Below are 95,647 nucleotides of genomic sequence, written 5' to 3'. Positions count from 1 at the left end.
ACTTGTATACAGAACCCAAAACCCGGACTCGGATGACGTTCGGCGGCAATTGAAGGTTGATTGAAAAGTTGTGCAGTAGAAAACAAGTATTTGTATAATGGAAAGGAGCTGCAGGATGAGTTAGGGCAGTATGACTACGGGGCAAGGTTCTATGATCCGGTGATTGGGAGATGGGGAGTTGTAGATCCTGATGCTGAGGATTATGAACGAATGTCACCTTATAATTATGCCTTGAATAATCCGACTAACAATACCGACCCGGATGGGATGAGTGTGCAGGATGGGCCACAGGGATTTTTTAACGACTATAATTTTGGTCCTGACGGAAAACTTGATAATGTAGTTATCAAGCCTGGTCCTGATCACTTTTATCAAACGGATAAAGATGGTAACACAAGTGAGTTAAATGGCAATCAGCTAAGTCCTGGCATGTCAGCGCAATATTTGTATGCCAGCACCTTACTTTCTCAAGATGGGACTGATTTAAATGAAGTTGTTATTAAAGGAAAGAAACATCCTACATCATCTGTAATTGCTCCTTATGTCCCATGGACTGCGTCAATGGGAGAGGCGGGAATAGAAATGAGCTTTCCAATTGAAGGGTTATTTCCGGCTCTGAGAGCTTTTTCAGCTGTATCTTCGATCTTCGATTTAGTTAGTAAGCCTGTGTTAACAAAAAAAAGTGGTAAAGATAAGGCTAATGATATACCTTCCTGGGCTGCTGGGCAAAAGCCTCGACTAGGGGAATCGGGGAAAGATTTTGCTAAAAGATTACTTGATCAACATTATGGAGAGGGAAATTGGAGTAATACAGGTCCTGGTAGTGAATACAATAAACTTAAGAAAAACGGTGATAGAGGGAAATAATCTATTTAATAAATCAATAATATACTATATGAAATTTGTTTATTTACTATGGCATACCCATTCAGATGAGGCTCTTTTGGATGGTGAAGATATTAAACTAATAGGTGTTTATACTTCAAAAGAAAATGCAGAAGAGGCGCAATCTCGCACAGGGCAATTACAAGGCTTTAAAGATCACCTAGAAGGCTTTGAAATTTCTTGTAATGAGCTTGATAAGGATGAATGGACTTCGGGGTTTGCAACTGTTACTTAGAAAACATATAACCCTTAAATAATAAAAGCCCGGTGCTGTAAATGCCCCCAAAAAATTAGAAACTTTATGGGGGCATTTTATAAAAGAAACCCAAGCACTAAATTCGATTACAACATAATAAAATGTTTGTTGGATATTGAAATAGCCTGGAAAAGTGATGCAGTAGGAAATAGGTATTTGTACAATGGAAAGGAAATACAGGATGAATTAGGACAGTATGATTACGGAGCTAGATTCTACGATCCGGTGATTGGGCGTTTCAGTACGATAGATCCACATGCAACAAGTTATTTATCAATCTCACCGTACAGTTACGTCAATAATAATCCAATAACCTCGATTGATCCCGATGGTAGAGATCTTATAGTTCTTAGTGCCCCTGATCATGTTGGGGGATTAGGACATGCTGCAGTTCTAATTGGAAATGAACAGACAGGGTATAGGTATTATTCGAAGAATGGTACAACGGATCACTATCGTGCCTACGGTCGTTCTAATGACAATCCACAAGCCGGTACTAAAATATATGCTTCTTTGAATGAATTTATGGCGAGTAAGGAAAACAAGAAAGAAGGTTCTTATGCAAAAGCATATGATATCAAAACAGATGAAGCAACAGATAAAAAGATGGAAGCAGCAGCGAAGGAATCTGTATTAAGTGACTATAATGTTTTAGAAAAAAGCTGCATAGATGTAGCTTCTGATGCGGCAAGGGCAGGTGGCTTAAACCCAGGTACATCTATATTTTATAGGTCACCAAATCAAGATAGTAGAAATTATTTAACCCCACTTCCTAATCTCAGATTTGATCGTATAATAGAAAATAACCCAGGAGGTGTGTTATTTATTTTTTTACCAGAACCGAATAAAAGAACTGGGACGGTATCGGTTGATCCCAAAGAAGTTACTCATACAACTTTAACTGATAAATAAGCAGAAATGAAATTACAAAAGACAACCCTCATTGGCTTATTAATATTGATATTATTAATAAGCATCATTATAGGTCATTTCTTGCCACCAGCTGGAATCTTGGCTACTCCTGTGGTAATATCGGTAATGACTGGATTAATTGTGTTTACAAATGTTGATTTCAATATTTTTGCAAAACTATTCCTCTCTTATCTTTTTATAGGGCTAAATGATATTGGTACTAAGCTTTATGCAGGAGGCATTCATGATATGGAAGGTATTGGCTGGATACATACGTTACTCTTTATCGGATTAATACCCTGCTTCATTATGATACTTATAGGTGTTTATCAAGATAAAATGTCTGTTGCTTGGGTTAAAATTGTTAGTGTTTTAACGTTTATATTACTAATCTATATACATCTTGAAGTGTTTGAAACATTAGGTGTTCATGTGCTTTAATGTTACTTAGCATACTCTTAATAACCAAGAAAAGCCAGGCATGCCTGGCTTTTCTTGGTTATTAAGAGTATGCTTTACCTGTTTTGGCGTCCCTAATGATGGCGTTGGCCAGAAAATAGAGTTTATCTTTTACTGCGGGTTCGAGTTCTTCGATCTCATGAATGAGCTTTAGGGTCTGCTTGTCAAAGTTTGCCTTATCGCTTCCCCTTGCCAGATAGTCCAGTGTTACGTTCATAGATCCGCGACCAATAATGAGAAAATAAATAAAAAAGGCTCAAGTTTGGTGAAAAAAAACAAAGCCTATATCTTTGAGAAAAGCGTTCTTTATAGCACCTAAAAAGTGCAGTCAGGAAATCTGGCAAACCTTAAAAAAGTTGCATAAGGCAGTATGATTACGGGGCTAGGTTTTATGATCCGGTAATAGCAAGGTGGAATGTGGTGGATCGTTTAGCTGAAAACCATTTTTCAGTCACGCCCTATAATTATGTTTTAAATAATCCAATTAATACGATTGATCCACTTGGATTAGATACCGTGCCTGTTAATAATGTTACTCCTTCAGTTTGGCATAATTTCAATACTTCAGGTGATAATATAGCTTTGAATGGAGTTACAATTACAACTACAAGAGGTTCGTCACAGGCAGAGGCTGCTTATAGTAGTGTTGAAAGTGAGGTTCAGAGTAATTATAGAAATAGGTCAGGTGGATTGTTTATGGGATACCCGAACAGTTTACAGGGAGAGGTAAACTCTGTTTTTCATGAAAGGTATATTGCTCATAATGAAATAAATCCATTCTCTCATAGAGGCAGAGTCGTAGGTTTGCAAGATGCAAATTGGTTGGCCGACATTATGGCGGGTGGAATTATTAGTGTAACAAGGACTGGAATAGCCTTAGCTGCTGAGGGTGGATACACTACAGTTTTTAGAGCTGTATCCCAAGCGGAGCTTGAAGATATAGCACAATTTGGTTTTAGAACACAACCTGGAGGATATGAAACAGGAAAGCTATTTGCTCCAACCATTCAAGAAGCTTCTCAGTTTGGTAGGGCTAACTTTATGTTTGATGGTATTCCAAATACAATAATAAAAGTAAGGGTTCCTAATACCGTAATGGGTGGTGCGTATAGATTTGGGGCGGACGGGATGAATGCTATCTCAATTCCATCTAATCAGTTACAGTTTCTTCAAGGAACACCGCTTAACTTTAGTTCATTATAAAGAAGTATGATTAAGATAAGAGCAAAAATAAAATTATACCACGCAGGACGTAAAACTCCATTTGCGAGTGGTTATAGGCCTATGTTTAATTTTATTCATGAAATGAAAACATCTGGAAAAATACAATTATTAGATAGGGGGAACTTATTCCCAGGAGATGAAGCAGAGGTTGAAATTGTTTTTTTAAATAAACAGTATCTAGGGACTAATTTCAGAAAAGGAACCAAGTTTACATTTGATGAGGGGCATACTCTATTGGGTGAAGGTGAAGTAGTGGAAATATTAGAATAGTTTATAAGAGCTACGGATAATAATAGAAAAGAGGCTGTAATCGTGATACAGCCTCTTTCTTATTTAGGATTATAAGTTTTCTTTGTTTTATAGTCTCGGATGATGAGATCCATATAATGGAAAATGCGCTGCTTCTCATCTTCGGGCAGTGTTTCCAGTTCATCAAGGCGTTGGATCATATCTTTATCATAAGAAGCATTCGGTCCTTCTCCCAGTAAATAATCTACCGAGACCTGAAATGCTTTTGCCAGCTTAACGATCACTTCGATTGAAGGAGAATTGTCTTCCCTTTCATATTTGCCAATCATTACCCTGGATGAACTGATTTCTTTGGCTAGTTCATCCTGAGACCAGTTTTTAGCCTTCCTCAGTTGTGTAATACGTTCTCCAATGTTAACCATATATATCTAAAGTAATATAATCTGGCATTATAGCGACAAAAATAGTTAAACTCATTTGCCAAAAGAAATAGGCATTACTTGTATAAATGAAAAAGGTATGGTACATTTGTTTCACAAGTTTATCAATAATATTTTTTATATGGCTAATAATAAAAACATAAGATCACTTACATTATGCGCGAAGTATAATGGTGAGACACGCGTCCCTACACTCCAGTTATCAGGGCTGTGGTTGGATAAGCTAGGCTTTGATATTGGCAGGACAGTAGAGATCACTCAAAGCAAAGGGAAGCTGATCATTAGAGCAGGAGAAAATAAGTACAAAGTGCTGTACAGTGACCCTTCTGATTGTTAGCTGATCTGGAACGGTTAAAGGTCACGCTGAAGCTTACTCATGGAGGGCAGGCTACAGCGTGACCTTTGCTATTGCATGACCTGCAAGATGATGATCCCCACTGCACAACCTTCAGGGCAGAAAAACCCAGCCAGCCCGAAACGGGCTTCCCTCTGTGTTTTTCTGCCCTTCCCTTTGGCCTTTGCTTCCGGAGAAGAACCGGCCCCATGCTAAATAACATAATACGAATTATCAGCACAGCCGCTCGAAGGCCCCCACGGTACCAAAGCTGGTATGATAATAGTATTATGTTAAATAGCCGCTCGGCTGACCCCGGCCTACGCTCTGCCGTCTCCTTCCAGTCGGTCAGCGGCACAGCCTGCGGCAGCATGGTATTGTTAATTGATGGTGGCAGTGCAAGACTGGTCGGGGAAACTGTGTTCATCCTTTGAAACCGGGGCAGTGCTCCCGCCCAACCTCTCAGGGATAGAAAGAGCCGCTCAATCCTCTCCATTACCAAAGCTCGTTCCATCCCTGGAGGGGGCAATGTGCATTGGCAGCTATAAAAAACTTTATCCTGCGTATGTTCGTCTGGCTTTAAAATCCCTGATCAGTGCATCCAGGACCAAAAGCACCTGCTGCTTTTCCTGTTCCGGAAGCTTTTCCACCTCACGCATGCGGTTCAAAGTGGCGCTGTCCAGTTCCAGGTCCGTCTTGCCGACTAAGAAATCCAGGGATACCTGCAGGGCATCTGCCATTCGGATGACCACTTCAATAGAAGGCTTTACCTCGTCGCGTTCATAACGGCCGATAATATCACCGGATGTTTCCACGAGTTTGCCCATCTCACCCTGAGAAAGCTTCTTTTTCTTGCGTAAAACGGTAATCTGCTGTCCTAAAGTCATACTGAAAAGTAGTTAAACTGCTATGTAATTGTTGGTATGTGCAAAAATAAGTGATATAAATAGCATATCAAAGGATGATAGGTCTTGTAAGTTTATGATATATCTTTTAGATTTGTGACTGATAAGTCATGAAAACTTTTTTACAGTCTATGGAAATCCCTGAAATCAAACAGCAGCTCCCCTTAGCACAGGTACTGGGTTACTACCACCTGAAACCTGACAAAAACCTTCGGCTGCATTGTCCCTTCCATGAAGACAAAACCCCGAGTATGCAGGTGTACTACAAAACGCAGACCTGCTACTGCTTTTCCTCGAACTGTAAAACCCATGGCAAAAGCATGGACGTGGTAGACTTTATGATGCACAAAGAAAACCTGAGTAAACACGAAGCGATCAAGCGGTGTACAGCCCTGATCAGTGGAGAGGGGCAGCCTGCCGGCATGACCAGGGAAGCTTTCCTGCAAAAGATGTTCAGCTACTTTAAGAACGCGGTACACAACTCCAAACCTGCCCAGGAATATATCAGCAGCAGAAAGCTGAACTTTAGTAAACTGGAGATCGGGTATAATGCCGGCCAGTTTCATCACGGTACCCGCAAAGAGGAAACTTTAATTGCACAGTGCCTTCAATGTGGCTTATTGAACGATGAAGGGCTGGTGAGCAAGACCAGGGAAAAAGCCTACCGGGTATTCGGTAAAAGCTGTATGGTGTTTGCGCTGAGAAACAGGGAAAACCAAATCGCGGGGCTGTACTTCCGTTCCATCCTGGATACTGAAAATGCCAAACACTTTTACCTGAAAGAGCGGAGCGGCCTTTATCCTGCTTATCCCCATCCGGCGACTAAAAAGCTGATCCTGACCGAAAGCATTATTGATGCCGCTACGCTTTTACAGCTACCGGACATTACGGGAAATTACACCGTTATTGCCGCTTACGGCACTAACGGGCTCAACCAGGAAATTGTGAACGCGATCAAAGCTTTGTCCGAACTGGAAGAAATCATCTTTGCCTTTGACAATGACCCGGCTGGAAAAGCAGCCCAGGTTAAACACAGCGGGGAACTGCATGTGCTTTTCCCCGGGCTGCTGTTATCGGCTTTGGAACTGCCCTGTAAAGATGTGAATGAAACCGCACAGGGCCACGAAGATGGGATCTTTGTCCGGCTGCTGGAGCAGCGGAAAGGTCTTTTTCTTTCAATTGAAAAAGAGCCTTCAGTTGAAAAAGAAAAACCGGCACCCCAGGGGAAGGTGCAGCTGCTTGCTGCCGGGGATCTCAATACCGATAATCCCCATAAAATCAGTTACCAGACGCCGCTTGCCCTTTACTATATTCCCGGCGGAATCAGCAAACAGGCCGACAGTATGAAAGTAAGCCTGGTGATTGAATGCGGGAGCGGCAAGAGCCGCACCAAACTGGACCTCTACGAAGATAAACAGGTAGAGAAAGTGAGCAAAGAGTCGGCAGAAAAACTGGGGCTAAGAGCGGATCAGCTGGAATCAGACCTCTATAAACTGACTGATCTATTGGAAAAATACCGTGACCATGAACTGTTAAAAATTGAATCGGCCGTGCCCCATGCACTGGCTGTTACCCCTTTAACCCTCACCGAGCGGCAGCAGGCCGAGGCGCTGGCGCAAGACAAAAACCTGATGGCAAGGTTAAGCAAGGCGCTGGGCAAAGCGGGCATTGTAGGGGAAGAAAAGAACCGGCTGTTCCTTTTCCTGATTGCCCTGAGCTATAAAATGCCGGATACCCTTCACGCCCTGATCCAGGGCAGCTCTGGCAGTGGCAAGACGCGCCTGCTGAAACAGATCAGCGACTGCATGCCTGCCGAACAGGTGACCCGGCTGACGCGGATCAGTGATAAAGCGCTGTACAATTACCCGGAGCACTTCTTTGTGAACCGCCTGCTTTGCCTGGAAGATATTGACGGGCTGCCCGAAGAGGCAGGCTTCGCCTTCCGGGAACTGCAAAGTAACGGTGAGCTAACCTCGGCTACCAGCATCAAACTGGATAACGGGCAAATTACCAGCGGGCAGAAAACCGTTAAGGGGCCGATTGCCTCGATGGCCTGCACCACGCGCGGGGAAATCTACGAGGACAATATGGGACGGGTCTTTCTGATCGCTGTAGATGAAAGTGCGGAGCAGACCAAGCGCATTATCCACTACCAGAACGAAAAGGCCGCAGGTGATGTGGACAGCAAAAAAGAGCAGCAGATCAGGGGAAGCCTTCAAAACTTTGTCCGGATCCTGCAACCCTGTGCTGTGTTAAACCCCTTTGCAGGCCATATCCATCTGCCCGAAGAAGCCCACAAGATCAGGCGTTTGAACGACCTGTTCCAAAGCTTTGTGAAAATGGTGACGATCCTGCACCAGTACCAGCGCAAAAAAGATGGCAGGGGCAGGCTGATCACCGAGCTGGCCGATATTGAAATCGCGGTGAATATCCTGTTTGAAAGTATTGTGCTGAAAGTAGATGAGCTGGACGGCTCCTTAAGGCAGTTCTTTGAGCGGCTGAAAGCTTACCTGGAGCAAACGTATAGCCCTTCCCATCATAAGGTAACGTTCACGCTGCTGGAGATCCGCCAGGCGCTGGGGCTGAGCAAGAGCCAGCTGTTCAGGTTTGTGAACGAGCTGACCGCTTTGGAATACCTGCAGCAGTCCGGCGGTTATGCGAACCGTGGCTTTAGCTATAAAATAACGTACTGGGACAACTACCAGGCTATCCGTGAGAAGATCCGTCAGCACCTTGAAAAACAGGTGGAAAGCCTGAAAGATGGAACACCCCGGAACGCCAGTGGAACACCAGGACGACTGGAAAAGAGTATTGATGAAGTGTAAAGGCTGTTTTGTGGTCTGGCGTTCCAAATTCCATGATCGAGTGCAAGCCCCTTTTTTAATCCTAAAATGTATCTGCTATGATGGCTCAACTTCTCAGCGGCTTTGCCGCTTATCTGTTCCAGTCCGGTTACTGCCAGGGCAGCCGCAAGCTGCTTCCGGCAATGGTCAGGGACTATCTGGACTATCACCAGCTGCCGGAAATCCATCAAAGCACACCGTACCATATCGGCTTGTATTACCGTTATCTGCAACAGCGGCCTAACCAGCATCATGCAGGCGGCTTGAGTGAAAGTTATATCCATCATCATGTGTACGCGCTAAAAACATGCTTTAACTGGCTGGAAGAAACCGGCCAGATGGATCATAATCCTATCAGCGCCATGCGGTTCCCTCAGCCGGGAAAAAAGAGCAGGGAGCCACTGAGCCGGGAAGCGGTACAGCAGCTTTTTACTGCGGGCAAAACCTTACAGGAAAGAGCGGTGCTGCACCTGTTTTATAGTTGTGGTTTGAGAAGAAATGAAGCAGAAGCCCTGCATACCAAAGATATCCACTTTAAACAGCGGCTGCTGTATGTCCGTTCAGGCAAAGGTGCTAAACGCCGGACGGTACCCATGCCTGCGCAGGTAGCGGCAGATCTTGAAAAGTATTATCGCAAAGACCGTATGCGTCAGTTGGCCAGGAATGATGAAAGCGCCTTTATCCTGAATAAATCTGGCGGGCGAATGCGTGGAGATAGTTATCTGCGTATGCTGAAAGAAATCCTTAAAAGGGCAGGCTTACAGGAAGATATTACCCTGCATCATTTACGCCATAGCATTGCCACTCATTTACTGGCCAATGGCATCAGTATAGAATTGCTCCGGCAGTTCCTGGGGCATAGTCATCTGGAAACGACGCAGATCTATGCCAAGGTGGGTAAAGAATGTATCCTGGATCTTTAAAACAATGGAAGAACTGAAGGAATACTTACAGAGCCGCTGTGCTCCCGGAACAGTAAAGATCTATCAGCGTGACATAGAAATCTATCAGCATCATTGTCCAAAAGCTGAACAGGCAGGATACCAGGAAGTGCTGGGCTATATCGGGCAGCTTCGCAGCCGTTATAAAAACCCAAAAACTATCCGCAGGATCTTATCTGCTTTAAAAGCTTATTATGATTACCTGAACGTTATTGACCAGCGAAAAGACAATCCAACGGCAGCCATCCGCCTGAGGGACCAGGTGAATAATGATATTCAGCTGCAGGACTTTTTCACGCCTGCAGAGCTGGAACAGTTGCTGGAAAAAGAAGAACGCTACGCCCTTTTATCAGCAAGAAACAGGATATTAATGAGTTTGCTGATCTACCAGGGCTTGCAGCCCAGAGAGGCAGCCGGGCTTAAAATCAGCGACCTCAACCTGATCACAGGAACCGTTTATATCAGGAGCCAGGCCAACACCAATAGCCGTACTTTATCTTTAAAGCCCGGCCAGATCCTGCTTTTCCATGATTATCTGAATGAAACCAGGAAACTACTCTTAAAAGACGCAGGAAGTGATCAGCTGCTGATTGGTCTTCGTGGGGGTGCCTGGTTAAATATAGACATCATTGAATATGTCATCCGCCAGTATAAAGGGCTTTTTCACCCCAGGAAAGTGAACTGTAAAAGCATCCGTGGCAGTGTGATTACCAACCTGCTGAAAGCAGGAAATGAGTTACGGGCAGTTCAGGTGTTTGCCGGCCACAAAAAGATCAGCAGTACTGAAAAATATCAGCAGAGCCAGGTTGAAATCCTGCACAACATGATCCAGTCGCAGCATCCCATGAAATAACTTAACCCTTATAGCTTGTCCGCCAGGCATGATCTGCTTCTGAATCTGAAAAGTTGAAGGCTCTTTCTTCTTTTTTCAACTGAAAATAAATAACTTGACCGCAGAAAATGGGTTGCCTGAAACTTGTATACAGAACCCAAAACCCGGACTCGGATGACGTTCGGCGGCAATTGAAGGTTGATTGAAAAGTTGTGCAGTAGAAAACAAATACTTGTACAACGGAAAGGAGTTGCAGGATGAGTTAGGGCAGTATGATTACGGGGCCAGGTTCTATGATCCGGTGATAGGGCGTTTTAATACGTTAGATCCTCTTTCTGAGAAAAGTAGACGTTTCAGTCCGTATGTTTATGGGAACAACAATCCGATCAGATTTATTGATCCTGATGGAATGGAGACAAGTACAATTTATAAAAATAGTCTTGGTGCGGTAATAGCAAATACAAATGATGGGATAGACAGAACTGTTACTGTTCAAGATAATCAAAGAGCTGCTTTTGATCAATCAATGGTTACGGCGAGTGTAGATGGTACTACCGATGATGTAGCAATGAATACTGATTTGAGTAATAACATTGATAGTGAAAATTATGCTGCAGTTGGTAGTTCTAATCAAGGTTCTTCAGAATCTGATATGCTAGCCATGTCAAGTACATTAGGCTCACAATCAACATTAATAGATAGACTTGGTGCAGGGTTTTCGATGCAAGCTAAAAATATTTCGAATGTATCAGAATTAAGTGATCTTACAAAAATGTCTTCTATTGCTAAAAATACAGGTAGGGTATTAGGTGTTGCTGGAGCTATTTTTACAGGTATTGAAAGCTATCAAAATCATAATAACCATCTAACAAGTGGAGACTATGCCAAAATTGGAATACAGTTAGCTGTAGCATTTACGCCATATGGATGGGCTTATGGTATAGCAGATGTAGGATGGGGTTTAGCTACCGGAGAAACTATAACAGATAATATAGGTGACATCATTGATAAATAATTAAATAAATGAAAAATTGGTTTGGATATATTTATTACAGAGTAACGAAAGCATATTTAAAATGGGATGGGACTAATGGAATAGTTGGTATTCTATCAATTTCTATGATTGAAGCGCTTTTAATTGCAGATTTTATTCTTTTTGGGCTTTCTTTTTTTTATCGAAGAAGTGAATTAAAATCAATTCCTGTTAATTTAGGTTTTGTCTCACTTGGGATATTAGCATTTTTTATTATAGTTAATTATATAAAATATTCGGGAAAATATGAAATCTATAAAGCTTTGTGGATGGATGAAGAAATCGCTGATCGAAGAGTACGGGGATTCCTTATAATTGGAAACTTAATTCTGCCTTGGTTCTTGTTTTTTCTATTGGATAGACTGACATAATCCAATATAAAATGTGATTGCGGAATTGTTTCTAGTTCAATATTTGATCCGTAATTAGTACAATCACATTAATAAGAAAAGCCACACGTCTGGCTTTTCTTATTAATGTGATATGTTTTCTTTGTTTTATAGTCCCGAATGATCAGATCCATATAATGGAAAATGAGCTGCTTATCATCTTTAGGCAGCGTTTCAAGCCCATTCAATCGTTGGATTATATCTTTATCATAAGAAGCATTTGATAATTTAGCGAGACCTCAATGGTTTTTGCCAGCTTAACAATTACTTCGATTGAAGGGGGAATCGACTTCCTTTCATATTTGTCAATCATTACTCTTGACGAACTGATTTCTTTGGCCAATTCATCGTGAGATCAGTTTTTGGCCTTTCTCAGTTGTGTGATACGAATACCGGCAGCACTTGATATTAAACATAATGGCTTAAATTTTAGAACTGCAACAGTTGGAGTTGGTATAAGTTTAACTTATGGCGTGTATGATGCATTAAGTAATAATAAAAAATAAATTTGGTTACCTTAAAGTTATTTAATAATTAAAAATGATTAATAATAAAATTTCGTATGGTTGCCAAACTTATGACCCTAAGAAAGGATTCATTTATGTATTTCCATGCTTTATATTGCTTGCGGAATTCGTGATTGTTTTGGGGAAATATTTTGAAAGTGATACTTTTGTAGTAGGAGGTTGGATTTTTGTATGTGCTGTGCCATTCTTATTTCAGAAAAAATTTAAAAGCATATTCACCCGAAGAGTTGAATTAGAATTTAATAATCAGTCCTTTTTAATTGAGGAGTACAAACTTAAAGATGATGTTTTAGTAAAGGAATTAAACATATCCTGGTCGGATATTAAATTTTACAAATGTTCTTTTTCAACATCTAAGATAACCTATCTAGTTGTTTTTTTTAAGGATGGTTCGAGTAAGAGTTTTTCATTTATAGACGAGAAAAACCAAGATCAGGCAATAAATGAGAAGAGTGGGTTTAGTCTGTTTTTTTATTTTGTTAATCAATATAATTTAGATCATCAATCTGAAGAAGGAATTTCTCTTAAACCAATTTTTTTACAACGAAGTCAGGCAGGGTTCTTTTAATTGGATTTATCATTCTTGCAATTCTTGCTATTATTCTTCATATTTTATTGCATTCCAAAACCTCTATGTTTTCCTTTGTGAGTCTTTTCATAATTTTTGGATTAGCAATCAAAAGGAAAAATGATAAATCTTTTTATAATGAAATTAATCAAATGTATGCTCGTGCTCCTATAGGTTAAACAGCACTATTACTTTATTAATAAGCTGATTTCCAAAATAAAGGCTCTTGGTTTTCTTCGCACTAACGGGAATATCAGGAGCTTTATTTTCTTCTTAAATTGTTACTTATTGTCCAAGTATGCTAGTGGTAATCTAGATGAAGACAACACTATGTAAATAAAAGGGCTAGATTCATAGAGTTGATAGTCTTATCCGGGAGATCTGCGGACAATCTATTAAAGGTATGTGAGAGCACTAGAGAGGAAACAGGGCATCAGAGTTGAAGAACAATGATTGTTTGGTTCTTACAGAATTCAGCGGAGGTCTTAGTAATGTTTTTTTATAGATAGGAAGGACTAAATGTTAGGATGGCAAAGGAAACAGGAAGTTTATGGTGAGACGATTACAACAGAAACCTCTAAGAGGACTATCTTTGAGAGGATAGTGGAGTTGTGATGTTGGTACAATGTTTCTTACGGGTACAACAATAAGCGGCTTCGGAAAAACGCCGATTGCAGCAACTGTTGGCGCAGGTTCTGATACCTATACTATTATATCTTACTATCTTAAAAGTATTAAATCAAATTCTGAAAATAAAAAATAAAATGAAAAACGAAGTACATGCAGATTTAGGTCAGATAATTCTTAGATTAAGAAAAAGATTGACCAGTAATGTTTTTTTTGGAATTTTGATGTTTTTATTGGGGTCAATTTTAGTTTTCGTTGTCCAGGCAAAAAGTTTAAACTTCATATATATACTTTGTGATTCTATTTTTCTTATAACTATTGGCTATATTCAATACTATCAAATTGTTCCAGTCGGATTAACTATAAATGATACAGCTATAGAAGTAGAAATACTTGAAGAATATATAATCGTTAAGACTTCACCATTCAAAGTATTTTTATGGATTGATAAAGCTTCTAAAGAATTGAGATTCAAAAAAGATGAATTAAAAATCAGAAAAATTCCTTACCCTAATAAATCAATTCTCGATTTAGATATGGTGATTAAGTTAACCGATGAAGAAAATACAGCTTATGTTCCTTTCTATTTTTTTGATAAAGAACTCGAAGAAAAGCTAACGCCAATAAAAGTCTCAATATAATTTAATCTCATTCCAGTAACGTGAAACTACTAGCTATACTATTTTATCTGTTTTTACTTCCATTTATAGATGGCACTCATACTGAAAAATCAAATGCACAAAGTCTTTTAGATGGAAAAATGAGATTAATATTGCCGGCTAATTTAAAGCGATTAAGTGAGGCTGAAATAATTTCAGAGTCACCAAGGGTTAGTCAGCGACCTACCTATGTATTCAAAGACAAGATAAAAAATATTAAATTTGCAATAAATTATGGTGCAAGTAAAGCGGAGGATAAAGATTTGCCAAGCGTTAAGGCTTTCTTTGAAAAACGCAATAATCGTCCTTTCAGTAATATTATCAGCAGCGATTTAATTATTGTTAATCATAAACAGTATATCATCATGAAATTTGAACTGTCAGAGAGGCTTAGCCTTCATAAGGTTTTTAATATTTGGTTTATCACTACTGTTGCTAATAAATTGTTTTTAGCAGATTATTCATTTCCAACTGAACAACGATCTATAGAAGAAAAGCGCGCAGAAGATATTCTAAATTCTATTGAAATAAAGAAATAAGAATAACTACTATTAAAGTAAATCCGCGTAAAAGGAAGCAGGCCATTTCCCAATGTTGGAAAATGGCCTGCTTCCTTTTACTATAGCAATATCGGTTTACATCAAATCAAACCCAATATCTTCCCTGAAATATTTGCCGTCAAAATAAATCCTGGCTGCATCAGCTGTTGCTGATTGTAAGGCTTCAAATTGTGTGTCCTGCAAGCTGGTAACTGCCAGTACACGGCCGCCATTACTTTTCACTACGCCATTCTCCAAACTGGTACCAGCATGGAAAGCGATAGATTTACGGATATTATCAATTCCTGCTATGGCTTTTCCTTTTTCATAATCACCCGGATAACCACCAGCTACGATCATTACCGTAGCGGCATTTTTGGGGCTAATCTTTAGCGTAACCTCATTCAGGCGTTTCTGAGCGGTAGCCATAAACAATTCTATCAGGTCATTTTCAATCCTTGGCAAAACGCTTTCTGTTTCAGGATCGCCCATCCTGCAATTATATTCAATGATCATTGGTTTGTCGCCTACTTTGAATAAACCAAAGAAGATAAAACCAGTATAATCGATATTGTCTTTTTTCAATCCGTTAATGGTAGGGATGATGATACTTTCCTCTACGTCTTTCAGGAATTTTTCATCGGCAAAAGGAACAGGGGAAACAGAACCCATACCCCCTGTATTTAATCCTGTATCTGCCTGGCCAATCTTTTTGTAGTCTTTCGCCTCTGGCAGGATCACATAATTATCACCATCAGTTAATACAAATACAGATAATTCAATTCCGGTAAGGAATTCTTCGATGACCACGATAGATCCTGCGTTGCCAAACTTTCCACCCAGCATTAGTTGCAGTTCTTCCTGTGCATCTGCAGTGGTTTCGCAGATCACTACACCTTTACCTGCGGCCAATCCATCAGCTTTTAATACGACGGGCAGGCTATGGTGTTTCAGGTAAGTTAAACCCTGCGCCAGCGTCTCATTGGTAAAAGACTGGGATGCTGGTGTAGGAATATCATGGCGTGCCATAAATTCTTTGGAAAAATCTTTACTGCCTTCCAGGATAGCGCCTTCTTTTTTAGGACCGATCACCGGGATTGCTGCAAGCTGTGCATCTGCAAGAAAAAAATCATGAATACCATTTACCAGAGGTTCTTCGGGGCCAACTACCACCAGGTTAATGTTTTCTGCCAGTACCAATGTTTTGACGGCTTCAAAATCATTCGGGTTGATATTGATATTGGTGCCGTATGCGCCTGTGCCGCCGTTACCTGGTGCAATAAATAGTTTGGAACACTGTTCAGACTGACTCATTTTCCATGCGAAAGCGCTTTCTCTTCCGCCAGAACCTAATAATAAGATATTCATATCCGGCAAAGATAAACGCTTTGGCTAAATTATATAGCGCTATTTTATTTAATTCCTTACGCGGGAATGACAAATTGTACAGCTATTCCCAAATAAAGCGTTACTCTTAGAGCAATATACAAGATATTTTGTATTTTTATCCCCCAACAACTGCCAAAGTGACTGAGCAGTTAATATGGCTTGGTTGTTGTAAAATGATGATTTTTAATAAATAAACACACGATATAAACATGTTAGGATTTTTAACCAAAGTTTTTGGAAGCAAATCGGAAAGAGATATTAAGGTTATCCAACCTCTTGTCATCAAGATAAACGAAGAATACGCTAAACTTTCGGCTTTAAGCAATGATGAATTGCGTAACAAAACCGTTTATTTTAAAGACGTTATCGCCAAGTCTTTAACAGAAATCGATAATAAGATCAGTGGGCTGAAATCAACTGCTGAAGGTCAGGGTCTTTCTTTGCCTGAGAAAACTGCTATTTATGAGCAGATCGATGCATTGACTAAAGACCGCGATAAAGAATTGGAAGCTGTATTGTTAGAACTCCTTCCTGCTGCTTTTGCAGTAGTGAAAGAAACTTCACGCCGCTTCGCGGAAAACGAAAAAATTGAAGTAACAGCTTCGGCGTACGACAGAGATTATGCTGCGCGCAGGAAGAATGTAAAGATAGAAGGTGATAAAGCATACTGGGCCAATTCATGGGATGCTGCCGGAACTACGGTAGTGTGGAACATGGTTCATTATGATGTTCAGCTGATCGGTGGTATCGTGCTGCATAATGGTAAGATCGCCGAGATGGCAACGGGTGAGGGTAAAACACTGGTAAGTACATTACCAGCTTACCTGAATGCTTTGGCTGGTCAGGGTGTGCATATCGTTACCGTGAATGATTACCTGGCACGACGTGACTCGGAGTGGAATGGTCCTTTATTTGAATTCCATGGCTTAAGGGTTGATTGTATCGATAAACATGAGCCTAACTCTCAGGAACGCAGAAATGCTTACCTGGCAGATATCACTTATGGAACGAATAATGAATTTGGTTTTGATTACCTGCGTGACAACATGGCGCAGGAGCCTGGACAACTGGTACAGCGTAAGCTGCACTTCGCGATGGTGGATGAGGTCGATTCGGTACTGATTGATGATGCACGTACCCCATTGATTATTTCAGGTCCGGTTCCTTTTGGAGATCAGCATGAGTTCCATGAACTGAAACCGAGGATCGAACGTCTGGTAAATGCGCAGAAAGAATATGTAACCAGGGCAATCAATGAAGCTAAAAAATTAATTGCAGATGGTAAAACCGGAACCGAAGAAGGTGAAGGTGGTTTGGCTTTGTTAAGGGCACACCGTGGTTTACCAAAAAATAAAGCACTGATCAAGTTTTTAAGTGAAGGTAGCCACAAACAAGTTCTCCTTAAAACTGAGAACAGTTATATGGCTGATCAGTCTAAGAATATGCCGAAGGTAGATTCTGAACTGTATTTCTATATTGATGAAAAAAACAATCAGGTAGAGCTGACTGAAAAAGGTATCGAGCTGATTACTAAATCTGGTGAAGATGAGAACTTCTTTGTTTTACCTGATGTAGGTACGGAGATCGCTGAAATTGAGAAATCAACTCTGGCAAGTGAAGAAAAAATTGCGAAGAAAGATGAACTGATGCGCGATTATTCGATCAAAGCTGAACGTGTACACTCGGTTAACCAGTTGCTGAAAGCTTATACTTTATTTGAAATCGATGTAGAATATATCATTGATGAAGGTAAGATCAAAATTGTAGATGAGCAGACAGGCCGTATCATGGATGGACGTCGTTATTCTGACGGTTTGCACCAGGCGATTGAAGCAAAAGAAAATGTGAAAGTAGAAGATGCTTCACAAACCTATGCTACAGTTACTTTGCAGAATTTCTTCCGTATGTACCACAAGTTATGTGGTATGACAGGTACAGCGACCACTGAATCTGGTGAGTTCTGGTCTATTTATAAACTGGATGTGGTAGAAATACCTACTAACAGGGTAATGTCAAGGAAAGATGAACAGGATTACGTTTACCGTACTGTTCGTGAAAAATATAATGCACTGGCAGAAGAGATCGTAAAACTAACGCAGGCCGGTCGCCCGGTATTGGTAGGTACTACCTCGGTAGAGATCTCAGAGCTGTTAAGCCGCATGCTGAAATTAAGAGGCATTAAACATAACGTACTGAATGCTAAAATGCACCAGAAAGAAGCTGATATCGTAGCTGAAGCTGGTCAGGCAGGAACAGTGACTATAGCTACCAACATGGCTGGTCGTGGTACGGATATTAAATTAGGTGCAGGTGTAAAAGAAGCCGGAGGTTTAGCGATCGTTGGTACAGAGCGTCATGAGTCCCGTCGTGTTGACAGACAGTTACGTGGTCGTGCCGGTCGTCAGGGAGATCCGGGTTCATCTCAGTTCTTCGTTTCACTGGAAGATAACTTAATGCGTTTATTCGGTTCTGAGCGTATCTCCAGCATCATGGTAAAAATGGGTATCGAAGATGGTGAAGTGATTCAGCATTCAATGATCACCAAATCTATTGAGCGTGCACAGAAGAAAGTTGAAGAGAATAACTTTGGTATACGTAAACGTTTACTGGAATATGATGATGTAATGAACTCACAGCGTTCTGTGATCTATGCAAAACGTAAAAATGCATTGTTTGGAGAACGTCTGGATGTAGACATGAACAACATGGTATTCGACGTAGCTGAAGATATCGTTACAGAATATAAGGAAGAAGGTAATTACGAAGGTTTCAAACTGGAAGTAATTAAAAACTTCTCCCTGGATACAGAGATCACCGAAGCTGAATTCAGCAGCAGAAGCATCCATATCTTAACAGATAAGTTGTTTGAAGAGGCCACTGTATTTTATGCAAGGAAATCTGACGCGATCATCGCACAGGCGATGCCAGTGTTAACACAGGTGTTTGAAGAACGTGGCGACCATATCGAACAGATCGTTGTTCCTTTCACTGATGGAATCAGAAGTGTTCAGGTTCCGGTAGATCTAAAGAAAGCCATGCTGAACTATGGCAGGGAAGTCACTAAATCTTTCGAAAAAACAATCGTTCTTGCTTTAATTGACGAATCGTGGAAAGAGCATTTACGCGAAATGGACGAGCTGAAACAGTCGGTACAAAATGCAGTTTACGAGCAGAAAGATCCGCTGATCGTTTATAAAATGGAAGCATTTAACCTGTTTAAAAACATGCTGAATGCGGTTAACAAAGAAGTAGTGAGTTTCTTATATAAAGGTGGCATTCCTGTACAACAGGAAGCTGATGATTTACAGGAAGCAAAGGCACCTAAACCTGCCAGCAAACTGAAGTTATCTAAGCCTGAATTTGCTTCGGCCAGCAGTACTGGTGAGGTTCAATTTGATGATACCCGTGAGCAGGCTCCGCAACAGCCGGTACGTAAGGAAGTAACGATCGGAAGAAACGATCCTTGCCCTTGTGGAAGCGGTAAGAAATACAAAAACTGCCATGGTGCAGGAATGTAATTTGTAATACACATAAAGAATGCCGATTTTTGTAAAAAGAAATCGGCATTCTTTTTTTAAGGCCTACCCATGAAATTACTGTTTACGTTTATTATTTGTAGCTTTTCAATTGCGTCATTTGCCCAGAAAAGGGGCCAGGTTATAGTGATTAAAGACCCGCAGATCGATAGCCTGATCCAAAGAAGGATACTGCTAAACAAAGCAGCGGCTCCTGCGGCTATTCATAAAGACGGGCCGGCTTTTTCATCTACAGGTTACCGCGTGCAAATATTTTATGGGTCTGACAGGAGGGAAGTTTTTAATGAACAGTCCCGCTTTAAAAGTGCTTATCCAAAGATTAATACTTACATTACTTATAAAGAACCGAATTATTACTTACATGTGGGTGATTTCAGGACACGCCTGGAAGCACAGCGTTTGATGAATGAGCTGCGGCCCTTATTCGCCACCTTGTTTATCTTTAAAGAAAAAATTAACGCACCCAATCTAGAGCCAGTAAAATGATAACTAAAGAGCAGATTCAATATTTAGCAGGTACCATTTTTGAAGAGATTGTTGGCTTTCGCCGTCACCTTCATATGAACCCGGAACTTTCTTTTAAAGAGTTTCAAACTTCAGCTTTTATAAAAGATAAATTGACGCAATGGGGAATTCCTTTTGAATCTATGGCGAATACTGGTGTAGTGGGGCTGATCAAAGGAGATCTGCCTTCAGACCAGGTAATTGCCCTGCGTGGAGATATAGATGCTTTACCTATCCTGGAAGCAAATGACCAGCCTTATGCTTCGCAGAACCCGGGTGTAATGCATGCCTGCGGACATGATGTACATACTTCTTCCTTATTGGGAGCTGCTTATATTTTAAATCAGCTGAAAGCTGAATATGGAGGAACGATCAAATTGATCTTTCAGCCGGGCGAGGAAGTATTGCCAGGCGGAGCAAGTATTATGATTACTGAAGGCGTATTGGAAAATCCAAAACCACAGTTTATCATTGGACAACACGTAATGCCGCTGATCGATGCCGGTAAGGTAGGTTTCCGTTCAGGCATTTATATGGCTTCAACAGACGAGCTGTATGTGACGGTAAAGGGAAAAGGCGGACACGGTGCCCAGCCTCAGCAAAATATTGACCCGGTGCTGATTACCGCGCATATTATCGTAGCCTTGCAGCAGATCGTTAGCCGTAATGCTGACCCGCGTTTACCTTCTGTACTTTCTTTTGGTAAAGTGATTGCCAATGGTGCAACGAACATCATCCCCAACGAGGTGAAAATGGAGGGTACTTTCAGAACACTGAATGAGGAATGGCGTGCTGAAGCTAAACGTTTAATGAAAAAAATGGCTGAAGGCATTGCCGAAAGTATGGGTGGAAGCTGTGTGTTTGATATTCACCATGGTTACCCCTTCCTGATCAACGAAGAAAAACTAACAGCCAGCACCAGGGCTTATGCAGAAGATTATCTGGGCGTAGAAAACGTCCTGGACCTGGATATCTGGATGGCAGCAGAGGATTTTGCCTATTATTCTCAGGTAACTGATGCTTGTTTCTATCGTTTGGGGACAGGTAATGCCGCAAAAGGGACTACCTATTCTGTACACCATCCCAATTTTGATGTGGATGAGGATGCCTTAAAAATATCGACAGGTTTAATGGCTTATATCGCGTTAAAGCAGCTGGGAAACTAACATAACGAATGAAACAGCTATTTGTAACTATCACTTTGGTAGTTGTAGGTTTTGGGGCTTTTGCACAGCAAATTGCCCGCTTTAACCCGGATACCGTTAAAACGATCGCATTGGATTCTACAGTGAATATCGTTGCGCAAAAACTAAGCGTAGAAACCTTTATCCGGGCTGTGACTACGGATACAACTTTTTATGCGGCTTTCAGAAAGATGAAGAATTTCAATTTCATCGCTGAAAACAAGATCTACACTTACGATAAAAAAAATAAGGTGAACGGCCGGATCTACCGGAAGATCAAGCACAATGCTAAAGGGCCTAACCGGATGGAGTTTCTGGTGAAACAGGATACCGGACAGGTATTCAGGAAGAATGGTAAATACCAGTTGTACACGTTAGAAATGTTTGATTACATTTTTATGAATGCTTACAAAACAGATGCTGGTTTGAGTATGCCTTCGGCTCAAAAGGGAGATAAAAATGAAAGTTATAAGGATAAACTCAAAACACTGATTTTTAACCCGGGAAGACCAGTAAAAGGCATTCCTTTCATAGGCGGAAAGACAGAGATCTTTACGGCGAATATGCGCCAGTATTACGATTATAGTTTCCAAAGCGGAACTTACCTGGATTCTATCCCTGTATATCGTTTCAGGGTAAAAGTAAAGGACGACCTCAGCAGCTGGACTAAGGATGGCTTAATGATCAAAGAGCTGGTCACCATTTTTGACAAGCGGAATTTCGCTATTCTGGGACGTTATGTAGATATGAAATACAGCAATCTGCTGTTTGATTTTGATGTACAGATGAATATCGAAATGAGTTACTTCGGAGAGGAAAAACTGCCTGCAAAGATCACTTATCAGGGAAACTGGAATATTCCGTTTAAGAAAGAAGAACGGGCAAGTTTCCTGATTTTACATAAGGATTATCACTAATTTTGTATAATTGTCGCGCTGAGAATGACGATTTTTAAATCTAATATTGTAACTCGTTGTTCACATTGGCTATTTTATAACCAATTTTAATAAAAATACATTATATGCTGACTATCAGTATTTAATGTATTTTTATTAAAATTCTATCCTTGCAAATCGAATATTTAATGTTATAATTGCAAGGATGATTGTTAGAAAAGTAAAGATTGATATTCTTGAATTACTGGAAGAATTTCCGGCGGTGGCAGTTTTGGGGCCAAGACAGGTTGGTAAAACCACTTTGGCCCAAGAAGTTGCTGCATCAATGGATACTGAATCAATTTATTTGGATTTAGAGAGCCCTGCGGATCAGGCGAAACTGAAGGAACCGGAAGCGTATTTTGAGTTGCATAAGGGAAAGCTGATTATACTTGATGAAATTCAGCGTATACCAGAGATTTTTGCTGTTTTAAGAGGTGTAATTGATCGCAGGCGTAGGGAAGGTTTTAAAACTGGTCAGTTTCTTATTCTGGGATCTGCTTCTTTAGATTTACTCAAACAGTCATCTGAAACACTGGCAGGCAGGATTGCTTATAAAGATTTGTCTGGCTTCACCGCTGCTGAAATTAACCATGGCAATTTAAACGAGCAGGACAAATTGTGGCTTAGAGGTGGTTTTCCGGATAGTTTTTTAGCAAAAAGTGATGAATCAAGCTTAAGATGGCGAATGAATTTTATCACTACTTATCTGGAAAGAGATGTTCCTCAGTTAGGTCCCCGTATTCCGGCGACTACTTTGCGTCGCTTATGGACTATGCTGGCTCATCAGCAGGGAAGACAAGTTAACATTGCTCAACTCGGTGCAAATCTTGATGTGACTGTAACTACAGCAAAACGATATTTAGAATTGCTGGAAGATCTTTTGCTGATCCGTACCTTAAGGCCATGGTCGGGCAATATTGGGAAGAGATTAGTTAAATCACCAAAAATTTATGTTCGTGATAGTGGAATTGTACATGCTTTGCTTAATCTCAAAACGCAGGATGATATTCTTGCGCATCCAATTGTAGGGGCTAGCTGGGAAGGGTTTGCGATAGAGAATTTATTATCTTGTTTACCAATGGGCGTTACGCCATGGTTTTATCGTACTTCGGCGGGTGCGGAAATTGATTTGGTACTTGAGTTTAGCCCTAAGCATGTATACGCTATTGAAATAAAGCGTTCGATGGTTCCTGTAGTTTCTAAAGGGTTTTATTTAGGCAGTGAAGACATTAAGGCTGAAAAGCGTTTTATTGTCTATCCGGGAAAAGAAAGCTACCCCGCATCTAATGGAGTTACAGTTTTATCATTGACTGACATGATGAAACTTATTACAGAGATGAGCTAAATGTAAGGGCTAAGATGATGTGATCTTTAGCTAAATAAATACGCCTTCCTTTATTAAGCTGGTGCTTAGACTGGCCATTTAAATAATGTTTAAGTTCTATTAAAACGTGCATAGATTCGAAAAATTCAGTTGTAATAAAATTTCAAAGAAATAAGGCTTTTCGTCTGTTAATATCCATGAAACCTGAAGAATCTTACAGCTCTCCCATAGAAATGATCAGCCCGGACAATTTCATCACCTATAAATAGCAAATATATTCAAAGGAAATTCTATTCAAAGAAAAGCTAAATATAGTACCTTTGACGTGTTAGTTATAAGAATGAAAAACTTTAAACTATTAAATAGTTACCATGAAAAAAATAATTAAATCTATTGCATACCTGATGGCTTGTTGTTTGGTTGTTTCTGTACTGGCTATGAAAGTAAAACCTAAAAAAGTAATATTCTTTGGTGATTCCATTACGCAACAGGGCGTTCAGCCGGGCGGATATGTTGACCTGATCAAAAAGTCTTTAAATTCTTCTTCTTATGAAATCATTGGTGCCGGTGTTGGCGGCAATAAGATTTATGATCTGTACCTGCGCCTGGAAGATGATGTGTTGAATAAAAAACCCGACCTAGTGGTGATCTATGTGGGCGTAAATGATGTCTGGCATAAAGAAACTTCACATACCGGAACAGATCAGGATAAGTTTGTAAAATTCTATCAGGCGCTGATCAATAAAATCGTGACTAGCGGATCTAAAGTTGTACTTGTTACACCAGCGGTGATCGGAGAGAAAAAATCTGGAACTAATACAAATGATGCTGAACTGGATAAGTTCTGTAGTGAGATCCGTCAGCTGGCAGTTAAAAATAAACTGCCATTGGTTGATCTGAGGAAGCTATTTACCACTTACGACCTGGCCAATAATCCCCAGGACCTGGAAAAAGGCATTTTAACTGTTGATGGCGTGCACTTGAATGCCCAGGGTAACAAAACCCTGGCCGATGCGTTATTACCCCTTGTTCAGTAATATTTTTTAATGATCTATCAGGATACCATTAACAAAATCATGGACACCGCCCGTATTGAGGAGGTTGTTGGTGATTTTGTGTCTTTAAAAAAGCGCGGTACCAGTTTAATTGGTAACTGCCCTTTCCATAATGAGAAAACGCCTTCCTTTAACGTTTCTGTCACCAAGGGCATTTACAAATGTTTTGGCTGCGGAAAGGGTGGGGATTCGGTGCGTTTTATCATGGAGCATGAGAAGTACTCTTATCCTGAAGCGCTGAAGTACCTGGCCCAGAAATATAATATTGAGGTAGAAGAGAAAGAAGAAAGTCCGCAGGATACCGAGGCCAATAATGCCCGCGAAAGTTTGTATGTGGTTTCCCTGTATGCCGCCAATTATTTCTCCAATGAACTATGGACAGGTGAGCAGGGACGTGCAATAGGATTAAGCTATTTTAAGGAAAGAGGGTTCAGGGAAGATATCATTAAGAAATTTGAACTGGGTTATTCCCCCGACCAGTGGGATGCACTGTTTTTAAGTGCAAAAGCTGCCGGACATAAAGAAGAATACCTGGAACGTACAGGCTTGTCGATCCGCAACGACAAGGGAAAGGTGTACGACCGTTTCCGCGGTCGGGTGATGTTCCCTATCCATAACTTTACCGGACGTGTTATCGGCTTTGGCGGAAGGACACTGAAAACGGATAAGAACGTTCCGAAATATGTAAACTCCCCTGAAAGTGATATCTATCATAAGTCCAATGTGCTTTATGGACTTTTCCAGGCTAAGAAAGCTATTCGTGAAGTAGATAACTGTTACCTGGTAGAAGGATATGCCGATGTACTTTCTGTACATCAGGCAGGTGTGGAAAATGTGGTAGCCTCTTCGGGTACCTCGCTTACTGTAGAGCAGATCCGTATGATTGGACGTTTTACCCAAAACGTGACCATTTTATATGATGGTGATGCGGCAGGGATTAAAGCTTCGTTACGCGGGCTGGATATGATCCTGGAAGAAGGACTGAATGTGAAGGTCGTTAACTTTCCTGATGGCCATGATCCGGATTCGTATATGCATAAGGTGGGTGCCGGTGCATTCAAGATCTATATAGAGAACAACCGTAAAGATTTTATCCTGTATAAGGCAGATATCCTGCTGAAAGAAGCAGGGACTGATCCGATCAAAAGGGCAGGTATCATCAGGGATATTGTAGAAAGTATTGCCAAGATTCCTGATGACATTAAGGCTTCGGTTTTTATCAGGGAATGCAGCAGAATACTGGAAGTAGAAGAACGGATGCTGCTGACAGAGCTGAATAAGATGAAGTCGGCCAAGTACAAAAAAGCTGGTTCTGCTCCTTCTCCTCAGCGGCAATCTTTCTCACCGGGTTTTCCCGGAGCTCCGGATGGCCCGCCGGATAACCTGTTTGATGACAATCCACAGCCTGATTTTCCGGATGAAGAAACCAGGGCTGATAACGACCAGCTGCAGGAGCATGAAATTGTACGCTTATTACTGGCCTTTGGCCATGAACTGGTAAGCTGGGACAATATCGATAATATGTATATCGGTTCTTTCATCATGCAGAATTTGTCTGATGTTACTTTTGAGGATGAGACCTGTAAGCTGATTATCCAGAATTATAAAGATGAAATTGAAAATGGCCATCTGCCAATAGCCAATCAGTTTATCAAGAGTGAAAACCGAACCATTGCAGATCTGGCTATTACATTGTCAACTTCTCCCTATTCACTGAGTGAAAACTGGTATAACAAACACCAGATCTATGTGAGGGACGAAACCGTGAATTTAAAAGCAACTATTCTGGGCGGATTGTTTCACCTGAAAAAAAGAAAGGTAGACCGTATCCTGCTTGGATTACTGCAAGAGATCAAAACAGAGGCAGATCCTGCAAATCAGGATATCCTGATGCACCGTTATGCGCATATCAAAAACGTAGAACGGGAGATCTCCAGATTTTTAGGTTCTGTAGTGCTTAAATAATGGCGGCACACAATGAACTGGGTAAATACGGAGAGCTGCTGGCCAAGCGTTACCTGGAAGAACACGGTTATCTTATCATGGAAATGAACTGGGTATATGGAAGGGCTGAAATAGACCTGATCGCTTTGTTTGAAGGCAAGCTAATTTTTATAGAAGTAAAAACCAGGCGGTCTGTTGAACATGGGGAACCGGAAGATTTTGTGAACTGGAAAAAGGAAAAACAGATGGAATTTGCTTCTTCTGTTTATATTGAAAAAAAGAAACATCTGGGCGAGATTCGCTTTGATATTGTTGCAATTGTTTTTGAAAATAAGGAATTTTATAAAATTAATCATATTGAAGATGCATTCTGGCCAAGCTAATACACCGGTTAAATTATCTAAAGCTATTGTTCTGATCGGCCTGCTTTTTAGCACGTCAGTTGTCCTGTCCTGTAAGGATCAGCATACGAAGGCTGATATCATTGGTTTTAAACTTCCTGAACAGGGACAAACCTACGGACTGGGTGACGAAGTTAAGGTGCAGCTGGACCTGCCGGCAAATGCGAAGGTGAGTTCTGTAAGTTATCTGCTGGATGGAAAAATAGTCGGATCAAAAAATAATAACGATGTATTTCCTATTAAAACAGCTGGCCTGCCGCTGGGTTATAAACTGATCATGGCTATTGTAGATAACGGGACAAAGAAAGATACAGTGACTACCAATATTGTTCTGAAATCTGCTGTTAAGCCCGCTGAGTTTAGCTACAAGGTGATTAAAGTGTTTCCTCATGATACGAGTTCCTATACACAAGGACTGGAATTTCATAATGGTAAATTTCTGGAAAGTACAGGTGAATATGGTACTTCTACCTTACGATGGGTGGCACTGGAATCTGGTAAGGCATTACAGCGGATCGATATTGATAAAAAATATTTTGCAGAAGGTTCATCACTGGTTGGTGATAAGATTATGATGTTAACCTGGAAAGAGGATCTTGGTTTTATTTACGATGCGAAAACATTAAAACAGCTGGGTACTTTTCCTTATCAGGGCAGCAGGGAAGGATGGGGACTTACTCATGACGGACAGCTCTTGTATAAGTCGGACGGTACTAACCGAATCTGGTTTTTAAACGCGTCTACAGGTAAAGAAGAGGGTTCTGTTGATGTTTATGATAACAATGGACAAGTAGATCAGTTGAATGAACTGGAATACATAGACGGTAAAATCTTTGCCAATATCTATCAGACGGATAAGATTGCCGTAATTGACCCTAAAACAGGCGGTGTAGAACGCTATCTTAACTTTGCAGGCATTCTGCCGGCAAAAGATAAATTTGACAATACAGACGTGCTGAACGGTATTGCCTGGGATGCGGCAGGTAAGCGCCTTTTTATTACCGGAAAAAAATGGGATAAACTGTTTCAGGTTGATTTAGTACCAGTTCCAGCTGTGACCAAGTAATTATTTCTTCGGCTTGACGGGTTCCGAAAGGTATCCGTCGAAACTGATAGACTGCTGGTTATTGCTGTTTACCGTAAGCGTGGCATAACCGGTGTCTGTAATCAAAAGGTTCATGCTGTAACTATCTTTTGTATCTTTTGGGATCATGCTGATATTCCAGCCGCCTTTTTTACGGGGCACACTTTTGTAGACGAATTTTTTCGATTTGAATTTTATACCTGTATCATCAGGCAGCCCTCCTATCCGTGGCGCGTAAGACCTGCCATAATAAGGAAGGTAGGAGACCAGGCTATCAGGAGTAACGGTAAGATCGTAATTTAAGTTATTCAGGTTAATATTCCCACCTCCGGTATAACCAGGCATCCTGCTCATAATCTTATTGATATCTGACGCATTTAGAGGATTAGCTGTGGTAGCTATAAAAACATAATGTTGTGCAGCAACAATTCTGGCCGTAGTAGCTTTGTCTGTTTGTGCGTTTACACTCACCGCAGAAAATAGCAGGGCAAGCCATAAACAATTTTTAAGCGTTTTCATTTGTGTGTTATTTATATGTGTGTTTGACTTAGGTAAGTTTAAGGTACAATAGTTTAATCACAAAAGAGCCATCATAAGCTTACCGTTTGCAAATAGCAAGCTTATGATGGCTTCATCATCAATAAAATAGAATATTTATTGATGTAAACGCTGGTCTGGAGATCTTATCTCCAGTCTTTGTACTGATTGATCAATCCATTGGTAGATGAATCATGAGAAGAAACCTGCTCATCACCCTTTAATTCAGGTAAGATACTTTTTGCCAGTTGTTTCCCTAATTCTACTCCCCATTGGTCAAAGCTAAAGATGTTCCAGATAATGCCTTGTACAAATATTTTGTGCTCGTAGATGGCGATTAAACTTCCCAGGCTACGTGGTGTTACTTTTTTCAATAAAATAGAGTTGGTTGGCCTATTACCTTCAAACACTTTAAAAGGTGCAAGGATAGCAATCTCTTCATCTGTTTTGCCGTCTTTTTTCAGCTCTGCGGTTACCTGCTCGTCAGTCTTACCGTTCATCAGCGCTTCAGTTTGTGCAAAGAAGTTAGACAATAAGATAGGATGGTGCTCACCGATTGGGTTAAGGCTTTGTGCCGGAGCGATGAAATCACATGGAATTAAACGTGTTCCCTGGTGGATCAGCTGATAAAAAGCATGCTGACCGTTGGTACCTGGCTCTCCCCAGATGATTGGTCCTGTTTCGTAAGTTACTTCTTTTCCGTTACGGTCTACATGTTTACCATTGCTTTCCATATCTCCCTGTTGGAAATAAGCAGCAAAACGATGCATGTATTGGTCATAAGGAAGGATCGCTTGAGTTTCAGCATCAAAGAAATTAATGTACCATACACCCAGTAAACCAAGGATCACGGGGATATTACTTTCAAAAGGTGTAGTTTCAAAATGCTGATCTGTAGCATGTGCACCTTCCAGTAATTCTTTAAAGTTATCAAAACCGATACTCAACGAGATGGATAAACCGATAGCACTCCATAAAGAGTATCTTCCGCCAACCCAGTCCCAGAAACCAAACATGTTTTCTGTATCAATACCGAAAGCAGATACGTCTTTTGCATTGGTAGATAAAGCTGCAAAGTGTTTCGCTACATCTTCCTGTTTTGCACCTTTACTCAGGAACCAGTCTTTTGCTGTATTGGCATTGGTTAGGGTTTCCTGTGTGGTGAAAGTTTTAGAAGCGATAATGAACAATGTAGTTTCCGCATCAACTGTTTTTAGGGTTTCTGCCATGTGCGTACCATCAATATTGGATACAAAATGCATGGTCAGGTGATTTTTATAAGCTTTTAAAGCTTCAGTAACCATTACGGGACCAAGATCAGAACCACCAATACCAATGTTTACTACATCAGTGATTGCTTTTCCGGTATATCCTTTCCATGAACCTGAGATGATCTGCTCGCTGAATTTCTCCATTTTAGCCAATACCGCATTCACTTCATCCATTACATTGACACCATCCGCATAAATTGGGGTATTGCTCTGGTTACGCAGTGCTACGTGTAAAACTGCCCTGTCTTCTGTCTGGTTGATTTTCTCTCCGCTGAACATCGCTTTGATCGCTTCATCCAGTTTACACTCCCTGGCCAATTGGATCAGTAAGGCAATGGTTTCATCGTTGATCCTGTTTTTAGAATAATCCAGCAGGATGTCTTCAAAAATCAGTGAGAATTTCTCAAAACGTTTTTCATCTTCAGTAAACAGTTGTTTTAGGTTTTTCTCATTGATAGCAATGAAGTGATCAGCCAGGTATTTATAGGCTTCGGTTTCTGTAAAATTTACGGTTGGTAGCATAGTGTGGTATTTTTTTTAAATGTACTGGGTTTATTTCTTTTAGTGACGTTTCTAACAATATTTCTGCCGACAATTAAATGTCGGCAGATTCGCTTATATTTAAGTATTAAATTGACGCTCATATGAAAAGATTTTACTTTATCCTGTTGATACTGGGTGGTTCCAGTGCATTTGCCCAGAAAAATGAACTAAGAACCGAGGTTTCTAAGAAAGCTGCTGCTATAGAACAGCAGGTAATTGCCTGGCGACGCGATTTTCATGAACACCCGGAACTGGGAAATAATGAGGTCCGAACGGCCGGTATCATTGCCAAACATTTGGAATCCCTGGGTATAAAAGTGACTACAGGTGTAGCCAAAACAGGTGTTGTTGGTATTTTAGTTGGCGGTAAACCGGGGCCCGTAGTCGCACTGAGAGCAGATATGGATGCGCTGCCTGTAACAGAGCGGATAGACCTTCCTTTTGCTTCCAAGGTAAAAACGATATATAATGGTCAGGAAGTGGGCGTAATGCATGCCTGCGGACATGATTCTCATGTAGCTATGCTGATGGGCGTGGCGGAAGTGCTGGCCTCCATGAAAAAGGATATCCCAGGAACTGTTAAATTTATTTTTCAGCCTGCAGAAGAAGGTGTGCCTGCGGGTGAGCAGGGTGGTGCAGAGCAGATGGTGAAGGAGGGCGTAATGGAAAACCCTAAAGTAGAGGTGATTTTTGGATTGCATATCAATTCGCAGACACCCGTAGGCGATATTACCTATCGCCCGGGAGGAACGATGGCAGCGGTAAATGATTTTAAGATCACCGTGAAAGGACGGTCTGCACATGGGGCTTATCCCTGGAGCAGCATAGATCCTGTAGTGATTTCTGCACAAATTGTAAATAACCTGCAGACTATTGTGAGCAGAAATCTAAACGTAACAGAAAATCCAGGCGTGGTAACTGTGGGTTCTATCAATGGCGGGGTAAGATCAAATATCATCCCGGAGAAAGTAGAGCTGACGGGTACGATCCGTAATTTCAGCAAAGAAGATGAGGCGATGTTTAAGGAAAGATTAACGACTATTGCCACTAAAATTGCCGAGGCAGGAGGGGGAACTGCGGAAGTAAAGATCCCTTACAGTACACATTACCCGGTAACATATAACGATCCTGCTTTAATGGAAAAGATGCTGCCAAGTTTGAAGGCTACCGCAGGCGCTGATCATGTGAGGTTGAAACCTCCCGTTACCGGTGCAGAGGATTTTTCTTTTTATCAGGAAAAGGTTTCCGGCTTATTCGTTTTTCTTGGCGGAATGCCAAAAGGCCAGGATCCGCTAAAGGCCCCTTCTCATCATACCCCTGATTTTTATATCGATGAAAACAGCTTTGTTCTGGGAGTTAAGACGTTGGCTAATCTTACCCTTGATTACATGGGGATGAAGAAATAATTTGTTTTATATTATATATTTGCGGGTATGACAAAAGAACAAATTCAGGATTTAAGGGACAGAGTAGCGTCGCTGAGGAGGCATCTTTGACGTCGAAACCCGACTCGAAGCTATTTATATAGAACAGGAGCTTACCTTACAACCGGATTTTTGGGATGATCCCAAAAAGGCCGAAAAGCATTTAGCAGAAATGAATTCTAAAAAGGTATGGACAGATGCCTGGCAGAAAGTAAACGCTGAATTTGAAGATACACAGGTTTTATTTGACTTCCTCCAATCTGGTGATGCCACCAAGGAAGAAATGGAGGAGCAGTATGAAAAATGCCTGCAACTGGTGGAAGACCTGGAACTGAAGAACATGCTGAGCAGCAAGGAAGATCAGCTGGCTGCGGTGATGCAAATCACTGCCGGAGCTGGTGGAACGGAAAGCTGTGACTGGGCAGCTATGCTGATGCGCATGTATATCATGTGGGGAGAAAAGAATGGTTATAAGGTTACAGAGCAGGATTTTCAATCAGGTGAGGTAACGGGAGTAAAATCCGTAACCCTGCAGTTTGCCGGTGAGTTTTCTTATGGTTACCTGAAAGGCGAAAATGGTGTACACCGTTTAGTCCGTATTTCTCCGTTTGATTCTGCTGCACGCAGACACACTTCATTTGCTTCGGTCTATGTTTATCCACTGGTGGATGATACAATAGAAATTGAAGTAAAAGATGCGGATATAGAATTTGAAACTTTCCGTTCTGGTGGTGCCGGCGGACAAAATGTGAATAAAGTGGAAACTGCGGTGAGGTTATACCACAAACCTTCGGGTATTGTGATTAAAAACCAGGAATCCAGGTCTCAGCTGCAAAACAAAGAGAATGCGATACGGTTATTGAAGTCGCAGTTATATGAAGCTGAAATGCGCAAAAGGATGGAAGCCTCTGCTGCAGTTGAAGGTTCAAAAATGAAAATAGAATGGGGTTCCCAGATCAGGAATTACGTTTTACATCCTTATAAGCTGGTGAAGGATTTGAGGACGAATTACGAAACTTCAAATGCACAGGCTGTGCTGGATGGTGAACTGAATGACTTTTTAAAAGCATATTTAATGGAATTCTAAAATGAGGAAGATCTTAAGTTTAAGTTTAGGAATGCTTATGGCAATACATACATTGAAGGCCCAGCAGGTGATGGAACTTTATCCTAAGAAAATTCCAGGTGCTAAAGCCACGCCTGCTACCTATAAGGAATTGGCGAATGTAAACAAGGATGGTAAAGTTACCGGCTTATCTAAAGTTTCTAAACCTACGCTAAGTATTTACAAAGCCGATCCTGCTAAAGCAAATGGTACTGCGGTGATCATTTGTCCGGGTGGTGGTTATGTGCATCTGGCAGTAGACCATGAAGGTGATGAGGTGGCCAGGAAGTTTGCTGAAATGGGAGTGACTGCTTTTGTCTTAAAATACCGTTTACCACAAGATTCCATTATGGTTGATAAATCTTTCGGCCCTTTGATGGATGCTGAGCAGGCGATCTATCTGGTAAGAAAGAATGCTGTGGAGTGGAAAGTTGATCCTGCTAAAGTTGGCATTATGGGTTTTTCTGCTGGCGGTCATTTAGCTTCTTCCCTGGCGGTACATTATGGAGATGTTAAGATTGAAAATAAGGAACAGCTCAGTTTAAGACCCGATTTTGCAATTCTGCTCTATCCGGTGATTAGTTTTCTGGATTCCCCGCATATGGGGTCGGCGATTAGTCTGATTGGTGTTAACGGAACCCAGGAACAGAAAGAGTATTTTTCCAATGACAGGCATGTCAATGCGCAGACGCCGATTACGTTTATTGTTCAGGCGAATGACGATAATGTTGTCCCTGTAAAAAACAGTCTGCTGTTTGAAGAAGCGTTGGTACAAAATAAAGTACCTGTGGAAATGCATTTATACCAGGCCGGAGGCCATGGTTTTGGTTTACACAATAAAACCACTGCCGATGACTGGTTTGAAAGGTTGAAGAACTGGATGAAAGAAAATAGCCTGATCACAAACAGCGGGAATTAGATCTCGCTGTTCGTCAGGATTTCCTGTAATTCCTTTAACTCTTCCACTTTCTCGGCTGAGCCCAGATTTTCATAAGCAGAGATCAGGTTTCTGATAATCCTGCGGATGATCTCTACATTGCTGCAGGGGGCGTAAAAACCTGGCAGGGGCTGCAGGTTAAGCTGGCGTAAGAACTGATCTACATCATACTTGCCGAAGATGGCGCCTTTATTAAAGGCATTGATATAGAACAGTACGCCAAATTCGTGTTCATCCCTTTTACTTTCGTCAATATAACCCAGGATGAAATGCTGTGGCAGGTTTACACCATAAACAGGAATATCCAGTTTTTGAGCAATGGTCAAATAAATAATGGCCAGTGAGATCTGGTTACCTTTTTTAGTTTCCAGCACCTGGTTGATAAAGGAATTTTGCGGATCATGGTGGTTTTTAATATTTCCGCTAAAGCCATGTACCGTATAAAAGATATGATTGATCAGTTTTATCTTTTCTACAGAACTCATTTCATATTGCAGGCTCACCCAGACTTCCCTCTTGATCTCTTCGATCTGATTGATCAGTTTTTGCTCATCCAGATCGGGGTACTGATAACGATTAAGGACCAATGCGCCCTGCAGCAGATCAAATGCGCCGCTTTGATACCAGAGATTAAGATCTTCTTTTACGGTATTGAACTGGATCTGGTGAACGATGTTTTCAATTCTTTCCTGTAATAGCGTATCCAGTGATTTTTCCCATTCCGTTTCCAGGAAATGGATCACAGAACTGCCATGTTCGAACAAACGTTTTTCTACGTGCCGAAAAACTTCCGGATCGGGATCATCCAGTAATTTTACTAATGCGCTTATTTCTGTACTATTTTCCATTAAAAATGCGAATTACAATCTTGTGTTTGCCTATTTTTGCCCTATGGTATTAAAATTTATCAGTGACTATCTGAAGCATCGGCTAACGGCTAAAAGCAGGCATGGTACCCATTCGCCTTTTATTTATAAGCTGGTGGATGAGGTAATTTACGATTTTAACCCTAAATCGGAATACATTGCGGTAGAGGACCAAAGAAAAAAACTTTTAAATGACGATACTGTCATTACAGTTACTGACTTGGGTGCGGGTTCACACCTCAATAAAAACCGGACAAAAAAGATCAGTGAGATTGCTAAAAATGCTTTGAAAAGCCCGCGGTTAGCTCAGCTGATCTACAGGCTTGCTAAAGATAGCCAGCCGGCCAATCTACTGGAATTGGGTACTTGTTTGGGGATTACTACAGCCTATCTGTCTAAGGCCTGTCCCGAAGCAGATATCATTACCATTGAAGGGTGTCCGGAAACAGCTAAAAAGGCATACCATAATTTCCAGGACCTGGAGCTGGAAAATATAGAATTACAGGTTGGTAATTTTGATGAACTGCTGCCGAGGGTAATTGAAGAATTACCTCAATTGGATTTTGTTTATATCGATGGCAATCACCGTAAGGATGCCACATTGAATTATTTCAAATGGTGTTTGCCAAAAGTGCATGAAAATTCGCTGCTGATCTTTGATGATATCTATTGGAGCGAGGGAATGAAAGAAGCCTGGGAAGAAATCAAAAATCATCCTGATGTAACTGTTACAGTAGATCTCTTTTGGATAGGGTTGGTTTATTTCAAAAAGGGACAGGCCAGGGAACATTTTAAAATTAAGTTCTAGAAGGCTTCTGCAAGACTTAAATAAAATCCTGTTTGTCGTGCCTCACCAGGTTGTTTTTCGCCAATACCATAATCCGCCCGTACACTTAATCCTTTAGCAGGATCATAGAAATAGCGTAGTCCGCCGCCAACAGAAGGTTTTAGCTGGCTAAACGAAAAGTCGCCATTGGCAAATACACGTCCTCCTCCTGCAAAAGCCACCAGTCCGAAGCGGTTACTTAGCCGGTAGCGCAATTCTGTTTGTGCAGCCATCAGGTTTTGGTCCCGGTAACGACCGGTATAATAACCTCTCATGATCTCATCGTTACCTAGCTGAGGCAACAAATAAAAAGGGGTGTCTTTACTTTGCACACTATAAAAAATTCCATTTACCCCAAGGACCAGTTTTTTAGCCAGCGGCCAGAAATTACGGATCACTACCCTGAACTGGCTTCCTGTAAAATTATTTCCGCCAAAAAAATCAGGGGCATACTGATAAGTTGCACGTCCGTAGAATCCTTTGGTTGGATAGTTATTTGAATTTCGGTTATCAAAGGTTTGTGATACACCTATATATACTGCAGAGCCTCCGGGTTTACCCAAGATGGCGGGATCTGTATCATAAATCCCACCGGGTTCCTTATCGATAAAGCTGTAGTGTTCATAACCCAGAGACAGGCCGGTATAGGTAAAAGGGAGAATGTTTTTTTCTGCTTCAAAACTTGCCTTTATCTGATGCTGAACCAATTTATCATCATCTTTTTCCTGGGTTTGGTTTCCAATTCCATAGAAATCAAATGGCGTGCTGCGGAAACGAAGTTCGCTGATTAGGTGATAGTCATTGTGCGCTGTCCAGATATCGCCTTTGGCCCCTACATTATAGGCGTTCTTTGTAGAAGCTGTTAGTGTGGTAGAAAAATTAGAACTTCTGTTTAAAGGATCATTTTTATCCAGATAGGTTGAATATAATGCACCTACCCCAAATTCAAGTCCTACCTCCTGCGAGTACCTTAATGCCGGCAGTACCATAAAACTTGCCTTGCGGGTGGTATCTAAATCTGCTGCAAGCATACGCTTAATAAATTTTATCTGTCCGGATCCATGAATGGCAGAAAGAAGTAAGAGCGTGCAGAATAAAATTTTTTTCATTATTAGTCTTTGTGACCAGCAGCGTAAGTAAAATTTGAAGGGGCGAAATTAAACAAATTCTGTGTTATTCCAATTCGCCCATCAGATTACCATCCTATAAGAGAAGGAGATGTTTTAATATAATTTGCTAATTTTGCGCCATCAAAACGAGATTTCAAAAAATTTAATCAATAAAGATGAGCGTAACAAGAGGACCAATATCTAAATTCATGGAAGGGCATTACCTCCATTTCAATGCGGCGGCCATGATGGATGCGGCTAAAGGCTATGAAACACATTTGGATGAAGGCGGTAAAATGATGATCACCCTGGCAGGTGCCATGAGTACTGCTGAACTGGGAATTTCACTGGCGGAAATGATCCGTCAGGATAAAGTGGCTATAATTTCCTGTACAGGTGCCAATCTGGAAGAGGATATTATGAACCTTGTTGCCCATTCGCATTATAAACGTGTACCAAACTACCGCGACCTGAGTCCGCAGGATGAATGGGATCTACTGGAAAACCATTACAACCGTGTTACGGATACTTGTATTCCTGAAGAAGAAGCATTCAGACGTTTGCAAAAACATATCCATAAAATATGGAAAGATGCAGAAGATGCGGGTGAACGTTACTTCCCACATGAATATATGTATAAGATGTTACTGAGTGGAGATCTGGAACAGTATTATGAAATTGATCCTAAAAATTCGTGGATGCTGGCAGCGGCTGAAAAGAACCTGCCTATTGTTGTTCCGGGATGGGAAGATTCTACGATGGGAAATATTTTCGCTTCTTATGTGATGAAAGCTGAACTGAAGGCTACCACAATGAAAAGCGGTATTGAGTATATGGGTTATCTGGCCGACTGGTACATTAAGAACAGCGGTGGCAAGGGAGTAGGTTTTTTCCAGATTGGAGGCGGTATAGCGGGCGATTTCCCGATATGTGTTGTTCCAATGCTGTATCAGGATATGGAAATGGAGAACATTCCATTCTGGAGTTATTTCTGCCAGATCTCTGATTCTACCACTTCATACGGTTCATATTCAGGCGCAGTTCCAAATGAAAAAATTACCTGGGGTAAACTGGATATCAATACACCTAAATTTATTGTAGAGTCTGACGCCACTATAGTGGCCCCTCTGATTTTTGCATGGATATTAAAAATGTAAACTAAACTTCCAAATTTTATTGGAAAAAATAGTCAAGAAGAAAATCAGCAAAAATTGAAAAATTGCTGATTTTCTTCGTTTAAAGCCCAAAAAACGCAAAGTTTAGAATGATTATAAATTGTATTTACTGTCATTTCTTTGTCACTCGTAAACTAATAAATTTTACTTTTGTGGACGCTTTGGTAGAGAACATAAGTTCAAACATCCATTGAGTTCAGTACAGTTATTTAAAATAAAGCATAAAATACTCATTATGAGGAATATCTCATTGATCATTAGAAGAGTTTGGAAGTCGGCATTCATGTTTACGGCTTTATCTGTTTTAATCGTTTCTGGTACGAAAGCACAAGATGCAGCAGCGGGAAGAGCAATCTTCAAAGACAAGTGTACTTCATGTCACGCACTAGACCGTAATTTAATCGGTCCGGCTTTGCAAACAGTGGTTCCAACCAAGAGCGAAGCGTTTTTATTAAAGTGGATCAACAATGCTCCTGCATTTATTGCATCTGGTGACAAAGAAGCTGTAGAGGCTTCGAAGATCAATCCAAATGCAGACATGCCGGCATTTAGTTCGCTAACGCCAGAACAGATTAAAGGAATACTAGCTTACGTTAAAGTTGGTGAACCAAAAAAAGCAGCTGACGCTGGTGGCGCCGGAGCCGGTGCTTCTGATGAAGTTTCCAGTTTCTCCATTGCCGGGGTTATTGCAGTTATCCTGATCTCTATTGCTGTATTAGTAATATTAGGCCGGGCAATCAAAATGCTAGAACGTTTGATCCTTCAAAAACAAGGTGTAGAGATTATTGAAGAAGAGAATGGTTCTATGCTTGCAGGAATCAATCAGTTATTCAAAAACAAGAAATTCGTTTTCTTCTTTGTGCTTTGCTTAGCAACCGCACTGGGATCATGGGGATGGATGGGCATGTGGAACACAGGTGTTCACACAGGCTATCAGCCAACTCAGCCGATCAAATTCTCACATGAGCTTCATGCCGGAACAAACCAGATCGATTGTCAGTATTGTCACGCAGGTGCGTTCGAATCAAAAAATGCAACCATACCTTCGCTTAACGTTTGTATGAACTGTCACAAAATGGTTCAGGCAAGAGATAGCCATGATGGAAACATTTCTCCTGAGATCCAGAAGATCTACAATGCACTGGGTTATGATGCAGACAAAATGACTTATGACAAGTCTAAAGAAAAACCAGTTGAATGGGTACGTGTTCACAACCTTCCAGATTTCGCTTACTTCAATCACTCACAACACGTTGTTGTAGCTGAGAAAGCTATCCGTAAAGAAAAAGGATTAAAACCAAACGAACCAGTATGTTTCGCTTGTCACGGACCGGTTAATACCATGGCAGAGATCTATCAGTATTCTCCGCTGACCATGAAATGGTGTATCAACTGTCATAAAGACACCAAACTGGAAGTGAAAGACAATGCATTCTATACTAAAATCATTGCTGCGCATGAGAAAATCAAAAGAGGTGAGAAATTGACCCCTGCAGCATTAGGTGGAATTGAATGCGGTAAATGTCACTATTAATAGAGTTTAATAAAAAGAACGTTCGATAAACAGTAATATAGCTTAAATGGAAAGCAATAAAAAATACTGGAAAGGCTTAGAGGAATTTAACAAGACTTCTGATTTCGTTGAGAGTAATAAACACGAATTCGCTGAGCCGCTTCCAATAGAAGATGTTTTAAATGAAGCAGGATTAAGTACGGTAACTCCCCGCCGTGACTTTTTAAAGGCCCTGGGCTTTGGTCTTGGTGCGGTTACATTAGCGGCTTGTCAGCCGACTCCTGTAGTCAAATCAATCCCTTACCTGATTAAGCCGGAAGAAGTTATCCCGGGTATTCCTAACTACTATGTTTCAAGTTTTAATGGTCAGGGTGTTTTGGTGAAAACCAGAGAAGGCCGTCCTATTAAAATTGAACCTAATCCGCACGGAGGAATCTTCAATCAGGGTACAGACGCACAGACACAGGCTTCAGTGCTTGACCTGTATGATGTATCTAAACTTAAAGCTCCGGTTTTAAAGAATGATGAAACTACCTGGGCTAAAGTTGATGCTTATGTAACTGCAGAGTTGGCAAAAGCAAAAGCTTCCGGTAAGAAGATCCGTATTGTTACTTCATCTGTAAACAGCCCTTCTACTAAAGCTGTTATTGCAGACTTTACTGTTGCTTATCCTACTACTAAACATATCCAGTATGATGCTGTATCTTATACAGGTATCATTAAGGCAAATGAAAATAGTTTCGGTAAGGCAGTGTTACCTAAGTATAACTTTGACAAGGCCGACCTGATTGTTAGTTTTGCTGCAGATTTCCTAGGAACATGGATCAGTGGTGAAGAGTTTACTGCACAGTTTGTTTCCAACAGAAACAATGCTTCCCTGAAAAAAGGAAAGATGTCACGTCACTTCCAGTTTGAAACAGGAATGAGCATGACAGGTGCCAATTCAGATACACGTATTCCTATTAAGTTATCAGAACAGGGACCTGCGCTGATCACTTTATATAATGCAATCACTGGCGCTAACCTTGCAGGCGGCGGACTACCTAATAATGTTACTGCTGATAAAGCACTGAAGCTAATGGCTAAAGAGTTGTTACAGCAAAAAGGTAAAGGTTTAGTGGTTTGCGGCTCTAATGATGTTTCTACTCAGATCTTAGTGAATGCAATTAACTCCGCTATCGGAAGTTATGGCACTACAATCGATTTAGATAATCCTTCAAAACGTTATTCAGGTAATGATGCTGAATTTGCAGAATTTTTAAATGAGATGAACAGGGGCGAAGTTGCTGCTGTATTCTTCTTAGGTAATAATCCTGGTTATGACGTAGTCAACACGAAAGCGTTTACAGAGGCACTGGCAAAAGTTCCGTTTAAAGTTTCTTTCTCAGACCGCAGGGACGAGACTGCAACTTTATGTGATGTAATTGCTACCAATCAGAATTACCTGGAATCATGGGGTGACGCTAACATCTACGAAGGAATTTATTCCGTTGTACAGCCTACCATTAACCCGGTATTCAATTCCCGTCAGGCAGAGCAGAGTTTACTGATCTGGTCTAACGCACCCGTTAAAGATTACTACCAGTATGTACGTAACAACTGGGAGAAAAATATATTACCAACTGTAGGTAACAAAACCTGGAACGAGTTGTTGCAGACTGGTATCCTTACAGGAACACCTAAAACAGCCGGTACTTATACCTTCAGCCTTTCTTTAGCTTCAGTTGCTCCTTCGGTAGTTAACAGCAGCAAAGCACTGGCTAAAGATATTGAGCTTCAGGTTTACGAAAGTGTAGGTATGCGTGATGGTAGATATGCTAATAATGCTTATTTACAAGAATTACCTGATCCGGTTTCTAAAGTTACCTGGGACAATTATATTGCTATTGCGCCTAAGTATGCTGAGAAATTAGGATTAAAAGAATTTGATGTTGTTGATGTAAAAGGCAGCAACGGTTACAGCATTACTTTACCGGTACTGATCCAGCCAGGACAGGCTCAGGGTACAGCTTCCATCGCTTTAGGTTATGGACGTGCTAAATCAGGTAAAGTTGGAGACAGCGTTGGTAAAAATGCTTATCCTTTTGTAAGTTTCAGCAATGGTACTTTACAATATGCTACTTCGGTAACCATTACCAAAACCGGTGATACGTATGAGCTTGCTCAAACACAAACCCACCATTCATTTGAAGGAAGAAATATTATCCGCGAAGCTACCTTCAAGGAATATATGAAAAACCCGGGTGCTGGTACTGGTAAAGAAGAAGAAGGTAAAAAATCCTACGATATGTGGGATAAATACGAAAAACCAGGTAACAACTGGGTTATGGCAATCGATCTGAATGCCTGTACAGGTTGTGGTTCTTGTGTGGTTGCCTGTAACGTCGAGAATAACATTCCGGTTGTAGGCCGTGATGAGGTTCGCAGACGCAGAGAGATGCACTGGATTCGTATCGATCGTTACTATAGCTTTGAAGATGGCGATAAGAGCGTTTCTAAAGAGAAGGAAATTAACAAACTGGAAGATCTTGACCATGTAACGGTTGTTTATCAGCCAATGTTATGTCAGCATTGTGATCACGCTCCTTGTGAAACAGTTTGTCCGGTACTGGCAACAGTCCACTCTTCAGACGGTCTGAACATGATGGCTTATAACCGTTGCGTAGGTACCCGTTACTGTGCAAATAACTGCCCGTACAAAGTTCGTCGTTTCAACTGGTTCAATTACTGGAATGATTCACGCTTTGACAACTACCTGAACAATGAATTTACTCAGCTGGTACTTAACCCTGATGTAACTACACGTTCAAGAGGGGTAATGGAGAAATGCTCAATGTGTATCCAACGTATACAAGCTGGTAAGTTAACCGCTAAAATGGAGAAACGTCCATTGAAAGACGGAGATATCAAAATGGCATGTCAGCAAGTTTGTTCAGCCAATGCCATTGTATTTGGAGATAGCAATGATCCTGACTCGGAAGTATCTAAAGCATTACGTAGTGAACGCGTTTACTATGTTCTGGAAGAGATCAATACACAACCTGGTATAGGTTATATGACTAAAATTAGAAACACAGAAGCGTAAGCTGATATTAAATAAAGTACATTATGTCAGGACATAACGAATCAATATTAAGAGAACCACTAATCACCGGCGATAATATCACGTATGCAAAAATTACGAATGATATTTTAATGCCAGTTGAGAACAAGCCTAACAAGGCGTGGTGGATAGGTTTTATATTCTCCGTATGCGGAGCAACTTTATGGCTGGTAGCTGTGAGTTATACTTTCTGGAACGGTATCGGATCATGGGGTTTAAATAAAACTGTAGGATGGGCCTGGGACATTACCGGATTCGTTTGGTGGGTAGGTATTGGTCACGCCGGAACACTGATCTCTGCAGTATTACTGCTCTTCCGTCAAAACTGGCGGAATTCAATTAACAGATCTGCGGAGGCGATGACAATTTTCGCCGTTATCTGCGCCGCAACGTATATCATTGCCCACATGGGAAGGCCATGGTTAGCTTATTGGGTATTTCCTTTACCAAATCAGTTCGGATCATTATGGGTTAACTTTAACTCACCACTGGTTTGGGATACATTTGCGATCTCTACGTATTTCTCTGTATCCTTATTATTCTGGTATACAGGTTTATTACCAGATATTGCTACTATCCGTGACCGTGCTACAGGTATGCGCCGCAAAATTTATTCTATCTTCTCTTTCGGATGGAGCGGTAACGTAAAAACCTGGCAGCGTTTTGAAACAGTATCACTGATCCTTGCAGGTATATCTACCCCACTGGTACTTTCGGTACACACGATTGTATCTATGGACTTTGCAACATCTGTAATACCAGGATGGCATACAACGATCTTCCCTCCATACTTTGTGGCTGGTGCGATCTTCTCTGGTTTTGCGATGGTATTAACACTATTACTTGTTGCCCGTAAAGTATTGGGATTAGAGAATTACATCACCATGTTCCACATTGAATCGATGAATAAGATCATCATTTTGACAGGATCTATTGTAGGTGTTGCTTATATCACTGAGTTCTTTATCGCCTGGTATTCTGGTTCTGAATATGAAGCTTATGCATTCGTTAACCGTGCTACCGGACCTTACTGGTGGGCATACTGGATGATGATGACCTGTAACGTATTAACACCTCAGTTACTTTGGTTTAAGAGAATTCGTCTGAGTATCCCTGCAACATGGGTATTATCTATCGTTATTAACGTAGGTATGTGGTTTGAACGTTTCGTAATTATCGTGACTTCACTTCACCGTGATTACCTTCCATCAAGCTGGGCAATGTTCTATCCAACATGGGTAGACGTGAGTGTGTTTGTAGGATCGATCGGTGTATTCTTCACTTTGTTCCTGTTGTTTTTAAGGGTACTGCCTTCTATTGCAATCGCAGAGGTGAAATTACTCCTTAAAACATCAAGTGAGCAGGCTAAGATGAAACAAATTAAAGGTGGCCATCTCGACAAAGTTCACGTTAAGGAATATGTTGAGTCTTTAGAGAAGTTTGACAGTGTTAAATTAGAAGAATACGAAAAAATATAACAATGAGTAATATCAAATATATTTTAGGAAGCTTCGGCGATCCTGACGAGATGATGCACGGCATCGACAAGTTACAGGAAAACAACATTAAGATCCATGATGTTTATACGCCTATGCCTATCCACGGCATCGAAGCTAAATTAGGGGTTAAAAGATCAAGACTGGATATCCTTGCATTTTTCTGCGGGATAACTGGTACTACATCTGCATTCGCGCTGATCTATTTGACCTCGGTTGTAGATTGGAGAATGAATATAGGTGGTAAGCCTTCATTTGCATTACCGGATTTTATTCCGATTATGTTTGAGCTTACTATTTTGTTCACTGCGTTTGGTTTAGTATTGTCTTATTATGCATCAACCCACCTTTTTCCTGGAAGAGCACCAAGGGTAATGGACCTGAGAGCTACTGATGATAGATTTATTATCGCTGTTGATGCAAAATTACATGCAGAGCATATTAAAATTGATGGATTATTAAAAGAAGCCGGTGCTATAGAAGTTAAGCACAATGAAAGGAAGTATATTAGCTATGAATAAGAATAAAATAGTTGCGGCCTCATTTGTTGTTCTTGCCATTGCAGCAACGCTATCTGCCTGTAATGATAATAAGAGCACAGGATTAGAGTACGCAAGGAACATGTATGATCCTATTGCTTATAATCCGGATCAGCCCAATAAGAATTTTGCCAACGGTCAAACTGCACAAACTCCTCCTCCCAATACAGATCCAATAGGATTTGTGAAGTATGAGTATGCAAATAATAAGGAAGGTTATGAAGCTGCAGGTAAAAACCTGAAGAACCCACTGCCAAAGACTCCTCAGAATTTATTGTCTGGTAAACATTACTTTACTGTATTCTGCAGCCCTTGTCATGGGGAAAATGGAGATGGTAAAGGTCACCTGGTTCAAATTGAGAAATTCTCAGGTGTTCCTGCTTATCATGGTGATCAGGCATCTTCACGTGGTGGCTTGATGAAAGATCTTACAGAAGGTAAAATTTACCATACCATCATGTACGGTTTAAATAACATGGGTTCACATGCTTCTCAGCTTACTCCAGATCAACGCTGGAAAGTAGTGATGTATGTTCAACAATTACAACAATTAAAATAGAAAAGCAGATATAAATGGAAACTCACAATTATAATTTAACTGAGCAGTTTGAGTTTACAGGTAAAGCTAAAACTTTAAGCATAGTGGGTATCGTAGTCGGTATCGCAGCTATAGCTTTTGGTTTCGCTTCAGGGTTGCATGAACGCACCTTTGCCAACCTGTTACTCATGGCCTATTACTTTGCTTGCGTTTGTATGTCGGGCACATTCTTTTTGGCTGTTCAATTTGTTGCACAGGCTGGTTGGTCTGCAGCGATATTACGTGTACCGCAGGCTATGGCAAAAACATTGCCGATAGCGGTTGTCATATTGATCGTTGTCATCGCTTCAGGCTTAGCCACACATAATTTGTATCACCACTGGCACGCCGATGGGATTACAGATCCAAACAGTCCTAATTATGATAAACTGATAGATGGCAAGTCTGCTTTCTTAAATGTTCCTTTCTTTATGGGACGTCAGGTTGTCTTCTTAGGTGTTTACTGTATCTTCTCGTTGTTACTTTCAAAGTTATCTAACAATGAAGATTTAGAAGGCGGCTTAAATTCTTATAACAAGAGTTTTAAATTCTCTTGTATATTTTTAGTGATCTACGGATTTACTACACCAATCTTTGCTTTTGATACCATCATGTCATTAGAGGCACACTGGTTCTCTACGATGTTTGGCTGGTACAATTTCGCAGCAATGTGGGTAAGTAGTTTAGCTACTATGGCAGTAATCATCATTCTTTTAAGAAAAGCTGGTTATATGCAATGGGTTAACAATAGCCACTTACACAATTTAGGTCAGTTTATCTTCGGATTCTCAATTTTCTGGACTTATGTATGGTTTGCTCAATTTATGTTGATCTATTATGCAAACATGCCGGAAGAAACTGTGTATTTTTACAGAAGATTTGAATTCTACAAGTTATGGTTCTTCCTGAACCTGTTGATGAACTTCTTATCGCCTGTTCTTTTACTGATGGACCGTGATAATAAGAGACAAGAAAATATCCTGCTGGGTGTATCTTTAATCGTTCTTTGTGGTCACTGGGTAGATTACTACCAGATGATTATGCCAGGAACTGTAAAAGACGGATCAAATGGATTTGGAATAATTGAAATAGGAACAGCTATTGGTTTTGTAGGCTTGTTTACCTTTACAGTTTTGACTGCATTAAGTAAGAAACCATTAATTGCAAAGAATCACCCTCTTTTACAAGAGAGTTTGAATCACCACTTGTAGTTTTTGGGGTTAGAGAGTATATAAATTAATAGGATAGTAGAGGTACATCGTACTACTTTTAAGAAAATGAGTTTAAGAAAATTTATAAGCAATAAGACAATAGCGGCCCTGGCAGTAATTGTTACCGTGTTTGCAAATACCAGCGCATTTGCACAAGAAGCTGCCGCCGGTGCTGCCGCTTCGGCCGTCGCGAAACCGATCGATATGGTTCCAATTTATAAATCGGTAGCATTCTATGCCATGCTATTTTTACTGGCTTGCTTGTTTATAGCAATTTTAGGTAAAGCATTACGGGTATATGAATTGACGCGTGAGGCTCAGGATAAACCAGCTGGCATCAACTGGAACACAGTTAATGGTGTCATCTTTGTACTTTTCTTACTTGTAGGGCTGTACGGTGTTTATTTTGAATATACGGTTCATGGAAATATGATCCTTCCGGATGCGGCATCCGAGCATGGAAAGAAGATCGACCAGATGTTTAACATTACACTGATCCTGACTACCATTGTATTTATAGGAACACACATTACTTTATTCCTTTTCTCTTATTTCTACAAAAACACAGGTAAAAGAAAAGCATACTATTACCCACATAATAATGCATTAGAGCGTATCTGGACAATTGTTCCTGCTTTAGTCCTTACTGTACTGGTATTAATGGGCTTCTTAACCTGGAGATCTATATTTTTCAAAATTGAAGATCCTAATCACAAACCTTTAAGTATAGAAATTACATCACAGCAGTTCTTATGGACAATCCGTTATCCGGGAGCTGATGGGGTTGTAGGATTAAAAAACTATAAATTGATTACCGGAACAAATGCTCTGGGAATGGATTTCAAAGACAAAAATAACCTGGATGATGAACTTGCTGATGAATTGGTTATCCCTGTTAATAAACCAGTACGGTTAATCTTAACCAGTAAAGATGTTGTACATAGTTTCTATATGCCTCACTTTAGGGTTCAGTTAAACTGTGTTCCTGGTATGACTTCTTACTTTGAATTTACGCCAACCATTACTACAGCTGATATGCAGACTAAAGTTAATGATCCGGGTTTTAAATTCCTTTTTTATTGCTCAAAAATTTGTGGATCTGGTCACTATAACATGCAAAAAGTGGTTAGAGTTGTTTCTCAGGCTGAATATGATGCCTGGGTTGCTAAACTTCCTAAGATCGTGAACAATGATTTGAGGAAACAATTTAACTTACCTTTAGTAGCAGAACCAGCAGCAGCACCTGCGGCAGGAGCACCAGCTGATAGTACAGCAAAAGCTCCTAAAAAAGATTCTTCTGCTGTAGCAATGAACAAACCGGCTTTAAAAAAATAATTATACTGGAATAGCGCATTATGTCAACTATAACATTAAACGATACACATCACAACGATCACCATGACGATCACGCTCATGGGCATCACGAACAATCTTTCATAACTAAATACATATTTAGCCAGGATCACAAAATGATCGCTAAACAGTTTTTAATAACTGGTATTATTATGGCGGTTATTGCAATGGGATTGTCTATTCTATTCCGTATCCAACTGGCCTGGCCAGATAAGAGTTTTCCTATTTTGGAAACCTTTTTAGGAAAATGGGCTGAAGGTGGAAGGATCAAACCGGAGTTTTACCTTGCACTGGTTACCATACATGGTACCATCATGGTATTCTTTGTACTGACAGCAGGATTAAGCGGTACTTTTAGTAATTTACTGATCCCGCTTCAACTTGGGGTACGGGATATGGCCTCGCCATTCATGAACATGTTATCATACTGGTTCTTCTTTATTGCCTGTATCATCATGATGAGTTCATTCTTTATCGAAACAGGTCCTGCAAGTGCTGGTTGGACAATCTACCCTCCGCTATCTGCTTTACCAAAAGCTATACCGGGATCAGGATTAGGAATGACCTTATGGCTGGTGAGTATGGTCATGTTTGTTGCTTCCCAATTAATGGGTGGTATCAACTATGTAAGTACTGTATTAAACATGCGTACTAAAGGTATGGACCTTTGGAAAATGCCTTTGACTATCTGGGCTTTCTTCCTTACAGCTGTTCTGGGAGTTTTATCTTTCCCTGTGTTGGTTGCCGGTGTAGTATTAATGATCTTTGACCGTAGTTTTGGTACAAGTTTCTATTTATCTGATATCGTAATGGGCAGCCAGGTATTACCTAATGAAGGTGGTTCCCCAATTTTATGGGAGCATTTGTTCTGGTTCCTGGGTCACCCTGAGGTGTATATCGTAATCATGCCTGCATTGGGTATTTCATCAGAGGTTATCTCTGTAAACTCAAGAAAACCGATTTTTGGTTACCATGCAATGGTTTATTCACTGATTGGTATTACTGTTCTGTCCTTCATCGTATGGGGTCACCATATGTTTGTAACGGGGATGAACCCATTATTGGGTGGTGTATTTATGATCACGACGCTGATCATTGCTGTACCATCTGCCGTTAAAACTTTTAACTATCTGGCTACACTGTGGCGCGGTAATATCAGGTTTACTCCTGCGATGCTGTTTGCTATTGGTATGGTTTCTTTCTTTATCTCTGGTGGTTTAACCGGTATTTTCTTAGGAAATGCCTCACTGGATATCAACTTACATGATACCTACTTCGTTGTTGCCCACTTCCACCTGGTAATGGGATCAGCAGCTATATTTGGTATGCTTGCCGGTGTATATCACTGGTTCCCTAAAATGTTCGGCAGAATGATGGATGCTAAACTAGGATACCTGCACTTCTGGGTAACCTTTATATGTGCTTACCTGGTGTTCTTCCCGCTTCACTTCTTAGGTTTGGATGGTGTACCACGTCGTTATTATGCTTTTACTGAATTTGAATTCATGCAAAAATGGGTAACGGTAAACATTTTTGTTACCTGGTCTGCAATTGTTGCAGCCTTAGTTCAGGTGGCGTTTCTGTTTAACTTCTTCTACTCTATATTTAAAGGTAAAGTAGCTACACAAAACCCTTGGCAAGCCAATACATTAGAATGGACTACACCTGTTGAGCATATCCATGGTAACTGGCCGGGAGAAATTCCAACAGTACACCGCTGGCCATATGATTACAGTAAGCCTGGTGCTGAAGAAGATTTTATTCCTCAGACTGTTCCTTATTCTGAAACAATGATGTCTAATATGCCGCACGACTTTGAAGGTAATGCTGAATCTGAGCGTATACAAAGAGAGTGGGATGCAAAAAATAATCCTACCAAAGTTAACGCGGAGTTTCACTAACATCGTTCTTTAAAATATACAATGAGGTTATCTGCTTGAGTATATACTTAAATCGATAACCTCATTTTTTTTAATCAAAAACCCACAATGGTTCCTAAATCTGAAATTAGATTTATCCGGCTTAACCTGATCACTATAGTTGTAACGCTGGTACTTATCCTTGCGGGTGGAGTAGTGCGGAGCACTGGTTCTGGTATGGGCTGTCCGGATTGGCCAAAGTGTTTTGATCAATATGTTCCTCCTACATCTGTAGATCAGCTGCCGAAGGATTATAAAGAGAAGTACGTTGCCTCCAGGGTGGCAAAGAATGAGCGGTTTGCGAAGTTGCTGGATAAAATGGGCAAGACCGACGTGGCAGATAGTATCCGTCACGATCTGTCGATCACCGTACCAGAATCTTTTAATGCTGCTAAAACCTGGACAGAGTATGTTAACCGTTTAACCGGTGCGATTACAGGATTTTTATTGCTGGGATTGACGGTAATGTCTTTTATGTATAAAGGCAAAGCCAAAAGGATCATCGTTTTGAGCCTTGTTAATTTAATTGTAGTAGGTTTTCAGGCCTGGCTGGGTTCGATAGTTGTTTCTACTAACCTTTTAGCCTGGGTGGTTACACTGCATACGCTTTTAGCTTTAGTGATACTGGCTATCCTGGTTTATACGTACTATTATGCCAGCAGATTGTATAAGCAGGATATGGTGATCATATCAAAGGTAATCTGGTTAAAGGTACTGGTTCTTCTGGCTATTATTTTAAGTGTGATGCAGATTACGCTGGGTACAGAAGTTAGGGAAGCGATAGATGCTTTATCCAAGCATTTGTTATATCAGCACAGGGATAGCTGGGTAGGACAAATCGGCAACGTTTTTTCTTATCACCGTGATCTGGCTGTATTGGTAGTGGTGATCAATGTGTTTGTTTACCAGTTTGTGATGGACAAGTTCGGAGGTAAGGCAACTGAGTTAAGATTGGGCAATTCAATCGTGCTGGTTTTAGTAATTCAGATTGCAAGTGGGCTATTATTGTCTAACTTTGCCCTGCCTCCTTTTGCTCAGGTTATACATTTAGTGTTCTCAACAGTACTGTTTACCCTTCAGTTTTATCTTTACCTGCTGGTCAACAGAACTAACACCTATCGTCAATAATATTAAACAAATAAAAATTGAAGTTATTTTTTTCAGATCTATCTAAACTCATCAAATTCAGGCTTACTTTCCTGGTTGTTTTCTCTGCGTCAATTACTTTTTTAATTGGTTCAAGGATGCAGGTGGCAAGAGGTGAAGTACCTTCTATAGACTGGGGTAACTGGGGTATTCTGGTAGCTGGTGGTTTTCTGGTCACGGCTGCTGCCAATTGCTTTAATGAGATCATTGAGGTCGACCTGGATAAGTTGATGACACGGACCAAAGACCGTCCTATGCCTGCTGGCAGAATGACTACAGGACAAGGTTTGGTATTGGGCTTGATCATGGGCATGCTAGGTACATGGCTTTTGGGTAAGCTGAACCTGGAAACAGGGTTGTTATCTGTGTTTTCTATTTTGTTATATGCTTTTGTGTATACGCCGTTAAAGCGCAAGACGCCAATTGCAGTTTTTGTTGGTGCCATACCTGGTGCTTTGCCACCGCTGATTGGTTATCTGGCCGCATTAGGCCATATTCGTCATTTCCTTCCGGTGGATTATGAAATTGCAGGTATACTCTTTTTAGTGCAGTTTGTATGGCAGTTTCCTCATTTCTGGGCCATTGCCTGGGTGTTGGATGAAGATTATGCCAAGGCTGGTTTCAGGTTGTTACCAAGTAAAAAAAGGGATAAGGTGAGTGCCTGGTTTGTTTTCTTAAGCACACTGGTACTAATTCCTGTTAGTTTCCTCCCTACGTTATACCATTTCGGCGGATATTATATTGCCGGTTTTTCCTTAATTGCGGGATTGATATTTGCCTGGCTGGCATTAAAACTATTGGTGAAATTAGATATAGACAGCGCACGGAAGGTGATGTTCTGTTCTTTCTTTTATATACCGATGGTGCAATTGATTTTATTATTTGATTTTATAGGTAAATAGTGATTATGGTACATACATTGAAGCAGGAAGAGATGAGCCCTGAAATTTCATCTTCTTTCAAAGCTAAAAAGTTTATTCTCTGGCTCTTTGTGGTCTCTTCAACAATCATGTTTGGAGGGTTCACCAGTTATTACATTGTGTTTGCGGCATCCAAGGGTAAAGGACACGGTTTAGTGCTTCCTGAGGTATTTATGTACAGTACAGCGGTGCTGATATTGAGCAGCATTTGTCTGTTCTTCGCAGCTAAAGCGGTACGTAACCATAATATCCAGACACAGAAAATATTTTTATGGGTAACCCTGGCTTTAGGCCTGGTTTTTGGTTATTTGCAGGTAGATGCATGGTCGGCTTTATACCGTAGCGGCGCTACGCTGGTGAATAATAATGCGGCAATTTCTGTTATTTATATTGTTTCCGGAATGCACTTACTCCATATTTTTGCCGGCCTCTGTTTTATCGCCAGCAGCCTTTTGGGGGCATATCGTAAGGTTTCTTCAGAAAATGCAGTTTTTCGCATAGAAATCGCCTCTATATTTTGGCATTTTATAGATATATTATGGATATATCTTTATGTTTTTTTACTTTTGAACAGTTAGACTCTTTAACATACTATTACAATTATTAAAATGGATTCATTATCACAATTAGATCAGGTAAAGACTACTCCATGGAGTGGCGGCCGTTCACCATGGTCGATAGAATATGGAAAACTAATGATGTGGTTTTTCTTACTATCTGATGCGTTTACTTTCTCTTCCTTATTAGTTTATTACGGAGCGCAGCGTTTTTCAAAATTTACCTGGCCAAATCCGGACAAGGTTTTCCAGTCTATTCCTGGTATTAAGGAATCAGGAGCACCACTTGTATTTGTAGGTATTATGACCTTTATCCTGATCATGAGTTCGGTGACTATGGTATTGGCTGTTGAAGCTGGTCACAGAAAGGCTAAAAGTCAAGTTGTAGGCTGGATGATCGCTACTATTATTGGTGGATTTATGTTCCTTGGCTGTCAGGCTTTAGAATGGAACCATTTACACAGTGAAGGATTTTGGTGGGGACATATTCCTACCCCTGAGAAGTTGAAAGAGTTTTTTACCGGACCGGTATCTGATGTATCTGCACAGCAATTTGCAAACTTATTCTTTACGATTACAGGTTTCCACGGATTTCACGTATTTAGTGGGGTAATCATCAATATTATTATTTTATGTATGACTATAAACGGAGTTTTTGAAAGACGTGGTCATTATTTAATGGTAGAAAAAGTTGGTTTATACTGGCACTTTGTTGATTTGGTTTGGGTATTCGTATTTACCTTCTTCTATTTAGTTTAATTCTTTAAAAAATATTATTATGTCTGAACATCACGTACAAAATACAGAAGAGCATGAGCATGAAGAGCATGCTGGCCTGAGCAAATCTAAAATATGGACAGTATTCTTTATTCTTTTAGGAATTACTGTTGTTGAGTTTATCCTTGCACTGGTAATTTTACCACAAGGTATTGTTCCGCGTATGGCTGGAAACGTTGCTTATATCATGCTTACTTTATTAAAAGCATATTATATCGTAGCTTTCTTTATGCACATGAAGTTTGAGAAAACTGGATTACAATTGTCATTAGGACTCGCATTTATATTTATCTTTTACTTCATCGTTCTGATGTTAACTGAAGGTGGTTATTTACATACCCATATGACTTTTAATTCATGAAGCTTGCTTCAATAAAAAAAGTATTAATCCTGGTAGCCATTTTAGCGGTACCGGGATTTTTATATTATGAACTTGTTCATCAGGGTAAAAATAGGTATAAAAAGCTACCTTTTTTTGGTCCTAAACAAGTTGCTGCAACGTTTCATACTTTTCATGGTAAACATATTCCTGATACGATTTACCATCAGCTGCCGGACTTTAAGTTTATTAACCAGCTTGCTGATACGGTAAGCTGGAAGAGCTTCAGGGGAAGGATCATCGTCATGAATTTGTTTTATACCAAAGGGAATAACTTTGCTGTAGAGAATGCAAATAAAGCCATGCGTTCTTATGTAGATACTTATAGTAGAAATGTGATGATCCGTTTTGTTGGATTAAGCATTGATCCTGTAACAGATCACCCTGCTGTATTGAAACCTTATGCGGAAAAGTTAAACGCAAAAGCGGGCAAATGGGATTTGCTGACCGGTGATAGCATAGCTGTTTATAACTGGGTGAATAAAGGCCTGTTTATAGATCTGCACCAGGATACTGAACATGGTGAGAAGAAATTCATTTACAGTAATCTATTTGTGCTCCTTGATCAGCAGCACCGTATCAGAGGTTATTACGATGCGACTAACCAGGAAGCCCTTGCTAAACTGGAAGATGAGGTTAAGGTATTGGTAGCTGAAGAGCTCAGGGCAAGGACAGCCAAGGATGGCGATATATAGGCTTTTTTACAGATGAGTTTTCATCTAAATGATAAATTAAAAATGAATATAAACGATAAACTATTTTTACGCCTGATCTGGATTGTGACGGCGGTAGTGCTGATTGTAGTAACTGTATTGAAGTTAATTCCTGCTCCTGCTACGATCCCTTCATTTGTTTACCTGCTTCCCCATATTATTGGAGGAATCAATGCTGTTTGTTCTGTATTACTTATTATCTCACTGATCTTCATCAAAAGAGGAAATATACAAGCCCATAAGATTACCAATGTGATCACTTTTGTGCTTTCGTCATTGTTTCTTGTTTTCTATATTCTTTTCCATTTATATGAGAAGGATACAAGGTATGGCGATATCGATCACAACGGCATTCTTTCAGCAGCTGAACTGGCATCCGTAGGGTCAACAAGGATGATCTATTTTATTATTTTGATTACACATATTATGCTGGCGGTGATTGTGCTTCCATTAGTACTGATCAGCTTTCTGAGAGGGTTTAACATGCAGATTGAACGTCACCGCAAGATTGTGAGATGGTCGTACCCTATCTGGCTGTATGTTTGCGTTACAGGGGTTATTGTTTACCTGATGATCGTACCTTATTATAATTTTTAACGTTATAGGTTATTATCCTTTTTACTTTATACTGAAGTAAATACAGGTTTGTTTATTTGTTAATTCGGTATATTTGAACCAATCGTCAGCAGCTTATCTGAGCACTGATTATAATGAAAAGTTTTATGAAAAAGATAGTCCTCATTTTTATTCTTTTTGTCGCTGTATTTGCGGGTACAGGAATCACCACGGCTTCTGCACAATGTGCTATGTGTACGATCAATGCCGAGCAGGGCGTAAAGAATGGTAACACGCAGGCTAAAGGGATAAATTCGGGTGTAATGTACCTGATGGCTATTCCTTATCTGATGTTTGCCGGCCTGGGTATTTTGTGGTATAAAAAATACCGTGTAGCACATACTTCAAAAGCTTCATAGAATTGGACCTCATAGAGAAAACGTCAAAGTTATATGCCATTGTAAACGGGAAGTGTCCGCACTGCCGCAGAGGGGATATATTTACCGGCAGTCTTTATGGATTTAATTTTCAACGTACTAATGAAATATGCAGTCATTGCGGACAGCGATTTGAAATTGAGCCTGGCTATTTTTATGCATCCATGTATGTAAGTTATGCCATGAATGTTATTGAAATGCTCACCGTTGGTATTTTAACTTACATCTTTTCTGGTGGTAATCTGGAGTTTGATTCTTTATGGTTATACATCACCTGTATTTTTGGTGGCTGTTTTTTACTTGCCCCATTCAATTATCGCTATTCACGAGTGATTTTATTACACTGGCTCTCACCAAAAATTAGTTATAACGCTTATTACGATAAACCATGATAAAGCCGGAATCTCTAGCTTTTTTAACAGAATTAGCAGCAAATAACGATCGTGTATGGTTTGCTGAAAACAGAGAACGATATGAAACAGCCAAGGCTGATGTCCTTACTTTTGTGGAAGAACTGATTCCCCTGGTCGCAGCGGCAGATCCAGAATTCCCTTTAGGCGGTGATCCTAAAAAATCCTTGCTAAGAATATACAGGGATGTGAGGTTCAGTAAAAATAAGGATCCTTATAAAAGTAATTATGGGATTGCATTTGCCACAAAGGGTTACCATGGTGCTGAATATTATTTGCAGTTACAGCCTGGTAAGTCCTATTTTGCCGCCGGATACTGGCAGCCTGAGTCTGCGGATCTCAAAAGTATAAGGGAAGAGGTTGATTATAACACGGATGAATTTCTGGAGATCATTCATGCAAAGAGTTTTACCGATCTATTTACTATAAGCAGAGAAGATACTTTGAAGAATGCTCCTAAAGGTTATGATCCTGAACATCCTCAGATCGATCTGCTCAAATTAAAGAGTTTTGTTGCTATCTTTCCTATCGCTGACGAAGAGTTGTTTAAACCCACTATAGTTAACCATTTAAAAAAGGTTTTTAAAGGAGCTAGTCCTTTTGTCCAGTTTCTGAGAAAAGCCGTAGTACAATAATATGAAAAGAATTATTTTGTTTGGAGCTGTTGTTTTGCTGGCCAGTGCATTCAGCTCTTGTGTAGTTTTATCCCCTAAAAAATACAAAGCCCTTTTGGCAAAGCAGGATTCTTTGGGTACAGGCTGGAATGAATCTCAGCAATCCAATGAAAACCTGGGAAAAAGGATATTGAAATTAAAGCAGGATACGGCTGACCTGAATGGCAGATTAAACGAACTTCAGGGTAAATATGCTACTGTGGATAACAATTATTCAAAGCTAAAGAGCAATAGTTCATCTGAGATCAGTAAGCTTTCAGGGGACCTTAAAAAACGTGAGGAGCGATTAAAAGAGGTAGAGGATATACTGCGTAAACGGGATGAAGCATCTAATCAGTTAAAGGAGAAATTACAACAGGCTTTATTAGGCTTCTCTAAAAACGGATTAACTGTAGAGATGAAAAATGGCAAAGTATACGTGTCTCTAACGGATAAATTGTTATTCCCTTCAGGAAGTATCATTATTGACGATAAAGGTAAACAGGCGCTTTCCCAGCTGGCAAAAGTACTGAAAGAACAGCCGGAGATCATTATAGCTGTGGAAGGACATACAGACTCACAGAAAATTGTTAACCTGGGGCAGATTAAAGATAACTGGGATTTAAGCGTACTGCGCTCAACTTCTGTAGTAAGGTTCCTGACGGAATCTGAAAAAGTACCTGGTATCAGACTGACAGCAACAGGAAAAGGAGAGTTTCAGCCTTTGGATAGTAATACTACTCCTGAAGGCCGCAGCAGGAACCGCAGAATTGAAATCGTGCTGTCTCCTAAACTGGATGAGTTGTATAATTTGATTAAACAATAATTCAAAGCTGGGCTATCCAGGCTTCGCTGAAAAAAGGAACACCCTATATTCCTGCTGAAACCTTTGCGGCGCTATGCTTGCAAAATTTCGAGGCAGGAATATAGGGTGTTCCTTTTTTATAGGATTATCTATAGCGTGATGCTTATAGTATAGTTCTCAGAATGATAGATACAGGACTATCCTTTGTGCAATGCTTGTGTGCTGGTTGTCAGTATGATATATATAAGACTATCCTTTGCAGGATACTTATAGAATGGTCTTCAACCGGATAGTTATAGGACTGTTCTTTGTAGTATGCCTATAGAAAATTTCCTTGATATGCTGAATAAATAAGCCTAAAAAAAATGGTCTGTTAAGTCCTTCATCATTGCGTTTCAGCATTTGATGATAAACTTAACAAACCATTTTTATTGATATCCCGTATGATTAAAAAGGGCTTACAAAATCCTTAAACGAAGGTAAGATAAGGTCTTTGTCAGAAAGTAAAAGATCTTCTTTAGTCAGGTCTCCGTTCCAGTCAATATTTAAATCAGCGTCATTCCAGATTACGCCCACTTCAGAGTCTTTATCATAATAGTTGGTCACTTTGTAAGTGAAAATAGTATCATCTTCCAGCGTTAAAAAGCCATGCAGAAACCCTGGCGGAACCCAAAGCTGTTTGTGATTGTCGCCGCTAAGCTCAACGCTGAAGTGCTGGCCATAGGTAGGAGAATCTTTTCTTGCATCAACAGCTATATCCAATACCTTTCCCTGGATTACACGTACCAGTTTGCCCTGTGCAAAAGGGGCTTTTTGAGCATGTAAACCGCGAAGTGTACCTTTTTGAGAGAATGATTGGTTATCCTGTACAAAATTTGCACTGATGCCGGCCTCGGTAAATACACGGGCACTAAAGCTTTCATAAAAATAGCCTCTGTTATCTTTCCAGACTTTTGGTTCAATCACGAAAAGATCGGCTATTGGTGTTTCTTTTAAATTCATATGTTTAGGCTATATATTCCATTAGGGTTCTGAACGCAACAAATCTGTCTTTAAACCTGGTGTTTAAATTTTCCTGTATGGCAGGTGCATATACCTGCTGATAAGTTTCATATTCGTCTATAGATTGTGCAACATATTGTGAACAATAAGTTACGCCTTCATTGGGTGAGTCAATTACTTTCAATAACCTGTTGGACAGGAACTGGCCGGTAGCCATCACCTCAGGAATATGCTTTTCCTGCATCCACTGCAGCCATTCTTCGGCGGCGCTATCTTCAATAATCAGGGTTACATTGTATAATAACATAAAACAAAGATAGGACTATGATTCAATATTGTCCCCACGAAGTTTCCGGAAATGTTTACGTGCTTCTGCTGTGAACATACTTCCTGGGAAATCAGTAATTAACCTTTGGTAAAGTACTTTAGCCTCTTCAGGTTGATTTAGCTTTTCCTCGTAAAGCCCGGCAAGAATGAAAAGCGCATCATCCGTCCAGTTGTTTTTTTGGGGGTGGGCAATCAATTCTTTGAGTAATGACGCTGCTTTTTCAAAATCTTTGGTTTGAATATATATACGTGATTTTGACATCAGGATATCATCAGCCAGACCGTTTTGTGGGTAGCGTACGGATATACTATCCAGCTTACTGATCGCTGCTGAGGAAAGGTTTCTAAACTGAAGCAGTTCTGCTGATGCGTATAATTTAAGAGCAAGCGTGTCTGTAGCTGTTTCCAGGTGATCGGATAACAGTAAGCTCAAATTCAGGGCATCATTTGCAATTAACTGGGAGGTGGAGGCTTTTAATACATCTGCCTGTGACTTGGCATAGGTAAAATTTCCCTGGAAAAAGGAAAGCCTGGCTAAACGATATTTGGCATCATTTCCGGTGTTTTGGTTTTCAAGTGATTTGGCAACTTGCCCATATAATAAAACGGCTTCCCAGGGTTCGTTATTAAATACATAGATATCTGCCAGCTCCAGTTTGATGTCTCCGGTTTCTGCATCAGAAACACCAGGAATCTTTAAAGCTGTTTCCAGGGCAACTTCTGCTTTTTCCAGATGATGCAAATAATAAGCCTGAATATTGGCCCATTTTCTCAGTGCAAATAAGGTTCCTGTATTTTTACCGTACTCATTGAGGATTGCGTCATATTGACCGGCAATAGCCATAATTTCTTTTTCTTCTGCTTTGCCCTGGAGCATTTCCTGATAGCTTGCATCAACCAGGGCTAACCTGGACGGCAGGTAATAAGGGTTGTCTTTTCCTTTTGACAGCAGGTAATCGTATGCTTTAATGGCCGTGGCATAAGCCTTGTTCGTGGAAAATATCCGGGCATAATCAAAGAGGATAGTTCCATCATCCTTAATCCTTTTGTCCTGCGCAATTAATTGTACCAATACCATGTCATATTGCTGCTGCTGCAGGTATTGCCAGATCAGCAATTTAGCATAAGTTTCATTTTGCGGTTCTTTCTGTATCCGTTTCAATAAAGCATTTTGCAGGATAAGGTAGTCTGCATTTCCCTCAAATAACGAAGAAAATGTTGTTTCTGCCCGTAGTAATATCAAGGGGTTAACAGAAAGTGCATTTAGATATTCCTGGACCAGCATATCCTTATCTTTTTTATACCGGTAGATACTTACCAGTTCATAAGTGAAAAGCTGATTATTGCCGAGTAATTTTCTGCCCTGCAAAAAAACTTTAACCGCAAGATCATATTCTTCGATCTGATAGAGGTCGTTTGCCAGCTCCCTGATCACGGTTTCATCTTTAGGAAGATTGTCAATTACATGATTAAACGTTTTCGCTGCGTTTTCCTGCTGCCCCTCTTCTTTATAAGTTTTGGCCAGTGCGATTTCGTATTGATAAGCTCCGGGATTTTGCCTGATCAGCTTTTTGGCTACTTTTTCCGCAGTTTCATATTGTTTAGATTTAAGCAGGGCATCGAAATACAGACTGAAATACGTGTCGTTTTTTGTTTTGGTAAAGAGGGTTTCCAATAAAACCGAAGCTTTCTGATAGTCTCCGCTTTGATAGGATTGTATAGCCGCTTCATCTTCATTGATGCTCTGGGCCAGCAATAAAATTGGCAATGAAAATAAAAATATAATTAAAAATATTTTCTTCATAACATAGATTGGGCGGGTTTACTAAATTAGCAAAGTTATGGGATTATGCAGTATTTATGAAAATGAGATCATTTATGGTGAATATTAAGGTAACAATGTTAGTGTATAGTTCTCTTGGACAAAGGACGTTGTGTATTTTTGTAAGCTATTAACTGGTATGACCGTAAAGAAAAGATATCTTCTCCTTGTTCTGATTGTGCTTTTTTCTGCTTGTCTGCAAAAAAAAGGACCGAGGATAATCCCTGTTGCTGATTTTTTTAAATCACCGAGCCAGAGTTTTTATGCGCTTTCGCCAAATGGAAAAACGCTTTCATACTTAAAACAGCAGGGGGAAAAGCAAAATTTGTTTATTGAGGACCTGGTTACAGGAAAGTCCTCCCAACTCACTAAGCTAAATGCCAAAAATATCAACTATTATTTTTGGGTAAGCAATGATGAACTGATCTATTTTAAAGAAAAGGCAGGTGCAGAGCGTTTATCAGACATTTTTATCATCAATAAAAATGGCGGAAATGAGCAAAGGTTAAGTGACAACGGTAAAAGCAGGATGCGCGTACTGAAAGACCAGCTGATTGATGATAAATTTTTGCTGGTATCTTCTAATAAAAGAGATTCTACTGTTTTTGACGTTTACCGCCTGAATGTGAGAAATGGACATATGGATATGGCGGCCAGAAATCCAGGAAATATTACCGACTGGGTTACCGATTCAAAAGGCAAACTCCGTCTGGCTACTTCCAGTGACGGGGTAAATGAGACGCTATTATACAGGGATACTGAGGATCAAACTTTCAGGCCTTTAGTGACCAATAATTTTAAAACTACCTGCAAGCCTATTGCCATTTCAGATGGCCAGCCAAATATTATTTATGCAATATCCAATATGAACAGGGATAAAAATGCGTTGGTTGAATTGGATTGTAAGTCGGGCAAAGAAAGTAAAGTCCTGTTTAGTAATGACACGCTGAATGTAGTAGACGCACAATATTCAGAAACAAAAAAGACAGTAACTTTTGTGGTTTGCGAAACCTGGAAAAAAGAAAAATTCTTCCTGGATAGTTCCATAAAACAATTGTACAAAAACCTGGATAAACTGCTTCCTGGTACCGTATCGAAGATTATTAACCGGGACAAGGCAGAAAAGATATTTGTTGTGAGAACTTTTACAGATAGAAATCCAGGCTCCTACTACTTATATTTTTCTGATAACAATACCATCAGGAAACTGAGTGATTTTAATCCTTCGGTAAAAGAATCTGACCTTACAGAGATGAAGCCCATTGCCTATACGGCAAGGGATGGTTTAAAGATGCAGGGATACCTCACATTACCTCTGGATAAATTACCACAAAATCTGCCGGTAGTGGTTTTGCCTCATACCGGACCTGATGCAAGAAACTCCTGGGGTTACAATGCTGAAGTACAATTCCTGGCCAACAGGGGGTATGCCGTGCTTCAGATCAATTACCGGGGTTCATCAGGGTATGGCAAATCTTTTACTGCTGCCGGATTTGGACAGTGGGGAGGAAAGATCAGGGATGATATTAGTGATGGTGTAAAATGGCTGATTGACAAGAAGATAGCCAATCCAAAAAAGATAGCTATTTATGGTACAGGATTTGGAGGATATATTGCATTGAATAGCTTATATTCGAGTCCCGGAATGTTTGCCTGTGGCGGATCTAATTCTGGTGTAATTAATCTATTCAGTTATTTTAAGTCAATACCACCATTTTTGAAAACCGATTTGCAGATGTATTATGAGATTATAGGTAATCCGGTTACGGAAGTGGACTATATGCGTCAGGCATCTCCGGTGTTTCATGCAGATAAAATAGGTGTTCCTGTATTTATTGCACAAAGTCCTAAAGACCCCACCAGTAATTCGGCTGAGGCCATTCAGTTTGTAAAAGAACTTCAGAAAAGAAATGTCGCTGTAACTTACCTGGAAAAGGAGTACAGTGAATTTTCTCCGCAGGGCGAGAAGTCGCGTCAGCAGCTATATGCTTCGCTGGAGCAATTTCTATCGACTAATTTGTCTAAGAACAGGTAAAAATATATGGTTTCCGAAAGAGATAGTGGCTATCGCAAGAACTTTTCACTGATCCTGACTTTTATTGTTTTGATCTCTGCACTGTTTATATTGTCCCTTTTTCTGGCCTATAACTTTAGTAAAAAGTTCATTGAGAATCAATTTGTATCTGAAAAGGTGAAAGTACTGGAAGGAAGTATTAAACCTTATAATGAATTCTTTCAGAATAAGGTACCCGAAATTTCTTATTATAATGGTTACCTGGATTCTGCTACCACCTCAAAATTTGTAGATACTATTCTCAATGATTATCCCTTTGTTTCAAAGGTTGTTTTTTATGATTCGGAGATTAGCAATACCCCTGTAAAGGATGGCTTAAATACTTCCCATTTTTCTTTTGGCCCTAAATATATCTATCAGTTTGGAGATCTGGTGCCATTGGATTCTGTAAAGCTTTTCTCCAGAGAAGACACGAAGAAGTTTAGCCTGGGGGATGATTTTAATACTTTAGGGATCAAAATGATCTCTTATATAGAGAGCCTGGACACAACAAAGGTACCGGGGCAGGATGAGCTGTTTACCCATTTCAGCAATATCAGGACAAACAAGATTACCTATGTTAATATTCCAAGGCTTGCCGATTTGAAAGTATACAAGCAGATGCTTCGCAGTAAACTGGACCCCTCTCCGGTATATCAGCAGGATATGCTGTCTTTTTACCTGGATCCATATAAGATCAAGATCATTAATTCACGCCCTTTGTTATACCAGAATATCAGGATAGAACCGCTAACCTATGATCCGCTGAATACTTCTGAGGATTATATGGCTACTGAAATTACTTTGCCGGGCCCTTTTTCTGATTATAAACTTTATTTTATTTCCGCAAAATCTTTTGTGGATAAAGAAATTCTAAGTTATTTTCTTCCTATTGCGGCAGTGATGTTATTGTTTTATGGTATTTTAGTACTGGTAGCTTTCCTGATTTACAGGAACCTGAACATTAACCATAAGATGTTTAAATTGCAGTATGATTTTGTAAATAACCTGACCCATGAGTTTAAAACACCTGTGAGTGTGATAAAAATTGCAGGGAATAATATTAAAAGCGCCAGCATCCTAAGTGAGCGGGAGCTTAAATTGTATGGTAAAATTCTGGATGAGGAAGCTGATAAGTTAAATGGTCTGATGAATAAACTGCTGGCGTTTACCCAGATTGAAAACCAGGCCATACAGCTAAATGAAGATCCAATCAATATTGAAGATTTTATAGAAAGTACAGTAGAATCACATCAGTTAAAACATCCCGATTTTATTGTTACTTATGAAACGATAGGGCTTACCACCTTTATTACTGATCCGGTATTACTGGGGAGTCTCTTTGATAATTTGGCAGAAAATGCATACAAATATTCGCCGCCGGAACATAAACGGCTGCATATTCGCGCAAGCCTTATAAAAAACAAGGTGGTAATTACATTTACGGATCAGGGAATTGGTATTCCTGCGCCGGAAATTAATAATATATTTAAGAAGTTTTACCGCATACAAAATCAGTATAATCAGAATGGGAGTGTAGGCTTAGGTTTAGCATTCTGTAAAGAAGTGGTGAACTTTATGAAGGGTGAAATTACAGTAAAGAGTAAAGTAAATAAAGGAACAGAGTTTAAAATAGTACTGCCTTATAATAACTAAATATATGTCTAAAGGAATCAAAATACTAATAGTTGAGGACGATGAAAATTTAAGGTTTTTAGTGGTGCACCGTTTAAAGTCGGAAGGCTACGAGATTCTCGAAACTGGCGACGGTGAGCTTGCAGTGAAAACAATATTGGAAGAAAAACCTGATATCGTATTGCTCGATTGGATGCTGCCGGGTAAACAGGGCTCAGAAGTTTGTGAGGAAGTCCGCTTACAGGGTTTCGAAAACCTTATTATTATGATGACTGCGAAGTCTCAGGATGTAGATAAAATTGATGCTTACAATTTTGGGGTTTCAGATTATGTGAATAAGCCATTTAATATGGATGTGCTGGTAGCTATGCTGGAAAGCAAGGTGAAGTTTTTGTTGAATAACGACCGGTCTGAGATCCATCGCTTTGGTGATATGGAGCACCATCCAAACATTCATACCCTATACAGGAACGGCAGAAAAATTGAGCTGACCATACTGGAAAATAGAATATTGCTGTATTTCCTGAGAAACCCCAATAAAGTGATTAACCGGGATGAGCTGATGCTGGTTGTATGGGGCTATAATTCAGATGTGAACACACGTACCCTGGATATGCACATTGTTCGTTTAAGAAAGAAAATTGAACTGAATCCTGATAACCCTCAGTTGCTTCAAACTGTTAGAGGAATAGGTTATCGTTTTAACGCGGGATAAGCGGATATAACGCCCGTTTGATGCGGGCGTTATACATTTACTTGTTATGCTCTTTTCAGCGTGAATATGGTGATTTCAGGAAGAATTCCTACTCTGCCAGGATAACCTAGGAACCCGTAACCCACGTTTACGTAAAGCTGTTGGTTCTGCTCCTGATAAAGGCCTGCCCATTCTTTATAAATATATTCTATAGGGCTCCACTGATATTTTTCTGTACGAACGCCAAACTGCATACCGTGGGTATGTCCGCTAAACATGGCGTCAATCTGCGGGTACTTTGGTAATACTTCCGCACGCCAGTGAGAAGGATCGTGTGAGAGTAATAGTTTTACCGGAAGATCGTCTGTGTTTTTAGTCGCCAGGTCCATGCGTCCGTATTTTGGAAAGCGCCCCATCCCCCAGTTCTCAATTCCCAGGATGCCTATTTCTTCACCATCAACCTTTAACCTTCTATGCTCATTCAGCAGCAGGTCCCAGCCCATTAGTTGATGCGTTTTTTTTACGTCATTCAGGTTCCTCACCTTAGCCGGGGAAGATTCTTTTCCAAAATGATAGTCACCATAATCATGATTTCCCAGCGAAGAAAAGACACCCAATGGCGCTTTTACCTTACTGAAAATATCCTGGTAGTCCCGCATTTCGGTAGCCATATCATTAACAATATCCCCTGTAAAAAAAATAAAGTCGGTTTTCTCTTTCAGGAGCATCTCTACGCCCCCTTTAACGGCTCTTGGATTATAAAAACTGCCGGAGTGGATATCTGAGATCTGGCCCATTCTGATGCCGTCAAACTTAGCTGGTAAATTGGGAAGTATTAAGGTTTTTCTTCTCACCTGATAATCATAGGCGCCAGAAGTGATGCCCCAGGTGAGAGAAGTCAATGGTACTGCAGCAGCAACAAGCCCGGCTTTCAGAATAAAAGAAGAGCGGCTGATTGGCTCAGCAGCCGGTACTAGGCTGGTATTCTCCGGTTCTTTTTTTATTTTACGGAAGGTAGCAATAAACAGGCGTCGCAGGTCATCGAGCAGCAGAAAAGGCAACATCACGATCTTGCAGGCGGTGATCAGGAAGAAAGCAACCAGGATGACCGCACGCAAGGAAAGGAAAATATTAAAAAAGATGCCTACAAAAACACCAACAATCAGCACAAGGCTGATTGTCCAATAGGTTACTTCAACCCTCTTTTTTGTTTTTTCGCTCCAGGTTTTAAATACAGCTAAAATAGCCTTTATGCAATAATAGTCGAATGCAATAATTAAAAGACATCCAGCAATAAGAAATGGTGCTCTACCCATCTGTCAGTTTAAATGTAGGTGGTTAATTATCTGAAATCAGTATCTTCATCTTCTTCTTCCCCCAGTTCTGTATTAAACAGGCTGTCGAACATATCAGAAAAACCAAAACCTCCGTCCAGATATTTTTTGCTCAACTGAGAATATTCCGCTAAACCATGCAGTACAAATTCCATTAACAGCAGTGTTTGATTGGCACTCAGTTTAGGGTGGAACTTTTTCACCAGGTCGTTAAGGCCTGTTACCTGCATCAGTTCTTTTTTATACTCTGCCTGGGTCAGGTTGTCTGCGATATCCATAGTATTTCCATCAGTGAACCAATCGGTAATCAGCTGATAAGGATTTGCAGCTTTACTTTTCTTTGCTTTTTCAGGATCTGGAAAATAGCGGCTGAACAGGCTTTTGATCGCTTTGCCGATCAATGTGTTCGCTACCTTAGCCGGGCCTTCCAGCTCACCTTCATAAACCAGTTCAATTTTTCCTGTTACAGCAGGGATGATTCCCGTCAGATCTGATAACCTCACCGAAGTGGTTTCTTCCCTGTTGATTAGCATCCTGCGCTCAGCAGTACTGATCAGGTTTTCATACGCTGATATGGTCAAACGTGCCGAAACACCTGATTTCTGATCAATAAATTCACTTTTACGGGCCTCAAACGCAACCTGCTCTACCAGGTCTTTCACTAAACCATCAGCTTCAATCAGTTTTTGTGATTCAGTAAGCTTAGCCTCCTGAAAGGTGATCTTCCTGGAGATGGCAATGGTTTTTGGATAATGCGTCAGGATCTGGCTTTCTATCCTGTCTTTTAGAGGTGTTACAATAGAACCCCTGTTGGTATAATCTTCAGGATTGGCTGTAAATACAAACTGAACATCTAATGGAAGACGTAATTTAAAACCCCTGATCTGGATATCTTTTTCCTGCAGCATGTTAAATAATGCTACCTGGATACGTGCCTGTAAATCGGGTAATTCGTTAATCACGAAGATACTTCGGTGCGCTCTTGGGATTAATCCAAAGTGGATCACACGTTCATCATTATAAGTTAATTTTAGCGTAGCAGCTTTTATCGGATCTACGTCACCTATTAAATCTGCCACGGTTACATCCGGCGTAGCCAGTTTTTCTGTATAACGGTCTGAGCGGTGCTGCCAGCTGATTAAGGTATCATCACCATAAAGTGCTATTTCCTGCTGTGCATACCACGAAATAGGGTTCAGGGGATCATCAAATATTTCACTTCCGGTTACATAAGGGATATATTCATCCAGCAAATTAACCATCAAACGTGCAATACGTGTTTTGGCCTGGCCTCTTAAGCCGAGTAATAAGATATTATGTCTGGAAAGAATAGCTGTTTGCAGTTCCGGAATAACAGTTTCATCATAACCTAAAATGCCTTCAAAACCAGCATCTTTATTTTGAAGCTGTTGAATCAGGTTCTTACGTAACTCATCTTTTACTGTTAATGAAATGTAATTTGAGGCTTTTAATTCGCCAATTGTTTTGATTAAAGTATGGTCCATAGGTTATATGCCCGAATTATCGAACTGTTTTTCTTCTGTTTTTAATGTAATCTTCAAATATGTATTCACCTAAACCGGTAAGAGAGCTATAGAAAGCCCTTCCTCCGTTGATCTGGGTAAATTCTCTTACAAACTGCTGCAGGTAAGGGTCCTGTGCAATCATAAAAGTTGTAATGGGGATATTGAGGCGTTTGCATTGAGCCGCCATGTTCAGCGTTTTATTGATCACTTTTCTGTCGAGGCCCATACTGTTCTTGTAATAACGGCCATTTTCTTTCAGACAGGTGGGTTTACCATCTGTGATCATAAAAATCTGTTTATTGTGCGTTTTACGTCGGCGCAGCAGATCTGCTGCCAGTTCCAGTCCCGCAAACGTGTTGGTATGGTAGGGGCCCACTTGCAGATAAGGCAGGTCTTTCACGGTAATTGGCCATGCATCGTTACCAAAAACAACAATATCAAGGGTATCTTTCGGATATCTTGTTTTGATCAGTTCGGCAAGGGCCATGGCAACTTTTTTGGCTGGAGTGATCCTGTCCTCTCCATATAAGATCATGGAGTGGGAGATGTCGATCATCAATACGGTAGAAGTAAGGGTTTTGAAATCCTTTTCCTCAACTTCGAGGTCGCGTTCTGTTAAGGTGAAATTACCGATTCCGTGATTGATCTGTGCATTTTGTATTGATGCGGTCATATCGATCTGATCCAGGCTATCCCCGAAAGAATATTCCCTGCGGTCGGCATTTTTTTCTTCTCCGATCCCGGAGATATTGCTGTTGTGGTTTCCTTTGCCGGCTTTTTTCAATTTACCAAAGATCTCTTCCAAAGCAGATTTACGAATGGTCTGCTCCGTTTTAGAAGTGATCTCCATATCCCCATCTTTAGAATTTTCTTTAATATATCCCTTGTCCTTAAGCTCATCGATAAAATCGCCCATACCATAGTCACCGTTGGTAAACTTATACTGTTTATCCAATTCATTCATCCAGGCGAGAGTTTCGCCTGCGTCACCTGCTGTATAATTCAATAATTGCGTGAATAACTTCAGCAGTTCATCAAATCCGCCTTTGGGCAGATCATCAGGTTGAAAATCAGAAAAATGGAAGCCTCTCATATGCTATATATTAACGGATTACCGAAGGTAAAAGTTTGCCCGCTCAATTATGTTGCCGGCTTGTAAAAATACCAGGGTAAAAATAAATGAAATAAACCGCTTGTGTCTTTAATGAATAATTAAGACAATCAGTTTAACGAAAAGTTTAAAAACCGGCTAAGAAATATTACTTTCTTGGCGATCCTTTTGCCAGGGCTTTTTCTGCTCTTTTGATAGCTAATTTTTCTCTGAATTCAGCATAAGGTGCTTTAAACGCCATTTTCAGTAAGCTATCCAAACCGCCTTTGATAGCCAGGTTGAAGATACTCTGAACCTTTCTCACTGGTGATGCATCCCATGCCCTTAAGCTCAGTGAAAAAGAACCGTCCAGATACTTCATCCAGTGCCACATTCCTGTTGGCATAAAGAGCGTATCGCCATGTTCAAGAAAAACTTCATATCCTTCTACTCCTTTTAAGGCAGGGAATTTCTCGAAATCGGGATTGGCCACATCATAATCTTCCAGGGCATAAGTTGCGTTCGGAATACAATATAAACGCTCTTTCCATTTGTTATCAAATAGAATGATGTGTTTTCTACCTCCAAAATGGGTATGGAAAAGATGCGGGAGGTCTATATCATAATGCAGGAAAGTAACAGAATTTGAACCGCCAAAAAACATAGCAGGCATGCTTTCTATAAAACCGCCCATCAAATCTTTTGGAAGAACGACGTCATTGATCAGGCTGGGAACGTGCTTAAACAGGTTAAAGAAAAATATGCGGAGTTCAGTAGGCTCTCTTTTGATCAGGTCAAGATAATCACCAAATTTCATGTGTGCAGCAGCAGAGTTAATCGGTTTAGAGGGATCTGCCTTGGCGTTATCATACAAAGGAACTTCGAGTTCACCGGCTATTTCCTTAAGATATGCTGTTGTCCACTTCTCCCTTGCAGGCCAGCTTTTTGTTAGGCCTTTAATAATCAGAGGTTTTCTGGGGATGAGGTAGTTTTTTTTAAAATCTTCAGGGCTAATACTCTCTACGGTATCTACTGACTTTAGTATGAAGCTCATAATAAGAATGAATCTTGTTAGAGAGCAAATGTGTAAATTAAATTTTATTTATTTACATAAAAAGCCAGCGATGGCCACAATTATTCAGGAAGATGACGCAGCATTGCTTTGTTTGCCCGTTTTTCGGCAAGGCGTTCTTTCCATGCCATATATTTCTCCCTGAAATTTGCCTTCATAAAATCATCAAATTTACGCTGAATAGTTAGGTTATATAAACTTTTTGCTTTTACCGCCCAGGATTTGTCCCATGCTCTGAGGCTGATGGAAAAAGAGCCGTCAAGATATTTCATCCAGTGCCAGTAACCTGTAGGCATAAATAAAGTATCTCCATGTTCCAGGAAGGCTTCTACACCTTTTACCCCTTTAAGTGCCGGGAATTTTTCGAAATCAGGATTTTCCACGTCGTAATCTTCCAGTGCATAAGTAGCATATGGAATTTGATAGAGACGATCCTTCCATTTGTTTTCAAACAGGATCACGTGCTTTCTGCCATTAAAATGTGTATGGAAAATATGCGCCATATCTATATCATAATGTAAAAAGGTAACAGAACCTTTTCCGCCAAAGAACATATTGGGATAGCTATCCAAAAATCCTCCCATCAGGTTTTTTGGTGCGATATAATCCTTTAATAATTTAGGGGCATATTTGATAGGGTCGAACAGGAAAATGCGAAGATCGGTAGGTTTAGTCCTGATCAGGTCTATATAATCCCCGAATTTCATCTCTGCGGCCGATGCATTAATTGGTTTGGATGGATCTGCTTTTGAACTATCATAGAGCGGAACAGTTTTATCGCCCACTACGTCCTTCATATAATCCATTGACCATTTTTCATAAGCTGGCCATGTCTTAGCCATATTCCTGATTACCAATGGTCTGCGCTTATTCAGATAATTTTTTTCAAAATCTTCTTTAGAAATATTATCAACGCAATCAATCTGAGAGAGATCAAACTTCATGTTAAAATAATGTTAATAGTGTAAAATTATATAAAATGGATAATTTACGTTCGGCCAGCGGGGAAAATAAAAAATTCTGACAATAAAAAAACACAGCTATTACAGCTGTGTTTCCAATTAGTTTTAAAAAAAGATATTATTTAGTTTGGCATTAACACGGTATCAATAACATGAATCACGCCATTGCTTTGCATTACATTCGCAATGGTTACCGTAGCCATTCCGCCTTTTTCATCAGTCAGTATTAATTTACCGTCTTTCATAGAAGCCCATAATTTACCACCGGCAACTGTTGTTAATTCAGCTTTACCATTTCCTGCTTTGATTGCTTTAGCGATCATTTTTGAGTCCATCTTGCCAGCAACAACATGATAAGTCAGGATTTTAACCAGCATATCTTTGTTTTCTGGTTTTAAAATTGTTTCTACAGTTCCGGCAGGTAATTTATCGAATGCTTCATTGGTTGGTGCGAATACAGTAAATGGTCCTGCACTTTTTAATGTTTCTACCAGTCCGGCAGCTTTAACAGCAGCAACTAGTGTAGTATGGTCTTTTGAGTTTACTGCATTGTCAACGATGTCTTTGTTGGAATACATTTCAGCACCGCCCACCATCGGGTTTTTTTGCGCGTAAACGTGTGTTGAAAATGCCATAGCTACTATGACAAATGCAGGTAAAAATAATCTTTTCATATGGTTTTTGTTAGTATACGAGAAGATACGTAGATTGATTAGGCTTTGGTTTTGTAATCTGCTAATAGAGCTTTTTGATGTAATTTGAGAATCTTTTTGGGAAAAACCTTCTGAATAAGACCCCTTTTATTTCTTTACCTCCGATAAATACTTCTTCTTTATTTTCCTGAACAGCTTTGAGTATTTCTTTGGCGCAATCTTCGGCTGAAAGACCGTTTTCCTGGGCTGTGTCCATTTTATCATATAATGCGCCGTCAGCTGTCAGGGCATGCAGGGAATGGTTTGTTTTGATAAAACCAGGGCATATAATCGTAATATCAATGTTTTTATCGGCTACTTCAGCACGCAATGAATCAAAATATCCATGTATGGCATGTTTTGATGCCGCATACGCTGCCCGGTATGGTCTGCCGAATTTACCAGTCACACTGCTGATACAAACGATTTTTCCGCCGCCATTGGCGATCATGTTTGGCAACACTGCTTTACTGAGCGCAACCGTCCCCCAGAAGTTGATGTTCATGATCTTTTGTTCAATGGCAATGGCTGTCTCTAATACCAATGACCGCTGACTTAAACCGCCGCTATTGATGAGCATGTCTATTTGTCCATAAATCTTTTGTGCATCTTTTGCTTTATGATCCAGATTTGCTGTATCTTCCAAATCGAGGGAAAGAACATGTACATTGATCTGATTTTTGCAATTGGCTTTAACCCGGAACAGTTCATCCCGGTTACGGGAAGAAATAATCAACTTTGCACCTATATTATTGTAAGCATATACAAGGGCTTCTCCAATACCTGAAGAAGCTCCTGTAATCCATATTACTTTATTTTTCATTGGAATGTATTTCTTTTTATCGGTTATGAAGCTTGCATGAGCCAATTTTCACTAGTTCTTATTGATTTTATTTGTGTTAAAGAACTCGCAAGCTTGGTTCGTTTCTTTTTGGTAGCTGTAAACTCATGCAGGTTTCATCTTATCTATTTGTTTTATGAGTCCTGGTCTTCGTTCAATAGAAATAACTCTGATGCTATGTAATCTGCAAACAGCTTTCCATCCATCGTAAGGATCAAATTGTCATTTTCATTTTTCAGCCAGTCCCTCTGAATAAAAGGTTTTATGTTTTTCAGGGTTTCCTCCAGAAATGGTTTTCCAAAATCATTCTTTATCTTGTTCAGGTCTGTTCCCCACATGGTTCGCAGCGAAGTCATGATATATTCATTAAACCGATCATAAATATCTAATTCTTCGATGGTTTCAGCTAAATGGTCTGAGGCCAGTTGTGTCATATATTTATGGTTACTGGCTATGTTCAGATATCTTACATTTCCATTAAAGCCATGCGCCGAAGGGCCAATGCCAAGGTACGGAATGCCTCTCCAATAGTTTGTGTTATGGACCGCATGTTTTCCGGGTAAACTAAAATTGGAAATTTCATATTGGTCGAAACCTGCAGCACCCAGTTTTTCAATCAGGAAAATAAATTGTGCCGCACTCTGTTCATCATTAACCGGAATTTGCTTACCTTTTTTTATCGCTGCAGCCAGGGCTGTACGTGGCTCTACGGTTAAAGAATAGGCGGAGATATGTGGAATCTGCAGATTGATAGTTTTGTTAATATTGCCCAGCCATTTTTCATCTGTTAATAAAGGATAACCATAGATCAGGTCAATGCTCAGGTTTTCAAATCCGGCATCCTGACTGCGTTTGATACAGCTCTCTGCCTCAACAGCATTGTGGGCCCTGTTCATCCAGACCAGATCTTCATTAAAAAAAGATTGTACCCCGATGCTGAAGCGGTTTACAGGCAGTTGTCTTAATTCTGCTATTTTTCGGGCGTCCAGATCATCCGGATTAGTTTCAATAGTGATTTCAGCATCTGCTGAAATAGAAAAATGAGTAGTTAGGGTATTGAATATTTTTTGAAGTGATTTTTCCGGTAAAAGCGAAGGTGTTCCGCCACCCAGATAAATGCTGCCTATCTGTTCGGTAATCCTGTCTTTTTTGAGAATAATTTCTTTACAGATGGCATTGGTCATCTCATCTACATCATTTAATGAAGTACTGAAGTGAAAGTCGCAGTAATTGCATGCTTGTTTGCAGAAGGGGATGTGTATATAAATACCGGCCATGTTTTTAGGAGTGTATAATCCCTGAGAGAATAAGAAAGATCAACTTAACTTTAAGTGTTTAAATTAATTTTACCTTATTCCATTTTTGTTACTCAGGTGTTAAGTTCAATTTTGTCGAGTGGCAAAAGTAACAAAAGTATGGCGATTAAAAACTATGGTATTCGTTAGCTATAAAAAACGCCGCCTGCACAGGCGGCGCTCAAACTAAACTAACTATTAACCATTAACTGACCCTATAAAGAACGATAGTGCGAAGGATCAAATATTATCCAGCGGATTGTCAAGACTGCTGTTTTATCTTAATTATTTGGCTGTTTCAACCCCTCTGGCATAAGGATCAATTTGATATAATTCTCTCCGCTCAGGTATTTACCTGCCATGCTTTTGACGTCGTCCGGTTTTACAGTATTTAATAAATCATTGTAATGATCTATCTGGTCCAGATCCTGGTCATTCTGTAACTGCCCATTCAGGTAGCCCAGCCAGAAGTCGTTGGTTTTTAGCTGCGGTTCAAAGCTCGTTTTATCTTCTGCACGCCATTTGTCTAAATTAGCTTGTGGAGGACCCTCGGTTTTGAGTTTATTAATTTCATCCAATGCAGAGGCAATTAGTTGGTCAACATTTTGTGGTGCGCAGCTAAAATACACCACAAAGTTATACCGCTGTTGCGGCAGTTTGGTCTTGCTCACCTCAACACCAGGACTATACACACCGCTTTCATCTTCGCGTAACCGCTCTAAAAGGCGGATCTCCAGGGTTTCTTTTAAAGCATTCATCTTCACATTATTCCCGGGACTGTAATCATACTTGCCGTTGAATATCAGATAAACAGTAGCTTTAGGCTCGCTGCCTTTGTAAACCGTTTTCTCCATCCTGCCGAGCGGAGGCTGAATGTTCAAATCTTTTGCCTGTTCATGCTGATTTACTGATGGTAATGAACCAAGGTATTTTTCCAGCAATGGTTTAATGATATTCAAATCAATATTACCAACAAAAGTAAAGGTGAAATTACCCGCATCTGCAAAGCGTTCCTTATAGATCCGATAGGCTTTGTCAGGGTTAATTTGCGCTAATTTTTGAAGGGTAGGCGCGGTTCGTCTGCTGTTATAACCTCCCATAACAGCGCTTACTGTATCGCTGAACACAGTGCCGGGATCGTTGGCCCTGTTTGCCAGACTAGCTTTGGAACGTGTGATGATTCCCTTAAAAATGGCGGTGTCTATTCTTGGTTCGGTAAAGTAAGCATATACCAATTGCATGGCCGTTTCCAGGGCTTTTGGCGTTGAACCACCACTTATGCCCTGGAACCTTTCAGTAATATAAGGTTTTACACCGGTTTGTTTACCTTCCAGGTATTTACTCAATTCGCCCGTATTATAATTTCCTACGCCGCTTGATGCAATAATTGCGGATGCACTGGCTGCCGATTGATAATCTGCATCACTGTACAAAGAAGTGCCTCCGGATGCAAAAGCGCTAAAGATGATCTGGTCGTTTTTAAAATCTGTAGGTTTCAATAGTACTTTTAAGCCATTGCTCAATGTAATCGTAGTAATGTTTAATTTCTTATTTAGGACTTCGTTTTTAATTTTACCAGGAATGGGTATGTTACTTAACAAAGGCTTAGAACTTACATCGTCTTTATAAGGAGTAAGTATTTCCGCTGCTACGGCTTTAAGCCAGCTATTTATTACGGATTCATCAGGCAGACTGCTTTTTTCCTTTTCAGGTGCCAGGATCAGTATATCACGATTGGTATTAGTGATATAGGTTGATGCAAGGCTATTTACATCTGTTAGTGAAATGCCAGGCAAATGGTCTTTAGTTAATTGATATTCCTTTTCAATTCCGGGCGCAGCTTCATCGGTTAAGAAATAAGCCTGGTATTCCTTAATATAACTGGCTGAATTGGTTTTGCTTTTCTCCTTAAGGGTGCTTTCTATATTGTTGAGGTAGGCTGTTTTAGCCCTTTCCAATTCTGTTATTGTAAATCCGAAACGTTTCAGCCTTTCCGTTTCCCTCCATGCTGCTTTAAAACCTCTTTCTAATTCGCCGGGTTTGGCCTGCATAGTAACATCGTAAGCGTCAAGCCCGCCCATGAAACCAGAGATGCCAGCACTGCCACTAATAAACGGCGGATCGGCTTTTCTTAGTAAGTCTGCATAACGCGCACTTAGCATCTGGTCAAACAGGCCTTTAATTAATGCGGTGCGGTAATCTGCCACTGTTTTTAATGCGGGAGCCTTATGTTTGATCATAATTTCTACTTCGGTGGCAGCCATCTCTTTATCAGTTACCGAAATAAACTGGTTTTTACCGCTCAGCGGCACGGTATATTTGTTACGCACCCTTTCGTGTACAGGATTTTTTAAGCTGGCAAACTGTTGTTTCACCTGAGCTTCGATCTGATTTACATCAATATCGCCTACTATGATTAATGCTTGAAGATCAGGTCTATACCAGTCGTTGTAAAAACTTGCAATAGCCGGCCTTTTAAAATTATTCAATACAGTATCCAGACCAATGGGGATACGTTCTGCGTAACGGGAATTGTTCAGGATAACAGGAAAGTATTCACGTCTCATCCTTTCAGAAGCGCCCTTACCCAAACGCTTCTCTTCCAATACCACGCCACGTTCCTTATTAATTTCACCCGTGTCAAGCAGTGCTTCATGTGCCCAGTCGCGCATGATCTGCAAGCCACCTTTTAACAATTCTGGTTTGTTGGAGGGGAGAGGTAGCTCATACACCGTTTCATCGAAGCTGGTATAAGCATTAATATCGGCACCAAAGCGCACACCTGCCTTCTGCAGGTAATCGACCAGCTCGTTATGCGGGAAATGTTTGGTGCCGTTAAAACTCATATGTTCCATAAAATGCGCCAGTCCCCGCTGGTTATCATCTTCTAAAATTGAGCCTGCTTTATTAACAAGGTATAACATCACCCTATCTTTAGGCTCTTCATTATGACGGATATAATAGGTAAAACCGTTTGCCAGCTTCCCAGTGCGAACAGCAGGATCAAGCGGCAAAACCGATTGCTGCTGTTTTTGAGCCCGTGATCCCTGCGCAAAGGTTTTATACGATAGGAGGGAAATAGTGAGGAAAGCCAGTACCAGGCGATCACAATTTAATCTTAGCGGCATAATTTATTGATTTTGTAATAGGTTATTTATAAGTTCATACTTGTCCCAGTAGTTCCAGTATACCTTCATTTTCAATGATCATCATACCATGGCGGTCGCTGGAAATGCCAGGCTGCAGCTGATAAGTGTAGGTAGGAATAGAACCATTCATAATGGTGGGCAGGTATAATAATTTAATGTTCTCCTGCGTCTGCTGCAAAGCTTCTCCTGCTTCAATAATATGTGTGGAAATGATAAACAGGCAATTCCTGTGTTCGCTAAAGGATGCTGTTACCGCCAGTGTAGCATCATAGGCGTCTTTTACATTGGTACCTTTAAACAGTTCATCAAAAATGATCACCAGATCTTTGCCACTGCTTACTTCTTCCGCCACCTTTTTGACCCTCAATACTTCAGCGTAAAAATGACTATAGCCCATATTCAGATTATCCGGCACATTGATGGAAGAATAGATGCCATCTTTTACTGAAAATACCATTTCTCTTGCCGCCACAGGGAAACCCATATGGGCCAGGTAAAAATTGATACCAAATGACTTCATGAATGTAGACTTACCAGCCATATTAGCCCCTGTTAAAAAAATCATATTGCTATTTTGGCTGAAGGAAACCGGATTAGCCACAGCTTTTTCTATTCCCGGATGGCGTAATGCCACTGCAGTTAAAATATTACTTTCTTTCGGCAGGGCTTTCGCATAGCTAAAACCTTTGGTTTGCGCCAGGCCGGCAATAGAAATATAAACATCCAGCTGGTAAAAGATTTCCAGCACTGTTGTTAGGGCTGACTTCATTACAGTTCTTAACAAGTGGTCAACTTTGATAACTTTCAGCAGGGGCCATCTGGTATTTTCAGATTCCTGTGATAACTGTTCCAGTTTAAGTTCAACCAAAATATTCTTTACATAAAGTAAGTCGTCATACATAGGGCTATCTGAATCCTCCAGCAAATCAATAAAAGTTTTGCAATTGTTTAACGCAGATATAGTATGTTGTAAACCCTTTTTTATTTCCTGATATTCTTCATCCTTTATCAGGACGTCCAGGAATTTTTTCTTTAACGTACTGATGAGGACCGCCGGGTAATTGTTGCCACTTACACCGTTAAGATAATGCTCCATTGTGCTGAACTGCTCATTGCTGAACGGGAAAGACAACTTTTTAGCCTGAAAATAGTTAAAAATGGCACTACGCCCATCAATGGCCTCGTGGTCATTCAGCGGATTTTGAAACATTTCGCCAAGCAATTTTTCACCACCTGCCGTCTTAACGGCATTAAACAGGTTAAAAATGGATTGCTGTTTATATTTGCCCAACAGGTTCAGATCTTCCAGGGTTTGTTTATCGGCTATAAAACTCATTTGATTATTTCCTTTCCTTTCTTTAAAAGTTCCAGGATGCCTTCATTATTAATGATGATCATCCCATGGCGGTCATCGGTAATACCCGTCTCCAATGTATAAGTATATTCAGGGATAGTGCCCTTCATCCTGGTTGGCAGGTATTGGAAGCTGATATTCGCACAGCGTTCTTTCAGGATTTCTCCGGCTTCTATAATATGGGTAGAGATCACGAATACGCTGCCGAGCTTTCTGGCAAAGGCCGTTGTGACGGCTATTGTAGCTTCATAAGCATCCTTTACATTGGTTCCCCTGAACAGCTCGTCAAAAATCACGAAGATTTTTTTTCCTGTACTCAGTTCTTTAGCTATCTTTTTTAACCGTAGTACTTCCGCATAAAAATGACTGGCGCCGATACCGAGGTTATCCGGGAGATTGATGGTGGTGAAAATGCCATCCAGTACGGAAAACTCCATTTGTTTTGCCGCTACCGGAAAACCCATGTGTGCCAGGTACATCGCAATTCCAAACGATTTCATAAATGTCGATTTACCCGCCATATTGGCACCGGTTAAAAAAATAACGTTGCTATCAGCACCTGTGGTTAAAGTATTAGCCACCGCATTCTTTAATTGGGGATGATAAAAACCTTCTATACGGATACTATTTTCTTCTTTTGCCAGTGCCTTAGGAAATATGAAACCCCGCTCTGCGGCTACCCTGGCAATTGTGATATATACATCCATGTGGTAGATGTATCGGAGTATCTGCCAGATCGTTTCCCGATAACTAAACCTTAACATTACATCATACGCTGACAGAATTTCCTTTGAACGTTTGTTTTTCGGTTTTTCCTGCAGGAGCAGGCTAATCGGTTCTGTGATTAACAGCTTGCCTATGTTTATCGTTTCGGGATCATTATTTAAGGGGCTGCCCGTTAAAAGCAGGATGTTTTTCAATAAACCACTCAACTCATGGATAATTTCTATTATTGCATTTATCCCGTTAACGATTTGCTTTTGGTCTGCGCTTGCTGCTACCAAATTGCTCAATTTTTTCTCCAGTGTGGGTTTTTCTGCCGATAGTTTCGTTCTTTCGTCAGTATTTGATAAGTACTGCTCTGCCTGGTCGAACATTTCAGCACTGAACGGAAATACCGCTTTTACAGTGCTTAAATAGCTGATCACCCCGATGCGCTTATTAATAGCTTCCGCATTGGAAAGTGGGTTTTGGAACATTTCTTCCAAAATCTTTGCTCCATTATTCGTTGCCGTCCTGTTAAACAGGGAAAGGACGGAGTCCATTCCCTGTTTCCCGAAAATATTCAGGTTTTCCTGTGTTTGTTTGTCTGTTGTAAATAACATACTATTTTCTTCTGCGGCGTATAAGGAAAATGGTGGCGAAAATTAAGATCAGGCAGGGTAAGATCCATACATATAAAATCGATAAAAAGGCCACATGGTCGGTGCTTACCGTCACCCTATTGTCTTTAGCATCCGGACGGGAGGTGTCTACCGGATACTGACCATAATCCAGCCAACTGAATAAAGCCGTGCTGAAACTAAAGTTAACTGCACTCGGGGTCCTTCTTATTAATTCTGAGTTACTTATAAAGTCGGCATCACTACTTACAATTATGCGTTGTTGTTTACCATTTATTTGCCGGGTTAAGGCTAATACAGTGGCATAGATCTCATTTGAATTGCGCCTGCTCTTAGGAATTAAAGCAGACTGGTTTCCAGTACCCATATTTGACAGGTGAATAACCTGGGTTGGTTCCGTATGTGCTGCTTCATTATTATTAACCATATCGAGATCAGGATTACGCCTCATAGTAATACGGGCAGTGCCACCTTTAGTCATAAGTAAGGGTTTTATCACAAATCCACTGGTGTCGTGATAAGATAAGCCAGCTACGCCATTCATCGATACCGGTAAAGTATCTATCGAAGGCTTATCCAGTAATTTCGAAAAACTGATGGCAGTTTTGGTTAAAAAGGGCAACACTAGTGTAGGCGAGTGATCTCCGGTTTCCTGTTCCAGCATACCATTCATTAACTGGACACCTAAGGTTTTAAGCAGTGGATTAAGTATTTGCTGCCTGCCTGGTTCACCTGCAATTAATAAATTCCCTCCTTTAGCGATATAGGCCTTTAGCTTTTGCATTGCTATTGCACTCAAGTCAATTTGCGGATCTGCAAGTACCAGCGCCGTAATATTATCCGGGATGTTTTGTGTGTTTAAAGAGAGCGTATCAACATCAAAACCCTGGTTGATGAGCGCGTACCGGAATGTTTTTTCGCTTGTTACTGTTCTATACTCCCTGTCGCTTTTCTTACTTGTTTTTCGTTCCCCATCGCCGGTCAGGAAAGTGATTTTAGGAATTTTGGCTTGCATCAGCCTTTTAAAAGCTGCTGATACTTCAGCTTCCATTGGCCATTCGGTCTGATCATTGAAAACCCGCAGGAACGTTGACCTTCCTTTGTAGGTAAGTTTCATTACAAACCTGTTCAACTCCGGCTTAAGGTTAATTTCTTTTTGGATCTGCTCCGGTGTTTTTAACATAGCCATTTTCAAACCGCTGCCTTTAGCCCTTTGTTCTGCAATCTGTTTAATTGTTTTACCCTTATAACTTTCAAACAGGTTGTAATCTAAGGCTAGCGGCATGTCATAATAACTCACATAATGGAAATCAATATCCGGCTTAAACCTTAAATAGGGGTCCCATCTACTCAAATAATTATTGCGTTCTTCAGGCAGTCCAAAAGTATAAAAGTTATCTAAAAAGTTACTGTACTCGGTAATTTCCAGTTTACTATCGCCTAATTCCTTAACAATTTTTTGTGCATTAGGGGTAAGCGTATTGTCTTGATTAACCGTAGTATCCAGGTAAGCAATAAGGTTTGGGCGGGAACTTGCATAACCGATAATCAGTGCAGAAACGAGAATGCTACAGTACCGGCCGGCCATGATATACCATGCTTTTGTTTCCCTGCCAGCCTGGAGTTTAAGGATACTTAAGCCCAGAAAGATGTACACAATAACGATGAAATAGATAACATCTTTGGAAGCAATCAGCCCGTTAAGCATGTGGAAGGTACGACCTGAAAGGGATAAGAAATAGGTTAAGTCGCGCACAAAATTTATATCCTGCCACAAAGTGCCTATATAGCTGAGCGCTCCTATCATGACAAAAGTGCTAACTGCCGCAACGATCTGGTAGCTGGTTAAACTTGACATAAAAAGTCCTATAGCCGAATATGCACATAACAGCAAATAAAAACCAAGGGCGCCCGATAAAAGCATGCCATAATCTGCCGATTTGACGTCGAAGACACCTGCAACCATAAAAATACCGACTACCAACAACAGTACTAGACTATATACCATCATAGCCAGGTATTTACCAAACACAATTTCCCTGATTTTTACAGGGGAAGAATAAAGCAGACTGATGGTGCCTCCATTCACTTCCCGACTAATGAGCCCCATGGTTAACAGAGGAATATATAAATACAGGTTCCTCATAACTTCGTTAAAAAGTCCATACTGACCAGTAAAAGTCTTGATTGTTAAATGGCTCAAGTAAGCCAATCCCATGCCGCCCATTTCCTGTGTAGTAGCATAATTGTTTAATATATGGGTATAGGTAATGCCACATTGAACCATAAAAGCGATGGTTAAAAACCAGGCTATTGGCGAGTAAAATAGATTGCGCAGTTCTGCCTTGGCTATTTTAAAAATTAATTTCATTATTTGGATAAATTAGGATTGCTTTGATTTAGTAGACAATTGCTTAAAGATTTCATCAAGGGCTGTTTTATCAAGAATAATCTCCCGTAAGCGCCAGTCGTTATGTACGCTTGTCTCGATCAGCCGTTCTGTAATATCCCGCTCACCGGTAAAATAAACGCGGGCCTGCCTCTCTGCAATGAATTCGACATTCTTCACGCCACTTATCTTCAATATTTCATCTGCTAATGGCGGGTTTTCCATGTACATGACCACACTGTGTGGTTCCACGTAGTTGTTAAAGGCATCCATTGTATCAGAAAAAACAATGCGGCCATCGGCTATCATTTTAATCTCTTTGCATAACAACTGTACCTCTGATAAAACGTGGGATGAAAAAATAACCGCATGTTCTACAGCTATTTCTTTGATCAGCATTCGCACCTCTGTAATTTGGTTTGGATCCAGGCCATTGGTCGGCTCATCCATCACTACCAGTTTAGGCTTATGGATAATCGCTTGCGCAATTCCTACCCGCTGCCGGTAACCTCCTGATAGGTTTTTGAGCAGGCGGTTGCTGAAGTGAGAAATGCCGCAACGTTCTTTGGCTTCTTCCAGTGCAGATTTAATCATCCTGTTATCCATTTTCCGTAGTTCAGCGGTATAAATAAGATATTCATCCACCGTAAGGTCTAAATACAAGGGGGGATTTTGGGGAAGGAAACCTATTTGTCTTTTAGCTTCTTCCGGTTTTTTACGCAAGTCAACACCATTGATATAAACGTCTCCTTCCGTCTGGTTCAATACGCCGCACATGATATTCATCGTAGTTGATTTACCGGCACCGTTTGAACCAAGTAAGCCTAAAATTCCGGTTTTACTAATTTCCAGGTTGATGTCGCGTATTGCCCAATTGCTATTATAGCGGTGCGACAGGTTTTTTATACTTAATATTGAATTTTCCATATTTATTTTTTTGAAACAAAAGCCCGCTAACCAGGTATAAATTATACCTGGTTAGACTTGAATATATTGCAAGCAGAAATGTATTAATTAGTTATAACCTGGATTTTGTGTAAGCAGGTTATTTGATTGTATTTGCGATTGTGGTAGTGGGTACAAGCCAGCATTATTCTTCCAGCCGGTTTTTTCGGCACTAAGTACAGTCCCTGCTGTGCCAGTCCGTTTTAAGTCAAACCATCGGCTTCCCCACTCGAAACACATTTCTGTTTGCCTTTCGTGCATAACCGCATTCAGCACAGCATCCTGCGATGCATTAGCAGTGCTGGCCGCTAAGCCTGCCCTGGCACGTATAACATTAACATCCGCGAGCGCTGCGGTAAGATTGTTAAGATGCGCGGCAGCTTCTGCACGGATCAGGTATAATTCACCTAATCTGAAGATCATATAGTCTTCCACAGGAGTATTGGATGGCTTTTTATTCTTGTATTTAAAAGGGTAATAAAGGTTCTGATTATTGCTAACAGATACGCCAACCCAGGCCTGAAGACGCTGATCCCCTGTTTCAAAAGCATTTAGCAAAAAGGGGGTTACTAAAAAATTAGGTGTTGATCCACTAAAAGGTACAAAATTCCCCGCATCTGCTGTTGTCTGATAGGTTTGTACCGCCGGGAGCTGCCATATAGCTTCTGTACTGCCATCCAGAAATACGTTCTTAGGGCTGGGGGTTAAAGTATAGATACCCGATTTTATAACCGAATCAGCTTCATTGTAGGCGGCTTGCCATTGACCCTGATATAAATGAACTTTTGCAAACAATGCTAAGGCCGTATAAAGGTTAGGCCGTGCTTTTCCTGCCGACGGATAGCTTGCCGGTAATTTTTTAACAGCATCTGTGAGATCCGCTATAACCTGGGTGTAAACCGCAGCAACAGTAGCCCTGGGCAGATGAGCCGTAGTATTATAATCAATTGAAGTAACCAGCGGCACACCACCAAAAATATTCAACATATTAAAATAATATAATGCCCTAACCACCTTCATCTCTCCTGTAATTTGTTTTACGAATGAGGCCGAAAATTTATTGTTGTTTGTTATACCATCCAGGACATCATTTATCTGGTATAGGCTTTTGTAAGGCTTAATCCATAGCGAAGATACCTCACCGTTTAACGAGGTTAAGTTATAACTGTAAAATTGCTGCTGATCCGAATTAATCGTAGTGGATAATTCGTCAGAGGAGAGCCCTGTAGTAATGGTGAGGTTGGCATCGCTGTATGCAAAACCAGACCCTCCACCATAATTATAAACCCCGGCAATAGCAGACATTGCGGATGTACTATCTGCAAATTGCTCGTTCTTGGTAATTGACGTTGGCGGATTGGCAGGTATTTCAACTAATTTTTTGCAGGAAACAAGCGTACATATAGCCATTAACAACAAGCCCGCGAATATTTTATTATGGATAGAATATAGATTTCTCATGATAATAATCGTTTAAAATTTGACGTTTAAACCAAGTGCGATAATACGCTGTAAAGGAAAAGAACTATAAGAGCCAGGTTGTTCCGGGTCGCCAAACTTGTAGTTTGTGAAAGTCAGCAAGTTTTGTGCATTCACATAAACATTGGCCCCCTGAACATGAACTTTTTTGAGAAAAACATCCGGCAGTGCGTAAGATAAGGATACAGTTTTCAACCGCAGGTACCTGTCATTGCTATAAACTGCGTTTGATTGTGCAAAATCCTGGGCAGAAGTAAGTGCACTTGAATTGAAACTAGACGTTAATCGCTGAAGTGTGGCATTATCGCCCGGGTTTTTCCAATAATTATTAAATATTGGTAGTGGCTCGTTACCAATCAAGCCTGGAGAATTGACACTATATGCTTCATATAGATAATTCGGGGCATTCTGGCTGGAAAACTGACAGAAAACATACAGGCTGAACTGTTTATAGGTGAAATTATTGCCAATTCCGCCCATATAATTAACCTCCCTGTTTGCAATTGGAACCTGATCGCCGCCATTTGCTGCCGATCCATAAGTAGGATTAGAAGTGACATTTCCGTTTTTGTCATAAAACTCAAATAGCCCGGTTGCAGGGTTTACATCCTTGTACCTAAAACCGTATAGGACAGAAGTAGGCTGACCGAGTATATATTCATCGCTGTAGGCAGACGTTGCCAGATCAGGGAAAGAAAGCAGTTTGTTGCGGTTAAAGGATAGGTTAAATCTGGTAGTCCAGGAGAAATCCCTGGTTTTTATGTTAGTTGAAGTAGCTGAAAATTCATACCCTTTGTTTTGGATATTTGCGTTTAAATTTCCCAATACACTCGAAAACCCAGTTTGATAAGGTAATTGATAGCCTACTAACTGACTGCCTTCCCGATCTCTGTAATAAGTTGCATTTAGCAGGAGTCGGTTAGTGAAGAGGCCGAAATCTAACGAGACGTTCAGCGATTTTTTTAATGCCCAGCTATAATCAGGATTATAAAGGTTAGCCGGGGCACTTGGTTTAGTACCCTGGAAAGCAGGTACATTGTTAATTGGATTGTATAATGACTGATACTGATAAGCCTGTATACCGTCAGATCCTGAGGTTCCATAACTTCCGGACAGTTTACCATAACTGAAAAATGGCAGCGCATTTTTAAATGCTTTTTCTTCAGAAAATATCCAGCCTGCTCCTGCAGATCCAAAATTACCAAATTGGTGTGTCGGGCCAAAATTACTCGAACCATCTCTTCTGCCTGTTAAGCTAATAATATATTTCTGATCATAAATATAATTAAGACGTGCAAAGGCGGCACTGTATCTGTAGATGCTTGAATTGTCAGAAGCATAATTCGTTGCAGCTCCATTAATTGATCCCAGGAAATTATCATTTGAATACCCATATCCTGCTGTCAATGTAGAAGTGCTGGTATTCTTTTTATATGTTGACCCTAATAATGCGCTAAAAACACCTTTACCAATGGTTTTGGTGTAATTTATCTGCGGTTCGATATTAATAGTTTGAGCGGCAGTATTTCCAAACGCTGCATTGGGATTAACTGCATACATCGGGTCTTGTGCGGTTGAAGGGTCTTCCGAATGTTCGGCTGTGGTATTACGGCTATACCCCAGATTAGCAGAAACTGTTAAGCCTTTCAATAAATTATAGGAAAGATGCAAAGAGCTATTGTAGTTATAGTTCTGCAGATTGGCGGGCTGTATCAGCGTACTATAAAATTGATATGAGCCTAAATCTGCACCCTTATAGTTCCAAATTAAATTCCCGGCCGGATCTCTTAAATCGGGTAAATTGGGTGCCAGCAGGATATCCTGACTGCCGCCAAAAGTAGGGGAATTATTTTGATCATATCCGAAATCATTAACCAGATCGATGTTAAAACGCTTATCCCTGGAGTTACTATGTAAAGCACTGTGCAGCGTAAATCTTTTATCGGAAAAATCGCCAGGGAAATTATAATCTGACCTGGAATAACCAGCAGATATAAGGAAAGTTTGATCAGTTGTTCCGCCAGATACACTGGCATGTACATCTGTATTACTGGAGGTTTTTCCTGTTATAACTTTCTGCCAGTCTGTGTACTTATTTTGATCAAAGATCTTTAAGTCAGGCGCATAGCCCAAATAGTCATTGGGATCGTTTGTAGGCGTAACACCGTCTGCGGCATAAGCATCTTTTCTCAATTGAAGATATTGCTGCGTGTTCAAAAAGGTTAGGGGTTGAGCATTCGAATTAAAACCTGTATTAACGTTAAAGTCAAGCGTTGTTTTACCGGCTTTCCCTCTTTTGGTAGTGATCAGGATGACCCCATTGGAACCTTGCGTGCCATAAATAGAAGTTGCATCTGCGTCCTTAAGGATGCTGATACTTTCTATGTCGTTGGGATTGATATTGTTAAAAGGGCTTATTCCCCCTCCCTGACTAATACCGCCGGTAGAGGATTGTGCATCGGCAAGATTTCCCAACTGACTAATATTACTGTTTTGCGGGGCAAAGGGTACGCCATCGATAATAAATAGAGGCTGATCGTAAGGCTTAAAGTTATTTATGTTGGAAGACAACGTGTTTTGTCCACGTACCTGGACCAAAACCTGTGATCCCGGTACACCACTGGAGGAATTTATCGCCAGCCCTGCAACTTGCCCTTGCAACGCCTGTAAAACATTGGTCACTGGTTGTTTTTCGATCTCTTCTGCGGTAACAGTAGCTACAGAACCAACACTGAAACGCTTGGATTGCGTTCCGTAAGCGATAACCTGTACCTGGTCAAGAGAAGATGTAGATCCGTGTACCACCAATCCTAAAGTTATTTTTTCTCCTTTTGCTTCTATGTCTTTTTCAATTTTGTCGAAACCTATAAAAGTAACCACCAGCGTATATTTACCCTGCGGTACTGATGAAAAGTTGAAATTTCCTTTATTATCAGTTAGGGTATAATATTTTGTGTTTTTTAAGCTTACAGATGCGCCTATCAGGGGCTGGCCCAAGCTATCTAATATCCTGCCATTAATGTCTGCCGAAAGGTTAAGGAGTTTCACCGCCTTGTTTTTAAGATCGTACAGCAAGGAAGGTTCTTTCTTTGAAACCACTACCGATTTGCTTTCAATGGAATAGTCCAAAGGCTGCCCGTCAAAAACCTTTTTTAACACTTCGCTCAATTCGACGTTCTTTACGTCAATATTTACCGGTTTTGCATCTTTTAGCGTGCTAACAGTAAATGCGAAATCATATCCTGTTTGTTTTTGGATTTGATTAAAAACGTCAACCAAAGGAGCATTCCTTTCTGAAAGCGTGACTTTTTGGGCTAAAGTCTTAGCGCTTACCTGCAAGATAACCGTGATCAACAGAAGAGTAGTCAACTTCATAATCAACAGGATTTTTTTTACTGTATAGCCTGGCGGCTGCACAATATTTTTTGAGTAAAATTTGTACATTTGTTTAAGTAGGGTTAATGCGCAGCGCCTTTTCATTTGTCAAGATGCGGCAGGCACTTCGCGGTTCATTAATAGTTTAGGCTTAAATTATTTTGGTAATCCAACTTTAGCCATCCCGACTCCAATCAGGATGGCTTACTTATTGATTACCCTCTGCGTATATATTATTGCATAACGGTTACCCTCCTTCCTTCAATTTTAAAGTGAACACCTTTTGTTTTTTCCAGCATTTTCAGCACTTCACTGATGCTTTTATACCTGGAACTTGTTGCATAATACTTTTCATCTGAAATTGTTCCTGTATATTGTACATCTATATCATACCATCGGGAAAGCTTTCGCATGATACTTTGTATGTTTTCATTGTTAAACCGGAAATATCCCTTTTTCCAGGCCATGGTTTCCTCCACATCGGCATTAGCCACATTGAACTCATCGTGATTAAGAATTGCCTGCTCACCTGGTTTTAGCAGTACCTGATCTTTCCTGGCTGAGGTAGAAGCGGTTGGAACAAATACTTTTACAGCTCCTTCAAGCAACGTTGTCTTAATGACGTTTTCATCGTCATAGGCATTGATGTTAAATTGTGTGCCTATGTCTTCAACTGTCTGGTTTTTAACGATTACCCTAAACGGATGGGCGCTATTATGGGCAACTTCAAAATAGGCTTCACCCGTAATTTTTACCATTCTCTCCTTGCCTGTAAAGGCTACAGGAAAAGTAATAGAAGACTTTGCGTTTAGCCATACTTTGGTTCCATCTGCTAAGATTAGCGGATATGGTGATTGTTCGCCTACAACGGTCGAAAGAGTATTGTAGGAAATAGCAACATTCGCTTTCTTATCCATTGCATTGTAGCTGATTGTGTTTTTCCCATTTATCACGATCAATGTATTGCCCTGCTGTGCCAGTGTGCCGGATAATCCTTTGCCCAGAATTATTTTCTGTCCATTAGCTAAGGTCAATGTAGCCTGGTTATGACCAGGCAGAATGTCATTTTTATAATGTGCAATTTGCAGTTGCTCTTTTTTGTTTACTAAGAAATAGGCACCAAATGAAAGAAAAAACAGGATTGAAGCCGCAATAGCAGTCCAGCGTAGCAGAACATGTTTTTTATTGCCCAACTCTTTTGTTTCCTGAATACGATCATATAAAACAGCGTATATTTTATCACCCAACTGTTTCGCAGACTGTGATTTTCCGTACTGAAAATTTGTTTCGGAATCATCGAATGCCCCATACCATTTTTCGTAATAGGCTTTTTCTTCGGGTGTAATAGTCCCTTTCAGCCATTTATTGGCTAATTCAGTGATTTCGTATTTGGGTCCTTCGCTTTCCACTTACATGTATTTACCTATATAGTCAGGCAAGTATGTGTTAACCCTATATTAAAATAAAATTATTTTTTTAACAGATGCAGCAATAGTGGCGTAGACACATGTAACAAGCTTTTCAGTATGTTTAAGGCCCTGGTGATATGGGCTTCTACTGTTTTTTCCGAAATATTCAGATCATTTGCAATCTGGGCATTGGTTTGCCCGTCTTCGCGGCTTCTAAGAAAAACAATCCGGCATTTTTCCGGTAACTTATTAATGGCTAATGTGAGTTGTTCTTTAAGTTCTCTTTCTGCAAACCATAAATGGGTAGCATCCGCAGTTCCTTCATCTTCTTCAGATAACTCTTTATGGATGGATTTTTTGTATAAACTGGATTGACGATTGATCACCTGATACTTAACGGCTACAGATAGGTATGTATTTAAAGTGTACTGTAATTCTAATGTTTTTCGACGCTTCCAAATGCTGAAAAATACATCCTGCACTACTTCTTCTGCATCGTTTTCATCATTCAGACGATTATTAGCAACTACAAAAAGTTTCTCCCAGTAACGTTTATAAATCTCCGTAAACGCAGCATGATCTTCTTCCTTTAACAGAGTAGTAAGTGCGTCATCAGTTAGTTCATTATAAGGAGTCATAGCAAATTCTGATAACGAATATAACGATAATTATATGAATATGATATTAATCTATTTTAACACCTCAAACCGTATCTTAGAAGCAACTGGCAGCACCTTTGAAACCCGATATTAAAAATTGAGTTTTGTTATTTCTTTCCCATTCGTGTAAGTAGTTTGCCGCTATCATGCTTTATTGTATTTTCGTATTATGAAGAAAAGCATCTTAACCTGTTTATGTGTACTCATCTGTTTAACTTTATGCTTATCAGCAAAGTCACAGGGAAAACTAAAAATTATTATTATCAGGCATGCTGAGAAGCAGGAGCAGAATGAAAGCCTGAATTGTATGGGACTTAACCGCTCTTTAAAGCTGATCAGCGTGCTGAATAAAAAGGTAGGTATTCCGGACTATATCTATATCCCTTCTATTGGCAACGGAAAAAAAACAATGCGATCAAGGATGTTTCAAACAATCTCGCCTTTTGCAATAAAATATAACCTCAGCATCAACAGTGAATTTGGCGGAACAGATTATGAAAGTATCAGAGAAGACCTGAAAGGCAAAAAGGGAGTTGTTTTATTTGTGTGGGACCATGCAAATATTGTTGAACTGGCAAAAGCGCTGGGCATTAAGACTAAAAAATTGAACTGGAGCGGTACTGATTTCGATTCTATATGGATCATCACCGGTAAGGGCAAAAGCAGGGTACTCACTACTGATAAGGAAGGGATCGTGCCAGCTGCAAACTGCCCTGTTTTTTAAATTTTATATTCTTTCCATTAGTGACCAGGCGATGATTACTTTTGTAGCTGCATGTATAAATATTTTTTGATCACTGTTTTCCTGCTGTGCGGATTAGGCCGTGGAAAAGCAAATGCCCAGGCTTTTGCTTCACCAGGCGATTCTACAGTAAAATACAAGTTTTACAAACCACGTATATTCAGGGATTCTGCATTTTTGGTCAGACAAAAACAGGTGACAGATTCTATCATGACACATACCTGGATACTGCCTGATTCTTTGATTAACCGTCATATATTAATTGATAGTATTATAAAGGCCAATGTTTTTGAAAACCTGGACTTTGATGCCTGGTTCAAAAAATACGGTAAATTTAAAAAGGCGAATCGTCTCCGGATGGGAAACCCCTTACCAAAAGGCAATACCTGGGTGCTGGGTTTTATCGTGCTGCTACTGGTTGCTTTTGCTGTACTGAGGATCTCTTTTGCCAAGCAAATGCAGGGCATTATCCAGTCATTTTACAGCAATAGAGGATTAAATAACCTTAATAAAGAAGATAACCTGTTCAGTTCCTGGCCTTTTTTATTCCTTTTTATACAATTCGGGTTCACCATAGGAATGTTTTTTTACCTGGTGGCGCAGTATTATCAGATCACTTATGTCCACGAAGGTTTTCGTTTTTTTGTAAGTATATCCGTTCTCATTATTGTATTGTATACCCTTAAGATTTTGTTGCTGCGTTTGCTCGGACACCTCTTTAACGTCCAGAAACCGGTGCATGAGTACGTTTCCATATTATATTTAAGTTATTTTAACATCTCCCTAATTTTCATTCCCTTAGTCGTGGCCTTTGCCCTGTCTCCACTCAAATATGGGATCTATTATATAGTAATCTCATTCATTTTATTAGCTGTAATTTTCACATTTCAATTCATAAGAGCAGGAATAAATATTTTATCTCATTATCGGTTTCCAAAATTCTATTTATTTATGTACTTTTGTGCCCTCGAAATATGTCCTATTTTGATATTAATCAAGGTAATAGGGCTACAGCTGTAACTAGGTAAAATGCAAGAAAAGACAGAAGATAGGTTGCGTAAAGTAAAAAGTATACTGATAACTTTGCCAAAACCCGAAACAGAGAAATCCCCTTATTTTGATTTGGCGAAGAAATACAATGTTAAAGTTGATTTCAGGTCCTTTATTCATGTGGAAGGTGTTCCCGCCAGAGATTTCAGAAAAGATAAAATTACCCTTGGTGATTTTACTGCTGTGGTCTTTACGAGCAGGAACGCGGTGGATCACTTTTATAGAATTTGTGAGGAGATGCGGTATGAAGTACCGGCAGACCTGAAGTATTTTTGTATTTCAGAATCAACCGCACTGTACCTGCAAAAGTACATCCAGTACCGTAAACGTAAAATATTTTTCGGAAAGCAGACAGCAGCGGATTTAGCGGAGGTGCTGAAGAAACATTCAGGAGAGAAATTCCTTTATCCATGCTCTGACGTGGCTACGGAAGATACTATGAATTTTCTGCTGAAGAACGGTTATAACCTCACCCCGGCTGTACTATTTAAGACTGTAGTAAGTGATCTTTCGGATCTTGCTGATGTATTTTACGACATCATTGCATTTTTCAGTCCTTCCAGCATTCAGTCGCTGTATACCAACTTTCCAGGTTTTCAGCAGAACAATACCCGTATTGCCGCTTTTGGTGTAAATACACATAAAGCAGTAAAAGACAAAGACCTGATTGTAGATATTCAGGCACCTTCTCCCGAATCTCCGTCCATGATCATGGCTATCGAAAATTACATTAAAAAATCAAACAAATAATAGAATACGTTGATTGATTTCCCCATTGTGTGGAAGGTGTAATATCTAAATAATTTGTCTAAATCGTATGAGCAAGATGTTAACAATAGTGTAACATCTTGCTTATTTTGTATTTAAGACATAATTTTATCTGAGAATAATTGTTAATATCAATCATAATTGATAAAATTGTTGTAAAATTGCTCTACGGGCTTATGAGGAAAATTTACACGTTAGTTTTTATTTTGGTTACCATATTGTTTTCGAGCTGCGGAAAAGGTGGGGAAGGAGAGCTGGTAGGCGTATATAACAGAAAGTTTAATAATAAGAGAATACCTCGGGGAATGGTCTATATTCCTCAGGGTAAAACACTTATAGGGATGTCTGACGAAGACATTGACAATTCTCAAAGTGCGCCAAGCCGGATGACTTCATTCAGCGCATTTTATATGGATGAAACCGAGATCACAAATGCAGAGTACAGGCAATTTGTGAACTGGGTAAGAGACTCCGTAGCTTTAACATCTTTAGGCCCCAGTGGGGCACCAGCTTATTTTATCAATGCTAAAACTACCCCGGGAGGAGCAAGTCTCTCGTCTCAGAAAAATATTAACTGGAAAAAAGTAGGTAACGGTACGGCGCTATGGAGCGGTAAAACCGGTGGATTGAGCGCTAAGCTAAAAGATATGTACTACAGTGGTGATGATGCGTTACCAGGACGTAATGAATTAGACATCAGAAAGTTCAGGTACTCATATAGTATCGTTAACCTTGATCTTGCTGCGGCAGGAAGAAAAGACCCAACCAAGAAACGTAAAGATTTTATAGAGAGTTATGTAGACTCACCTGATGCTAACAATCCTAATCAGTATCCTTCGGTAAGTGTATACCCGGATACCATGGTCTGGAAGATGGATTATTCTTATTCTCAGAACGATCCGATGGTAAAATCATATTTTAATCACCCTTCTTACGATAACTATCCTGTAGTTGGGGTAACCTGGGAACAGGCTACCGCATTTTGTGTATGGCGTACGCGTTTGTATGAGCCGGTTGCCATTGCAAGAAAACTTCCTTTAAGCTCACGTCCCGAATACAGATTGCCAACAGAGGCAGAATTTGAGTATGCTGCAAGAGGTGGTCAGGTGAAAACCAAATACCCATGGGGTGGCCCTTATATTAGAAATACTAAAGGATGTATGCAGGCAAACTTTAAAGTAGGGCGTGGTAATTATGCTGATGATGGTGGTTTATACACTGTTAATGTAAAATCTTATTTCCCTAATGACTACGGATTGTACAATATGGCAGGTAATGTTGCCGAGTGGACCGTAACCGCCTATAATAATTCCGCTGCACCGCTATTGCTTGATTTTAATCCTAACTTCACTTATGTGGCTAAAGGTTCTGATAGTAAATACCTTAAACGTAAGGTAGTTAGAGGTGGTTCATGGAAAGACATAGGTTTCTTCCTTCAAAACTCAGTTGGTACTTACGAGTACCAGGATCAGGCCAGATCATATATCGGATTCAGATGTGTATCATCATTTGCAGGAACAGATATCAACTTCAAAAACTAATCAGTTAAAAAAAATCGTAAACAGAAAAATTTACATCTATATCTACATTTATCTAATTTAAAACATGGCAGCAAAAAAGAAATTTGATGTGTTACACGTAGCAATATCATGGGGAGCAAGTATCGTAATTATCGGAGCATTATTTAAAATCCTTCACCTGGGTGGAGTATGGGGAAATTATATGATCGGACTAGGCTTAGGCGTTGAGGCCTTTTTGTTCTTTCTAACAGGATTTTTCCCGCCAGCACCAGAACCAGCCTGGGATAGGGTTTATCCTGAATTAAGTGATGATTTTAGTGGTGAATTGCCAAAAGTATCTGCAAGACCGGCACCAGTTGCTGCAGCAGGTTTTTCTTCTACAGCTGCATTGGATAAAATGTTGGGTGATGCTAAAATCGGTCCTGAATTAATTGAAAGTCTGGGTAATGGCCTTCGTACTTTTGGTGAAAAAGTAGCTACGATATCAACTATTGCAGATGCAACTACGGCTACTAACGAATTTACAGGTAAAATAAAATCGGCTTCTTCAAGTTTTGATCAGCTGAACGGAGCTTTTGGTAAAGCAACTGCTCAACTGGCAGAAATGGGTGCAAGCGGTGGTGATGCAAAAGCTTACCATGAGCAGGTAACAGGTCTGGCAAAAAATCTTTCTGCCCTAAATGCAGTCTATGAGCTGGAATTGCAGGATTCAAGCGTGCATTTGAAGTCGATGAACAAATTTTATCAGAACTTATCTTTAACCATGAACAATTTTAATGACTCTATGGAAGATTCAAAACAGTTCAAGGATGAAGTGGGCAAACTGGCAAAAAATCTCTCTTCGCTAAATGCGATATATGGCAACATGCTAACTGCAATGAACCAGCCACGCGTTTAACTCAGCTAAATAATTATTTTACTTAACCAGAGAGACCTATAAATAATGGCAGGAGGAAAAGAAACAACGAGGCAGAAGATGATCAATATCATGTATTTGGTATTGTTAGCTATGCTTGCGTTAAACGTATCTGATACAATTCTTAATGCGTTCAAGAATATCAATGATAGTCTTGAATCATCTAGAACTAACGTGAATACCAGTATTGATCAGCTCTTTACTGGTTTTCAAAATACAAAACTTAAAGAGGAACCTGCAAGGGCGCAGCCGATCTGGGAAAAAGCCAATGAGGCAAAAAAATACAGTGATGATCTGAATACCTATGTACTACAGCTGAAGCAGGAATTTAATACTGCTGGCGGTGGATTAAGTGCTGAAACGGGTGATTTGGTAGAAAGAGGTAACCTGGATATTGCACAGGGAATCATGATCAACCAGAAAAAGGGAGAAGTGCTCAAAGCAAAGATCAATGATACACGCGAAAAACTAATTGCTTTATTGAGTCCTGAAGACCGCAAAAATGTTTCATTCTTACTGGAAGCGAAAGATTCGGAAAAAAGTATTAGCGGTAAAAAATTATGGGAAGATATCAACTTTGGTGAGGGTACGCCTTTAACAGCCGCCAATACGGTTTTAACCAAAATCCAGGCAGATACTAAAAATGCTGAAGCTGAAGTTGTTAAAAAGTTGTTCGGGAATATGGATAAATCATTGGTTAACCTGGATCACTTTGATGCTGTTGCAGTAGCACCAACTTCTTATGTAATACAAGGGCAGCCTTATACTGCGGAGGTATTCTTAACTGCCAGTGATACTAAAGCAAGTCCGGAAATTACTGTAAACGGTAATAAATTAGCAACTAAAGATGGTAAAGGAACTTACACAGGTAGTACAGGTTCAGTAGGTGTTTTCAAATGGTCTGGAGTAGTTCGTGTAAAAAAGACAGACGGGACGTTTCAAAATTATACAACTCCAGTGCAATCTTACCAGGTGGCTAAACCATCTGCTACGGTTTCACCGGATAAAATGAATGTAATCTACGCTGGAATCCCGAATCCTTTTTCAGTTTCTGCAGCAGGTTTTCCATTGGAAAGCGTAAAAGCAAGTATCTCCGGAGGATCAATTTCAGGTTCAAACGGCAAGTTCATGGTTAATGTTGGTGCCGACCAGATTGGTAAAACAGTGAATGTAACTGTTTCTGCTAATAATGCAGGTAAAACGGTTAACATGGGTTCGCAGCAGTTCAGGGTAAAAGGTTTACCTACGCCTAAAGCTTCTATTAAAGGAAAATCTGGGGGTAATGTTGATCTGGAATGGTTAGCAAGGGCCAATACCATCGATACACAACTGGATGATTTTGTATTCGATATTAAATACAAAGTGAT

General features: G+C 40.2%; 85 protein-coding genes and 2 pseudogenes (1 of these 87 cut by a window edge). 58 read left to right on the top strand and 29 right to left on the bottom strand.

Translation table 11 applies throughout. The features are described from left to right. Positions 1-81: 81 nt before the first annotated feature. The 4 genes and pseudogenes from GSQ84_RS28040 to GSQ84_RS11425 form a co-directional block, all read left to right on the top strand. Positions 82-282 (top strand): annotated as a pseudogene (locus tag GSQ84_RS28040) (RHS repeat-associated core domain-containing protein); the annotation flags it as partial. A gap of 613 nt (positions 283-895) precedes the next feature. After that, positions 896-1,120 carry a hypothetical protein gene (locus tag GSQ84_RS11435; RefSeq protein WP_158797337.1) on the top strand — a complete coding sequence of 75 codons (225 nt, stop codon included), beginning with the start codon at positions 896-898 and terminating at the stop codon, positions 1,118-1,120. A 66-nt stretch (positions 1,121-1,186) separates the two neighbouring features. Beyond that, positions 1,187-2,053, top strand: a complete 867-nt coding sequence (locus tag GSQ84_RS28365; RefSeq protein ID WP_158797336.1) for an RHS repeat-associated core domain-containing protein — start codon at positions 1,187-1,189, stop codon at positions 2,051-2,053. Between the two features lie 6 nt (positions 2,054-2,059). Beyond that, a complete protein-coding gene (locus GSQ84_RS11425) occupies positions 2,060-2,494 on the top strand; it encodes a hypothetical protein (protein WP_158797335.1) in 435 nt (144 codons plus the stop codon). Between the two features lie 61 nt (positions 2,495-2,555). Here GSQ84_RS11425 and GSQ84_RS11420 read toward each other — a convergent pair whose 3' ends face one another. Then, positions 2,556-2,729 carry a hypothetical protein gene (locus GSQ84_RS11420; protein WP_158797334.1) on the bottom strand — a complete coding sequence of 58 codons (174 nt, stop codon included), beginning with the start codon at positions 2,727-2,729 and terminating at the stop codon, positions 2,556-2,558. 143 nt (positions 2,730-2,872) lie between these two features. On the opposite strand from GSQ84_RS11420, the gene GSQ84_RS11415 reads away from it, so the two are divergent. Continuing rightward, positions 2,873-3,715, top strand: a complete 843-nt coding sequence (locus GSQ84_RS11415; protein WP_158797404.1) for an RHS repeat-associated core domain-containing protein — start codon at positions 2,873-2,875, stop codon at positions 3,713-3,715. A 6-nt stretch (positions 3,716-3,721) separates the two neighbouring features. Beyond that, complete coding sequence (locus GSQ84_RS11410; RefSeq protein ID WP_158797333.1) at positions 3,722-4,006, top strand: hypothetical protein; 285 nt, start codon at positions 3,722-3,724, stop codon at positions 4,004-4,006. Between the two features lie 59 nt (positions 4,007-4,065). Here GSQ84_RS11410 and GSQ84_RS11405 read toward each other — a convergent pair whose 3' ends face one another. Next, positions 4,066-4,407 carry a helix-turn-helix domain-containing protein gene (locus tag GSQ84_RS11405; RefSeq protein WP_158797332.1) on the bottom strand — a complete coding sequence of 114 codons (342 nt, stop codon included), beginning with the start codon at positions 4,405-4,407 and terminating at the stop codon, positions 4,066-4,068. Positions 4,408-4,504: 97 nt separating this feature from the next. On the opposite strand from GSQ84_RS11405, the gene GSQ84_RS28360 reads away from it, so the two are divergent. Then, a complete protein-coding gene (locus tag GSQ84_RS28360) occupies positions 4,505-4,762 on the top strand; it encodes a SymE family type I addiction module toxin (protein WP_158797331.1) in 258 nt (85 codons plus the stop codon). A gap of 551 nt (positions 4,763-5,313) precedes the next feature. Here GSQ84_RS28360 and GSQ84_RS11395 read toward each other — a convergent pair. Then, entirely contained in the window at positions 5,314-5,646 is a 333-nt protein-coding gene (locus GSQ84_RS11395) for a helix-turn-helix domain-containing protein (RefSeq protein ID WP_158797330.1), read from the bottom strand. A 128-nt stretch (positions 5,647-5,774) separates the two neighbouring features. Here GSQ84_RS11395 and GSQ84_RS11390 point away from each other — a divergent pair, with 128 nt between their 5' ends. The 6 genes and pseudogenes from GSQ84_RS11390 (at position 5,775) to GSQ84_RS11370 (ending at position 11,684) form a co-directional block, all read left to right on the top strand. Further along, positions 5,775-8,489, top strand: coding sequence for a CHC2 zinc finger domain-containing protein (locus GSQ84_RS11390; RefSeq protein ID WP_158797329.1), 2,715 nt, complete (start codon positions 5,775-5,777; stop codon positions 8,487-8,489). A 77-nt stretch (positions 8,490-8,566) separates the two neighbouring features. Next, positions 8,567-9,430, top strand: a complete 864-nt coding sequence (locus GSQ84_RS11385; protein ID WP_158797328.1) for a tyrosine-type recombinase/integrase — start codon at positions 8,567-8,569, stop codon at positions 9,428-9,430. Positions 9,431-9,434: 4 nt separating this feature from the next. Continuing rightward, the gene (locus GSQ84_RS11380) at positions 9,435-10,301 is read left to right on the top strand and encodes a tyrosine-type recombinase/integrase (protein WP_158797327.1); all 867 of its coding nucleotides are present in this window, start codon (positions 9,435-9,437) and stop codon (positions 10,299-10,301) included. 202 nt (positions 10,302-10,503) lie between these two features. Further along, positions 10,504-10,696 (top strand): annotated as a pseudogene (locus GSQ84_RS28030) (RHS repeat-associated core domain-containing protein); the annotation flags it as partial. Then, positions 10,690-11,295 carry a hypothetical protein gene (locus GSQ84_RS11375; RefSeq protein WP_254070838.1) on the top strand — a complete coding sequence of 202 codons (606 nt, stop codon included), beginning with the start codon at positions 10,690-10,692 and terminating at the stop codon, positions 11,293-11,295. The pseudogene GSQ84_RS28030 and the gene GSQ84_RS11375, both read left to right, overlap by 7 nt. 8 nt (positions 11,296-11,303) lie before the next feature. Then, entirely contained in the window at positions 11,304-11,684 is a 381-nt protein-coding gene (locus GSQ84_RS11370; RefSeq protein WP_158797325.1) for a hypothetical protein, read from the top strand. Between the two features lie 214 nt (positions 11,685-11,898). Here GSQ84_RS11370 and GSQ84_RS28355 read toward each other — a convergent pair whose 3' ends face one another. Next, a complete protein-coding gene (locus tag GSQ84_RS28355) occupies positions 11,899-12,045 on the bottom strand; it encodes a helix-turn-helix transcriptional regulator (protein ID WP_158797324.1) in 147 nt (48 codons plus the stop codon). Between the two features lie 197 nt (positions 12,046-12,242). Between GSQ84_RS28355 and GSQ84_RS11360 the strand changes: the two genes are divergently transcribed. The 3 genes from GSQ84_RS11360 (at position 12,243) to GSQ84_RS11350 (ending at position 14,622) form a co-directional block, all read left to right on the top strand. Then, entirely contained in the window at positions 12,243-12,797 is a 555-nt protein-coding gene (locus GSQ84_RS11360) for a hypothetical protein (RefSeq protein ID WP_158797323.1), read from the top strand. A 764-nt stretch (positions 12,798-13,561) separates the two neighbouring features. Next, positions 13,562-14,065 carry a hypothetical protein gene (locus tag GSQ84_RS11355; RefSeq protein WP_158797322.1) on the top strand — a complete coding sequence of 168 codons (504 nt, stop codon included), beginning with the start codon at positions 13,562-13,564 and terminating at the stop codon, positions 14,063-14,065. A gap of 20 nt (positions 14,066-14,085) precedes the next feature. Then, positions 14,086-14,622 carry a hypothetical protein gene (locus GSQ84_RS11350; RefSeq protein ID WP_158797321.1) on the top strand — a complete coding sequence of 179 codons (537 nt, stop codon included), beginning with the start codon at positions 14,086-14,088 and terminating at the stop codon, positions 14,620-14,622. A 96-nt stretch (positions 14,623-14,718) separates the two neighbouring features. Here GSQ84_RS11350 and purD read toward each other — a convergent pair whose 3' ends face one another. Next, positions 14,719-15,990, bottom strand: coding sequence for a phosphoribosylamine--glycine ligase (purD, locus tag GSQ84_RS11345; RefSeq protein ID WP_158797320.1), 1,272 nt, complete (start codon positions 15,988-15,990; stop codon positions 14,719-14,721). Between the two features lie 230 nt (positions 15,991-16,220). On the opposite strand from purD, the gene secA reads away from it, so the two are divergent. From secA to GSQ84_RS11300, 9 genes are all read left to right on the top strand, one after another. After that, a complete protein-coding gene (gene secA, locus GSQ84_RS11340) occupies positions 16,221-19,529 on the top strand; it encodes a preprotein translocase subunit SecA (protein WP_158797319.1) in 3,309 nt (1,102 codons plus the stop codon). Positions 19,530-19,598: 69 nt separating this feature from the next. Continuing rightward, positions 19,599-20,033: an SPOR domain-containing protein gene (locus GSQ84_RS11335; RefSeq protein ID WP_254070833.1), complete on the top strand. Its 435-nt coding sequence runs from the start codon at positions 19,599-19,601 to the stop codon at positions 20,031-20,033. Next, positions 20,030-21,217: a M20 family metallopeptidase gene (locus GSQ84_RS11330; protein ID WP_158797318.1), complete on the top strand. Its 1,188-nt coding sequence runs from the start codon at positions 20,030-20,032 to the stop codon at positions 21,215-21,217. Before GSQ84_RS11335 ends, GSQ84_RS11330 begins: the two co-directional genes overlap by 4 nt. Positions 21,218-21,225: 8 nt before the next feature. Further along, positions 21,226-22,152 carry a hypothetical protein gene (locus tag GSQ84_RS11325; RefSeq protein WP_158797317.1) on the top strand — a complete coding sequence of 309 codons (927 nt, stop codon included), beginning with the start codon at positions 21,226-21,228 and terminating at the stop codon, positions 22,150-22,152. Between the two features lie 184 nt (positions 22,153-22,336). Further along, positions 22,337-23,518: an ATP-binding protein gene (locus tag GSQ84_RS11320; RefSeq protein WP_158797316.1), complete on the top strand. Its 1,182-nt coding sequence runs from the start codon at positions 22,337-22,339 to the stop codon at positions 23,516-23,518. Between the two features lie 350 nt (positions 23,519-23,868). After that, entirely contained in the window at positions 23,869-24,534 is a 666-nt protein-coding gene (locus tag GSQ84_RS11315; protein ID WP_158797315.1) for a GDSL-type esterase/lipase family protein, read from the top strand. A 9-nt stretch (positions 24,535-24,543) separates the two neighbouring features. Next, entirely contained in the window at positions 24,544-26,517 is a 1,974-nt protein-coding gene (dnaG, locus tag GSQ84_RS11310) for a DNA primase (protein ID WP_158797314.1), read from the top strand. Next, positions 26,517-26,879, top strand: coding sequence for a YraN family protein (locus GSQ84_RS11305; RefSeq protein WP_158797313.1), 363 nt, complete (start codon positions 26,517-26,519; stop codon positions 26,877-26,879). The genes dnaG and GSQ84_RS11305 overlap by 1 nt, the downstream gene beginning before the upstream one ends. Then, positions 26,860-27,963: a glutaminyl-peptide cyclotransferase gene (locus GSQ84_RS11300; protein WP_158797312.1), complete on the top strand. Its 1,104-nt coding sequence runs from the start codon at positions 26,860-26,862 to the stop codon at positions 27,961-27,963. Before GSQ84_RS11305 ends, GSQ84_RS11300 begins: the two co-directional genes overlap by 20 nt. Here the strand turns inward: GSQ84_RS11300 and GSQ84_RS11295 are convergent, their stop codons facing one another. Next, the gene (locus tag GSQ84_RS11295; RefSeq protein WP_158797311.1) at positions 27,964-28,500 is read right to left on the bottom strand and encodes a DUF4251 domain-containing protein; all 537 of its coding nucleotides are present in this window, start codon (positions 28,498-28,500) and stop codon (positions 27,964-27,966) included. A gap of 164 nt (positions 28,501-28,664) precedes the next feature. Next, entirely contained in the window at positions 28,665-30,311 is a 1,647-nt protein-coding gene (pgi, locus tag GSQ84_RS11290; RefSeq protein WP_158797310.1) for a glucose-6-phosphate isomerase, read from the bottom strand. Positions 30,312-30,433: 122 nt separating this feature from the next. On the opposite strand from pgi, the gene GSQ84_RS11285 reads away from it, so the two are divergent. The 3 genes from GSQ84_RS11285 to GSQ84_RS11275 all read left to right on the top strand — a co-directional run bounded on the left by GSQ84_RS11285 (position 30,434) and on the right by GSQ84_RS11275 (position 33,780). Beyond that, positions 30,434-31,738 carry an amidohydrolase gene (locus GSQ84_RS11285; protein WP_158797309.1) on the top strand — a complete coding sequence of 435 codons (1,305 nt, stop codon included), beginning with the start codon at positions 30,434-30,436 and terminating at the stop codon, positions 31,736-31,738. Positions 31,739-31,765: 27 nt separating this feature from the next. After that, positions 31,766-32,843 (top strand): peptide chain release factor 2 gene (gene prfB, locus GSQ84_RS11280; protein ID WP_158797308.1). Its coding sequence is split into 2 segments (ribosomal slippage): positions 31,766-31,825 and positions 31,827-32,843, totalling 1,077 coding nucleotides; the frame shifts between segments, so codons are not numbered across the junction. A gap of 37 nt (positions 32,844-32,880) precedes the next feature. Next, positions 32,881-33,780, top strand: a complete 900-nt coding sequence (locus GSQ84_RS11275; protein ID WP_254070832.1) for an alpha/beta hydrolase — start codon at positions 32,881-32,883, stop codon at positions 33,778-33,780. Here the strand turns inward: GSQ84_RS11275 and GSQ84_RS11270 are convergent. Continuing rightward, complete coding sequence (locus GSQ84_RS11270; RefSeq protein ID WP_158797306.1) at positions 33,777-34,646, bottom strand: transglutaminase-like domain-containing protein; 870 nt, start codon at positions 34,644-34,646, stop codon at positions 33,777-33,779. The genes GSQ84_RS11275 and GSQ84_RS11270 overlap by 4 nt on opposite strands. Before the next feature lie 43 nt (positions 34,647-34,689). Between GSQ84_RS11270 and GSQ84_RS11265 the strand changes: the two genes are divergently transcribed. Beyond that, complete coding sequence (locus tag GSQ84_RS11265; protein WP_158797305.1) at positions 34,690-35,472, top strand: O-methyltransferase; 783 nt, start codon at positions 34,690-34,692, stop codon at positions 35,470-35,472. Here GSQ84_RS11265 and GSQ84_RS11260 read toward each other — a convergent pair. After that, the gene (locus GSQ84_RS11260) at positions 35,469-36,599 is read right to left on the bottom strand and encodes a BamA/TamA family outer membrane protein (RefSeq protein ID WP_158797304.1); all 1,131 of its coding nucleotides are present in this window, start codon (positions 36,597-36,599) and stop codon (positions 35,469-35,471) included. The genes GSQ84_RS11265 and GSQ84_RS11260 overlap by 4 nt on opposite strands. 176 nt (positions 36,600-36,775) lie before the next feature. Between GSQ84_RS11260 and GSQ84_RS11255 the strand changes: the two genes are divergently transcribed. The 20 genes from GSQ84_RS11255 (at position 36,776) to GSQ84_RS11160 (ending at position 56,858) form a co-directional block, all read left to right on the top strand. Next, on the top strand, positions 36,776-37,756 hold the full coding sequence (locus GSQ84_RS11255; protein WP_158797303.1) for a deoxyhypusine synthase family protein: 981 nt from the start codon (positions 36,776-36,778) through the stop codon (positions 37,754-37,756). 253 nt (positions 37,757-38,009) lie between these two features. Continuing rightward, positions 38,010-39,308, top strand: a complete 1,299-nt coding sequence (locus tag GSQ84_RS11250) for a c-type cytochrome (protein WP_158797302.1) — start codon at positions 38,010-38,012, stop codon at positions 39,306-39,308. 46 nt (positions 39,309-39,354) lie between these two features. After that, positions 39,355-42,372, top strand: a complete 3,018-nt coding sequence (locus GSQ84_RS11245; RefSeq protein ID WP_158797301.1) for a TAT-variant-translocated molybdopterin oxidoreductase — start codon at positions 39,355-39,357, stop codon at positions 42,370-42,372. Between the two features lie 23 nt (positions 42,373-42,395). Then, positions 42,396-43,868, top strand: a complete 1,473-nt coding sequence (gene nrfD / locus GSQ84_RS11240; protein WP_158797300.1) for an NrfD/PsrC family molybdoenzyme membrane anchor subunit — start codon at positions 42,396-42,398, stop codon at positions 43,866-43,868. A gap of 2 nt (positions 43,869-43,870) precedes the next feature. After that, positions 43,871-44,407 carry a DUF3341 domain-containing protein gene (locus GSQ84_RS11235; protein WP_158797299.1) on the top strand — a complete coding sequence of 179 codons (537 nt, stop codon included), beginning with the start codon at positions 43,871-43,873 and terminating at the stop codon, positions 44,405-44,407. Continuing rightward, entirely contained in the window at positions 44,400-44,984 is a 585-nt protein-coding gene (locus tag GSQ84_RS11230) for a cytochrome c (RefSeq protein WP_254070831.1), read from the top strand. Before GSQ84_RS11235 ends, GSQ84_RS11230 begins: the two co-directional genes overlap by 8 nt. A 14-nt stretch (positions 44,985-44,998) precedes the next feature. Next, entirely contained in the window at positions 44,999-46,213 is a 1,215-nt protein-coding gene (locus GSQ84_RS11225) for a quinol:cytochrome C oxidoreductase (protein WP_158797297.1), read from the top strand. A 66-nt stretch (positions 46,214-46,279) separates the two neighbouring features. Continuing rightward, a complete protein-coding gene (locus tag GSQ84_RS11220; RefSeq protein ID WP_158797296.1) occupies positions 46,280-47,548 on the top strand; it encodes a cytochrome c oxidase subunit II in 1,269 nt (422 codons plus the stop codon). A 20-nt stretch (positions 47,549-47,568) separates the two neighbouring features. After that, a complete protein-coding gene (locus GSQ84_RS11215; protein WP_174238645.1) occupies positions 47,569-49,467 on the top strand; it encodes a cbb3-type cytochrome c oxidase subunit I in 1,899 nt (632 codons plus the stop codon). Positions 49,468-49,554: 87 nt separating this feature from the next. Then, positions 49,555-50,613, top strand: coding sequence for a heme A synthase (locus GSQ84_RS11210; protein ID WP_158797295.1), 1,059 nt, complete (start codon positions 49,555-49,557; stop codon positions 50,611-50,613). A 17-nt stretch (positions 50,614-50,630) separates the two neighbouring features. Beyond that, positions 50,631-51,533 carry a heme o synthase gene (gene cyoE, locus GSQ84_RS11205; protein WP_158797294.1) on the top strand — a complete coding sequence of 301 codons (903 nt, stop codon included), beginning with the start codon at positions 50,631-50,633 and terminating at the stop codon, positions 51,531-51,533. Positions 51,534-51,538: 5 nt separating this feature from the next. Next, entirely contained in the window at positions 51,539-52,129 is a 591-nt protein-coding gene (locus GSQ84_RS11200; RefSeq protein ID WP_158797293.1) for a cytochrome c oxidase subunit 3, read from the top strand. 30 nt (positions 52,130-52,159) lie between these two features. After that, the gene (locus tag GSQ84_RS11195) at positions 52,160-52,867 is read left to right on the top strand and encodes a cytochrome c oxidase subunit 3 (protein WP_158797292.1); all 708 of its coding nucleotides are present in this window, start codon (positions 52,160-52,162) and stop codon (positions 52,865-52,867) included. A gap of 19 nt (positions 52,868-52,886) precedes the next feature. Continuing rightward, entirely contained in the window at positions 52,887-53,246 is a 360-nt protein-coding gene (locus GSQ84_RS11190) for a cytochrome C oxidase subunit IV family protein (protein WP_158797291.1), read from the top strand. Continuing rightward, positions 53,243-53,959 carry an SCO family protein gene (locus GSQ84_RS11185; RefSeq protein WP_158797290.1) on the top strand — a complete coding sequence of 239 codons (717 nt, stop codon included), beginning with the start codon at positions 53,243-53,245 and terminating at the stop codon, positions 53,957-53,959. The genes GSQ84_RS11190 and GSQ84_RS11185 overlap by 4 nt, the downstream gene beginning before the upstream one ends. Before the next feature lie 42 nt (positions 53,960-54,001). After that, complete coding sequence (locus GSQ84_RS11180) at positions 54,002-54,574, top strand: DUF420 domain-containing protein (RefSeq protein ID WP_371416357.1); 573 nt, start codon at positions 54,002-54,004, stop codon at positions 54,572-54,574. A gap of 125 nt (positions 54,575-54,699) precedes the next feature. Beyond that, a complete protein-coding gene (locus GSQ84_RS11175; RefSeq protein ID WP_158797289.1) occupies positions 54,700-54,951 on the top strand; it encodes a hypothetical protein in 252 nt (83 codons plus the stop codon). Between the two features lie 11 nt (positions 54,952-54,962). After that, the gene (locus GSQ84_RS11170; RefSeq protein WP_158797401.1) at positions 54,963-55,361 is read left to right on the top strand and encodes a DUF983 domain-containing protein; all 399 of its coding nucleotides are present in this window, start codon (positions 54,963-54,965) and stop codon (positions 55,359-55,361) included. Further along, positions 55,358-56,014 (top strand): DUF2461 domain-containing protein, encoded by a 657-nt coding sequence (locus GSQ84_RS11165; protein WP_158797288.1) that lies wholly within the window; start codon positions 55,358-55,360, stop codon positions 56,012-56,014. The genes GSQ84_RS11170 and GSQ84_RS11165 overlap by 4 nt, the downstream gene beginning before the upstream one ends. A 1-nt stretch (position 56,015) precedes the next feature. Then, positions 56,016-56,858, top strand: coding sequence for a flagellar motor protein MotB (locus GSQ84_RS11160; RefSeq protein WP_158797287.1), 843 nt, complete (start codon positions 56,016-56,018; stop codon positions 56,856-56,858). Between the two features lie 426 nt (positions 56,859-57,284). Here GSQ84_RS11160 and rfbC read toward each other — a convergent pair whose 3' ends face one another. Genes rfbC through GSQ84_RS11145 form a run of 3 tightly spaced genes read right to left on the bottom strand, consistent with a single transcriptional unit; the run spans position 57,285 to position 59,970 of the window. Continuing rightward, positions 57,285-57,839, bottom strand: coding sequence for a dTDP-4-dehydrorhamnose 3,5-epimerase (gene rfbC, locus GSQ84_RS11155; protein ID WP_158797286.1), 555 nt, complete (start codon positions 57,837-57,839; stop codon positions 57,285-57,287). Positions 57,840-57,843: 4 nt separating this feature from the next. After that, positions 57,844-58,146, bottom strand: a complete 303-nt coding sequence (locus tag GSQ84_RS11150; RefSeq protein WP_158797285.1) for a DUF4286 family protein — start codon at positions 58,144-58,146, stop codon at positions 57,844-57,846. Between the two features lie 15 nt (positions 58,147-58,161). Further along, a complete protein-coding gene (locus GSQ84_RS11145) occupies positions 58,162-59,970 on the bottom strand; it encodes a tetratricopeptide repeat protein (RefSeq protein ID WP_158797284.1) in 1,809 nt (602 codons plus the stop codon). Positions 59,971-60,127: 157 nt separating this feature from the next. Here GSQ84_RS11145 and GSQ84_RS11140 point away from each other — a divergent pair, with 157 nt between their 5' ends. The 3 genes from GSQ84_RS11140 to GSQ84_RS11130 are packed head-to-tail and all read left to right on the top strand — an operon-like array spanning position 60,128 to position 64,391. After that, complete coding sequence (locus GSQ84_RS11140; protein WP_158797283.1) at positions 60,128-62,023, top strand: prolyl oligopeptidase family serine peptidase; 1,896 nt, start codon at positions 60,128-60,130, stop codon at positions 62,021-62,023. A 6-nt stretch (positions 62,024-62,029) separates the two neighbouring features. After that, the gene (locus GSQ84_RS11135) at positions 62,030-63,697 is read left to right on the top strand and encodes a sensor histidine kinase KdpD (protein ID WP_158797282.1); all 1,668 of its coding nucleotides are present in this window, start codon (positions 62,030-62,032) and stop codon (positions 63,695-63,697) included. Between the two features lie 4 nt (positions 63,698-63,701). Next, positions 63,702-64,391, top strand: coding sequence for a response regulator transcription factor (locus GSQ84_RS11130; protein WP_158797281.1), 690 nt, complete (start codon positions 63,702-63,704; stop codon positions 64,389-64,391). Positions 64,392-64,435: 44 nt separating this feature from the next. Here the strand turns inward: GSQ84_RS11130 and GSQ84_RS11125 are convergent, their stop codons facing one another. From GSQ84_RS11125 to GSQ84_RS11045, 17 genes are all read right to left on the bottom strand, one after another. Continuing rightward, positions 64,436-65,686 carry a metallophosphoesterase gene (locus GSQ84_RS11125; RefSeq protein ID WP_158797280.1) on the bottom strand — a complete coding sequence of 417 codons (1,251 nt, stop codon included), beginning with the start codon at positions 65,684-65,686 and terminating at the stop codon, positions 64,436-64,438. Between the two features lie 26 nt (positions 65,687-65,712). Next, the gene (locus GSQ84_RS11120; protein ID WP_158797279.1) at positions 65,713-67,209 is read right to left on the bottom strand and encodes a sigma 54-interacting transcriptional regulator; all 1,497 of its coding nucleotides are present in this window, start codon (positions 67,207-67,209) and stop codon (positions 65,713-65,715) included. 16 nt (positions 67,210-67,225) lie between these two features. Next, complete coding sequence (locus GSQ84_RS11115; RefSeq protein ID WP_158797278.1) at positions 67,226-68,323, bottom strand: VWA domain-containing protein; 1,098 nt, start codon at positions 68,321-68,323, stop codon at positions 67,226-67,228. A gap of 166 nt (positions 68,324-68,489) precedes the next feature. Next, positions 68,490-69,374, bottom strand: coding sequence for a cupin-like domain-containing protein (locus GSQ84_RS11110; RefSeq protein ID WP_158797277.1), 885 nt, complete (start codon positions 69,372-69,374; stop codon positions 68,490-68,492). A gap of 80 nt (positions 69,375-69,454) precedes the next feature. Beyond that, entirely contained in the window at positions 69,455-70,336 is an 882-nt protein-coding gene (locus GSQ84_RS11105; protein ID WP_158797276.1) for a cupin-like domain-containing protein, read from the bottom strand. A gap of 140 nt (positions 70,337-70,476) precedes the next feature. Beyond that, positions 70,477-71,028, bottom strand: a complete 552-nt coding sequence (locus GSQ84_RS11100; RefSeq protein WP_158797275.1) for a fasciclin domain-containing protein — start codon at positions 71,026-71,028, stop codon at positions 70,477-70,479. A 61-nt stretch (positions 71,029-71,089) separates the two neighbouring features. Next, a complete protein-coding gene (locus GSQ84_RS11095) occupies positions 71,090-71,869 on the bottom strand; it encodes an SDR family oxidoreductase (RefSeq protein WP_158797274.1) in 780 nt (259 codons plus the stop codon). A 152-nt stretch (positions 71,870-72,021) separates the two neighbouring features. Then, entirely contained in the window at positions 72,022-73,164 is a 1,143-nt protein-coding gene (hemW, locus tag GSQ84_RS11090) for a radical SAM family heme chaperone HemW (RefSeq protein ID WP_158797273.1), read from the bottom strand. Positions 73,165-73,463: 299 nt separating this feature from the next. Next, complete coding sequence (locus GSQ84_RS11085) at positions 73,464-76,310, bottom strand: pitrilysin family protein (protein ID WP_158797272.1); 2,847 nt, start codon at positions 76,308-76,310, stop codon at positions 73,464-73,466. A 34-nt stretch (positions 76,311-76,344) separates the two neighbouring features. Further along, positions 76,345-77,667, bottom strand: coding sequence for a DNA mismatch repair protein (locus GSQ84_RS11080; protein ID WP_158797271.1), 1,323 nt, complete (start codon positions 77,665-77,667; stop codon positions 76,345-76,347). Beyond that, positions 77,664-79,010 (bottom strand): DNA mismatch repair protein, encoded by a 1,347-nt coding sequence (locus tag GSQ84_RS11075; protein WP_158797270.1) that lies wholly within the window; start codon positions 79,008-79,010, stop codon positions 77,664-77,666. Before GSQ84_RS11075 ends, GSQ84_RS11080 begins: the two co-directional genes overlap by 4 nt. Before the next feature lies 1 nt (position 79,011). Continuing rightward, complete coding sequence (locus GSQ84_RS11070; protein ID WP_158797269.1) at positions 79,012-81,399, bottom strand: Gldg family protein; 2,388 nt, start codon at positions 81,397-81,399, stop codon at positions 79,012-79,014. Positions 81,400-81,411: 12 nt separating this feature from the next. After that, entirely contained in the window at positions 81,412-82,344 is a 933-nt protein-coding gene (locus GSQ84_RS11065) for an ABC transporter ATP-binding protein (protein WP_158797268.1), read from the bottom strand. Between the two features lie 87 nt (positions 82,345-82,431). Continuing rightward, a complete protein-coding gene (locus GSQ84_RS11060) occupies positions 82,432-83,823 on the bottom strand; it encodes a RagB/SusD family nutrient uptake outer membrane protein (RefSeq protein ID WP_158797267.1) in 1,392 nt (463 codons plus the stop codon). A gap of 12 nt (positions 83,824-83,835) precedes the next feature. Next, a complete protein-coding gene (locus GSQ84_RS11055; RefSeq protein WP_254070830.1) occupies positions 83,836-87,216 on the bottom strand; it encodes a SusC/RagA family TonB-linked outer membrane protein in 3,381 nt (1,126 codons plus the stop codon). 233 nt (positions 87,217-87,449) lie between these two features. Next, the gene (locus tag GSQ84_RS11050; RefSeq protein WP_158797265.1) at positions 87,450-88,625 is read right to left on the bottom strand and encodes a FecR family protein; all 1,176 of its coding nucleotides are present in this window, start codon (positions 88,623-88,625) and stop codon (positions 87,450-87,452) included. Positions 88,626-88,684: 59 nt separating this feature from the next. Continuing rightward, on the bottom strand, positions 88,685-89,263 hold the full coding sequence (locus tag GSQ84_RS11045) for an RNA polymerase sigma-70 factor (RefSeq protein ID WP_158797264.1): 579 nt from the start codon (positions 89,261-89,263) through the stop codon (positions 88,685-88,687). A gap of 190 nt (positions 89,264-89,453) precedes the next feature. On the opposite strand from GSQ84_RS11045, the gene GSQ84_RS11040 reads away from it, so the two are divergent. The 6 genes from GSQ84_RS11040 to gldM all read left to right on the top strand — a co-directional run. Then, the gene (locus tag GSQ84_RS11040) at positions 89,454-90,008 is read left to right on the top strand and encodes a histidine phosphatase family protein (protein WP_158797263.1); all 555 of its coding nucleotides are present in this window, start codon (positions 89,454-89,456) and stop codon (positions 90,006-90,008) included. A 51-nt stretch (positions 90,009-90,059) separates the two neighbouring features. After that, entirely contained in the window at positions 90,060-91,046 is a 987-nt protein-coding gene (locus tag GSQ84_RS11035; protein WP_158797262.1) for a DUF4271 domain-containing protein, read from the top strand. A 9-nt stretch (positions 91,047-91,055) separates the two neighbouring features. After that, a complete protein-coding gene (locus GSQ84_RS11030) occupies positions 91,056-91,826 on the top strand; it encodes a uroporphyrinogen-III synthase (protein ID WP_158797261.1) in 771 nt (256 codons plus the stop codon). A gap of 194 nt (positions 91,827-92,020) precedes the next feature. Continuing rightward, a complete protein-coding gene (locus GSQ84_RS11025; RefSeq protein WP_158797260.1) occupies positions 92,021-93,385 on the top strand; it encodes an SUMF1/EgtB/PvdO family nonheme iron enzyme in 1,365 nt (454 codons plus the stop codon). 64 nt (positions 93,386-93,449) lie between these two features. Then, a complete protein-coding gene (gene gldL, locus GSQ84_RS11020; protein ID WP_158797259.1) occupies positions 93,450-94,262 on the top strand; it encodes a gliding motility protein GldL in 813 nt (270 codons plus the stop codon). Positions 94,263-94,307: 45 nt separating this feature from the next. Then, positions 94,308-95,647 carry the 5' portion of a gliding motility protein GldM gene (gldM, locus tag GSQ84_RS11015; RefSeq protein WP_158797258.1) on the top strand. The gene runs 199 nt beyond the window's last position, so 1,340 of the gene's 1,539 nt are visible here — the first part of the coding sequence; the start codon lies at positions 94,308-94,310; its stop codon lies beyond the right edge, outside the window.

The organism is Pedobacter sp. L105 (genome assembly GCF_009765875.1).
Lineage (GTDB): Bacteria > Bacteroidota > Bacteroidia > Sphingobacteriales > Sphingobacteriaceae > Pedobacter.
This window is presented reverse-complemented; position numbering and strand designations above follow the sequence as displayed.

Bases quoted from the DNA above. Each gene is read 5' to 3' on its own strand.
- GSQ84_RS11435 (WP_158797337.1), top strand. From the start codon at position 896: ATGAAATTTGTTTATTTACTATGGCATACCCATTCAGATGAGGCTCTT.
- GSQ84_RS28365 (WP_158797336.1), top strand. From the start codon at position 1,187: ATGGGGGCATTTTATAAAAGAAACCCAAGCACTAAATTCGATTACAAC.
- GSQ84_RS11425 (WP_158797335.1), top strand. From the start codon at position 2,060: ATGAAATTACAAAAGACAACCCTCATTGGCTTATTAATATTGATATTA.
- GSQ84_RS11420 (WP_158797334.1), bottom strand. From the start codon at position 2,729: ATGAACGTAACACTGGACTATCTGGCAAGGGGAAGCGATAAGGCAAAC.
- GSQ84_RS11410 (WP_158797333.1), top strand. From the start codon at position 3,722: ATGATTAAGATAAGAGCAAAAATAAAATTATACCACGCAGGACGTAAA.
- GSQ84_RS11405 (WP_158797332.1), bottom strand. From the start codon at position 4,407: ATGGTTAACATTGGAGAACGTATTACACAACTGAGGAAGGCTAAAAAC.
- GSQ84_RS28360 (WP_158797331.1), top strand. From the start codon at position 4,505: ATGGTACATTTGTTTCACAAGTTTATCAATAATATTTTTTATATGGCT.
- GSQ84_RS11395 (WP_158797330.1), bottom strand. From the start codon at position 5,646: ATGACTTTAGGACAGCAGATTACCGTTTTACGCAAGAAAAAGAAGCTT.
- GSQ84_RS11390 (WP_158797329.1), top strand. From the start codon at position 5,775: ATGAAAACTTTTTTACAGTCTATGGAAATCCCTGAAATCAAACAGCAG.
- GSQ84_RS11385 (WP_158797328.1), top strand. From the start codon at position 8,567: ATGATGGCTCAACTTCTCAGCGGCTTTGCCGCTTATCTGTTCCAGTCC.
- GSQ84_RS11380 (WP_158797327.1), top strand. From the start codon at position 9,435: ATGGAAGAACTGAAGGAATACTTACAGAGCCGCTGTGCTCCCGGAACA.
- GSQ84_RS11375 (WP_254070838.1), top strand. From the start codon at position 10,690: ATGGAGACAAGTACAATTTATAAAAATAGTCTTGGTGCGGTAATAGCA.
- GSQ84_RS11370 (WP_158797325.1), top strand. From the start codon at position 11,304: ATGAAAAATTGGTTTGGATATATTTATTACAGAGTAACGAAAGCATAT.
- GSQ84_RS11360 (WP_158797323.1), top strand. From the start codon at position 12,243: ATGATTAATAATAAAATTTCGTATGGTTGCCAAACTTATGACCCTAAG.
- GSQ84_RS11355 (WP_158797322.1), top strand. From the start codon at position 13,562: ATGAAAAACGAAGTACATGCAGATTTAGGTCAGATAATTCTTAGATTA.
- purD (WP_158797320.1), bottom strand. From the start codon at position 15,990: ATGAATATCTTATTATTAGGTTCTGGCGGAAGAGAAAGCGCTTTCGCA.
- secA (WP_158797319.1), top strand. From the start codon at position 16,221: ATGTTAGGATTTTTAACCAAAGTTTTTGGAAGCAAATCGGAAAGAGAT.
- GSQ84_RS11335 (WP_254070833.1), top strand. From the start codon at position 19,599: ATGAAATTACTGTTTACGTTTATTATTTGTAGCTTTTCAATTGCGTCA.
- GSQ84_RS11330 (WP_158797318.1), top strand. From the start codon at position 20,030: ATGATAACTAAAGAGCAGATTCAATATTTAGCAGGTACCATTTTTGAA.
- GSQ84_RS11325 (WP_158797317.1), top strand. From the start codon at position 21,226: ATGAAACAGCTATTTGTAACTATCACTTTGGTAGTTGTAGGTTTTGGG.
- GSQ84_RS11320 (WP_158797316.1), top strand. From the start codon at position 22,337: ATGATTGTTAGAAAAGTAAAGATTGATATTCTTGAATTACTGGAAGAA.
- GSQ84_RS11315 (WP_158797315.1), top strand. From the start codon at position 23,869: ATGAAAAAAATAATTAAATCTATTGCATACCTGATGGCTTGTTGTTTG.
- dnaG (WP_158797314.1), top strand. From the start codon at position 24,544: ATGATCTATCAGGATACCATTAACAAAATCATGGACACCGCCCGTATT.
- GSQ84_RS11305 (WP_158797313.1), top strand. From the start codon at position 26,517: ATGGCGGCACACAATGAACTGGGTAAATACGGAGAGCTGCTGGCCAAG.
- GSQ84_RS11300 (WP_158797312.1), top strand. From the start codon at position 26,860: ATGCATTCTGGCCAAGCTAATACACCGGTTAAATTATCTAAAGCTATT.
- GSQ84_RS11295 (WP_158797311.1), bottom strand. From the start codon at position 28,500: ATGAAAACGCTTAAAAATTGTTTATGGCTTGCCCTGCTATTTTCTGCG.
- pgi (WP_158797310.1), bottom strand. From the start codon at position 30,311: ATGCTACCAACCGTAAATTTTACAGAAACCGAAGCCTATAAATACCTG.
- GSQ84_RS11285 (WP_158797309.1), top strand. From the start codon at position 30,434: ATGAAAAGATTTTACTTTATCCTGTTGATACTGGGTGGTTCCAGTGCA.
- GSQ84_RS11275 (WP_254070832.1), top strand. From the start codon at position 32,881: ATGGCAATACATACATTGAAGGCCCAGCAGGTGATGGAACTTTATCCT.
- GSQ84_RS11270 (WP_158797306.1), bottom strand. From the start codon at position 34,646: ATGGAAAATAGTACAGAAATAAGCGCATTAGTAAAATTACTGGATGAT.
- GSQ84_RS11265 (WP_158797305.1), top strand. From the start codon at position 34,690: ATGGTATTAAAATTTATCAGTGACTATCTGAAGCATCGGCTAACGGCT.
- GSQ84_RS11260 (WP_158797304.1), bottom strand. From the start codon at position 36,599: ATGAAAAAAATTTTATTCTGCACGCTCTTACTTCTTTCTGCCATTCAT.
- GSQ84_RS11255 (WP_158797303.1), top strand. From the start codon at position 36,776: ATGAGCGTAACAAGAGGACCAATATCTAAATTCATGGAAGGGCATTAC.
- GSQ84_RS11250 (WP_158797302.1), top strand. From the start codon at position 38,010: ATGAGGAATATCTCATTGATCATTAGAAGAGTTTGGAAGTCGGCATTC.
- GSQ84_RS11245 (WP_158797301.1), top strand. From the start codon at position 39,355: ATGGAAAGCAATAAAAAATACTGGAAAGGCTTAGAGGAATTTAACAAG.
- nrfD (WP_158797300.1), top strand. From the start codon at position 42,396: ATGTCAGGACATAACGAATCAATATTAAGAGAACCACTAATCACCGGC.
- GSQ84_RS11235 (WP_158797299.1), top strand. From the start codon at position 43,871: ATGAGTAATATCAAATATATTTTAGGAAGCTTCGGCGATCCTGACGAG.
- GSQ84_RS11230 (WP_254070831.1), top strand. From the start codon at position 44,400: ATGAATAAGAATAAAATAGTTGCGGCCTCATTTGTTGTTCTTGCCATT.
- GSQ84_RS11225 (WP_158797297.1), top strand. From the start codon at position 44,999: ATGGAAACTCACAATTATAATTTAACTGAGCAGTTTGAGTTTACAGGT.
- GSQ84_RS11220 (WP_158797296.1), top strand. From the start codon at position 46,280: ATGAGTTTAAGAAAATTTATAAGCAATAAGACAATAGCGGCCCTGGCA.
- GSQ84_RS11215 (WP_174238645.1), top strand. From the start codon at position 47,569: ATGTCAACTATAACATTAAACGATACACATCACAACGATCACCATGAC.
- GSQ84_RS11210 (WP_158797295.1), top strand. From the start codon at position 49,555: ATGGTTCCTAAATCTGAAATTAGATTTATCCGGCTTAACCTGATCACT.
- GSQ84_RS11200 (WP_158797293.1), top strand. From the start codon at position 51,539: ATGGTACATACATTGAAGCAGGAAGAGATGAGCCCTGAAATTTCATCT.
- GSQ84_RS11195 (WP_158797292.1), top strand. From the start codon at position 52,160: ATGGATTCATTATCACAATTAGATCAGGTAAAGACTACTCCATGGAGT.
- GSQ84_RS11190 (WP_158797291.1), top strand. From the start codon at position 52,887: ATGTCTGAACATCACGTACAAAATACAGAAGAGCATGAGCATGAAGAG.
- GSQ84_RS11185 (WP_158797290.1), top strand. From the start codon at position 53,243: ATGAAGCTTGCTTCAATAAAAAAAGTATTAATCCTGGTAGCCATTTTA.
- GSQ84_RS11180 (WP_371416357.1), top strand. From the start codon at position 54,002: ATGAATATAAACGATAAACTATTTTTACGCCTGATCTGGATTGTGACG.
- GSQ84_RS11175 (WP_158797289.1), top strand. From the start codon at position 54,700: ATGAAAAAGATAGTCCTCATTTTTATTCTTTTTGTCGCTGTATTTGCG.
- GSQ84_RS11165 (WP_158797288.1), top strand. From the start codon at position 55,358: ATGATAAAGCCGGAATCTCTAGCTTTTTTAACAGAATTAGCAGCAAAT.
- GSQ84_RS11160 (WP_158797287.1), top strand. From the start codon at position 56,016: ATGAAAAGAATTATTTTGTTTGGAGCTGTTGTTTTGCTGGCCAGTGCA.
- rfbC (WP_158797286.1), bottom strand. From the start codon at position 57,839: ATGAATTTAAAAGAAACACCAATAGCCGATCTTTTCGTGATTGAACCA.
- GSQ84_RS11150 (WP_158797285.1), bottom strand. From the start codon at position 58,146: ATGTTATTATACAATGTAACCCTGATTATTGAAGATAGCGCCGCCGAA.
- GSQ84_RS11145 (WP_158797284.1), bottom strand. From the start codon at position 59,970: ATGAAGAAAATATTTTTAATTATATTTTTATTTTCATTGCCAATTTTA.
- GSQ84_RS11140 (WP_158797283.1), top strand. From the start codon at position 60,128: ATGACCGTAAAGAAAAGATATCTTCTCCTTGTTCTGATTGTGCTTTTT.
- GSQ84_RS11135 (WP_158797282.1), top strand. From the start codon at position 62,030: ATGGTTTCCGAAAGAGATAGTGGCTATCGCAAGAACTTTTCACTGATC.
- GSQ84_RS11130 (WP_158797281.1), top strand. From the start codon at position 63,702: ATGTCTAAAGGAATCAAAATACTAATAGTTGAGGACGATGAAAATTTA.
- GSQ84_RS11125 (WP_158797280.1), bottom strand. From the start codon at position 65,686: ATGGGTAGAGCACCATTTCTTATTGCTGGATGTCTTTTAATTATTGCA.
- GSQ84_RS11120 (WP_158797279.1), bottom strand. From the start codon at position 67,209: ATGGACCATACTTTAATCAAAACAATTGGCGAATTAAAAGCCTCAAAT.
- GSQ84_RS11115 (WP_158797278.1), bottom strand. From the start codon at position 68,323: ATGAGAGGCTTCCATTTTTCTGATTTTCAACCTGATGATCTGCCCAAA.
- GSQ84_RS11110 (WP_158797277.1), bottom strand. From the start codon at position 69,374: ATGAGCTTCATACTAAAGTCAGTAGATACCGTAGAGAGTATTAGCCCT.
- GSQ84_RS11105 (WP_158797276.1), bottom strand. From the start codon at position 70,336: ATGAAGTTTGATCTCTCTCAGATTGATTGCGTTGATAATATTTCTAAA.
- GSQ84_RS11100 (WP_158797275.1), bottom strand. From the start codon at position 71,028: ATGAAAAGATTATTTTTACCTGCATTTGTCATAGTAGCTATGGCATTT.
- GSQ84_RS11095 (WP_158797274.1), bottom strand. From the start codon at position 71,869: ATGAAAAATAAAGTAATATGGATTACAGGAGCTTCTTCAGGTATTGGA.
- hemW (WP_158797273.1), bottom strand. From the start codon at position 73,164: ATGGCCGGTATTTATATACACATCCCCTTCTGCAAACAAGCATGCAAT.
- GSQ84_RS11085 (WP_158797272.1), bottom strand. From the start codon at position 76,310: ATGCCGCTAAGATTAAATTGTGATCGCCTGGTACTGGCTTTCCTCACT.
- GSQ84_RS11080 (WP_158797271.1), bottom strand. From the start codon at position 77,667: ATGAGTTTTATAGCCGATAAACAAACCCTGGAAGATCTGAACCTGTTG.
- GSQ84_RS11075 (WP_158797270.1), bottom strand. From the start codon at position 79,010: ATGTTATTTACAACAGACAAACAAACACAGGAAAACCTGAATATTTTC.
- GSQ84_RS11070 (WP_158797269.1), bottom strand. From the start codon at position 81,399: ATGAAATTAATTTTTAAAATAGCCAAGGCAGAACTGCGCAATCTATTT.
- GSQ84_RS11065 (WP_158797268.1), bottom strand. From the start codon at position 82,344: ATGGAAAATTCAATATTAAGTATAAAAAACCTGTCGCACCGCTATAAT.
- GSQ84_RS11060 (WP_158797267.1), bottom strand. From the start codon at position 83,823: ATGAGAAATCTATATTCTATCCATAATAAAATATTCGCGGGCTTGTTG.
- GSQ84_RS11055 (WP_254070830.1), bottom strand. From the start codon at position 87,216: ATGAAGTTGACTACTCTTCTGTTGATCACGGTTATCTTGCAGGTAAGC.
- GSQ84_RS11045 (WP_158797264.1), bottom strand. From the start codon at position 89,263: ATGACTCCTTATAATGAACTAACTGATGACGCACTTACTACTCTGTTA.
- GSQ84_RS11040 (WP_158797263.1), top strand. From the start codon at position 89,454: ATGAAGAAAAGCATCTTAACCTGTTTATGTGTACTCATCTGTTTAACT.
- GSQ84_RS11035 (WP_158797262.1), top strand. From the start codon at position 90,060: ATGTATAAATATTTTTTGATCACTGTTTTCCTGCTGTGCGGATTAGGC.
- GSQ84_RS11030 (WP_158797261.1), top strand. From the start codon at position 91,056: ATGCAAGAAAAGACAGAAGATAGGTTGCGTAAAGTAAAAAGTATACTG.
- GSQ84_RS11025 (WP_158797260.1), top strand. From the start codon at position 92,021: ATGAGGAAAATTTACACGTTAGTTTTTATTTTGGTTACCATATTGTTT.
- gldL (WP_158797259.1), top strand. From the start codon at position 93,450: ATGGCAGCAAAAAAGAAATTTGATGTGTTACACGTAGCAATATCATGG.